At 38.0% G+C, this 115,343-nt stretch carries 98 protein-coding genes and 7 pseudogenes (1 of these 105 running past the window's edge); 30 read left to right on the top strand and 75 right to left on the bottom strand.

Annotated elements, in window-relative coordinates; genetic code table 11:
- Nucleotides 1-102: 102 nt before the first annotated feature.
- The 6 genes from NSQ84_RS15800 to NSQ84_RS15825 form a co-directional block, all read right to left on the bottom strand.
- Nucleotides 103-957, bottom strand: coding sequence for a Cof-type HAD-IIB family hydrolase (locus tag NSQ84_RS15800; protein WP_117017083.1), 855 nt, complete (start codon nucleotides 955-957; stop codon nucleotides 103-105).
- Between the two features lie 39 nt (nucleotides 958-996).
- A complete protein-coding gene (locus tag NSQ84_RS15805) occupies nucleotides 997-2,859 on the bottom strand; it encodes an ABC transporter ATP-binding protein (protein ID WP_339212107.1) in 1,863 nt (620 codons plus the stop codon).
- Nucleotides 2,840-4,573: an ABC transporter ATP-binding protein gene (locus NSQ84_RS15810; protein ID WP_339212109.1), complete on the bottom strand. Its 1,734-nt coding sequence runs from the start codon at nucleotides 4,571-4,573 to the stop codon at nucleotides 2,840-2,842. The genes NSQ84_RS15805 and NSQ84_RS15810 overlap by 20 nt, the downstream gene beginning before the upstream one ends.
- Nucleotides 4,574-4,848: 275 nt before the next feature.
- Entirely contained in the window at nucleotides 4,849-6,312 is a 1,464-nt protein-coding gene (gene katA, locus NSQ84_RS15815; RefSeq protein WP_117017086.1) for a catalase KatA, read from the bottom strand.
- A 451-nt stretch (nucleotides 6,313-6,763) separates the two neighbouring features.
- Nucleotides 6,764-7,534, bottom strand: coding sequence for an MFS transporter (locus NSQ84_RS15820; RefSeq protein WP_339212110.1), 771 nt, complete (start codon nucleotides 7,532-7,534; stop codon nucleotides 6,764-6,766).
- Nucleotides 7,509-7,967, bottom strand: a complete 459-nt coding sequence (locus NSQ84_RS15825) for an MFS transporter (protein WP_339212111.1) — start codon at nucleotides 7,965-7,967, stop codon at nucleotides 7,509-7,511. Before NSQ84_RS15825 ends, NSQ84_RS15820 begins: the two co-directional genes overlap by 26 nt.
- A gap of 160 nt (nucleotides 7,968-8,127) precedes the next feature.
- Between NSQ84_RS15825 and NSQ84_RS15830 the strand changes: the two genes are divergently transcribed.
- Nucleotides 8,128-9,096, top strand: a complete 969-nt coding sequence (locus NSQ84_RS15830) for a hypothetical protein (protein ID WP_339212112.1) — start codon at nucleotides 8,128-8,130, stop codon at nucleotides 9,094-9,096.
- 291 nt (nucleotides 9,097-9,387) lie between these two features.
- Here NSQ84_RS15830 and NSQ84_RS15835 read toward each other — a convergent pair whose 3' ends face one another.
- From NSQ84_RS15835 to NSQ84_RS15915, 17 genes are all read right to left on the bottom strand, one after another.
- On the bottom strand, nucleotides 9,388-10,461 hold the full coding sequence (locus NSQ84_RS15835; RefSeq protein WP_063386808.1) for an ABC transporter substrate-binding protein: 1,074 nt from the start codon (nucleotides 10,459-10,461) through the stop codon (nucleotides 9,388-9,390).
- Nucleotides 10,458-11,261, bottom strand: coding sequence for an ABC transporter permease (locus tag NSQ84_RS15840; protein ID WP_130157449.1), 804 nt, complete (start codon nucleotides 11,259-11,261; stop codon nucleotides 10,458-10,460). Before NSQ84_RS15840 ends, NSQ84_RS15835 begins: the two co-directional genes overlap by 4 nt.
- 10 nt (nucleotides 11,262-11,271) lie before the next feature.
- Nucleotides 11,272-12,063: an ABC transporter permease gene (locus tag NSQ84_RS15845; RefSeq protein ID WP_063386810.1), complete on the bottom strand. Its 792-nt coding sequence runs from the start codon at nucleotides 12,061-12,063 to the stop codon at nucleotides 11,272-11,274.
- The gene (locus NSQ84_RS15850; RefSeq protein ID WP_066250021.1) at nucleotides 12,053-13,132 is read right to left on the bottom strand and encodes an ABC transporter ATP-binding protein; all 1,080 of its coding nucleotides are present in this window, start codon (nucleotides 13,130-13,132) and stop codon (nucleotides 12,053-12,055) included. Before NSQ84_RS15850 ends, NSQ84_RS15845 begins: the two co-directional genes overlap by 11 nt.
- 26 nt (nucleotides 13,133-13,158) lie before the next feature.
- On the bottom strand, nucleotides 13,159-13,701 hold the full coding sequence (locus NSQ84_RS15855; RefSeq protein ID WP_066250024.1) for an XRE family transcriptional regulator: 543 nt from the start codon (nucleotides 13,699-13,701) through the stop codon (nucleotides 13,159-13,161).
- 178 nt (nucleotides 13,702-13,879) lie between these two features.
- Nucleotides 13,880-14,866: an HD domain-containing phosphohydrolase gene (locus NSQ84_RS15860; protein ID WP_063386813.1), complete on the bottom strand. Its 987-nt coding sequence runs from the start codon at nucleotides 14,864-14,866 to the stop codon at nucleotides 13,880-13,882.
- Nucleotides 14,867-14,929: 63 nt separating this feature from the next.
- The gene (locus NSQ84_RS15865) at nucleotides 14,930-15,493 is read right to left on the bottom strand and encodes a shikimate kinase (protein ID WP_063386814.1); all 564 of its coding nucleotides are present in this window, start codon (nucleotides 15,491-15,493) and stop codon (nucleotides 14,930-14,932) included.
- Between the two features lie 38 nt (nucleotides 15,494-15,531).
- Complete coding sequence (locus tag NSQ84_RS15870) at nucleotides 15,532-16,548, bottom strand: LacI family DNA-binding transcriptional regulator (RefSeq protein ID WP_066250028.1); 1,017 nt, start codon at nucleotides 16,546-16,548, stop codon at nucleotides 15,532-15,534.
- Nucleotides 16,549-17,141: 593 nt separating this feature from the next.
- A complete protein-coding gene (locus tag NSQ84_RS15875; RefSeq protein ID WP_063386816.1) occupies nucleotides 17,142-18,425 on the bottom strand; it encodes a TRAP transporter large permease subunit in 1,284 nt (427 codons plus the stop codon).
- Nucleotides 18,426-19,010 (bottom strand): TRAP transporter small permease, encoded by a 585-nt coding sequence (locus NSQ84_RS15880; protein ID WP_066250031.1) that lies wholly within the window; start codon nucleotides 19,008-19,010, stop codon nucleotides 18,426-18,428.
- Between the two features lie 83 nt (nucleotides 19,011-19,093).
- Entirely contained in the window at nucleotides 19,094-20,116 is a 1,023-nt protein-coding gene (locus NSQ84_RS15885; RefSeq protein ID WP_066250033.1) for a DctP family TRAP transporter solute-binding subunit, read from the bottom strand.
- Nucleotides 20,117-20,316: 200 nt separating this feature from the next.
- Nucleotides 20,317-20,721, bottom strand: a complete 405-nt coding sequence (locus tag NSQ84_RS15890) for a cupin domain-containing protein (protein ID WP_242009354.1) — start codon at nucleotides 20,719-20,721, stop codon at nucleotides 20,317-20,319.
- Nucleotides 20,722-20,757: 36 nt separating this feature from the next.
- Nucleotides 20,758-22,518: a thiamine pyrophosphate-binding protein gene (locus tag NSQ84_RS15895; protein ID WP_066250035.1), complete on the bottom strand. Its 1,761-nt coding sequence runs from the start codon at nucleotides 22,516-22,518 to the stop codon at nucleotides 20,758-20,760.
- Nucleotides 22,515-23,516, bottom strand: coding sequence for an alcohol dehydrogenase catalytic domain-containing protein (locus NSQ84_RS15900; RefSeq protein WP_066250038.1), 1,002 nt, complete (start codon nucleotides 23,514-23,516; stop codon nucleotides 22,515-22,517). Before NSQ84_RS15900 ends, NSQ84_RS15895 begins: the two co-directional genes overlap by 4 nt.
- Nucleotides 23,517-23,542: 26 nt before the next feature.
- On the bottom strand, nucleotides 23,543-24,970 hold the full coding sequence (locus NSQ84_RS15905) for an aldehyde dehydrogenase family protein (protein ID WP_066250042.1): 1,428 nt from the start codon (nucleotides 24,968-24,970) through the stop codon (nucleotides 23,543-23,545).
- Nucleotides 24,971-25,150: 180 nt separating this feature from the next.
- Nucleotides 25,151-26,506, bottom strand: a complete 1,356-nt coding sequence (locus tag NSQ84_RS15910; protein ID WP_066250043.1) for a hypothetical protein — start codon at nucleotides 26,504-26,506, stop codon at nucleotides 25,151-25,153.
- A 238-nt stretch (nucleotides 26,507-26,744) separates the two neighbouring features.
- On the bottom strand, nucleotides 26,745-28,520 hold the full coding sequence (locus NSQ84_RS15915) for an EAL domain-containing protein (RefSeq protein ID WP_242009355.1): 1,776 nt from the start codon (nucleotides 28,518-28,520) through the stop codon (nucleotides 26,745-26,747).
- A 289-nt stretch (nucleotides 28,521-28,809) separates the two neighbouring features.
- On the opposite strand from NSQ84_RS15915, the gene NSQ84_RS15920 reads away from it, so the two are divergent.
- The 4 genes from NSQ84_RS15920 to NSQ84_RS15935 are packed head-to-tail and all read left to right on the top strand — an operon-like array spanning nucleotide 28,810 to nucleotide 33,985.
- Nucleotides 28,810-30,249 carry a PTS mannitol transporter subunit IICBA gene (locus NSQ84_RS15920; RefSeq protein ID WP_327859235.1) on the top strand — a complete coding sequence of 480 codons (1,440 nt, stop codon included), beginning with the start codon at nucleotides 28,810-28,812 and terminating at the stop codon, nucleotides 30,247-30,249.
- A gap of 40 nt (nucleotides 30,250-30,289) precedes the next feature.
- Nucleotides 30,290-32,392 (top strand): transcription antiterminator, encoded by a 2,103-nt coding sequence (locus NSQ84_RS15925; RefSeq protein ID WP_327859236.1) that lies wholly within the window; start codon nucleotides 30,290-30,292, stop codon nucleotides 32,390-32,392.
- A gap of 1 nt (nucleotide 32,393) precedes the next feature.
- The gene (locus tag NSQ84_RS15930) at nucleotides 32,394-32,828 is read left to right on the top strand and encodes a PTS sugar transporter subunit IIA (protein ID WP_063386826.1); all 435 of its coding nucleotides are present in this window, start codon (nucleotides 32,394-32,396) and stop codon (nucleotides 32,826-32,828) included.
- A gap of 2 nt (nucleotides 32,829-32,830) precedes the next feature.
- Nucleotides 32,831-33,985, top strand: coding sequence for a mannitol-1-phosphate 5-dehydrogenase (locus NSQ84_RS15935; RefSeq protein ID WP_327859237.1), 1,155 nt, complete (start codon nucleotides 32,831-32,833; stop codon nucleotides 33,983-33,985).
- 256 nt (nucleotides 33,986-34,241) lie between these two features.
- Here NSQ84_RS15935 and NSQ84_RS15940 read toward each other — a convergent pair whose 3' ends face one another.
- From NSQ84_RS15940 to NSQ84_RS15955, 4 genes are all read right to left on the bottom strand, one after another.
- The gene (locus NSQ84_RS15940) at nucleotides 34,242-34,628 is read right to left on the bottom strand and encodes a gamma-glutamylcyclotransferase family protein (RefSeq protein WP_066250059.1); all 387 of its coding nucleotides are present in this window, start codon (nucleotides 34,626-34,628) and stop codon (nucleotides 34,242-34,244) included.
- A 273-nt stretch (nucleotides 34,629-34,901) separates the two neighbouring features.
- Nucleotides 34,902-35,327, bottom strand: coding sequence for a threonine/serine exporter family protein (locus tag NSQ84_RS15945; RefSeq protein ID WP_063386829.1), 426 nt, complete (start codon nucleotides 35,325-35,327; stop codon nucleotides 34,902-34,904).
- A 17-nt stretch (nucleotides 35,328-35,344) separates the two neighbouring features.
- Nucleotides 35,345-36,037, bottom strand: coding sequence for a threonine/serine exporter family protein (locus NSQ84_RS15950; protein WP_339212798.1), 693 nt, complete (start codon nucleotides 36,035-36,037; stop codon nucleotides 35,345-35,347).
- 144 nt (nucleotides 36,038-36,181) lie between these two features.
- Nucleotides 36,182-37,024: a TetR/AcrR family transcriptional regulator gene (locus tag NSQ84_RS15955; protein ID WP_066250066.1), complete on the bottom strand. Its 843-nt coding sequence runs from the start codon at nucleotides 37,022-37,024 to the stop codon at nucleotides 36,182-36,184.
- A 177-nt stretch (nucleotides 37,025-37,201) separates the two neighbouring features.
- Here NSQ84_RS15955 and NSQ84_RS15960 point away from each other — a divergent pair, with 177 nt between their 5' ends.
- Nucleotides 37,202-38,629, top strand: coding sequence for a DHA2 family efflux MFS transporter permease subunit (locus tag NSQ84_RS15960; protein ID WP_066250183.1), 1,428 nt, complete (start codon nucleotides 37,202-37,204; stop codon nucleotides 38,627-38,629).
- Nucleotides 38,630-38,952: 323 nt separating this feature from the next.
- Here the strand turns inward: NSQ84_RS15960 and NSQ84_RS15965 are convergent, their stop codons facing one another.
- The gene (locus NSQ84_RS15965; protein ID WP_063386832.1) at nucleotides 38,953-40,128 is read right to left on the bottom strand and encodes an acetyl-CoA C-acetyltransferase; all 1,176 of its coding nucleotides are present in this window, start codon (nucleotides 40,126-40,128) and stop codon (nucleotides 38,953-38,955) included.
- Between the two features lie 1,082 nt (nucleotides 40,129-41,210).
- Here NSQ84_RS15965 and NSQ84_RS15970 point away from each other — a divergent pair.
- The gene (locus NSQ84_RS15970; RefSeq protein WP_066250069.1) at nucleotides 41,211-42,389 is read left to right on the top strand and encodes a M20 family metallopeptidase; all 1,179 of its coding nucleotides are present in this window, start codon (nucleotides 41,211-41,213) and stop codon (nucleotides 42,387-42,389) included.
- A 343-nt stretch (nucleotides 42,390-42,732) separates the two neighbouring features.
- Here the strand turns inward: NSQ84_RS15970 and NSQ84_RS15975 are convergent, their stop codons facing one another.
- The 3 genes from NSQ84_RS15975 to NSQ84_RS15985 are packed head-to-tail and all read right to left on the bottom strand — an operon-like array spanning nucleotide 42,733 to nucleotide 45,090.
- Nucleotides 42,733-43,959 (bottom strand): cation:proton antiporter, encoded by a 1,227-nt coding sequence (locus tag NSQ84_RS15975; RefSeq protein ID WP_066250075.1) that lies wholly within the window; start codon nucleotides 43,957-43,959, stop codon nucleotides 42,733-42,735.
- Nucleotides 43,960-43,968: 9 nt separating this feature from the next.
- On the bottom strand, nucleotides 43,969-44,469 hold the full coding sequence (locus tag NSQ84_RS15980; protein WP_066250077.1) for a cation:proton antiporter regulatory subunit: 501 nt from the start codon (nucleotides 44,467-44,469) through the stop codon (nucleotides 43,969-43,971).
- A gap of 54 nt (nucleotides 44,470-44,523) precedes the next feature.
- Nucleotides 44,524-45,090, bottom strand: a complete 567-nt coding sequence (locus NSQ84_RS15985; protein ID WP_066250080.1) for a tyrosine-type recombinase/integrase — start codon at nucleotides 45,088-45,090, stop codon at nucleotides 44,524-44,526.
- A 656-nt stretch (nucleotides 45,091-45,746) separates the two neighbouring features.
- Between NSQ84_RS15985 and NSQ84_RS15990 the strand changes: the two genes are divergently transcribed.
- The gene (locus NSQ84_RS15990; RefSeq protein WP_066250083.1) at nucleotides 45,747-46,076 is read left to right on the top strand and encodes a CHY zinc finger protein; all 330 of its coding nucleotides are present in this window, start codon (nucleotides 45,747-45,749) and stop codon (nucleotides 46,074-46,076) included.
- 114 nt (nucleotides 46,077-46,190) lie between these two features.
- Here NSQ84_RS15990 and NSQ84_RS15995 read toward each other — a convergent pair whose 3' ends face one another.
- From NSQ84_RS15995 to cas1b, 3 genes and pseudogenes are all read right to left on the bottom strand, one after another.
- Nucleotides 46,191-47,894: a HAMP domain-containing methyl-accepting chemotaxis protein gene (locus NSQ84_RS15995; RefSeq protein ID WP_066250086.1), complete on the bottom strand. Its 1,704-nt coding sequence runs from the start codon at nucleotides 47,892-47,894 to the stop codon at nucleotides 46,191-46,193.
- A 1,410-nt stretch (nucleotides 47,895-49,304) separates the two neighbouring features.
- Nucleotides 49,305-49,568 carry a CRISPR-associated endonuclease Cas2 gene (cas2, locus tag NSQ84_RS16000; RefSeq protein WP_066250088.1) on the bottom strand — a complete coding sequence of 88 codons (264 nt, stop codon included), beginning with the start codon at nucleotides 49,566-49,568 and terminating at the stop codon, nucleotides 49,305-49,307.
- 2 nt (nucleotides 49,569-49,570) lie between these two features.
- Nucleotides 49,571-50,290 (bottom strand): annotated as a pseudogene (cas1b, locus tag NSQ84_RS16005) (type I-B CRISPR-associated endonuclease Cas1b); the annotation flags it as partial.
- 401 nt (nucleotides 50,291-50,691) lie between these two features.
- On the opposite strand from cas1b, the gene NSQ84_RS16010 reads away from it, so the two are divergent.
- From NSQ84_RS16010 to NSQ84_RS16030, 5 genes are read left to right on the top strand one after another with little or no spacing between them, the layout of a single operon-like run.
- Nucleotides 50,692-51,315 (top strand): TetR/AcrR family transcriptional regulator, encoded by a 624-nt coding sequence (locus NSQ84_RS16010; protein WP_232515597.1) that lies wholly within the window; start codon nucleotides 50,692-50,694, stop codon nucleotides 51,313-51,315.
- 15 nt (nucleotides 51,316-51,330) lie between these two features.
- Nucleotides 51,331-52,161, top strand: coding sequence for a transporter substrate-binding domain-containing protein (locus NSQ84_RS16015; protein ID WP_063387722.1), 831 nt, complete (start codon nucleotides 51,331-51,333; stop codon nucleotides 52,159-52,161).
- 18 nt (nucleotides 52,162-52,179) lie between these two features.
- Nucleotides 52,180-52,821, top strand: coding sequence for an amino acid ABC transporter permease (locus tag NSQ84_RS16020; RefSeq protein WP_066250097.1), 642 nt, complete (start codon nucleotides 52,180-52,182; stop codon nucleotides 52,819-52,821).
- Nucleotides 52,822-52,833: 12 nt separating this feature from the next.
- Entirely contained in the window at nucleotides 52,834-53,580 is a 747-nt protein-coding gene (locus NSQ84_RS16025; protein WP_066250100.1) for an amino acid ABC transporter ATP-binding protein, read from the top strand.
- A 19-nt stretch (nucleotides 53,581-53,599) separates the two neighbouring features.
- Nucleotides 53,600-54,028, top strand: coding sequence for an OsmC family protein (locus NSQ84_RS16030; protein ID WP_063387719.1), 429 nt, complete (start codon nucleotides 53,600-53,602; stop codon nucleotides 54,026-54,028).
- Nucleotides 54,029-54,467: 439 nt separating this feature from the next.
- Here the strand turns inward: NSQ84_RS16030 and NSQ84_RS16035 are convergent, their stop codons facing one another.
- From NSQ84_RS16035 to isdC, 10 genes are all read right to left on the bottom strand, one after another.
- The gene (locus tag NSQ84_RS16035) at nucleotides 54,468-54,800 is read right to left on the bottom strand and encodes an antibiotic biosynthesis monooxygenase (RefSeq protein WP_063387718.1); all 333 of its coding nucleotides are present in this window, start codon (nucleotides 54,798-54,800) and stop codon (nucleotides 54,468-54,470) included.
- On the bottom strand, nucleotides 54,770-55,585 hold the full coding sequence (locus tag NSQ84_RS16040) for an ABC transporter ATP-binding protein (RefSeq protein WP_066250103.1): 816 nt from the start codon (nucleotides 55,583-55,585) through the stop codon (nucleotides 54,770-54,772). Before NSQ84_RS16040 ends, NSQ84_RS16035 begins: the two co-directional genes overlap by 31 nt.
- Nucleotides 55,572-56,567, bottom strand: coding sequence for an iron ABC transporter permease (locus NSQ84_RS16045; protein WP_066250106.1), 996 nt, complete (start codon nucleotides 56,565-56,567; stop codon nucleotides 55,572-55,574). The genes NSQ84_RS16040 and NSQ84_RS16045 overlap by 14 nt, the downstream gene beginning before the upstream one ends.
- Entirely contained in the window at nucleotides 56,564-57,511 is a 948-nt protein-coding gene (locus NSQ84_RS16050) for an ABC transporter substrate-binding protein (RefSeq protein WP_066250108.1), read from the bottom strand. The genes NSQ84_RS16045 and NSQ84_RS16050 overlap by 4 nt, the downstream gene beginning before the upstream one ends.
- 74 nt (nucleotides 57,512-57,585) lie before the next feature.
- Complete coding sequence (srtB, locus tag NSQ84_RS16055) at nucleotides 57,586-58,353, bottom strand: class B sortase (RefSeq protein ID WP_063387714.1); 768 nt, start codon at nucleotides 58,351-58,353, stop codon at nucleotides 57,586-57,588.
- Complete coding sequence (locus tag NSQ84_RS16060; protein ID WP_339212115.1) at nucleotides 58,350-59,147, bottom strand: ABC transporter ATP-binding protein; 798 nt, start codon at nucleotides 59,145-59,147, stop codon at nucleotides 58,350-58,352. The genes srtB and NSQ84_RS16060 overlap by 4 nt, the downstream gene beginning before the upstream one ends.
- Entirely contained in the window at nucleotides 59,137-60,117 is a 981-nt protein-coding gene (locus NSQ84_RS16065) for an iron ABC transporter permease (RefSeq protein ID WP_063387712.1), read from the bottom strand. Before NSQ84_RS16065 ends, NSQ84_RS16060 begins: the two co-directional genes overlap by 11 nt.
- Nucleotides 60,118-60,146: 29 nt before the next feature.
- Nucleotides 60,147-61,028 (bottom strand): heme ABC transporter substrate-binding protein IsdE, encoded by an 882-nt coding sequence (gene isdE / locus NSQ84_RS16070; protein ID WP_063387711.1) that lies wholly within the window; start codon nucleotides 61,026-61,028, stop codon nucleotides 60,147-60,149.
- Between the two features lie 129 nt (nucleotides 61,029-61,157).
- The gene (locus tag NSQ84_RS16075) at nucleotides 61,158-63,932 is read right to left on the bottom strand and encodes an NEAT domain-containing protein (protein WP_082829546.1); all 2,775 of its coding nucleotides are present in this window, start codon (nucleotides 63,930-63,932) and stop codon (nucleotides 61,158-61,160) included.
- A gap of 15 nt (nucleotides 63,933-63,947) precedes the next feature.
- Complete coding sequence (gene isdC, locus NSQ84_RS16080; RefSeq protein WP_066250113.1) at nucleotides 63,948-64,625, bottom strand: heme uptake protein IsdC; 678 nt, start codon at nucleotides 64,623-64,625, stop codon at nucleotides 63,948-63,950.
- 1,462 nt (nucleotides 64,626-66,087) lie between these two features.
- On the opposite strand from isdC, the gene NSQ84_RS16085 reads away from it, so the two are divergent.
- The 3 genes from NSQ84_RS16085 to ald all read left to right on the top strand — a co-directional run bounded on the left by NSQ84_RS16085 (nucleotide 66,088) and on the right by ald (nucleotide 70,820).
- Nucleotides 66,088-66,843 carry an amino acid ABC transporter ATP-binding protein gene (locus NSQ84_RS16085; RefSeq protein WP_063387708.1) on the top strand — a complete coding sequence of 252 codons (756 nt, stop codon included), beginning with the start codon at nucleotides 66,088-66,090 and terminating at the stop codon, nucleotides 66,841-66,843.
- Between the two features lie 1,483 nt (nucleotides 66,844-68,326).
- Complete coding sequence (locus NSQ84_RS16090; RefSeq protein WP_066250119.1) at nucleotides 68,327-69,577, top strand: PucR family transcriptional regulator; 1,251 nt, start codon at nucleotides 68,327-68,329, stop codon at nucleotides 69,575-69,577.
- 112 nt (nucleotides 69,578-69,689) lie between these two features.
- The gene (gene ald / locus NSQ84_RS16095; RefSeq protein WP_066250123.1) at nucleotides 69,690-70,820 is read left to right on the top strand and encodes an alanine dehydrogenase; all 1,131 of its coding nucleotides are present in this window, start codon (nucleotides 69,690-69,692) and stop codon (nucleotides 70,818-70,820) included.
- Nucleotides 70,821-71,288: 468 nt separating this feature from the next.
- Here the strand turns inward: ald and NSQ84_RS16100 are convergent, their stop codons facing one another.
- From NSQ84_RS16100 to NSQ84_RS16110, 3 genes are all read right to left on the bottom strand, one after another.
- Nucleotides 71,289-71,621, bottom strand: a complete 333-nt coding sequence (locus NSQ84_RS16100; protein ID WP_066250125.1) for an antibiotic biosynthesis monooxygenase — start codon at nucleotides 71,619-71,621, stop codon at nucleotides 71,289-71,291.
- Nucleotides 71,622-72,582: 961 nt separating this feature from the next.
- A complete protein-coding gene (locus NSQ84_RS16105; protein WP_066250128.1) occupies nucleotides 72,583-74,112 on the bottom strand; it encodes a malate:quinone oxidoreductase in 1,530 nt (509 codons plus the stop codon).
- A 917-nt stretch (nucleotides 74,113-75,029) separates the two neighbouring features.
- Nucleotides 75,030-75,620, bottom strand: a complete 591-nt coding sequence (locus tag NSQ84_RS16110; protein WP_066250131.1) for a TetR/AcrR family transcriptional regulator — start codon at nucleotides 75,618-75,620, stop codon at nucleotides 75,030-75,032.
- A 189-nt stretch (nucleotides 75,621-75,809) separates the two neighbouring features.
- On the opposite strand from NSQ84_RS16110, the gene NSQ84_RS16115 reads away from it, so the two are divergent.
- Nucleotides 75,810-77,369, top strand: coding sequence for an AMP-binding protein (locus NSQ84_RS16115; RefSeq protein WP_066250133.1), 1,560 nt, complete (start codon nucleotides 75,810-75,812; stop codon nucleotides 77,367-77,369).
- Nucleotides 77,370-77,539: 170 nt separating this feature from the next.
- Nucleotides 77,540-78,847 (top strand): MFS transporter, encoded by a 1,308-nt coding sequence (locus tag NSQ84_RS16120; protein WP_066250135.1) that lies wholly within the window; start codon nucleotides 77,540-77,542, stop codon nucleotides 78,845-78,847.
- Between the two features lie 546 nt (nucleotides 78,848-79,393).
- Here NSQ84_RS16120 and NSQ84_RS16125 read toward each other — a convergent pair.
- Entirely contained in the window at nucleotides 79,394-80,272 is an 879-nt protein-coding gene (locus NSQ84_RS16125; protein WP_066250138.1) for a LysR family transcriptional regulator, read from the bottom strand.
- Between the two features lie 215 nt (nucleotides 80,273-80,487).
- On the opposite strand from NSQ84_RS16125, the gene NSQ84_RS16130 reads away from it, so the two are divergent.
- A complete protein-coding gene (locus tag NSQ84_RS16130) occupies nucleotides 80,488-81,810 on the top strand; it encodes a short-chain fatty acid transporter (protein ID WP_066250140.1) in 1,323 nt (440 codons plus the stop codon).
- Nucleotides 81,811-83,037: 1,227 nt separating this feature from the next.
- Here the strand turns inward: NSQ84_RS16130 and NSQ84_RS16135 are convergent.
- The 13 genes from NSQ84_RS16135 to yhfZ all read right to left on the bottom strand — a co-directional run bounded on the left by NSQ84_RS16135 (nucleotide 83,038) and on the right by yhfZ (nucleotide 95,044).
- Nucleotides 83,038-83,409: a hypothetical protein gene (locus tag NSQ84_RS16135; RefSeq protein ID WP_066250142.1), complete on the bottom strand. Its 372-nt coding sequence runs from the start codon at nucleotides 83,407-83,409 to the stop codon at nucleotides 83,038-83,040.
- A complete protein-coding gene (locus NSQ84_RS16140; protein ID WP_063388778.1) occupies nucleotides 83,396-83,800 on the bottom strand; it encodes a hypothetical protein in 405 nt (134 codons plus the stop codon). The genes NSQ84_RS16135 and NSQ84_RS16140 overlap by 14 nt, the downstream gene beginning before the upstream one ends.
- A gap of 175 nt (nucleotides 83,801-83,975) precedes the next feature.
- Nucleotides 83,976-84,167, bottom strand: coding sequence for a cyclic-phosphate processing receiver domain-containing protein (locus NSQ84_RS16145; protein WP_314736878.1), 192 nt, complete (start codon nucleotides 84,165-84,167; stop codon nucleotides 83,976-83,978).
- 867 nt (nucleotides 84,168-85,034) lie between these two features.
- Complete coding sequence (nagB, locus tag NSQ84_RS16150; protein ID WP_066250145.1) at nucleotides 85,035-85,766, bottom strand: glucosamine-6-phosphate deaminase; 732 nt, start codon at nucleotides 85,764-85,766, stop codon at nucleotides 85,035-85,037.
- 57 nt (nucleotides 85,767-85,823) lie between these two features.
- Nucleotides 85,824-86,567, bottom strand: a complete 744-nt coding sequence (locus NSQ84_RS16155) for an HAD family hydrolase (RefSeq protein ID WP_066250148.1) — start codon at nucleotides 86,565-86,567, stop codon at nucleotides 85,824-85,826.
- A 68-nt stretch (nucleotides 86,568-86,635) separates the two neighbouring features.
- Nucleotides 86,636-87,787, bottom strand: a complete 1,152-nt coding sequence (locus NSQ84_RS16160) for a YhfX family PLP-dependent enzyme (protein WP_066250150.1) — start codon at nucleotides 87,785-87,787, stop codon at nucleotides 86,636-86,638.
- Nucleotides 87,759-89,012, bottom strand: coding sequence for a phosphopentomutase (locus tag NSQ84_RS16165; protein WP_066250152.1), 1,254 nt, complete (start codon nucleotides 89,010-89,012; stop codon nucleotides 87,759-87,761). Before NSQ84_RS16165 ends, NSQ84_RS16160 begins: the two co-directional genes overlap by 29 nt.
- Nucleotides 89,013-89,028: 16 nt before the next feature.
- Nucleotides 89,029-90,150, bottom strand: coding sequence for an aminotransferase class V-fold PLP-dependent enzyme (locus NSQ84_RS16170; protein ID WP_063388783.1), 1,122 nt, complete (start codon nucleotides 90,148-90,150; stop codon nucleotides 89,029-89,031).
- Between the two features lie 5 nt (nucleotides 90,151-90,155).
- On the bottom strand, nucleotides 90,156-91,031 hold the full coding sequence (locus NSQ84_RS16175; RefSeq protein ID WP_066250155.1) for a TatD family hydrolase: 876 nt from the start codon (nucleotides 91,029-91,031) through the stop codon (nucleotides 90,156-90,158).
- A gap of 81 nt (nucleotides 91,032-91,112) precedes the next feature.
- Nucleotides 91,113-92,414 (bottom strand): YhfT family protein, encoded by a 1,302-nt coding sequence (locus tag NSQ84_RS16180; protein WP_066250158.1) that lies wholly within the window; start codon nucleotides 92,412-92,414, stop codon nucleotides 91,113-91,115.
- Nucleotides 92,415-93,231: 817 nt separating this feature from the next.
- A complete protein-coding gene (locus tag NSQ84_RS16185; protein ID WP_063388786.1) occupies nucleotides 93,232-93,591 on the bottom strand; it encodes a DUF2620 domain-containing protein in 360 nt (119 codons plus the stop codon).
- Between the two features lie 13 nt (nucleotides 93,592-93,604).
- Nucleotides 93,605-93,970, bottom strand: coding sequence for a PRD domain-containing protein (locus NSQ84_RS16190; protein WP_063388787.1), 366 nt, complete (start codon nucleotides 93,968-93,970; stop codon nucleotides 93,605-93,607).
- 147 nt (nucleotides 93,971-94,117) lie between these two features.
- Entirely contained in the window at nucleotides 94,118-95,044 is a 927-nt protein-coding gene (gene yhfZ, locus NSQ84_RS16195) for a GntR family transcriptional regulator YhfZ (protein WP_066250160.1), read from the bottom strand.
- A gap of 312 nt (nucleotides 95,045-95,356) precedes the next feature.
- Here yhfZ and NSQ84_RS16200 point away from each other — a divergent pair, with 312 nt between their 5' ends.
- Nucleotides 95,357-95,512, top strand: coding sequence for a hypothetical protein (locus NSQ84_RS16200; protein ID WP_339197662.1), 156 nt, complete (start codon nucleotides 95,357-95,359; stop codon nucleotides 95,510-95,512).
- A gap of 16 nt (nucleotides 95,513-95,528) precedes the next feature.
- Here the strand turns inward: NSQ84_RS16200 and NSQ84_RS16205 are convergent, their stop codons facing one another.
- Both NSQ84_RS16205 and NSQ84_RS16210 read right to left on the bottom strand, forming a co-directional pair.
- The gene (locus NSQ84_RS16205; protein WP_066250162.1) at nucleotides 95,529-96,089 is read right to left on the bottom strand and encodes a hypothetical protein; all 561 of its coding nucleotides are present in this window, start codon (nucleotides 96,087-96,089) and stop codon (nucleotides 95,529-95,531) included.
- 75 nt (nucleotides 96,090-96,164) lie between these two features.
- Nucleotides 96,165-96,638, bottom strand: a complete 474-nt coding sequence (locus tag NSQ84_RS16210; protein ID WP_133309162.1) for a hypothetical protein — start codon at nucleotides 96,636-96,638, stop codon at nucleotides 96,165-96,167.
- Between the two features lie 120 nt (nucleotides 96,639-96,758).
- Here NSQ84_RS16210 and NSQ84_RS16215 point away from each other — a divergent pair.
- A pseudogene (locus NSQ84_RS16215) lies at nucleotides 96,759-97,019 on the top strand (transposase); the annotation flags it as partial.
- A 1,121-nt stretch (nucleotides 97,020-98,140) separates the two neighbouring features.
- Here the strand turns inward: NSQ84_RS16215 and NSQ84_RS16220 are convergent.
- The 3 genes and pseudogenes from NSQ84_RS16220 to NSQ84_RS16230 form a co-directional block, all read right to left on the bottom strand.
- Nucleotides 98,141-98,515: a hypothetical protein gene (locus tag NSQ84_RS16220; RefSeq protein WP_066250170.1), complete on the bottom strand. Its 375-nt coding sequence runs from the start codon at nucleotides 98,513-98,515 to the stop codon at nucleotides 98,141-98,143.
- Nucleotides 98,516-99,005: 490 nt separating this feature from the next.
- On the bottom strand, nucleotides 99,006-99,782 hold the full coding sequence (locus NSQ84_RS16225; protein ID WP_261308777.1) for an IS4 family transposase: 777 nt from the start codon (nucleotides 99,780-99,782) through the stop codon (nucleotides 99,006-99,008).
- A gap of 112 nt (nucleotides 99,783-99,894) precedes the next feature.
- A pseudogene (locus NSQ84_RS16230) lies at nucleotides 99,895-100,029 on the bottom strand (IS4 family transposase); the annotation flags it as partial.
- A 315-nt stretch (nucleotides 100,030-100,344) separates the two neighbouring features.
- Here NSQ84_RS16230 and NSQ84_RS16235 point away from each other — a divergent pair.
- From NSQ84_RS16235 to NSQ84_RS16245, 3 genes are all read left to right on the top strand, one after another.
- Nucleotides 100,345-101,061, top strand: coding sequence for a S8 family serine peptidase (locus NSQ84_RS16235; RefSeq protein WP_261308779.1), 717 nt, complete (start codon nucleotides 100,345-100,347; stop codon nucleotides 101,059-101,061).
- A 30-nt stretch (nucleotides 101,062-101,091) separates the two neighbouring features.
- Nucleotides 101,092-102,621 carry an SAR2788 family putative toxin gene (locus tag NSQ84_RS16240; protein WP_066250176.1) on the top strand — a complete coding sequence of 510 codons (1,530 nt, stop codon included), beginning with the start codon at nucleotides 101,092-101,094 and terminating at the stop codon, nucleotides 102,619-102,621.
- A gap of 114 nt (nucleotides 102,622-102,735) precedes the next feature.
- Entirely contained in the window at nucleotides 102,736-103,149 is a 414-nt protein-coding gene (locus NSQ84_RS16245) for a DUF4304 domain-containing protein (protein ID WP_066250179.1), read from the top strand.
- Nucleotides 103,150-103,194: 45 nt separating this feature from the next.
- On the opposite strand, the pseudogene NSQ84_RS16250 reads toward NSQ84_RS16245, so the two are convergent.
- From NSQ84_RS16250 to NSQ84_RS16270, 5 genes and pseudogenes are all read right to left on the bottom strand, one after another.
- Nucleotides 103,195-103,746, bottom strand: a pseudogene (locus tag NSQ84_RS16250) (DDE-type integrase/transposase/recombinase); the annotation flags it as partial.
- A gap of 40 nt (nucleotides 103,747-103,786) precedes the next feature.
- Nucleotides 103,787-104,952 (bottom strand): IS3 family transposase gene (locus tag NSQ84_RS16255; protein WP_327859238.1). Its coding sequence is split into 2 segments (ribosomal slippage): nucleotides 103,787-104,676 and nucleotides 104,676-104,952, totalling 1,167 coding nucleotides; the frame shifts between segments, so codons are not numbered across the junction.
- Nucleotides 104,953-105,103: 151 nt separating this feature from the next.
- Complete coding sequence (locus tag NSQ84_RS16260; RefSeq protein WP_066250805.1) at nucleotides 105,104-105,487, bottom strand: DUF3147 family protein; 384 nt, start codon at nucleotides 105,485-105,487, stop codon at nucleotides 105,104-105,106.
- Nucleotides 105,488-105,502: 15 nt separating this feature from the next.
- Entirely contained in the window at nucleotides 105,503-105,850 is a 348-nt protein-coding gene (locus NSQ84_RS16265; RefSeq protein WP_066250803.1) for a DUF3147 family protein, read from the bottom strand.
- A gap of 462 nt (nucleotides 105,851-106,312) precedes the next feature.
- Nucleotides 106,313-106,666, bottom strand: a pseudogene (locus NSQ84_RS16270) (phosphomannomutase/phosphoglucomutase); the annotation flags it as partial.
- Here NSQ84_RS16270 and NSQ84_RS16275 point away from each other — a divergent pair.
- The 5 genes and pseudogenes from NSQ84_RS16275 to NSQ84_RS16295 all read left to right on the top strand — a co-directional run.
- Nucleotides 106,667-106,771 (top strand): annotated as a pseudogene (locus NSQ84_RS16275) (IS3 family transposase); the annotation flags it as partial.
- Nucleotides 106,772-107,227: 456 nt separating this feature from the next.
- Entirely contained in the window at nucleotides 107,228-107,572 is a 345-nt protein-coding gene (locus tag NSQ84_RS16280) for an efflux RND transporter permease subunit (RefSeq protein WP_066250796.1), read from the top strand.
- A 236-nt stretch (nucleotides 107,573-107,808) separates the two neighbouring features.
- A pseudogene (locus NSQ84_RS16285) lies at nucleotides 107,809-108,393 on the top strand (efflux RND transporter permease subunit).
- 32 nt (nucleotides 108,394-108,425) lie between these two features.
- Complete coding sequence (locus NSQ84_RS16290) at nucleotides 108,426-108,608, top strand: efflux RND transporter permease subunit (RefSeq protein WP_066250788.1); 183 nt, start codon at nucleotides 108,426-108,428, stop codon at nucleotides 108,606-108,608.
- Nucleotides 108,609-108,849: 241 nt separating this feature from the next.
- The gene (locus tag NSQ84_RS16295; RefSeq protein ID WP_066250786.1) at nucleotides 108,850-109,281 is read left to right on the top strand and encodes a zinc ribbon domain-containing protein; all 432 of its coding nucleotides are present in this window, start codon (nucleotides 108,850-108,852) and stop codon (nucleotides 109,279-109,281) included.
- Between the two features lie 139 nt (nucleotides 109,282-109,420).
- Here NSQ84_RS16295 and rlmD read toward each other — a convergent pair whose 3' ends face one another.
- A complete protein-coding gene (gene rlmD, locus NSQ84_RS16300; protein WP_066250784.1) occupies nucleotides 109,421-110,797 on the bottom strand; it encodes a 23S rRNA (uracil(1939)-C(5))-methyltransferase RlmD in 1,377 nt (458 codons plus the stop codon).
- A 180-nt stretch (nucleotides 110,798-110,977) separates the two neighbouring features.
- Here rlmD and NSQ84_RS16305 point away from each other — a divergent pair, with 180 nt between their 5' ends.
- Nucleotides 110,978-111,133 carry a Fur-regulated basic protein FbpA gene (locus tag NSQ84_RS16305; protein WP_082829588.1) on the top strand — a complete coding sequence of 52 codons (156 nt, stop codon included), beginning with the start codon at nucleotides 110,978-110,980 and terminating at the stop codon, nucleotides 111,131-111,133.
- 196 nt (nucleotides 111,134-111,329) lie between these two features.
- Here NSQ84_RS16305 and NSQ84_RS16310 read toward each other — a convergent pair whose 3' ends face one another.
- From NSQ84_RS16310 to gatA, 3 genes are all read right to left on the bottom strand, one after another.
- A complete protein-coding gene (locus NSQ84_RS16310; protein WP_063388805.1) occupies nucleotides 111,330-112,259 on the bottom strand; it encodes a diacylglycerol kinase in 930 nt (309 codons plus the stop codon).
- 269 nt (nucleotides 112,260-112,528) lie between these two features.
- The gene (gatB, locus tag NSQ84_RS16315; protein WP_063388806.1) at nucleotides 112,529-113,959 is read right to left on the bottom strand and encodes an Asp-tRNA(Asn)/Glu-tRNA(Gln) amidotransferase subunit GatB; all 1,431 of its coding nucleotides are present in this window, start codon (nucleotides 113,957-113,959) and stop codon (nucleotides 112,529-112,531) included.
- Nucleotides 113,960-113,972: 13 nt separating this feature from the next.
- A protein-coding gene (gene gatA, locus NSQ84_RS16320) for an Asp-tRNA(Asn)/Glu-tRNA(Gln) amidotransferase subunit GatA (protein ID WP_066250781.1) crosses the window boundary here: on the bottom strand, nucleotides 113,973-115,343 show its 3' portion. The gene runs 87 nt beyond the window's last position; only the last 1,371 of its 1,458 coding nucleotides appear in the window; its start codon lies beyond the right edge, outside the window; the stop codon is at nucleotides 113,973-113,975.

Raw genomic sequence — 115,343 nt, forward strand, 5'->3', positions numbered from 1 at the left:
AAATTATAAACGTCGATATATCAACGTTTATAAAACATTAAAGGGGGCGTCAATAAGCCGTAAAAACGACTTATTAGACACCCCTTTGCATCCATAAACCATTTACAGCACAAATTGTCGAATAGCATAGGCGACACCGTGTTCATCGTTTGTCCTCGTCACGATATCGCACATTTCTTTCACCTCAGGCTCGGCATTCCCCATTGCAACGGAAAGCCCTGCAGCTTCCAGCATTGGAATGTCATTGAAATTATCACCAATCGCAATCGTTTGTTCCAATGGGATATTGTAGTGCTTGGCAACAGCTTTTAATCCGTATCCTTTATTTCCCTTTTCATCCATTATTTCAACGTTGTAGTCACCTGATGTCGTAACCGCAATCCCAGCAATGTTTTCTAATTGTTCCATAATTTCTTTTCTAGTATGTTGATTAAATTGCAAAATAAAAAACTTTTGGACCGATAAATCACCGCGGTTTATAACATCTTGTATATGACGAAAGTATCGATTATTGTCGGTCCTTTTTGGCTGCTCGATAAACTGTTTGTACTCAGATTCAAGCAAACATTTTGCCAGCTCCGGATTCGACTGCAGAGCAGAGCGAACTTTGGCGCTCCAGTCTTCCGGCATCCAAATACCATCATTTGTATAAAGTTTATACGGCACACCATAACTCTCCAAAATTTCGGCTGCTTCCAACATGTTTTGTTTGTTCATTGAAATGTATTTCGGCTTTTCTCCTTCGATTACGACAACTGTTCCATTGCTTGCTGCAAATGGACATGCAAAATCATATTCGTCCAGCAGTTCACGAATACTCTCAGGCGCCCTGCCGGAGCAAATCATGATGATGTTTCCCTCATTTTGTGCTTCCCGAATAGCTGTAAGATTTTCTTCTGATATGGATAAATTGGAAGATAGCAATGTCCCGTCTAAATCAATAGCTACTAATTTCATACTGTTTCCCCTTTTAACAAAGTAAAGTGATTATATTCATTATATATGATCCTTTATTTCTGACAACATGTCTTTCGTTTTTAATTGCGGTTTTAGCTGGTTTGTGACTAAATCAAAATAAAATCCCTCTTTTTCCAGCAATTCATCATGAGATCCTTTTTCCACAATGCGGCCATCCTGGATAACAAATATTTGATCTGCTTTTTTAATCGTATTCAGCCGATGAGCGATCACAAAGCTTGTTCTCCCCTTCATCAGCCTCTCCAGCGCTTCTTGAATCTTTAATTCTGTTACAGTGTCAATGCTGCTTGTCGCTTCATCCAGCAATAAAATGGACGGATTTTTTAAAATCGCCCTCGCAATTGAAAGAAGTTGTTTTTGACCTTGACTGATGCTCGTTCCACCTTCGTTAATGATTGTATCATATTGATCAGGTAGGTTTTTAATAAATGAATGAGCATTTGCTAGCTTTGCCGCTTCCTCCACTTCCTCATCTGTTGCATCCAATCTTCCATATCGGATATTTTCACGAATTGTCGTGTGAAACAAAAAAGGATCCTGCAATACAAACCCCATTGCTTGACGAAGTTCACTCCGTCTTAATTTGGAAATATCCTTTCCATCTATCAAAATTCTCCCTTCATTTACTTCATAAAAGCGTGCCAGTAAATTGATGATCGTTGTTTTTCCGGCGCCGGTGGCACCGACAAGGGCAACTGTTTCTCCCGGAGAAACATGAAAGCTAATATTTTTTATCGTTTGGCTCTCTTCCCCGTATGAAAAAGATACTCGATCAAACACAATGTCTCCTTTTATATTTGCGGATTGTACATATTCTCCAAAATCAGCTTCCTCTGCCTGCTCATCGAGCAAATCAAATACCCGCTCTGCACCGGCAACCGCAGATAATAATGTATTAAATTGATTGGCAAGATCATTTAAAGGCCGTGTAAACTGCCTGGCGTACTCCGCAAAAACAACAATCGTTCCGATGGTTATCCACCCTTTTAGAGCAAAGATTCCACCGAACCCTGCAATCAATGTAAAACTTAAATTGTTTAATACGTGCATAAGCTTTGGGATAAAACCGGAAATCGTCTGAGCCCAAAATGAAGATCTCCGCAGCCTTTCATTTTTTTCTAAAAACTCATGCATAACCCGGTTCTCTTGTGAAAAGGTTTTGACAATTCGCTGACCAGTGATGGTTTCTTCAATGTATCCATTCAGTTCTCCTAAACTTCGCTGCTGCTCTTTAAACAATTGTCCAGTCCGCCGGGTAATCCATTTCATACCTACAATCAATAAAGGAACAACTATTAAGGTGATGATTGTTAAAAAAGGGCTCATCCATAACATAACAGAAACAACACCAATTAATGTAAGAACACTGGATGAGATTTGAATCACTGAGCTGTTTAATGTCGAGCTGACGTTTTCAACATCATTGGTCATTCTGCTCATCAGCTCTCCCGTTTTTTTCTGATCAAAAAAAGAAATGGGAAGAAGATGAAACTGGCGAAATAGATCGGATCTTATTTTATACACAGTATTTTGCGCCACTTTGATCATCCATATGTTTTGCAGCCAAATGGAAAGGGAATGCAATGCATAGATTAAAACAAGAACGACGAAAAAAAAGAAAAAGTGATTTCCGCTTTTTTCTACAATATAAATGTCGATCCCTTTCCCTACTAAAAAAGGCCCAAGGATTGTTAAAACTGTGCTAATAAAAACCATGAGCAAAACGAATAAAAACAAAACCTTTTGATCTGACATATATCCCCAAATTCTTTTTAATGTTCCTTTCCAGTCTTTAACTTTTGAAGAGCTTTTCTTCACTTTTGACTCATTTGTCAGCTTTAGTTTTTCATATCGGAAAGGTTCAATAAGACTTTTGAGCATGACGGATGCCATCCTTTCCATATTGTGATTCATAGATTTTTTGGTAAAGTGGAACGCTGCGTATTAATTCATCATGCCTTCCTTTCGCAAGCACCTTTCCGTTTTCTAGTAGCAAAATTTTATCAGCCGCCATCGCTGTTAAAATTTTTTGCGTAATGATCAAGGTCGTACATGGATATTTCATCAATGCTTGAAGCAGTTTTCTTTCCGTCTTTAAGTCTAAAGCACTCGTGCTGTCATCAAGCAGCAATATTTTTGGCTTTCGGACAAGCGCTCTGGCAATCGAAATTCGCTGCTTTTGCCCTCCGGAAAGATTCACGCCTTTTTGGCTGATAAGGGTATCATATCCATGAGGGAGCTTTAAAATCGTATCATGTATTTGGGCATCCTTTGCAGCATCAATGATTTCTTCCATAGTAGCATCTTCTTTTCCCCATAAAATATTATCTTTTACCGTTCCAGTGAATAACAGCGATTCTTGCGGAACCATCCCAATTGACCTTCTTAAATGCTCAAGCTTGATCGTACGTATATCGAAACCGTCAATATAAACGGCTCCTTTTTCTAAGTCATATAATCGCGGAATTAAATTGAAAAGAGTCGATTTGCCGGAGCCGGTAGCCCCCATCACCGCCATAGTTTCTCCAGCATTTACCGTAAACGATACATCATCAAGCACCTTAACGGCTGAATCCGGGTATGCAAAGGACACCGATCGAAATTCAATTTTTCCCTCTGTTATTTGATGACTTGATTCGGCAAGCTCATCAGTCAATTTTACTTCTGTTTGAAGCACCTCCGAAATCCTTAAGCTGGAGGCTTTTGCCCTGGAAAAACCAGAGACAATAAAAGACAGCATAGATAAAACAGAAATGATCCTCGTTGAATAATTGACGATCGCAACGACTTCACCTACTTTTGCCTCACTTGGTCCAGCATGAGCCGCCCATAAAATAATTAAAATGCTTACATTCATTACAAAAAGCAAGACAGGCTGCATAATTTCCATAAAGCGGAGCACGAAAATTGTTTGGTCTTTTAAATCTTTGTTCGCCTTCTGAAAGCGATTAACTTCATAGTCATTTCGCAAAAAAGCTTTGATTAAGCGCATATTCGTCAAGTTTTCCTGTATGACTTTATTCACCGTATCCAGCTTTTCTTGCACGATTCGAAACATCGATCCTGCTCTTTTCATCACCCATAAAAGAAAAAAGATCAGGCACGGAAGAATGACGATGAGAATGAAGGATAATGTAAAATTTACTGCTAGAGCCATAACCGCGCCGCCGATCACCAACAATGGAGCACGCAGCATAATCCGAAGTCCCATAAAAATTGTGTTTTGCACTTGGGAGACATCATTTGTCATCCTTGTAATGAAAGATGAATTGGAAAATTGATTATAGTTCGCAAATGAAAAGGATTGAATTTTCCCAAAAAGAACTTTTCTAATATCAAATCCAAAGCTCTGGCTGACATGCGCCGCAAAAAATGAATTAATGATGCCTGCTGCAAAGGCAAGAGCCGATACACCAACCATCACCAGCCCCCAATGGACGACAGCTGATAAATCCCTTTTCAAAATTCCATCATCTACAATTTTTGCCATAAACAAAGGCTGGACAAGCTCCACTGTCAGCTCGGTTAACATGAGAGCAAGAGCAATAACAACCGCCAAGCGGTACGGTTTTAAGAAAGACGCCACTTCTTTCATAAGCATAGCCTCCAAAAAGTATGAACGAAACTATTTATATTTTCCATCATACAACTTTATAAAAAATTTTTTAACTATTTTTACTTTTCCCTGTTAAAGAAGGCAATTATATGTTTTTATGGGACGTGTGGTAATTCCAACTATTGTTTGAAAGCTGACGCATTCACAAGCAAGCAGGTTGTAATTCCAAATATTTTTTCGAAAGTGACAAAAATTAAGACGACCCCGAAAAGTTCGTTTGAACCTTCCGAGATCGTCCAGCTATGAAATATTTATTAACCTTTTTTTACTTCTTCAGGCACTTGCAAACCAAGACCTTCTGCAACGCGGGTTCCATATTCAGGATCTGCTTTGTAGAAGTGGCCGATTTGGCGGAGTTTTATTTCCTCCAGCTTAACTGGCTTCATTGAATTTACAATATTTTCAATAAGGCGTGCTCTTTCATCTTCACTCATGAGACGGTATAAGTCGCCCGCTTGAGTATAATGGTCATCATGGTCATAAGGAACGTTTTCCGCAACACCTGATACTGGGTATGATGCTTGTTTTGCTTCAGGTGTTTCTTTTGGACCGCCAAAGCTGTTTGGTTCATAATATACAGAGCCTCCGCCATTTGAGTCAAAGCGCATAAATCCATCGCGTTGATAGTTGTTCACTTCAACTCGCGGACGGTTGATTGGAAGTGAGTTATAGTTTGCCCCGATGCGGTAGCGATGTGCATCATGATATGCAAAGAGACGACCTTGCAGCATTTTGTCCGGCGATACATCGACTCCTGGAACTAGGTTTCCCGGTGAGAATGCAGCTTGCTCAACTTCTGCAAAATAGTTTTCAGGGTTTTTATTTAATACTAATTTTCCTACTTCAATTAATGGATAATCTTTGTGAGACCATACTTTTGTCACGTCAAATGGATCCCATCTGTATGTGTTGGCATCTTCAAGCGGCATGATTTGCACATAAAGCGTCCAAGAAGGATAGTCTCCGTTTTCAATCGCATTGAATAAATCCTCTGTATGATAATCCGGATTTTCTCCGGCAATTTTTACAGCTGTTTTCGTATCAAGGTTTTTTATACCTTGGTCAGTTTTGAAATGATATTTGATCCAGACGCTTTCCCCGTCTTCGTTTGTCCATTTAAATGTATGGCTTCCATAACCATTCATATGACGGTATGTTGCCGGAATTCCGCGATCTCCCATCAAATAAGTTACTTGGTGCAATGATTCAGGCGATAGAGACCAAAAATCCCATACGGCAGTAGGATTTTTCAAATGTGTTTTTGGATCGCGTTTTTGTGTGTGGATAAAATCAGGGAATTTAATCGCATCGCGAATGAAGAAAATCGGCGTGTTGTTTCCTACGATGTCATAGTTTCCTTCTTCTGTGTAAAACTTAACGGCAAAACCGCGCGGATCGCGGACCGTATCAGCGGAGCCAAGCTCACCTGCAACAGTTGAGAATCTTACAAATACTGGTGTTCGCTTGCCTACTCCGTTGAAGACTTTCGCTTTCGTATATTTTGACATATCATTTGTCACTTCAAAGTATCCGTGAGCACCGGCACCTTTTGCGTGAACAACTCGTTCAGGAACTCTTTCTCTATTAAAATGGGCTAGTTTTTCCAGAAGATGTACGTCTTGAATTAATGTCGGACCTCGATGGCCTGCTGTCATCGAATTTTGATTGTCCCCTACAGGAGCACCCCAGCTCGTCGTAAGCTTTTTATTCTCTCCCATTTACCGATCACCTCATAATTTAAAATAATATTTCTCTAATCATTACAACTATATGATAACATATTTTAATTAAAAATCAATAGTAAATTATAATAATTTTAATAAAGGAGTTTAAAACCGTTGATCTACCAATCAATGAACCTCGTTTATTATCAATTAGCCACTATTTTTTTCATGTTGTTCTGTTTATTTTCTTTGACAAGTTGTTTAAAAAATTGGCAGAAAAAAACGGCTGAGCAAATATAGCTCAGCCGCTACAAATTGAGAGGTTCTTATGGAAGTTATCGAATTGAAACTGAAAAAACAACATACATAGATGAAAAAGACCGTTGATCTCTCCGTGCAAAAACAGCCAGCCATTTTCATTTATAGCAAGATGTCATTTCATATTCCCAAGCAATATAGGATTCAACGCTAATATGAAAAAATGTTCGTATTCCACTTTATCTCTTTACGAAGAGATTCGCTCCGCTTTCCTTTCCATGCGGGAGCTTGGAATGAATAAAGACAGAAAAGCAGCTGCAAAGGCAAGCAGGCCTGTTGCAAGAAACACTTCATAAAAACCGATGTGATCTGCAATAAAGCCCGCTAACATCGGACCAGTGAAAATGCCGATTGCATAAAATGATTGATAAAAGCCCATTGCGGTCGTCCGATATGCTTCTTGACAGCTTTGAATAACCATCGCAAGCAGCAGCGGAAAAATAAAACCAAGCCAAAACCCTATGAAAATATGCATGAAGCAAATCCATAGAATCGAATTTGACAACGGCAACAGAAGATGAAATAATCCGCTTAAAATAAATGAAAGCAAAAGCAGTTGTTTTTGCTTTCTAACAGGAAAATAGGCAAGCAGCAATGATGCAGCTGCATGCGGAATAAAAAAGGAAGTGACGACCCAAAAAAACACGGACTCACTAAATCCGATTTTCGAGACATAAACCGGTGTAAATCCAAAAATCGTCATAAACAAAATTCCGTGTCCGGCAAGCGATAAAGCTGAGATGCCCCAAAGCGGCTTGATGCCGAGAACATATTTTAATTGACTCATATATTTGAAATCAATAAGATTCACCTTATCGCCGATTTCTTTAATGCGAAATGAAAGAATAAGACCAATCAAAGCCATGACGGTCCCAATGAGAAACGGCATTTCCCAGCCGAACCACTCTACAATTTTCCCGCTGATAGCCATGCTAATAAATTGGGAAACGACCGTCATAAACTGGAGAATTTCCCATCGCTTTGGAAGATTGACTTTCCGTAAAATATTGAGCGTATAATGTAGTAGCCATTACCCACATCGACGCGGTAATTCCTGAAAGAAGTCTTGCAATAAAAATCGGGATAAATGATTGAAAGAAAAGAAACAGGATTCCGCTGGCAAACGCCATAAAAAAACCAGCTATAAGCATTCCTTTTCTCATTTGCCCTAAATAGTCTGATAAAACTCCAAGAGGCAAACGAATCAAAATCTGGGTGATGCCGTAACTGCCAAAAATAATGCCAACAAGTGAATAGTCAAACTGCAAATGTTCTAAATAAACCCCAAAGATTGGAACATAAATATAAATGGAAAACCAAAAGCAAAAGATAACTGTAAAAAAAATAATATGATCTTTTTTCCCTGCTATATTTATTTTTTGAACGTTCATCGCCAAAACCTTTCTATATGATTAAATAGGAATTTTTTGCTCTTTCCATTTTACGATATTTTTGAAATTATACAATATTCGAGTTTCACGAAAATCGTTTCTATAAATTTCCTATTCCAATAGTATAATTAAGATATATATAGTGTTGTGGAGGGATATTATGACTGAGCTTTTAGTAGGATTGATCATTGGTATTTTCATTATGTTCATCGTTGTCAATATCAATAAAACGAAGAAAAAAAGATCATTAAAGCTTGTTCAAGAGGCTGTCCCGGCAGAATTAGCCTGCCGCATTCCAGAAGGGCTGCCAATTATCTCTCGTTTGGAAGACTCTCTAAACTCAGAATATATGGAAAAAGTAAAGAAAAGAGTGTTAGCAAATCATCCTAGTTGGACCGAAACGGACTTTAACTGGCGCCTATTTGAATTAAAAAGATATTTTTTGTTGGCAGGAATTTTAAAATCAGTTCCAATGTTCAGCGATGAAGTGGATGAAATATGGCATGAAATGATTATGTTTACGAAAGAATACGAAAATTTTTCAAAAAAATTTTTTGGATCGTTTCTGCATCACAGCCCTAATGTGGAACGGACACCGATTCCCCATGAAAGAGCCCTTTTTGATTGGATGTATTTGCACTTATTTGAAATCTATCCAAACAGCACGAAGCTGTGGGGAGGTTTTTTAAAAAATCCGCTAAGCAAAACACTTTTGGAAGAAGTTCGCTCAGCTAGTGACGAAAAACTGTTTGATAAATATTTTCGTTCGTTTGACCCGATCAAGCCATTACAAACAAAGCTGCTTGAACAGCTGAAAAACGATATTGAAAAAGCAGAAGAAATGAAACGGCAAAACAAATCGCTCCGCAAGGAAATAAAAACAGACGATACGTACTCGATGTTGCTGCCGGCTATGGTATTTTTATCGCTGTACGAGCAGGACAGTTATACAGAAAAAATGTCGCAGCTTTTGAATAAGGATGCAGGGACAAGCGGAGGTTCTGTTTATGCATGCGGGGCTGCACTCAGCGATTCCAATGATCATTCAGGGAGTTCCGGATGCTCTTCTTCAGGATGCTCCAGTTCAAATTGCGGAAGCAGCTGCGGCGGAGGATGCGGCAGCAGCTAAGGAAATGTTCATAACCACACTCTTTTAAAGGTGAGCGCGATGAGCAGAAACCGGCAAAGTGCCGATTCTTGTTTTCGATTTTAAAAGCCCATATGCGCATTTTTTCTATGCTGCAAACAGCTGCCCTTCAAAATACCATTAGATCTACTATGCATCCATTTTTACAGTACATAAGGGTAGCTTATGCCGTATATGTTGCAACAACAGCTCGTTCTTGCTTCAAAGATCAGATTTCGCAAAAATCATTAAAAAACCATCGCCTCCCAAATTGAGGATGGCGATGGTTTCCTTTTATTTCGAGTGCATTTTAAATTCTAAAAATAAATCATTATAATAGGAAAGCATTCGTTTCCCTAGGTTTTCATACACTTCCAATTTATCCGTTAATTCAGGGGACGGGTAAAACCGCTCATCTTCAGAAATCTCTTTCGGCAAGTATTCAAGCGCCTTTTCATTTGGAGTAGAGTAGCCGACATATTCAGCATTTTGCGCTGCCACTTTCGGGTCTAGCATAAAGTTGATAAATTTATGAGCGCCTTCTATGTTTTTGGCCGTTTTCGGAATAACCATATTATCAAACCAAAGATTAGAGCCTTCTTTCGGCACCACGTAATCTAGCTTCTCATTTTCCCACATGATATCTGCAGCATCTCCCGACCAGACGAGAGCGGCACCTGCTTCTTCGTTTGCCATCAGCATTTTGATTTCATCTCCAACGATCGCCTTCACGTTTGGAGTCAGTTTATCCAGTTTCTTTTTCGCTTCTAGCAAATGATCTTTGTTCGTATCATTCAACGAGTAACCAAGACTGTTCAACCCCATTCCGATTACCTCTCGGGCGCCGTCGACAAGAAGTATTTGATTTTTCATATCTTTATCCCATAAATCATTCCAGCTGTCGATCTTTTTTCCCCCAAGAGCTTCCGGATTATACAAAATGCCGACCGTTCCCCAAAAATATGGAATGGAATATTTATTCCCCGGATCAAACGATAAATTTAGAAAACGGGGGTTGATATATTTTAAATTAGGAATTTTCGAATGATCAATCGGAATAAGAAGACCTTCTTCCTTCATTTTGCTAATGGCATACTCAGAAGGGACGGCAATATCAAATGTTGTTCCTCCTTGGGAAATTTTTGTCATCATCGCTTCATTTGAATCAAATGTTTGGTAAATCACTTTTATACCTGTTTCTTTTTCAAAACGGTCGATCAATTCCGGATCAATATATTCTCCCCAGTTGTAAATCGTAAGGGTATTATCACCGGAGTAGCCTTCAGATGCATTCAGTCTCGCAATAAAAAACAGGATGGCAAACGAAGCGATAAATACTATCGCAAACATCTGCACAATTTTTTTCATTTCCGTCCCCCCAATCTTCCCGGACGATTATAGCGCAGCGTGATGAAATAATAGCCGATCACAAGCAAAATCGTTAAAAGGAAAATGAGTGTTGACAAAGCATTAATGGTAAGGGAAATGCCTTGTCGAGCCATTGAATATATTTCAACAGATAAAGTGGAAAAACCATTTCCAGTAACAAAGAATGTAACGGCGAAATCGTCCAAAGAATAGGTTAAAGCCATAAAAAATCCAGCAAAAATCCCAGGGGTAATATAGGGAATTACTACTTTTGTTATGACATTCCACTGGCTCGCCCCTAAATCTCTTGCCGCATCGATTAATGTCGGGCTCATTTCCTGAAGCTTTGGCAATACCATCAATACGACAATCGGCACACTAAAGGCGATATGAGACAGCAAAACAGAAATAAAACCAAGCTGAATGCCGACAATGGTAAACAAAATTAAAAAGGAAGCTCCGATGATGACATCAGGACTGACTAATAGAACATTATTTAACGAAAGCAATGTATTTTTCACCCGTCTTGTTTTGACGGAGTAAATGGCGAGCGCACCGAAAACGCCGATGATCGTTGAAATCGCCGCAGAAAGCAAAGCAATTACAATCGTATTCAGTACAATAATCAACAGACGCACATCCTGCAGGACTTCTTTATACCAGTCCAACGTAAAATTTTCAAAATGATGCATTTTTCCGCCGCTGTTAAACGAGTAATAAATAAGGTAGAAAATCGGAGCGTATAAGATGAAAAATACGATGATTAAATATATATTTGAAACCTTCCATTTTCTGTTCATTTTTCATCCCTCACTTCCGATTTCCTGTTAAAAACATGATGATCACCATTGCAAGAATTAAAAAGACCGCAATGGTTGCTCCCATTCCCCAGTTTTGAGTAACTAGGAAATGCTGCTCTATTGCTGTGCCAAGCGTAATTACCCGGTTTCCTGCAATCAAGCGGGTAATCATAAATAACGATAATGCAGGAATAAACACTGCTTGGCATCCGGATTTAACACCGTCCAGCGTCAGCGGAAAAATGACCCGGCGGAACGTAATCCAAGGGGATGCTCCGAGATCCTTAGCTGCATCTACAAGCGTTGGATTTAATTTTTCTAAAGCATTAAAAATCGGCAAAATCATAAATGGAACGAAAATATAGACAGAAACAAACACAAAGCTGAAATCTGTAAACAATATTTGTTTAGCACCGACACCAATTAATTCCAAAAAATGATTAGCTATTCCATAGGTTCCAAAAATGCCGAGAAAGGCGTATGCTTTTAACAGCAAATTGATCCACATCGGCAAAATGATTAACAAAAGCCAAAGCTGCTTATGTTTTGTTTTCGTTAATAAAAGAGCTGTCGGATAAGCGATCAATAGCGAAAAGGCTGTAATTAAAAACGCATACCAAAATGAGCTTAACGCCATTTTCAAATAGACCGGCGTGAAAAATTTCTCGTAGTTTTCAAAAGAAAATGTTCCTTCAATGTTAAAAAACGAATAATAAATGATAAGCAGAATCGGAACGACAACAAATAGTAAGATCCATAACACATATGGTAAGAAGTATAAAGCGCGAATATTACTTTTCATCGGCAACACCAATACGAGAATTTTCTTCTAAACGCATAACGTGTATTGCTTCCGGTTCAAAATAAAGACCAATTTCCTCGCCGACTTCTGCCTTTTTTGTAGAATGAACAAGCCACTCGTTGCCATCCTTATCATAACAGCAAATTTCATAATGAACTCCTCTAAACAGCTGGGAATCCACATAAACCTTCAGCTTTCCTTTTTCAGGTGTTGTTATTTCCAAGTCCTCCGGTCGAATTACCACTTCTACGTCCTCGTTCGGAGCAAAGCCTTTATCAACACATTCAAACTGCTTTCCGACAAATTCAACAAGATAATCTTGAATCATTTTTCCTGCGACAATATTCGATTCTCCGATAAAGTCTGCCACAAAGCGGTTAACAGGTTCATCATAAATATCTTTCGGCGTTCCACTTTGCTGAATTTTCCCCTTATTTAATACAAAGATTTCATCAGACATTGCAAGAGCTTCCTCTTGGTCGTGTGTGACAAAAATAAATGTAATGCCGAGCCGGCGCTGTAGCTCCCGCAGCTCGTACTGCATTTCCGTGCGCAGCTTTAAATCAAGAGCTGACAACGGTTCGTCTAACAGAAGCACTTCCGGTTCATTGACTATCGCTCTCGCAATGGCGACCCGCTGCCGCTGTCCTCCTGACATCTCCTGAATGTTCCGTTGTTCATAGCCAGATAAGTTTACAAAACGAAGGGCATCTTTTACTTTTTGTTCGATGATATCCTTTTTCATTTTTTTAATTCTAAGGCCAAAGGCAACATTTTCAAACACATTCAGATGCGGAAAAAGGGCATAATCTTGAAACACTGTATTGACTTGACGTTTGTTCGGCGTTACATGGTTAATATTTTTTCCGTTAAAATAAATCGTGCCGCTGGTCGGTTCCGTAAATCCCGCAATTAGACGGAGAATGGTTGTTTTTCCGCATCCTGAAGGTCCAAGCAACGTGTAAAATTTTCCGCGTTCGATTTCAAAACTTACATTATCCAATACTGGCAAATCATCATCATATTTTTTTGTCACTTGTTCAAAACGAATAATTGTTTTATTGTTCATGACGTTTCCTCCAACCGCATCAAGAATTATAAATAAGATTCAGTTGCCACTAAAATTACTTGCGACATGCTTTCTGCCTCATTGACAATTTGATGCTCATCGGATGCATGATAATAAATGGATTCTCCTTCCTTTGCCACATACTTTTTTGTTCCGATCCGAACTTTTATTGTTCCTTTCAGAACATAGGCAAACGTTTCAGATAAGGATGGTTCAAAAACTTTAAACTCTCCTTTTTCAAACAACGTTAAAAGAATCGGCTCCATTTCTTTTTCATTTGATTCAGGAACAATCCATTCAACCTTATATCCTCTCTCTTGGTCAATAAATACTTTTCGTTCTTCTTTGCCGTAAACTACTTTTTGCTCGGCATCCTCATCATCGAAAAAATCTTTTGGATTGCATCCCAGCACATCCAATATATTCAGAAACGTTTCCAATGAGGGAGAGCTTAAATCTCTTTCCAATTGGGAAATGTATCCTTTAGACAAATCGGTTCGTTCGCTTAGCTCTTCTTGCGTCAGACCTTTTTTTATCCGCAAATTTCGAATTTTCCTCCCAATTTTCATCATAACAACCTCATTTGTTTAATACTAGTAAACTTTTTGTCAAAAAAAATTAATATATTTATCGAAAATTGTTTATTTCACGACGATTTATTATACACAATTACACAAAAAACACAATAAAAAATTTTCAAAAAAAGAAGGAAATTTTAGTTGATCTTCAACTAAAATTTCCTTCTTTTTAAAAATCCTTAATTGTCAGAAATGAGGCCACTACATCTGGATCAAAATGCGTATTTTGATGCTCCACTAAAAAATTCAACGCTTTTTCAATCGGCCATGCAACTTTATATGGACGGCTGCTCGTTAAAGCTTCAAACACATCGACAACCGCAACAATTCTAGCTTCTAAAGGAATTTCTGCTCCTTTCAAGTTTTTCGGATATCCCGTTCCATTCCATTTTTCATGGTGAAAGAGAATAATATTTTCAGCCACTTTATAGCTTTGCCTTAAAAAGTTATCTTTCAGTTTGCTTGTTATTTTTTTCAAAATATCAAAGCCTATTAACGGATGCGTCTCCATAATTAAGCGTTCATATTTTGTTAGTGGTCCTGGTTTATATAAAATTCCTTCAGGTATGCCAGCTTTTCCTATATCATGCAAAATGCTGGAATAAGCAACATTTCTCATATATTCTTCTGATAAATTAAGATTATGATAGCTGTTGTGAGCATAAATGAGCTTTTCAGTTAGTTTTCGAACGTTGATCAAATGATCCTCAATGCTTGGATCTTGAATTTCACAAGAAATCGCCAGCACTTCCAATATTGATTTTTTTGTTTCTTCTATTTGCTCCTGCGGAACGTATGCTCCGCTGTCCAGCTGCTCCAATTCCCGAAAAATTCCTACAAAAAACAGTTCATCTTCTATTAGAATAGGAGTTATCGTTATAGATGAGTGCCATAATTCTCCTGATTTCTTACGATTCACAAAAACACCGGACCAAGGCTTTTTTTCCGATAATGCTTTTTTCATCGAAGCATAAGTTTGCTCCGGGGTCAAATGAGATTTAATGACACCTGCTCTTCTGCCGACAATGAAATCCTTTTTATATCCCGTTATTTGTTCATACGCATCGTTAACAGCGACGACAACATGATCTTTATCTGTCACAATGACAGCATCAGCCAGTTGAAGATAAGGAGACAATAAGTTTTCTACATTCATGTTTTTAAATCCCTTTCCCAAATCTCATCTTGCAAACTATTCATTTAAAGGGATAATCTCATATTATTGGTTCGGTTCATAGATGCTCCACGTTAATTTCACCGAATTTACAATTTCATCTGCTACTGTTTCAGGATCAAGATTATTGGTCGATACTTTTGAGTTATGGAGAGAGTATGCATTTTGCCGTTTTATAAACAATTTTTCAATTTCCTCCATTGATTTTTCCTTTAAAAGAGGGCGGTTCTCGACTAAAAGCGGCATTCGATCCTTCCAGCTGTCCCAAGATAAATCCAGCAAAAAGACGATGCAGTTTGATAAACAAGCATTGCGGACCTCTTCTTGTAAATAGGCTCCCCCTCCTAAAGATACAACCTTCAAGCGTGTGTTCGTGCAAATATCAACAATATACTCCTTTTCGATTTTTCGGAAATAATCTTCGCCAAATTTTTGAAATATTAAAGAGATGGGCATATTTTGCTTTTTTTCAATCTCCTGATCCACATCAATGAAATCTCGGTACAGCTTTTTCGCGACCAACTGGCCAATAGTCGTTTTGCCGACTCCCATAAATCCAATTAAAACAATATTTTTTTCCCGAAGAGGGATTTCTACATGTTCCTTCATAACGCATCCACTTCCCTAGATTTCTTCATCATGGTGTGTCAGCTTGACTCCCGCACTACAAGCTCAGGCTGTAAAATCAGTTTTTTTGCCTCTTCTTCATCACCTTTCATTCTCCGATGCAAGAGATCAGCAGCTTTTGCACCGAGCCGATCAGGAAAAGCTGCAATGGTTGTTAAAGAAGGGCTGAATACCGCTGACTCCGGAATATTATCAAAACCAACCACAGCCACATCTTTGCCTGGAACAATGCCTTGTTCTTTTAATCCGAGCATAACACCAGATGCAACAACATCATTATAGCAAAAAACCCCGGTTGGAGGCTGAGGATGCTGCATAACTCGCTTAATCGCCTCTATTCCCCCTTGCCTAGTTGCGGGAGATTGGACAAACAGCGATTCATCCATTTCCAGCCCGGCTTGTTCAATCGCTTCACAAAATCCTTTTTTCCGGTCTGTCCATACTGATGAATTAGAAAAACCGCCCAAAAAAGCGATGCGGCGGTGGCCTTGTTCGATTAAATGTTCAGCCGCTATCCGTCCGCCTGCAACATTATCGATTCCGACATAATCAAACGGCTCTTCTGACAGCATTTTTCTCGCTACTAAAATAACAGGAATCCCCCATTGCTTTAACCGTTCTACCATATCTGGTGAACTGCCTGGGACAGGGCTCATAATTACCCCGCCGACACGATATTCAAGCATTGTCGCAAGCAGCGCATCTTGTTTATCAGGGGAATCAAACGTCGTTCCTAATATTACGGTATATCCTTCTTTATCTAAAGCTTCGTGAACGCCCACCAATAATTCCGAGAAAAAGGGGTTGCCGATCTCTGTTATAATCAAACCAACTGTTGAAGATTGGTGGGATCGTAAATTCGCTGCAACACGATCATATATATATCCCAACTCTTTTATCGATTTTAACACTTTTTCTCTTGTTTCTTTTGAAATATTTGGGCTGCCCCGAACAACAAGGGAAGCTGTAGCCCTCGACACACCCGCGTGTTTTGCAACCTCCTGCAGCGTCACGCGGGACTGTTTTTTTCGTCCCATCTGTCTAATCACCTGCTAACGCAATTAATCAACGAATTCAGTTGAGAAAAGTATACCTTTACATTTAAAACGTTGTCAATTTGTTTATTTCCATGCTTTACGGCTTTGAAAATGTTATAAATAATCACCTCCCTTCAGGCTGCGGGAGCACCACAAATCACCTGAAAAAATGGGCTGAAGTCGGTTTATATATAGACAAGAGCATAGATCAAATATGTACTTCTGTCGGGAGGAAGCCGCCATATAACCGTTTCATAGATGGCTCCAAGTGATTCACCTTTGCCTGTTGTATGGATACCAAATGAAAAAAGCCCCGTTCGAAAAAGAAATCGTGCGATTGGAGGCAGTGGAATATCACCAAGAGAGTGAAACTCGATGTGCGAAAGACAGCTTTTTTGAATAGGGAAAAATTCATTCAAGTACGAGTATCTGAAGAAAATCGCAAAATAAAAGATTTAATCATAAAAAACTGCACATTATTTCAGAAAAGGAGCCAATCATTTGCTCCATCCTTCCTGAAATAATGTGCAAATTAACAATACCTTCAGTCCAATCAAAGTATCTTTAAATCAGATAGTAAACACTTTAAAAATCTACATATCTGTAAACCATTGAAGCGGAACGGTAACAATGGACGGAAACAGAATAAGCAGTAAAAGAACAAGTGTTTCTGCAAGTAAAAAAGGCCATATTCCTTTCATAATGTCCTCCATTCCTATCTTTCCAACCCCACAAGCGACATTTAACACAGTACCAACTGGAGGAGTGAGCAATCCAATGCAGTTGTTCAGTATAAACAGCACCCCGAAGTACACCGGATCGATTCCCGCCTTTTCAATAATAGGCATTAAAACAGGAGTTAAAATCAGAACAGTAGGCGTCAAATCCATTGCCGTACCAACTAAAAGAACTAACGCATTAATTGCTAGCAGAAGCAGCAATTTGTTCTCGATTAACGGTCCAAGCATATCCGCAGCTATTGATGGAATATTGGCTACTGTTATCAACCAAGCTGACAACATTGCTGCTGCTACAAGAAACATTACAACGCTTGTTGTTTTTGCAGCAGCTACTAACACCTTAAACAAATCTTGTATTTTAAGTTCTCGATAAACAAACAACCCGACAAATAACGCATAAAATGCAGCTACAACAGCAGCCTCTGTCGGAGTAAAAATCCCGCCCCGAAGTCCTCCAACGATAATAGCTGGAAGTAAAAGCGCCCAAATAGCCTGACGGGTAGCAGACAATACTTCTTTTGCAGATTTTCGGGGGAAGACTTCTACCTGCTCTTTTCTTACCATTAACCACCAACAGACAACCAAGCATAAACCAATAAGAAGCCCTGGAATGATCCCTCCCATAAATAATTTTGTAATCGACACGCCGCTTGTTACCCCAAAAATAATCATCGGTATGCTCGGAGGGATGATCGGGGCAATAATACCGCCGGCTGCAATGAGCCCAGCAGACCGATTTCGGTCATATCCAGCCTTGACCATCATCGGAATCAGAATAGCGCCAAGAGCCGCCGTATCCGCTACCGCTGAACCGGATAAACCGGCGAAAAGGACGCTTGCCATGATCGCTACATATCCTAATCCTCCACGAATATGACCGACAAGAGACATGGCAAAGTTAATAATTCGATTAGAAATGCCTCCTGCGTTCATCAATTCTCCCGCAAGAATAAAGAAAGGAATAGCCATCATCGGAAAACTGTTCGCCCCATTAATGAGGTTCTGTGCCATAATTTGAGTGTCAAAAATATTCAGAAAAAACATGAGAGCAACACCGCTCACCAAAAGCGCAAACGCAATAGGCATCCCCAACGCCATGACACCAATTAATGAGCTGACAAAAACAACAAAAGCCATCTACCTCTCACCTCCTGCCATCCCTTGTTTTTTCCCATGATGTAATTCCACGATTTCTTCATGAACCGCTTCCATAATTTCATCTTCCGATTCTTTCATTCGGATAAGCTTTTCAAGCGTATTTGGCCGAAAGAGAGCCTGATAAATATTAAATATTACTATTATTCCCATTCCGATACTCACCACAATACCCATTCCATACACATAAGCGAGTGGCAAATTCGTGGCAGGAGCTCTGCTTTCCAAGCTGCTCATAGTGATCTTCCAGCTTCCATCCAGAAGCAACCACAGTACATAAAGAACAATCGCATTACTTAAAATAAATACAATTCGCTTTGCCCCAAGCGGCAGCTTTTTTAAGAGTACATCCACCCCTAAATGGTCGTTATCTTTCAAAGCACCGATGGCTCCTAAAAACACCATCCAAACAAATAGATAACGCGACATTTCTTCCGACCATGTAATGCCGGAATGAAAAGCATAACGCAATACGACATTGCCAAAGACGAGAATTGCCATGGATGCTAAACATAACGCCATTAATATCTGCAACAGCTTATCTAGCATAAATGCAACCTTTTTCAACCGTACTTCCTCCTCACTTTCAAATAATTGGAAAATAACTCTTAAGAGTGAGCACACTCCTAAGAGTTAAATAGTGTCATCATTTATTTGCCTGCCTCCAATAATTTAGCAACTAGATCTTCACCAAATTCTTTTCCGTATTTTTTATAAATTGGCTGTACTTTGTCAATAAACGCTTGCTTTTGTTCATCTGTTAACTCTGTAACAACCATCCCCTCTTTTTCAATCTCTTTAAATAATTTTTCATCTTCTTCTGCATTTAACTGACGCTGATATTCTTTCGCTTCTTCAGCTGCTTTTTTTATGATCTCTTGTTCTTCGCTGGAAAGTGTTTTCCAAAACTTTTCGCTTATTAAAAACGGGCTTGCATTATACACGTGACCGGTTTTTGTAATGTACTTTTGAACCTCATACATTTTATTAGCTGCAACGTTTCCAACAGGATTTTCCTGTCCATCGACAACCCCTTGTTCAAGTGCAGTAAACAGCTCTGTAAAAGCCATTGGAACAGGATTCGCCCCTAATTCTTTCCACAGATCAATATGAAGCTTGTTTTCAAGCGTACGAATTTTTAATCCTTTAATATCATCGACACTTTTAACCTCTTTGACGTTGTTCGTTAAATGGCGAAACCCGTTTTCCCAGTAGTTTATACCAATAACACCTGTGCCTTCCAGATCTTTCATTAATTCTTGCCCAATTTCGCCATCCAAAACTTTGTAAGCGGTTTCTCTGTCTTTAAATAAAAAAGGTAAGTCCAATACGTTAAATCTTGGAGCGAAAGATGCGATCGGCCCAGTCGACATGGTTGATCCTTGAATAGATCCCATTTTTAATCCTTCAAATACTTCTAAATCCCCTCCGAGCTGTCCGTCGGGATATACTTCAACTTTAATAGATCCATTTGTTTCTTTTTCGACGATTTCACCAAATTTATAAAGTCCTTTTGAGAGAGAGCGTTCTTTTGTAGTCGCCACTGCTAATTTCATAATTTTAGTTTCTGAAGATTTTGAGCCTGATTCATTATTTTCTCCCGAACTCGAACCGCTTGAACATCCGACTAACAGCAACAAACAAGACATTAAGATGAAAGAAATTTTTTTCATTTTTTCACACTCCTATCTTACAATCAATTTGATTTTCGAAAGGTTTATAGTTTTGATTTTATTAATAACTAGGCGTTTGGGGGAGCAGAAAAGGGCTGACATGGCATGGATTATCCTCATTTCTACCCTGTCAATAACCCCTTTCTTAGTCCATCTTTTTGAAAATGATCGTTTTTGTTTTCCCGCAAAAAATTGCTTCTTTAATCTTCTGGCAGGCTTCCTTGCGGGCTATAGCACCACAACAACCAAAGCGGTTCATTTCCTGTATTAACATGCTGGTGATATTCGCCCTCGGGTATGAACATATAGTCTCCTTCTTTAAATGGACGGCGGTTTCCATTTCCATCAACCACTTCTCCTGAACCTTTTATAACTACGTCCATTTCTTCAGATTCTGGATGGTTGTGAAGGGAGCTTGCTTCCCCGGGGGAAAAAATCGTAATTCCAGCCATAATATGTTTAGATCCTACAGTTTGCGGAGTAATCAGCTGGAAAACCTTGCGAATCTGGTTCAACTCCGGCTTATCCAGCCCTAACCATAATGTTTTAGCGTCTTGAAAAGGATCAAGAACTTTAATTTTCATGCCTGCGCTCGTTTTCGGCATAATCAATTCCTCCTTCATAATTTAATTGGAAATGTTTTAATCCACTGAAACATGGTGAACTTTCCTATCCGGGGAATAGATGTCCATAATATTCCAATGTCCTGCTGTCGGCGTTGGTACATTGATCATCTCCACATCAATCACAAACGGTTTATTTGCTTCAATGGCCCGCTGCAATGCTGGCTTGAATTCCGCTGCAGCTTGAACTTTTACACCTTCCACACCGTAAGCCTTCGCAATGGCTGCATAATCAGGTGAATACGGCTTTCCATCTTTTCGAAATACCGTTCCGTAGGTTGTGTCGAAGTGGGCTTTTTCCAGTCCGGCTATGGTTCCAAAAGCATGATTGTTCATGATCACCCAGACAACCGGAATATTTTCTTCAACAGCGGTGGCAAGAAGCGCCGGATTTTGTCCGAAGCCTCCATCACCTACTAATGAAACGACCACTTTATCTGGATGCGCTATTTTTACTCCTAATGCTGCGGGCGCACCAAAGCCCATCGTGCAATAGCCCCCAGGCGTGAAAATAGTGCCCGCTTCATATACCGGAAATTGCTGTCCAACCCCATTTTTATTCCAGCCGACATCCGTTGTTATAAAAGCATTTCTTGGCAGCACTTCACGCACTTCTTGTAAAATCCGCTCCGGACGCATCGGATAGCAGTTATTGCGAATATGTTCCTCATTCTGTTTACGAAATTCTTGTTTATATTGAGAAATTTTCTGTTTCAGCTCTTTATTTTCTTTTCCATTAGGAACGAGCTCTTTCGCCACCCGGTTTATTACGGAAAGCGCTTGTTTTAAATCTGCCACAATTCCGATTTCAGTCGGATAATTTCTTCCAATCTCGTTCGGATCAATATCAATATGAATCAATTTCGTTTTCGGAATGTTAAAGGTGTATTCCGGCTCCCAGGAGCTGCAATCCGCCTCTGAAAATCTTGTGCCGAGTGCTAAAATCAAATCTGCATGCAAACACATATCATTCACAAATTTTGTTCCCCAGAAGCCTGTCATGCCCAAGGCTAATGGATGATCGTCGGAAATGGCTCCCTTGCCCATTAATGTGTAGGCAACAGGAATGTCAAAATGTTCAGCTAATTCCTTCAATTCTTTGGAAGCATCGGCTAGCATAATGCCTCCTCCAGCATAAATCAATGGATTTTCCGCCTTGATTAGTTTCTCGACAATTTCTTTTGCAGTCTCGTTATCGATAGAAGGCTTATGCAACTTTTTCGTATGATGATTCAATTTTTCAAATAAAGCAATATCGACCTCCTTCGAGAAAATATCCATTGGCACAGATACTAAAACAGGTCCTGGTCTTCCGCTTTCAGCTAATTGAAATGCTTTTTCTAAAATTTCCGGAAACAGATCCGGCCGGTCAACCCGCCATGCACGTTTAACAAACGGGCGGTATATTTCGTATTGGGATGCATCTGCATGCAGGTTAATTTCTTGATGTGGGTGCTTTCCATAGAAATGACTCGGTACATCCCCTGCAATGACAACCATCGGAATGGAATCTAAAGCGGCATTTGCAACACCTGTTGCAGCGTTCGTCAATCCTGGTCCAAGATGGCTTAAGACAACTGCCGCTTCCTTTTTTGCCCTCGCATACCCGTCTGCCATATGTGCAGCAATTTGCTCATGCCTTACATTTACAAACTTGATGGAGCTTTTTTCTAAAGCGGCTAAAACAGCAATGTTTGTGTGGCCGCAAAGACCAAAAATATGTTCAACCCCGCGGTTTTCCAAATATTGAACGAGTTGATCGGAAACCAGCTTTTTCATAATTTTTCTGCCTCCTTAAAGCTTAAAATAACTTTTCCAGCATTTCCGGAAGCGGCCGTTTCATAAGCTTCCTTGTAGTCGGTAATGGAAAAAATTTTAGAAACAATTTGTTCGACGGAAAACTCAGGATCCCGTAGATATTCAATCGCTTGCAAATAGTCATCTGGAAATTGATAAATTATTGAACCATATATTGTGATTTCACTGCGCACAATATGAACAATCGGAAAATTCGCCTCCTGCGCCAGCCCAATCAAAACGACAGCTCCTCCTGGCTTCGCCAATTTTACAGCGCTTTCAACTGAAACCTTTGTACCGGCTGCTTCAAATACAACGTCAAACGTTTCAAGCGATTCAATCTCATGCGGCAAGAAAACTGAAATATCACCGATTTCTCTAACTAAATCAAGCTTGTGCTGATTGATGTCAATCGCTGTCACTTTTGCACCTAAATAATGGGCGAGCGCCGCTGCCAGCATTCCTTCATTCCCGCAGCCGACGACAGCTACCTTCATATTTTTTTCCACATTGACCTTTTTAAAGGCATGGACGATAACTGCGAGCGGCTCTACGAGAACTGCTTTTTTATTCGGCAAGTCATCAGGCACTGCTAAAACATATTTGGAAGAAATGTTAAACTCTTGGGCAAACCCTCCATCAATATTTACGCCTAACGATTTCTTGTTCCGGCATATATTTGTCAAACCTTTTTGGCATTGATCGCATACTCCACAAAATGTATTCGGTAAAACAACGCACCTTGTTCCAATTTTAAATGAAGCTTGTTCCCCTTTTTCCACAATCACCCCAACAAGTTCGTGGCCGGCGCGAACGGGATATTTTGCATAAGGGAGCTTTCCTTTATAAACACTTAAATCAGAACCGCAAATCCCTCCATATACTAATTGAATTTTTACCTCATCGCCTTTTGGAGCTGGAACTGAGTTGTTATGCCGCAGCTCTAGTTCGTTCGGTTTTTTTACATATAGCTCAATCAATCTGTACACCACCATGTTTGTTTCATTCAATAAGGATCTTGAAAAACAATCATCTTCATTTCTGTCATTTCCTGAATTGCATAACGCGGCCCCTCCCGGCCAATCCCGCTATTTTTCACACCGCCGTAAGGCCAATGGTCAAGCCGGAAATTTGAAGTGCCGTTGATTACAACGCCTCCTACTTCCAGCTCCTTAGCTGCTTGATAAATGACATCCATGCGGTTTGTAAATAATCCCGCTTGAAGTCCAAAGGACGAATTATTTGTTTCCGCTATTGCCTCTTCAATCGTACAATACGGAATAATGCTGACAATCGGGCCGAACACTTCTTCACATACAACTTTGCTTTGCTTCGGCGGATTCAGAAGAACAGTCGGCTCAACTGTCGCCCCATGCTGTTTTCCTCCGGTAATCAACTCGGCTCCGGATTGGACTGCTTCCTTGATCCAATTCATAACGCGTTCCGCCGCTCGTTCATCCACCAAACAGCCAATATCTGTATCCGGCGATAATGGATCTCCAACCTTTAATTGCTCCACTTTCTCTTTGAAAAGTTTTGTAAACGGCTCAACGACAGTCTCGTGTACATAAATTCTTTGAACGGAAATGCAGCTTTGACCGGAATTGCTGTAGCCTGTTAAGGCACATAAAGCTGCCGCTCTCTTTAAATCAGCATCTTCGTGTACAATGGTTGCGGCATTTCCTCCTAGCTCTAACAGCACTTTTTTCATTCCAGCCAAGTCACATATATTACGGCTGGCAGCAACTCCACCTGTAAACGAAATAACATTGACCCGGTCATCCTGAACAATTTGCTGACCGACTTCTGCTCCTCCTAGCACCATATTAATACCGTGTTTTGGAAAGCCTGCTTCAAGCAGAAGCTTCAGCAGTTCCGCTGCAATTAAAGGCGTCTGAGGAGCAGGCTTTAACACAACACTGTTTCCGGCTGCAAATGCAGGTCCGATCTTATGACAAATGAGATTTAACGGCGCATTAAATGGGGTGATAGCTGCAACAACCCCAACCGGAACACGAAACGTCATGGCCAATGCTTTCGTTCCGCGCTGCGAAGCGCTTCCCGGTATCGTTTCTCCGATCAGCCGTTTTGCTTCTTCCGCTGATTGTTCCAATGTTTCAACCGAGCGGGATACTTCATCCAATGTGTTTTTCAATGGCTTGCCGAGTTCCTCGGAAATAAATTTTGCGAATGTCTCTTTTCTGCTGTCTAGCAAGGAAGATGCTTTTTTTAAAATATTGGCTCTCTCGTAAACTGGAATTCCTGCAATCTCTTTTTTTGCTTGAAATGCTGAGGATAAAGCATTTTCAACATCTTCCTTTGTTGACAGCAGCTGCTCACCGATTATTTCGCCAGAATAAGGGCTCCGCACCTGTACTACTGGCCGCCCCGAATTGATCCAACATCCGTTAATAAATGGCTGAGCTTTTCTCATCTAATCACCTGCTTATCACATCGATTTGGCTCTGTTTACTCTTCCATTAGATCGATCCAATATCCGAGCTTTTTAGATCGATCTAAAAATTCTATTAGATCGATCTAAAAAATATTTATTGTTGAGAAATTTGAAAATAATCTCTTTTTAAGAAGATTATAAGTTTTATTGTAAACGGTGTCAATACATAAAAAACATTTCAACAAAACATGCTACCACAATGCCGAACCCAATGTACCCTAATGCAAAAATCATATTCCATGAACCGATCCGATAAGATTGTGCGCTTAATTCATCAGACAAAATTGATACTGATATATTAAAAGGGCTGAACATCACAGTCGACAAGCTGCTGCATATTAACACAATGGATAGCGGAATTGATGGTATGTCGACTAAAAACGGCTGCAAGAGCTCTGACAATAAAGCAAAACCTACTAAAGGGTGAAAACCAATTAACGATGTAATGAAAAAATAAAGTCCTATTGTACTATATAAAATCAACGTCTTTTCAGTTCCTAATTCAAAAACAGGTTTTAAAAATGATAGCAATTGCGAGTCTGCCAGCATTTCTACAAATAAACCTGCTCCCAAAAACATGAAAAAGTAATTGGCTAATCCCCTTGTCCGCTCTTTCCAATGCTGGATTGCAACTGTAAAATATCTTTTTCCTTTTTTAATAAACAAAGACCAAATAGCAGAAAATGGGATAATCAATAATACAACAGAAAACAGAAAGCCTTTTTGTAAAAAATGTTGAACAGTCGACACCATGAAAATAAACAAAAGCAGCATTCCGATTAATTCAAAAGCTTTTTTATAACCCTTTTTCTTATTAAAAAAATGAGGCGTATGAAAGGCGATTTGGATACCTTTATATTTATACGAAGACATGAGCCAATCAAACCCAAGCATTATGATTGCCATCGAAAGCAAAATTGGAAAAATGATAAAATACTGCACTTTTGTAATGTCTATCGTTGAACTCACCATCACCTCCATCGGGCTCCAAGTAAGACATAAAGCATAGGCGCGCAGCAAGTTTTGCGAATAAAATTTCGTTAGCACTTTTTTGGGCAAATCATGCAGTATAACATTTAATGATTTAATAAGAAGGGGGGCTGTAGCAATATTTAAAAATAGACCGAGTATATGACAAACTCCTGAGCTTCGCCGATATAAATGGTTCAGATCAGCAGCTTGATCCTGAAGTAACAAGCTTAAATGTTTATCATACCTTCCGACACGAATGATGGAATTCATAAATGGCAATACGAAAAACAATGAAAGCAAACCAAGCACTTGCTCAAAATGCAAAATAAACGTATGCCATGGCTGCTTACTTTGAATAAATAAAACAAATCCAATCAATAAAAATATGGCACCTGAAATGAGATATAGTCCTCTGGCATAAACCGCTGAAATTGCGAGTGCTACCAAAGCGACAGCTCCAGTGCTATAGCTTATGACTGGGGCATGAAAAAAACGAGATAAAATATAAATAGCTATCAAAACTGTATACACAAAAATGCGCAAAACCTTTCCCTCATCCTTTCTTTCTCAAAATATACTAATACATAATCTACGGGATCTTCCCTTAACATAACACAGTCTATCAAACACATAAACATTTTTACAAAACAAAAAGACCGGACTCGATATGCCGGCATCTTTTATATGAAAAAACGCACTCTGATAACACGCCGATCCAGAAAATATAAATGCCTCCTCTCCCAAAACGGCTTGAGAAATGGAGGCAGAAGTGAATCATTATTTACATTCTTCTTAAATAATCCCCGGCTTTATCCGCTGGCAAAGGTTTACTGAAATAGTATCCTTGCATAATATGACAGCCCTTCCCTAGCAAATATTTGAGCTGAACATTTGTCTCGACCCCTTCTGCAATGACATCCAAATTTAGAGAATGAGCCATTGCAATGATGGCGTTGACGATTGGATTTTCCTTTTGCCCCTGCCCGATTTGTTGTATAAACGAACGGTCGATCTTAATTGCATTGACAGGAAGTCTATTCAAATAATAAAGAGAGGAAAAACCTTTGCCGAAATCGTCCAGATGAATGTGCACACCTAATGATTGGAGTTTTTGAATAATTTTTACCGCATGTTCAAAATCTTTTATGGCCGTTGTTTCCGTTATTTCGATGACAAGCGAAGAATACGGCAGCTTGTATTTTGAAATCGATTCCTGGACTTGATGAACTAAATCACTATGAAAAAATTTACGTGCCGACATATTGACCGCAATCGTTAATTGTTTATTACTAAATTCCTCCTGCCAGCATTTAAGCTGTTTACACGCTTCATCCAATCCTAAGTTTCCTATCAATTCAATCGTATTATCTTCTTCAGCCAACTCAATAAATTCTGATGGGGAGAGAAACCCTTTCTCCGGGTGATTCCATCGAACTAAAGCCTCAAACCCGATGGTTCTCCTTTGAATTATGTCAACTTTCGGCTGATAATATAAGACAAACTCGTTATTGGCAATACCGCGCCGCAGCTCCTGCTTCAGGAGAAAACGTTCGTAATGATGCTCCATAAAAGATTGATAGAAGCGATATGTGCTTTTCCCATCCTTTTTTGCCTCATACATGGCTAAGTCAGCATGATGGATCAGTGTGTCTGCATTGTGACCATGCTCAGGAAAAAAAGAAACTCCTATGCTTACTGTGATAAACACAGCATTTTCTCCTAAAATTAGTGGATATTGAAGCTCATTGACAAGGTTTGCAGCTAAATTATAAACTTGATCCTTTTCTACATCTCTCAGCATGATGACAAATTCATCGCCGCTATTGCGGCAAAGAAGCGCGTTTTCGTTTTTCATTATGTCTTTTAATCGTTTTGCAAATTTGACTAACAGCTCGTCTCCCTTCTTATGTCCGAAAGAATCATTGATCATTTTAAAATTGTCAATGTCAATAAAGAAAAAGCCTCTTTTTATTTCAGGATGTTTTCCTATTTCTTCATCAACCATTTTTCGAAAAGTAGCCCGTTCTAATAAATTAGTCAACGAATCGTAGTGTGCCAGCTTTAATAATCTTTTTTCCTTTTTATTCCTAGCTATTTCCTTCGCGGTCCGATCCCTAAACAAGCGAAAAATCGTTTCGGCTTTCTCCTTTGTCTCCGTCGTCTCTATGTTTATAATAAAAATGAGCCCAATGATCTCCCCTTTGCTGCTTTTAAGAGGTATTTCCAAATAACCTGCGCCTTCTATATCTCCCTTTAATCTAGAGAATAACTGGTGAATTAATTTTTCGTAAAAGCTCGCTTCCTTTAAAGAACTTTCCAAAGCTAGTATTGGCTGAACATCTCCATCAGACAAATTTCCATTTCGATACATTGCTAGTACATTTATTTTTGAAGATGTTTCGTCCACTTCTCCGACAAGGACTATTGGCGCATGTAATGTTTCTGCAATATACTTAACAAGGGAGCGAAAGTATTCTTCTCCAACATGAGTCAGCACTTCAACAGCTCGTATACCCAGCACTCTCTCAATCTCTTCCAGAGCTTCGTGTCTTTTCATCCCCACTACGATACCCTCCACATAATACGATTCCATTTTCAAGCACCTTATACAGAAAATAGAAGTTACATTTATAGTAATAAAATACAGGAAATTTGTCATCTGATAGATGCCAAAAAATAGCTAAAAAGAAGGATAAAAAGCATGCGTTTGGTTAAACTTCAAATAAATTTTGTCAGCAGCAAAAGTGACAAACTTGACTTTTCTTTAAATTGAGACTCGCAATGATAACGCTTTAAAATTTAAAATGTAGAAACATTATTCTAAAAAAATAAAAGGGGTGAACACAATGGCAGAATCAAATATTAAAGTAAAAATACAGAGATTCGGCAGTTATTTAAGCGGAATGATTATGCCAAATATCGGCGCATTTATTGCGTGGGGACTCATCACTGCGTTATTTATACCGACTGGTTGGACACCAAATGAAGCTTTAGCAAAACTAGTGAATCCGATGATACAATATTTGTTGCCGCTTCTAATTGGTTTTACCGGCGGACGCATGGTGTATGATCTGCGCGGAGGAGTTGTGGGTGCAACCGCAACGATGGGAGTAATCGTTGGAGCGGACATTCCAATGTTTTTAGGTGCCATGATAATGGGCCCTCTTGGTGGGTATATTATAAAGCAAGTGGACAGACTGTTCCAAGGAAAAGTTAAATCCGGATTTGAGATGCTTGTCAACAATTTTTCAGCTGGTATTGTCGCTGCTATTTTAACGATTATTGCTTTTTTAGGAATCGGCCCGATTGTCTTAACTTTGAGCAGCGTTTTGGCAGGTGGAGTTAAATTCATTGTCGATGCCAACCTGCTTCCGCTCGCAAGTATATTTATCGAACCCGGAAAAGTGCTGTTTTTAAATAATGCGATTAATCATGGAATTTTAAGCCCGCTCGGAATTGAACAAGCAGCAGAAACAGGCAAATCCGTTTTATTTTTGCTTGAAACGAATCCAGGGCCAGGTCTAGGAATTTTGCTTGCCTATATGCTGTTTGGAAAAGGAAATTCTAAACAAACTGCTCCTGGTGCAGCCATTATTCACTTTTTGGGCGGAATTCACGAAATTTACTTCCCTTATATTTTAATGAGACCATTATTAATTTTAGCTGCTATTGCCGGCGGAGCGAGCGGAGTGTTAACATTCTTACTTTTTGATGCCGGACTTGTGGCAGTGCCTTCACCGGGAAGTATTATTGCATTAATGATTATGACTCCAAAAGGACATTATATAAGTGTGTTGGCTGGTGTTATTGTTGCAACTGCTGTTTCATTCCTCATCTCAAGCATCATCTTAAAAGCAGCGAAAGCAGACAGCGAGGAAGACTTATCAGCAGCAGCAGAGAAAATGCAGCAATTAAAAGGTAAAGAAAGCAAAGCAGCAGAAATGCTCACAAATCAAGCGCAAAAAGACAGTGAAGATGCCGAGCTGCAAGAAAATGAATTAGCCAATGTCCAAAAGATTGTTTTTGCTTGTGACGCAGGCATGGGATCCAGTGCAATGGGCGCTTCCATTTTGCGAAACAAAGTCAAAAAAGCTGGGTTAAATATCGAAGTAACAAACACTGCCATCAACAATTTGCCTGATGACGCAGACATTGTATTTACACATAAAGATTTAACAGATAGAGCAAAAGCAAAGCTTCCTAATGCAACACACATTTCTGTTGAGAATTTCTTAAACAGTCCTAAGTACGATGAACTGCTAGAAAAATTAAAAGAACAGTCATAAGCAGATTGCACAGCTGTGCACTTTAAAAGGGGTGAATTCCATGTACTTGCGGGCGAGAGAACGGGAAATCATCGAATTAATGCTGCAGGAGGACCGACACATTTCCACAAAAGAGATCGCTGAACGATTAAACGTCAGCTCAAGAACAGTTCACCGGGAGCTTAAAAATATAAAAAAAGTGATAAAAAAATATGGTCTTTATATTGACAGCCTGCAAGGAAAAGGAATTCGCTTATTCGGTCCATCGCTGCGGAAACAAAATTTATTAAAAGATATCCGATCTGGAGAGCACACAGACTTTAGCCAGGAAGAAAGAAAAGTGCTTATCCTATGTTCACTTTTAGAGGCCAGCGAGCCTCTAAAACTGTTTACACTAGCTGAAAAATTAAACGTCACTTCTGCAACTGTAAGCAATGATTTAGATCAAATCGAAGAATGGATTGCTCAATTTGATTTGAAGCTCATCCGAAAAAGAGGATACGGAATAGAACTCATTGGACCAGAAAATGGAAAGAGGGCTCTCCTTGGAAACATTATAATGGAGAAATTGGATGAAAAAAGTTTTTTGCAAGCAATTGAAAGGCAGATAAAAGAAGAGAAAAATGAAAAAAGGGAAAAAATTTTTGAAATCATTGATGAAGAAAAAATAAAAACGGTTGAAGGAGTACTTGAAAATTTTCGGCAAACCATTTTATTTTCTATTGCGGACAGTGCCTATATTGCTCTTGCAGTCCATTTAATGCTGGCAGCGGAAAGAATCCAAAAAGGCGAAACGATCGATATCGATCCTCAAGTTTTTCAAGAATTGAAAGGCACAAAAGAATTCGAATCCGCCCGCATGATCGTCAAAGAATTGGAAAAAGCCTTTCAGGTCAAGTTCCCTGAAGCGGAAATCGGCTATGTCGCGACTCATTTATTAGGTGCGCGCAGAAAAGAAGATAAAGATTTTTCCTTCTTTGATGTAGATGTAGACATTTCAAGAAAGGTCCATGCGCTCATTGAATTTGTTTCCAACAAAACCGGCTTTCCCTTGACGGAAGATCAATCTTTATATCAAGGGTTGGTAGCCCATTTTGTCCCTGCTATTACACGTTCAAAAGAGAAGATTCATACGCACAATCCTCTGCTGCAACAGATCAAAACAAAATTTTCCGCCCTTTTCGCGTCTGTCGAAGAAGGGGTAAAAAAAATCTTTTATGATCTTCAGTTATCAGAGGATGAAATTGGCTTTCTCGTACTGCATTTTGGCTCCGCTTTAGAATCAAAGATGGAGAATATTTCGCTGCAAGGATTAGTTGTTTGCCCCAGCGGAATCGGTTCTTCCAAAATGCTGGCAACGAGACTTCGCAAGGAATTTCCTGAAATAGAAAACATTCATATTGCTTCTCTTATTGATTTAAAAAGGCTGGATGTCAGCCAATACGATATTATTATTTCAACTACCGATCTTCCGTATCGTCATGTGCCATATATTACAGTTAACCCGCTGTTAAATGAGCATGATATCGCCAAAATAAAAAGGTACATGAATGAAAAGCTGACAGAATTCAAAAGAAGCGAAAACAATGTTCCGGGCATTCCTTTCCGGAAAAATCCTTCAAACGATATGATTCACATCATCGATCAATTTTTTGAACTGGGCGATATTATCAAAACAGTTTTGCTCCATTTCAATGTGAGCTTGCTTGAAAATACAGGACAGCATAAAAAAAATCTTTTGGAAATCGCCCGCACATTGCATAAAGAAAAATTGATCACAAATGATGAATCCGTTGCGAAGAAGCTTTTGGCGAGAGAACAAAAAGGAGGATTGGGAATTCCCGGGACAAAAATTGCTTTATTTCATTTAAAAGATGAAGAAGTATTGATTCCTTTATTTCGTATTTATGATTTGGACAAAGCGGACAACGTCCTCGGAATGGACGGAAATGCGATGGAAATCAGCCGGATATTGCTGCTTTTAGCTCCTGAACAGCTAACTCAAAATAAGCTGGAAATATTAAGCCAAATCAGTTCATCTATTATTGAGAGCAATAGCAGTTTAACACTATTTGAAAGCGGAGATGAAGCAGCTGTCTATCATAAGCTGAATGAGATTTTCCATCGTTATATGAAAGAAAAATTTTTTAATTGGAGTGACTAAGATGAAGCAAATATTAACAGCAGAGAATATTGTTTTAAATGCAAAAGTGGACAATCAGGAGGAAGCTATTAAATTAGCTGGAAAGGTTCTTGTGGAAAACGGCTATGTGAACGAACATTATATCAGCAAAATGCTTGAAAGAGAACAAATCACTTCCACATACATGGGAAACCATATAGCTATTCCTCATGGAACAGAAGAAGGAAAAAAAGACATTTTATCATCAGGTATTTCCATTATTCAAATTCCTGAAGGCGTAGAATATGGAGAAGGCAACATTGCTAAAGTAGTGTTCGGAATTGCCGGAAAAGACAACGAACATTTGGAGCTCTTGTCGAAAATCGCCATCCTTTGCTCAGAGGAAGAAAATGTTGACCGTATAATCAATGCAGCAACTAAAGAAGAATTAATCAATTTATTCAATGAGGTGGAATAAACATGATCGCTTTGCAGTTCGGCGCTGGAAATATAGGAAGAGGCTTCATCGGCGCTCTTCTAAATCAAGCTAACTATGAAATATATTTTCTTGACGTGAATGAAAATCTAATCTCTGAGCTAAATAAAAGAGGAAGTTATATCATCGAATTAGCCAGCGAAAAAAAAGAAACAATCACCGTCACAGGTGTCAAAGGAATTAACAGTGCAAAACAAACTGACAAAGTTATCGATCTCATTTGCCAAGCTGACTTAATTACAACGGCTGTCGGTCCAAATATTTTAAAAATCATTGCACCGACAATCGCTTCAGGACTTAAGGAACGATTTAAACAGTCAGTCCAGCCTTTAAACATTATTGCATGTGAAAATATGATCGGCGGCAGCCAATTATTAAAAGAAGAAGTGGGCAAATCGCTTACAGATGAAGAAAAACAAAAATTGGATCAATATGTTGGCTTTCCTAATGCAGCTGTCGACCGCATCGTTCCATTACAAACCCACGAGGACCCTTTAAAAGTTTCTGTTGAACCATTTTTTGAATGGGTCGTGGAAAAAAAAGACATAAAAGGAAGCTTGCCAAATATTCAAGGAATCACCTATGTTGACGACTTAAATCCATATATTGAGCGCAAGCTATTTACTGTCAACACTGGACATGCTACTGCAGCTTATTTAGGCTATTTCAAAAATATAGAAACAATCGACAAAGCTGTATTGGACCCGTTTGTCCGCCCAATTTTAGAAGGCGCGCTAGCTGAAACCGGCGACATGCTGGCGAAAACTTATCATTTTGATCGTTCCGAGCATCAAAAATATATCGATAAGATTATCTCTAGATTTGAAAACAAACAAATTTCCGATAATGTCACTAGAGTAGCCAGATCACCTATTCGCAAGCTTGGCGCAAACGACCGATTAATTTTACCAGCAAAAAGATTAATGGAATTCGGTCAAAAACCTGAAAATCTTGCAACAGCCGTAGCAGCTGCGCTATTGTTTGACTATAAAGAAGACCAAGAGGCAGTCGAATTGCAAGAAATCATTAAAACAAAAGGAGCATCTGCAGCTTTGAAGCAGTACAGCCAGCTTGACGAAAACGACCCGTTAACAAAACTAATTCTTGAAAAATATGAACAGCTCATCAAATTGAAATAATGTAAGCAGGATGGTTCATTCTGCCTGTTTAAACACGGGGCTGTCTAATAAGTCGTTTTTTGGCTTATTGACGGCTCCCTTTTATGTTTTAGAAATGTTGATATATCGATGTTTATGATTTTTTGTTTTTCAATAGGGATTTGACCTTCTGGACAGCCCCTCAATCGAATGCAATGAACAAGAAAACATATTAATTAAACAACCAATAAGAAGGCTGACTCAACATCGCTGAAAAGCAATGTGTTGAATCAGCCTTTTACTTTTGATTTCTCCGATGCTCTCGCCATGAATTGGAATATATGATAGGAAGATGCTGCGCTTTTTCCAAGGAATATACGTAAACAAAACCTTCTATATTTTGCCGGCTATCCTTGACCCAAACACGCTCATACTCATTATTCGGCCGGCCTTCTAAAAAATCCTCCAGCAAATCCATTTGCCTTAATCCTTCTTCTGTCACAATGAGCCATTCACCGGCAACTTCGTCTTCTCCTTCATCAAGAACAAGCGCTGGATAATCTCCTACATCATACAGTCGGCCTTTCACATGCCCCTTTTTGCAAGAGATTAAATAGGGCTCTACAACATGATGATTTGCTTCGCCGACTAACAACGTTCCATACACAAAAACTTGATAAAGCATGGCAGCTCACCTCAAAAAGTTTAATCCGGTCAGTGAACATCGACACGTCAGTTGAAAAGAGCGATTTCCCACCTCAAAAATTCATAGCCGGTCAGCGGGACTATGAAAGCTAGTATGTAAAAAAATTTATTCCTAGGCGGCAAATCAATTGAAAAGAGCTACCGCCCCCACCTTAAAAAACATAACCAGCTAAGCAAGACCATGAAAACTGACATGTATAAAAATTTGTTCCCTAAGCGGCAAATGCACCGGTAAACTAATTGAAAAGAGCTACTACCGAATAATTTTCATAATCATCCGATTCAATACTTCGGAAAACACTAGTCCCATGGCGATGGCTCCTGATATGATAAAAGCTTTAGCTGCTAGTTCAATCGCCGTAAAATAGTCTTGCTCGACTACATGGCGCATGGCATCATACGCAATCCCTCCTGGGACAAGCGGAATAATACCTGGAACAGAAAAAATGATGATCGGCGCTTTATACATTTTCGTAAACAAGTGACTAATGAAGGCAACAAGAAGCGCTGAAATAAATGCAGCGATAATTAAATCCATCTTAAAATGAATCAAGAATAAATACGAAAGCCATCCAACTGCTCCCGCAATTCCGCATGCAAATAACGTCTTTTTTGGTACATTAAAAATAATTCCAAATGCAAATGCTGCAATAAAGCTTGCTGCAAGTTGTGACAGCATGACAACAATCCTTTCAATTAATAAATCGATAAAACGATGGCAATTCCTGATCCGATCGCAAAAGCTGTTAAAAACGCTTCAGCTCCCTTTGATAATCCAGCCACTAAATGTCCTGCCATCAAATCGCGGACAGCATTCGTGATATGCAGCCCCGGTACAAGCGGCATGACAGAACCGATAATAATTTTATCTAAATCGGTCCCGATGCCCAGCTTCACCTGCCAAATGGCTGTAAATCCAATGACAAACGATGCTAGGAACTCTGAAAAAAATTTAATTTTAGCAAAACGATGAACATAAACTAAAAATGCAAAACCTAAGCCGCCTGAAATCATGGCAGGAACAAAATCTGCCCACTTTCCTTGAAACATGATTAAAAACCAGCCGCTCAAGATGGAAACGGAGGTCAATTGCAGCCAAACTGGATATTCAGGTTTTGATTCGTCTATTTGCTTCAGTTCCAGCAAAGCTTCATCAACAGATATTTCACCCTGCGCCATCCTTCTAGAAATGTTGTTCACCATCGCAACTTTATTTAAATCTATTGTCCGTTCCAGCACACGTACAAGTTTTGTCTGTTCCATTTCGTCAATGGAAAATATAATTCCAGTGGGCATAGCAAAACAATGAGACTGCTTTATACCAAGGGATGTAGCCATCCTCTGCATCGTATCCTCAACGCGGTACGTTTCTGCTCCATTTTCAAGCATAATTTTACCAGCCAGCAAACAGGCTTCAATAATCTTGTTGGAATTTAATTGCACGCTAATCTCTCCAATAAACTTCATTTCCTATTATTATATCCAAGTCTTTTGGTAAGTGAATGGCAAAACGATTCAGCCTTTTATAGACCTTTAAGTATTAAATCTTAGCACCTCATCGACCAAATGCTCAAGCTTTTTCTTCTGATCAACTTGGGACATCACCGCGTAAATCAGCGCTCGCCGCGGAACAGAAGATTGCAATTCTTCCTTTAGAAAGGATAGCAATTCCTTTTGCTCCTCATCTGCCGATTTTTTTATTTTATCAATTTGATTGAAAAGGGATTCCTTTTTCTTTTTCCGATTCAAAGCCTCTTCCGGCTCCAGCCTTTCTACTATATCCGGATCAAATAGCTGATCCTTCGTTTTCACAACATTTTCCGCTATTTTTTCAATTCTTCTCAACGAATAAGCGATTATGCTGTTAATTTCTATTTCTGCTCCGGCAGTGACAGCGAAATGAATGGTGTTTTGAACCATTCCATACAACAACACGGCCAAATCAACCGAATACGGACGTACTTGTTCCCCGAATACTTCTGCAATCCTCTTCTGTGCCCAGCAAAGTTCATCAAAATGATACTGCTGCACCAATCCTTTAAGCTCTTCATCTTCTGACATCAGCACACCATAAAACAGAGCGAATAGTTTATTTTCTTTACTGATTTCCATCTTGACTTGAATTTGTTCGATAAACGCGTTTTTATCGTTTGCTTGCCTGCCAGCCAACACTTCCATTCTCCGCTGATCTGTTTCCATTTTAATCTTTTCAAAAATACTAATTAAAAGTTCTTTTTTCGATGAGAAATAATTATAAAATGTCCCTTTCGATATCCCGCTTTTATCTAAAATATCTTGAACTGATGTTCTCACAAATCCCTTTTCAACAAAAAGAGTATGCGCCGCTTCCATTACTTGTCTTTTTCGATCGTTCAATTTGACTGCACATCCTTTATGATTGAACTCAAAAATAAAAGTTATTGTTGATTTTTTTATACTATCAGTATATATTATTATTATCTTTTATAACAACAGTATAAAATAATATACTATAAGTACAAGGAGGATTCTCACTTGACTAATCATGAAACATTAAACAAACCGCCTTATGGGATGATTGCCATTTTATTTGTTGGTGCATTTGTGTCTTTTGTTAACGAAACGTTTCTAAATGTTGCACTACCATCCATTATGAAGGATTTTGAAATATCCCCTTCATCTGCGCAATGGCTGTCAACAGGCTACATGTTGATTAATGGGATTTTAATTCCTGCCAGCGCGTTCTTGTTGCAAAAGTTTACGAATCGCCAACTATATATTACAGCAATGGGCTTGTTTACAGCCGGTACGGTGTTAGCTTCACTTTCGCCGACATTCGGCGTGTTATTGGTTGCAAGAATGTTTCAAGCGGCCGGTTCAGCGATCATGGCTCCCTTATTAATGAATGTCATGCTTGTCGCTTTTCCCGTTGAACGACGCGGCACAGCAATGGGATTTTTTGGACTAGTGATGATCACTGCGCCAGCGATAGGACCAACGCTATCCGGATGGATTGTTGAGCATTATTCATGGCGCACACTGTTTGACATCGTTATTCCGATCGCTGCTCTCACACTCATCCTTGCAATCTTTAAATTAAAAAACATTTTGCCGCAAAAACAAATATCTTTGGATATTTTATCGCTCATCTTATCAAGCATCGGGTTTGGCGGCATTTTATACGGGTTTAGCTCCGCCGGGGAAAAAGGCTGGGATTCCGTTCATGTATATGGAACCATTATTGTCGGAACGATCAGCTTAGTCTTGTTTATTGTTCGGCAATTAAAAATGGAAGAGCCTCTTTTGCAATTTCGAATTTATAAATATCCGATGTTCGCCTTATCATCCGCAATTTCGATCGTTCTTTCGATGACGATGTTCTCAGCGATGCTGCTTATGCCAATATATATTCAGACAATTCGCGGGATTTCACCTTTTGATTCCGGACTTTTAATGCTGCCGGGAGCAATCATCATGGGAATTATGTCGCCGATAACAGGAAGGCTTTTTGATAAATTTGGCGCTAGAGCGCTCGCCATTATCGGCTTATCTATTACCATTTTTACAACATACGAATTCAGCCACTTAGCAATGGATACATCCTACAGCTTTTTAATGCTTATGTACTCATTAAGAATGTTTGGAATGTCGATGGTGATGATGCCCGTCATGGCAAACGGAATCAATCAGCTGCCGCAAACTATGAACCCGCACGCTACAGCGATGAACAACACGTTGCAGCAAGTTTCAGGAGCTGCTGGTTCAGCGCTGCTTGTCACGCTCATGCAAAATAAAACGGAGACGGAGGCGGAGCGATTGGCTCAAGCCGCAGCGGGTGATCCAGCTAAAATGGCCGATATTATGAATGAGGCAATGCTGAATGGAATCAACTTTTCTTTCAAAATATCATTGTTAATTGCACTGATCGCCCTCGTTCTCACTTTCTTTATCAAACGGGCAAAACCTGAAGGAGAAACATATTTAAAGCAATCCGCATCATAAAATAGAAAGCCTCTAGACGAAGTTCATCAGTCTAGAGGCTTTTTCATTCAAAATAGATTTTCCAAGCCGGAATTAAAAGGCAGCTTCAACAGCAGCTGAACATTTCATACCTTTTTATTTATCATCAACTCTCTTATAATCAAAAAAGTTGCAGAGACTGCTTCAATAATATGTTCTGCATCAGCAGTTGACATTCCGATACAGCTGCCCCATTTTTCTTTTGAAATCCCGTTGCCGAATGGAAACAAATAAGGCTTGATCCGACAATATATTTAACCCGTTATTTTCTCGTGTAGCCGAAGCATTCAATTTTTTCTGCGGATTTACAGCGCTTCCCAAACAGCGGCGATTCCTTGTCCTCCGCCAATACATGCAGATACAGCGCCATATTTTTTGTTTCGCCTTTTTAATTCATAAATAAGAGTTGTCGTGATTCTTGTTCCGCTTGCAGCAAGAGGATGTCCTAGCGCAACGGCTCCCCCATTTACATTACCTATTTCAAGATCAAAGCCTAATTCTTTTTGGCATGCTAAATATTGAGCAGAGAAAGCTTCATTGATTTCAATTAAGTCCAAATCAGAAATCGTTAAATTTGCTTTCTTTAATGCATTTTGAATAGCAGGAACCGGACCGATCCCCATATACTTCGGTTCTACTCCTACAACATCCCAGGAAACAAGGCGGGCAATCGGTTTTAACCCCTTTTCTTCTGCATAATCACTTGATGCAATGACAACAGCTGCTGCTCCATCAACCATACCGCTTGCATTTCCCGGCGTGACAACACCATTTTCAATAAATCTAGGCTTTAATTTACTAAGCTGCTCCATGCTCGTATGGCGGATATGTTCATCTTGATCAATAATGATGTCTCCTTTTTTCCCTTTCACAGTAACCGGTACAATTTCTTCTTTAAAATACCCTTTTTCTCTCGCTGCAATCGCACGCTCATGGCTAGATAAAGCATGACGGTCAATTTCTTCCCTCGTTAAATTATATTTGACAGCTAAATTTTCAGCTGTTTCAGCCATTGTGCAGCCGCCATACGTATCATATAGTCCATCCCATAACCAGTCTTCTACAACAGGCGAACCTAGAGGACTTCCCCATCTCATACCGCGAATGACATGCGGTACTTGACTCATATTTTCCGTGCCGCCAGCCAGCACAACATTTGCTTCTCCCGTTAAAATGTAGCGGGCGCCTGTTAGGATTGCTTCAATCCCCGTCCCGCATAAACGATTAATCGTTACGGCAGGAACTTCAATCGGGGTGCCGGCTTTTAATCCAACATGTCTTGCTAAAATGTGTGCATCTCTGCTTGATTGCTGAACGTTTCCAAACACAACATGATCAATTTCATCAGGCGAAATATTAGATTTTCGAATAGCTTCTTTAGCCGCAAATGCACCTAAATCAGTCGCAGTAGTGTTTCGAAATGATCCAGATATTTCAGCAAATGCCGTTCTTGCTCCTTCCAGCAAAACGATATCTTTCATTTTATTCACTCCTCTAAACATTTCGGTATTCCAACAGTTCCTTTGCATGTATCAAATATTTCTGATGCGTTAGTGCATAAAAACGTTTTCATTTATCAGAATAATGAAAATTATTTACACGCTCATTATAAAATTACGAAAATTAAATAACAATGTTAAAAATACTTAAAAATCAAAGGAGAATTCAGCAAATTTGCGTATAGATGAACTAAACGTCAGGTAAAAACGGTTTTTCAAAAACAACCGCTGGATTGTTAATAAGGTAAAAAATGGAATGATGTCAAAATAAGTTGGGGTGAATATTTTCGATCATTTGATGAAAGTATGATGGTTTAGTATTGGATCTTGAAGAATTAGAGATACATTATATTCTAGAAAAAAAGAATTAATTATTAAACCACTCTGGAATGTACAATTTAAAAATGGTAGAAACCTGGAAAAGAAGATGGCATCTTATCTTATGGTACTAATCCGGACGTGTTGTTTTTAAAAACCAATCATCGAATATTACATTTCTCGCTTTAGGAAAAGGACAGGTCATTTTTATTTTCTGGTTGTTTGATTATTTTTATGGCGCTTTCTTTATATCCCTTTTCCAGCTTGGTTCTTTCGTTTTGAGAAATAGCGAACTTTTCATGAGTTAACCTCTTTTGTTTCTACTAGAGTTCTATATAGAGGCAGCGAATACATTCTTAAATGGTTCTGTAAAATATAAATAAATGAAAAATTTTACTTGGTGTGACAAAAAAAGGGAGGTAAAATGAATATTAAGTAATTGCAATATATTGTATAGGTTTAATAAAGAATTGGTGATTAAAATATTTAACCATACCTGAAAAAGCAGTTTTCGTACTTCTAAAGAAGGCGAAATATTAAAGAAAATAATACGTGATGAAGCCTTTTTTAGTTGGCTTAGAAGTAAAGACGAGTTTTATCTAACGCTGCTAAAGAGTTACTTTTGATCTTAAAACTCAGCTTACTTCTCTTCCCAGCTAGACTACTAGATACTTCATATTTCTGATGATGATTTAACAGCTTTTAATCGAAAAAAAGGATCATTATTTTTGAAAGAAGGTGCGAAAATGATTAAAGAGCTTCATCGTTCTTTAATGGAAAATTTCGAACAATTGGTTTCATGGAGAAGATATTTGCATCGGCATCCTGAGCTTTCTTTCCAAGAAGAAAATACACCAAAATTTATTGCAGAGAAGCTTTCCTCCTTTGGGATTGAGGTAAAAACCGGAATCGGCGGAAATGGAGTTATCGGAATGATCAAGGGCGGAAAAGAAGGAAAAACCATTGCCTTCCGCGCTGATTTTGATGCGCTTCCGATCCATGAAGAGAACGACTCTCCTTACAGATCGTCCGTAAAAGGAGTTATGCATGCCTGCGGCCACGACGGGCATACAGCAGCTCTCCTCGGGGTTGCAAAAGTATTAAGTGAAATCGATCGCAGCCGTTTAAAAGGCAACATCGTATTCATCTTTCAGCACGCGGAGGAAAAACCGCCCGGTGGCGCCAAGTTTATGATTGAAGATGGATGCCTAGACGATGTTGACCTTGTATTTGGCGCACATGTTTCCACTGATATTCCGTACGGCAAAATAGGCTTACGAGAAGGACCCGTTATGGCTGCTGTCGATGCATTTACGATTCAAATAAAAGGAAAAGGAGGCCATGGGGCCCGTCCGCATGAAACAGTAGATGCTCTTGTCATCGGCAGCCAAATTGTGAACTACTTGCAGCAAATTGTCAGCAGACGCGTGAATCCGATAGATTCAGCAGTTGTGACAGTTGGTGTGTTTCAAGCTGGAACAGCTTTCAATGTCATTGCAGAAAACGCTAGAATAGAAGGGACAGTAAGAACATTTAATCCAAACGTTAGGAAGCAAATTGAGGAGGAAATCAGAGCGATTGTTCAAGGACTATGCCAAGCTTCGCACGCAAGCTACGAAATTGATTATTTAAACGGCTATCCTCCAGTTATCAATCCTAGAAATGAAACCGAACAATTGCGAGCCATTATTAGCGAGACGTATGCATCTGACTGTTTTTATAATTATCAGCCGTCAATGGGAGCAGAAGATTTTGCATACTATTTAAAGCATAAACCAGGTGTTTATTTTCATGTCGGTGCAAGAGGAGACGATCCAAAAACTCATTATCCTCATCACCATCCCCGCTTTGACTTTGACGAGCGTGCGCTTCTCGTCTCAGGGAAAATATTTTTAAGTATTGTCAATCATTATCTTTTACAATAAAAAAATGATGTCAATTAAAAGTGGTGCAACAAATTCGAAATGTACATTGAACCAACAACATGATGATTTTATGTAGCGAAACTGTCAACAAGCAAATACACATTCTGTTCAGCCGCTTCGATCCATACGTTAAAGAAACGCAAACAAAAAATGCGAAATTTTGTACGCAAAGTAATAGTTTACAAGGAAATGCAGGTTTTCTGTTTTAAGGAGAAAACCTGCATTTTCAATAAATTTTTGAAAACAGCTTACGTACATTTTTCGCGTTTTATTTCTATATTTCTTGAGAGATGTTTTTGGTGTATAATAATGTTCATTGAGCTTAAAATTTCCCATTGGCGAGCTACTCGCCTGGGACTTTTATTTTTTTCTTTTCCGGTGCGTTACTCCATTTGAAAATCTTATTTAAAAACTTGTAAATATTTTTGCTTTCTTTCGCAAGTAGCGGTCCTACGATCGCTAAAATAAGAACATAAAGGGCAGTAAAAGGAGTTAAAATGGGATTTAATCCTGCTGTAATCCCTAAATTTGCAACAATGATCGAAAATTCTCCACGAGCCATAATGGTTAAACCAATATTGGTAGAAGCTTTATGGGATAGCCCCGCTTTCCTCCCCGAAATCATACCAGCTACAAAGTTCCCAGCAATTGTGAGTGCGGCAGCGCCTAAAGCTAACCAGATCGCACCAGCTAATGTTGATGGATCAATACTCAATCCAAAGCTGAAAAAGAAGATTGCGCCAAAGAAATCTCTAAACGGAACTACCATATGTTCAATGCGGTCTCGATAGTCAGTTTCTGAAAAAACTAGACCTAACAGCAATGCGCCAATCGCTTCTGCAACATGAAGGGTTTCTGAAAACCCAGCAACAAAAAACAATGTAGCAAATATAACAATAATGAAAATTTCGTCAGATTTAATATTCAACCATTTATTTAATAAAGGCGAACCTTTTCGTGCAATGAAAAAAAACAGCAGCATATAGCCAACCGAAATAAGAACAGAGGTAATGATACCGAGGACAGAAGTAGAGCCGGCAAGCAAGACACCTGACATTGTGGTTAAAAATAAAGCAAGGAAAATGTCGTCAAATAAGATGATCCCAAGGATTAACTCTGTTTCTGGATTTGCTGTTCTTTTTAAATCAACAAGGACTTTGGCGACGATTGCACTGGAAGACACGCTGACAAGCCCAGCAATAATAAGAGTCTCCATCCATGGCATCCCGACGATAAATCCATATAAAAGGCCTAAAACAAAATTGATTGCTACATAAAGACTCCCGCCTACCACAATATTTCGGCCTGATTTCATCAATTTTCCAACAGAAAATTCCAAACCTAAATAAAAAAGCAAAAACAGAACACCAATGCGTCCTAAAAATTGGATAATTTCTTTACTTTCAACAAAGGTTAAGTCGATAATCCCAATCGTTGGGGCATGCGGGCCAACAAGCATACCTAGGACAATCAGGAAAGGGATAATGGAAAATTTAAGCTTATTTGCGATAATAGCTGCAATTGCAACAAGGACAAGTGCTGTACCAACTTCAAAGACTAAATGATCCATCTATAAACCTCACTCCTTTCCTTTGTTCGATAATAAGTTGTTAACTAGTTGTTTTAGTTGGTTTCGTTCTCCTGAAATTACTAATGTATCGCCTGCCTCAATCACCGTATCCGGACCTGGGTTGTGTGTCTTCTTTGTCTTTTTTTTCTTAATAGCAATGACCGTAACTCCATAATTGTTTCTTATATCAATCTCACCGATCGTTTTATTCACAACTGGTGCACCAGGTTCTACTTGATACCATTCAATAATTAAATCATCAAACGCAAAGTCAACGGTTTCTAATGCTTTAGGTTTATATGCCATTCCGCCTAAAATTCCAGCAATTTGTCTTGCTTCTGAGTCATCAAATGTGGCAGTACTTAAAACCTCATCATGATCATCTGAATCAAAATGATAAATTTCTCTCCGTCCATCATCATGGATGACAATAACAAGCTTATCTTGGTTCTTTGTAATAATTTCAAACTTATATCCAATTCCCGGAAGTTCACTTTCTCTAATATTCATGCAAAAATTCCTCCTTATAAATGTTTTAAATGAATGGATTAAGGTTGTTGAATATTAAAGGTTTACATCAATTTCCGTTCTAATTTTTTCATCTTTCGAAATTCCTAGATATTTGAGTGTTTCAGAAGGAGACGAATGGTGAAAATATTTCTGAAGCAAAGAAATGGCGACTCCTCGTTTATAGGCATGAAATCCAAAGGTTTTACGCATAGAGTTCGTTCCAATTTTCCCTTGTATGCCGACCGCTTCTGCGGCACGATGGATAATGCGGTAAGCCTGTTGACGCGTGATGGGCTTTTTCGTTTTCGCGGACTGGAATAAATAATCTTCGCGGTTCAATTGTCTCGATTGGACATAATGGAGAATCGCCCTTTTTACTTTTTGGTTGAGATACACTTCCTTAGTCGTTTTAGATTCTTTATGTGGAAGCAGATAAAAATCCTTTATGTAGCCGTCATCCCCCAAAACATCTCCTACTTTTATTTCCAATATTTCTGTGATCTTTAAACCGGTATTGATGCCAAACACAAAGAGTACATAATCTCGCTCTGAATGCTTCTTTAAATATCTTTTCATGGCATTGATTTGTTTTATATCTCTTAGAGCTTCAACATATTCCATATAGTTATTCCCCTTAATCCACGTTACTTAATACTATTATATACTATTATTATGTAACACGCAAACAAAGCTTTGTATTTTAAGACGAAAATAAGGGATAAGGTAAACAAACTGTTGTTTTTATGTTTAGCGGTCCTGTTATTCCTAATAAAGAGGAATTTTAATATGTAATCCTGCCCGTTTCAAGCCTTCTTTAAACAATTTTGCATACGGTTTTTTCTTCATTCCATTTCATAGGAAACAATTTAGGTACCTGCTTTTTATCTTGCACTTTTATGAATTTCGCTTGAACCTCATCGCTTCCCAAATTTCGAGTTGCACCTTTGTCCTTTTGCGGCATGCCCTAAGCCCATATTGTGCGCCATTAAAAAATCGTTTTTGCTCAATATCACAAAATCATCAAGAAAAGACTGATCTATTTTTAGAAAATCGGCTTATTGACGCCCCCATTAATGTTTTAGAAGCGTTGATATATCGGTGTTTATGATTTTTTTGTTTTCAATGGCGATTTGACTTTCTAAGACAGCCCCCAAAGTCATCACAACCAAGCACAATTGAAAGAAACAGTTATGCTATACTTTTATATAAAAAAATGACGATTTTTCGTTCTGTTTGTGGCACATGATAAAGACGTTTTGAACTGGGGTGAAAAGCCAATGCACATAAATGGAATAGAAGTGAAAGGTAAAGTTGTCGACAGACAATCTCGTTGCAAGCATTACCATAAAGATGTGGATATTATTGCAATCAAATTTTATTGCTGCCAGACTTATTATCCATGTCATAAATGCCATGAGGAAGAGGGATGCGGAAATCCACAAGTTTGGCCCAAAGCCTTGTTTGATGAGAAAGCGATTTTATGCGGCCATTGCGGGAAAGAATTGACTATTAATGAGTATTTGCACAGTGCATATCAATGCCCGAACTGCAATGCGCAGTTTAATCCAGGCTGTGGACTTCACCGTCATTATTATTTTGAAACTTAAAAAATTCATTTCAAAAGCATTACAAAAAGCCATTTCAAACTTACATTTATCGAAGTTTGAAATGGCCCTCATTTTTTAAAATAGACGTGTGTTACATACAATCTCAAAAACTAACTAAATTTTAAACTGCTGTATTAATCGATCAAAATCCATTGCTTCTTTATCCAAATGTTTTGCTGAATTTGCTACTTCCTTCATAGAAGAATTAGACTGTTCAGCAGTAGCTGTCACCTCTTCTATTCCAGCTGCAGATTCTTCTGATACAGACGCAATACTTTCAATGGATTCTCCCATTTTTTTCGTATTGTCAAGAACACTGTTAATCGATTCTGACATACCGCGAATTTTATGCGAGACTTTTTTAATGGTCTCTTTTAGTTCATTAAAGATATCACCTGTTTTTGAAATAGTTTCCGTACCTTCTGCTACGTTTCTATAGCCATCCTCCAAAGAAATAACAACATTTTTAGATTCAGTTTGAATGCCTTGAATGATAGAAGTAATTTCCGAAACAGAGGAAGCTACCTGTTCTGCAAGCTTGCGCACTTCATCAGCGACAACTGCAAAACCCTTTCCATGTTCTCCTGCTCTCGCAGCCTCAATCGCAGCATTCAACGCTAAAAGGTTGGTTTGATCGGCAATTTCTTGGATGACGTTAATTAATTTGGCAATATCGTTTGTTTTTGTATCTAACCCTTTTACCATTGCGAGTGAACCTTGAATTTTCGCATCAATTGATTCCATTTTTTCGATTGATTTTATCATTGCCTGACTGCCATCCTCCGTCAGAGTAAGCATGGAGTCTGAAAATGTCTGCACTTCTTGTTGATTTTTTAATACATTTGTTACGATCGATTCAAATTCATTCATCTGTTCTAATAGCTCTGATGCAGAGTTCGCTTGTTCTTCAGCACCGCTTGATAATTCCTGCATGGTAGAAGCAATCTGTTGGCTGCCTTGCTGAACCTCTTCGGAATATTGTGACAGCGTTCTGCTTTGTTTGCTTAAATTGCCTGAAACATTTGTCATATGTCCAATAATCTGATGCAAGTTTCCTTTCATTTTATTCATAGCATTGATTAATTGGCCGATTTCGTCTTTACCGTCATAAATGACTGCATGACCTTGCAGGTTCCCGTCTGCGATTTGATTCGCCATTTTTACTGCTACAAGTAAATTTTTCCTTATCGTCCGTGTAATAAGGAAAACCACTGTTACCCCAAGAACGATTGATAAAAGGACAGATAAAACCAATATGAGTAGGCTGTGCTGCATAACATTGAATGTTTGATTGACAGCTACAATGCGTTCTTCCTCTACGGCCTTTGTCAATTGATCTAGCTGAGCAACTGTTTCTGTACGCAATTCAGCGATTTGTTCTCTTAACTTGCCGATTTCTTCCTTGTTTCCACCCTTCAAAGCCGGAACTAGCTGGTTTAAAAACAGATCATTAATCATTTCCTTGTTTGTTTCAATCTTTGCTAATAAATCCCGTTGATTTTTAGTCTCCAGTTGAGACTCTATTCCCTTCTTTTTGTCTTCATACTCCTGCATACGATCATTAAACTCTTGCAAGTTTTTTTCATCCATTGTATTTATATAATCGGCCACTCGAATGTCAGCAGCTCTGAAAAGCGAAGCCATTTCTGTTATATGTACAGCCTTTTCTCCTCTACGGTCAATTTGTTCAATGTTGTTTTTTATTTGAAAAAATTGGTTTCCTATAATAATAGACGCTATAATAAATAATCCCACTGTTACGATCAAACCAATTGAATATTTCCAGCCAATATTTAAATTTTTATACATCCGTATCATAATAATCCCCCTCGTACCTTCTTATGTAACTTTTTTTCTTTTTCTAGTTGGAGGTTACACATCGGCAAAGAACGTATGAAATCACTAAAATGAAAGCGGCAAAGCAGGAAGCTATTTGAATATAGCTGTTGCAAAAGAACCGGAAAATACTAAAAAGAAAACAGGTAAACCAGAAAGCACTTAAGCTGCCGCATAACCAAAAATTTTTCTATTTTGAGCACCGACTAAAATATAAAAACAACCATTTCGGGAAAAATGCAATATAAAATCTTTCCGAATGGCATCACGAATAAGAAGCAAGCCGAATGCTAACCAAATAGATAAAATATTTTACCTTTAGAAGCTTATATTCATTATCGTCTCACCGCTTTTTCAAGCCATTGGAAACTCCCCCTAAACCAGCCTCTGATTCATGCAATGCTAATTTCTCTTGCATTATGACAAAAGCACTAGTATATGTTTCATTTTAAACCTTTACAAAAATATTTTCATTAAAAAGAGTCACACATTTGTACAAATGATTTATGAGAAAGAGTAAGCACTGACCCGTCCTTTGAAGACGGAAACCATCATTGAGACAAGCTAGTATAAAACAAAAATTAAGAAAGCAGGCACTGTTCTTCTCCAGCTTTTCCGTTATATTCGTGTTGCCTGCTTATGAAATGATTAACGCTTAAATTAGCCTTAGCGGTTTGATATCCCACTTAGTTTTGATACAACCATTTCCAGCCTGTCCGAATACGTTCAAGTTCCCCTTATTTATATCCAACTTAGTGATAAAACAAATCTACTTTTTATTTCGGTTCTAGTGGAAAAAACTTTATATCCCACTTAGTTCAGATAAAACCCCCATCAAACAAAAATGCCAAAATAACGATAGTATCAAGCTTTTTTATAGACTTGCGAGATCAAGTATTTGTGCAGTTTGCAGTAAAGGTTAAATCGTGTTTTGGGATCTATGAAAAAAAGCTTTGAAACCTAGAATTCATCGAAGGTTTCATCACTTTTTTCATATAATAGGTTTGCTGCAAATATTGATTTTTGCCTTCAACATTGAGATAATGTTGATACTTGTTGACAAAAACAATATTCCTTAGGCTAAGAATATTTGTCTATCCTTGCTACTCTTCCAATCTTGATCCATATCCCTACGAAAACAAGTCTCATTTAAGTCTTTTTCATTAAAATTACAAATACATACTAGCTGTAAGTAGCCCATTTCATGCATCATCATGAATTGAGTTCATTAAAATAATGAATGTATACTAACCTTCCCAAAAAAAGATTAGAAACACTAGTACCCTATGTCAATCAATACAATCTATTATAACAACATTGTTCTCGTAAACACTATCACATATTACTGAATTTTTTAAAAAATCGGCACAATCAATTATACTGCTTTTTTCATTAAAGGAATAAAGTCTCAAAACTTTTTTCCTGCCCATACACTTTCTTTTTTATGTTCCGCGGTTTTTTCACTTCATAAACATAAATCGAATCTTCGTTTTTGTTAATAATCGCCTCAAGCTCTGACATGCATTTGGCAAGGCTGCTTAAAGTGATTTCCCCTTCGAATACAGAATTTTGCGTCCAATAAAGATACTCTTTTAATTTTTTTCGAACTTTATTTACTCTTTTCTCTCCAACATCGTACGTTATTATGACAAACACACTTACCACCACGCTTTCAAAGGCTTGTATTTTTCGTCACCGATTACATGCTTGATCAGCTTATAGCATTCCAATCGGATTAAATATCGATACGTTACTTGACGCTTCAACTTTCGATGTTTTATAGAAGTTTGCATTTTCTTTTCCCAACTTTCAATAAACCGTTTGCGCCCTTCTTCATTTAATAAACAGAAGCCATGTTCATATGAAAATTGCTTTGGTGTAATTCGACGGTTATTAATCAGCGAAAAAATTAGCGGCTCTACGATAAGGGGTTTAAAAATTTCCGCAATGTCCAAGCTTAAAGAAAATCGTTTAACTGAAGGTTCATGCAAATAGCTAATCGTAGGGTTTAACTGTGTTTTATATATTTCCGTCAACACTGTCGTATACATTAAACTATTCCCAAAAGAAAGTAAGGCATTTATCGGACTGGTTGGCGGACGCTTCTCTCTTTTTTCCATAGAGAACTCAGGACGTAAAAATTGTGAAAATGATTGATAATAACAATTTCGAATTCGGCCTTCAATTCCCATTATTTCTTGAACACTATTGGCATTTTCCAATTTTTTTCGTTCTTCAGTTATCATGAGAATTGTATCTGACGTCTTTTCTTTATGAGATTTTAAATTCCGCAATATATGAAATGACGCACTCTCTATAAAAGAACGGGCAATTTCCAGTCTTTTTTCTTCTTTCAAATAATGTTCAGCCTGTTTAACTAGTACGAAACCGGAAACCTTTTTTTCTCTTGGAACATATGAACCAGCATAAAAACCATATTAATTGTATAAATGAAGAAAACGTTGATAGTTGATCTCGTTAACAGCAAAACAGCTGCAGACATCGGAGGATTCATTTTTTCCACATGAAAAGCATTGTTTCTTTGATTTCTTCTCTTGCTATGTTCATGAACGAAAACAGAGGACAGTGTGCTAAAGCGGGACGAATAACGTAATGCAGATTTCCATAAAATAACGGTGATTCGCTCTGTTATTCTTTTCAGCCAAACCATTTCTAAATTTGCAGCATGCTTTTTTAAAAAAATGAAGCAAAAGTGTTGACTAATTTATAGTAATCTTATAGGATTTAATTGACTAATGAGTCAGTCAGGGGGGGTATAGTGCAGGCAGAAGCTCGAAGACAGGAAAGAAAACAGCAATTATTGCAAATTGCATTAGAATTATTTGCGACAGTTGGCTATGAAAAAACGAAAGTCTCAGATATCGTCGCAAAAGGCAATGTGTCCCAAGGGACATTTTATTGGTATTTTAAAAGCAAAGAAGCGATCGCGCTTGAGATGCTAGAAATAGGTCGTGCCCAACTTTTAGATGCAATCAAACTAGGGTACCGCACAAAAAAAGTGGACTTGCAAGATTCCGTTGCTTCCACGACACAAATGTTTGAACGTATTTTTCATTTCGCTGAAAACAATAAGTATTTCATGAACATATTGCTAAAAGGCATTCATTCTCAGCCAAAGATACAAGAAAAAGTAGAAGAGATTAAAGCAGACATGGAAACAGCTTTTGCGGAAAATATTGCACAGGCCAAAGAACTGAAAATGATCTCGCGTGAAGTAGATCCAAAATTACTGGCAGTATTCATCATGAGCCTCCTGGAAGGAGTTTTAGCCAGATGGCTATTTCAATCGCCATCATCAAAAGATGCATTACAGCAAAAAACACTTCAACAGCTCATTGAAGAAACTGTACACTTTGAATTTTTTGGAATCTTTGGTGTCTAATGAAGGAGGATAAACATGAAAAAAATAAGATGGTTCATTTCACTCATTGCAATAGCAGCTCTAATACTTTCAGCATGCGGCAATAACAATGATCAAAAAGAAAAACAAACTCAAGATCAAGAGAAAAACGCATTACAGGAAATCAAAGATAAAGGCGAAATCACTGTCGGCATTATGGGTACTTATGCACCGTATAATTTTATGAATGAAAACAAAGAATACGACGGCTTTGACGTTGACATTGCGAAAGAATTGGCAAAACGTCTAGGAGTTAAAGCAAATTTTGTTGCACAAGAATTTTCTGGTTTAATTCCTGGGCTTCAAAAAGGTAAATTTGATATTTTAGTAAGCCAAGTGACAATCACAGATGAACGGAAAAAACAAATCGATTTTACAGAACCATATATTACAAATAAAGTCAAAGTGATCGTTCGGGAAGACAATAATGACATCAAATCTGTTAATGATTTTAAAGGAAAAACAATCGGAGTTGGACTTGGTACGAATGATGAAGCATATTTGCGAAATGAATTATTGCCAAAAGTGGGCGATTTTAAAATCAACACATATGATGACGTGATTACAACATTAAAAGACTTGGATGCTGGCAGAATTGATGCAACGATCAACAATGTCTATGCATTAAAACCAGTCATTGAAGAAAACGGCTATAAAATTAAAGCCGTCGGCGATCCAATTAAGGAGGACCAAGCTGGCGTTGCTGTGAAAAAAGGCAATAAAGAATTGGTGGATGCTTTAAATAAAGCATTGAAAGAAATGAAAGAAGACGGAACATATAAAGAAATTTATGTAAAATGGTTTGACGAAGAGCCGACCGAAGAATGATGAAAGTAGGTTGCCAAAATGGACTTAGTCATTGAAAACTTGCCTTTTTTGTTAAAAGGGGCATATTATACATTACTCATTACTGTAGTTTCCATGTTCTTCGGTTTAATCATTGGTTTAATCATTGCGATTGCCCGGCTTAAGGGCAATCGCATTCTGCGTGGTATAGCAAGAGCCTATGTGTCCATTATTCGGGGGACACCGGCATTGGTGCAAATCGTCATCGTTTATTATGGCTTAGTTGATTATGGGATTGAATTAGGCCCATTAACTGCTGCGTATATTGCACTAAGTATTAACATCAGCGCTTATGTTTCAGAAGCGTTTCGCGGTGCGATTCAATCCATACCAAAAGGGCAAACAGAAGCAGCGCTCGCAACTGGTATGACGGAACGCCAGGCGATGCGCCGAATTATCATCCCTCAAGCGATTCGCTACGCTATCCCCCCACTTGGCAATACATTTGTCGGAATGTTAAAAGAAACATCGCTCGTATCCGTTATTGCGGTCACAGAATTAATGCGCTCTGCTCAATTATTAGTGGCGCAATATTATGTTTACATGCCGTTTTATGCAGCCATTGCAGCGATGTATTGGATTATGAGTACATTCTTTACATTTTTATTAAATAAAATCGAAAAACGGCTGTCTGTTTATTAAGGTGGTGACAGCATGATAGAGATTAAAAATTTACAGAAAAATTTTGGACAGCATGAAATATTAAAAAATATTTCATTATCCATTCCAGCCCATCAAGTAGTGGCAGTCATTGGTCCAAGCGGTTCAGGAAAAAGTACGTTTTTAAGATGCATCAACGGACTTGAAACAATTACAGGCGGCACCATTACAGTCGACGGTCACGTGATTGATGCAAATGCTTCAAAAAAAGCACAACAAAAAGAAATTTATGCCATTCGTCGAAAAACAGGGATGGTGTTTCAACAATTTAATTTATACCCGCATAAAACGGCCGTCCAAAATGTAATGGAAGCTTTATTAGTAGTGAAAAAAATGCCGAAGGAAAAAGCATACAGCATCGCAGCCAATTTGTTAGAAAAAGTCGGGCTTGCAGCAAAAGAAGATGCTTATCCGTCTCAGCTGTCAGGCGGGCAGCAACAGCGTGTAGCGATCGCAAGAGCTCTTGCGATGGAACCGAAGTTGATGCTATTCGATGAACCGACTTCTGCACTTGATCCGGAGCTTGTAGGAGAAGTATTAAAAGTAATGAAAGAATTAGCAGAAGACGGCATGACGATGATTATTGTAACGCATGAGATGAAATTTGCCCGGAGTGCCGCTGACCGCATTTTATTTATGGCAGACGGCGTTATCGTAGAAGATGCGAAGCCAGCAGCATTTTTTGAACATCCGCAAACAGCGCGGGCACAAAAATTTTTGCAACAAGTTACAGAGTTTTAAAAGAGAGGAATTGAACAATATGCAAATTAAAGCAACATGGCAGGGCGGCCGTGCTTTTGAAGCAGTCGGTCCATCCGGATACAAAATGGCAATGGATGCCACGGAAAACTACGGTGGAGAAGGAAGTGCCGCAACCCCAACAGAAATGCTCCTAGCGGCTCTTGCCGGCTGCATTGGAATTGATGTAACGATGATTTTAAGACATGAATTAGATCATATTGAGGCAATTGATATTACAGTCGACGGCACGCGTCGCGAAGAATTGCCCTCTTCTTTCACCGCTTATACCATCACATTTACAGTAAATGGGGATATAACGCCGAAAAAAGTTTGGCGCGCCATCCAATTAGGCAAACAAAAATATTGTGCGGTTTCTGCATCTTTAAAGGGTGACGTTACGTTCAAACTAATATTGAACGGCAAAGAAATTCCTGCTGAAAAAGAGTGAAAAAACGAAGTAAAGTTTTGATTGCAAAGGATATTGAAAAATCTTTTGCAATCATTTTTTTATACAAATTTTGTTTTAGCAGCTGCCTTTAACTACCTATTTTCTTGTTTCTAACAGCTGTTCCGCTGTCCAAGCCGGAGTGTTTGCGGTTTTAACTAACTATTTTCTTGATTGGGGCTGTCTAATAAGTCGTTTTTTGGCTTATTGACGGCCCCCTTTTATGTTTTAGAAACGTTGAAATATCGATGTTAATGATTTTTGGTTTTCAATAGGGATTTGACTTTCTGGACAGCCCCGTGCCACATTTTTTGTTTTTGCTGAAAAAAATAAACGACCTTTTCCCGCAATTCATTTGGAAAAGGCCGCAATTCGGATATCTATTCTTTTTCCAATCAATTTTTGTAACCTACTTCACAAAAATCGTTCTGCCATTTTTTATTTATAAATTTTCGACAGCTCGCTCATCTTCTTTTACATAGGAATATGCTAGCTCATGGAAGGACACTTGATTTCCAATAACATAATCATGTTGTTTTCGATTTTCATGCGCTTTTTGGAACACATCGCTGTGGAACCAGCCTTCGAAGCTTTCTTTGTTCTCCCATGTTGTGTATACACGAACTTCGTCATAATCTTTTAATCCGTCCGTTACTAAGAGATCTAAACGAATGAACCCAGGAAATTTCTCAATTCCCTTTCTAATTTTAAAACGCTCCACTAACTTTCCGGAATATCCTTTTTTCACGCGAATGGAATTGGTAACGATGTACATTCTTTTTTCCCCTTTCTTTTGAATCGTTTTGGAATAAACATTGGTTTTCCATCCATATCATGGATGGAGACAGAAATACCAAATACCTCTTCAAACATTTTTTCCGAAAATACTTCCTCTGGACTGCCTTGTTGATAAATCGTCCCGTCTTTCATCACGATTAAGCGGTCACTATACTGTGCGGCTTGATTCAGATCGTGAAGAATCATGATGACCGTCCTGTTATACTGTTGATTGATCGTTTGGACAACCTCCAAAATTTCCAATTGATGTACAATATCTAAAAACGTGGTCGGTTCATCCAATAATAAATATTCAGTACTCTGGGCAAGAACCATCGCAATCCACGCTCTTTGCCTCTCGCCTCCTGATAAGGAAGACAAGTGTTGATGTTCATATTGTTTCACATTGGCAAGAGCTAACGCCCAATCAACGATTTCTTTATCTTTTTGACTGAATGGGGCAAATTTGCGTTTATAAGGGTTCCTGCCGAACTCTACTAATTCACGTACGGTAAAATCGAGCGTAACATCATGTGTTTGCGGCAGCATAGTTAATTGTTTTGCGATATCTTTTCGATTCGCAGAAACGATATTTTTTCCATCGAGAATGATCTCGCCATTTTGGGGCTGTAATAAGGCAGCGATGAGCCGCAGCAAGGTGGATTTTCCTGATCCATTAGGCCCGATAATGCTAATCACTTCACCCTTTGGCAATTCCAGATTCATTTCGTTGATGCCGAATCGTTTGGAATGGTGGTAAGTCAGATCTTTAACGGTGAGCATGCTTCACTCCCCCTTTAAAGACCAAATATAGGAAAAACGGACCGCCTAGAAAAGACAGCAGGATCCCTACCGGCAGTTCAATAGGATCAAACCAGCTTCTTGCCGCAGCATCTGCGAACACAACGAGTATGCCGCCGCCTACACAGGATAATGGCAGCAAATAACGATAATCGTTTCCGACGAGCAATCGAATGATATGCGGAACGATAAGACCTACAAATCCTACCAGTCCGGCCACACTGACGGCTATTCCAGCTAAAAGAGCACTGACAAAAATTAAGAAAAATCTGCTTCTTTCCACTTGATGGCCTAATAAAGTGGCCACCTCATCCCCCAGCATCAACATGCGGATATGTTTGATGGAAAAAAACGCTAATGCCAGTGCAAAAATGGCATAATAAACAATCATCTCTACATGCACCCAGCTTACGCCGCTAATCCCGCCATTTAGCCACGGCAGAACCGCTTGAACTTTGTCGCTATGTAAAATCATAATACATGACATGATCGCACCTAAAAAGGCGTTGATTGAAATCCCGACCAACATAATTCGAACAATGGAAGTTCCATCTTGCCAAGCTAGCAAATAAATGAGCATAGCCGTAAGAAAAGCGCCTAGAAAGGCTGCTAAAGGCAAAATGTGCAGTTGATCGGGATACAGCACCATGATCACCGTCGCTGCCAGTCCTGCCCCAGACGTCACGCCAATAATACCGGGATCCGCAAGCGGGTTTTTCATTACACCTTGTAAGATAGCACCCGAAACCGCTAAACACATGCCGACAAGCAGCCCAACGAGAATCCTTGGGAGCCGCAAATCCCAAACAACACGGTACACTAACGATTCCTTATCGCCCATATCCGCAAAAAATTCCTTAAATGAAATAGAGATACTGCCTGCTGTCAGGCTATAGAATACGCTTAGAAACAATAAGATGATCAGAATGATGATAAGCCATATTCGTTTCTTTCGATTCATCATGAATCCTTTCCTATATCTTTCAAGCTTTGACGCATATATTCCACTGCTTCTGTGATCTTTGTCCCCGGATTAGTGCCAAACAAATTCGATGGCAGCACCACAATGTTTCCTTTTTTTACTGCATCTAAGTTTTTCCAAGCTGCATTTTTTTCCATTTCTTGTTTAAAAGCTTTTTCTACCCCGCTAGGATCACCGTGTGTGATTAAGTAAATGATATCTGGATCAGCTTCCACCACACGTTCTACCGCTAATTGAGCGTATTGCGGATATTCTTTTAACTTTGGAAAGTTCGATGCTACATTGATTCCACCCGATTTTTCTAAAATATCTCCTGCCAATGACGTTGGGAGAGCTGCTAAAAATGATCCAGGTGCTCCATAAACAAGCAATGCTTGAGCTTCGGAAGCTTCCGTTTGCTTCTCAACGACTTGCTCGATTTGTTTAATCAACTCTTGAGCTTTCGATTCTTTACCGAGAAGAGTTCCATATGTTTCGATGTTTTTCTTTATATCTTCAATGGAATTCGCTTCCGTCATGATAGTTTGTATTCCTTGATTCTCCAATGCGGGGATGTTTTTATCAAAACCAGCATTGGCAATTAACACATCTGGCTTCAAACTTACGATCTTCTCTATATTCGGCTGGTGTGTATTTCCGATTTCTGCTACTTTTTCTAATTCTTCCGGTATCTCTACCTTCGTACTAGGCCTGCCGACAATTTCCCCTCCTAATTGATGAATGATATCCATATCACCGATCGTTAATGAAGCAAATTTTTTCGGATGAGTGTCAAAAGCAACTTCACGACCTGATGCATCGGTCACTTTCACTTTGCTTTCTGTTACTTTTGTCCCTCCTGTTGATTCAGTTCCTTTTACCCCGCATCCGGTAAATAAGAGCAATAAGAAAAACGTGAGGGTGAATTGGAAAAGTTTTGTTTTCAAAAGTATCCCTCCTTTACCATTTTAATTAAAAATGATTATCATTGTCAATTGTTATTTTCGAAATTTTCAACCATTTACTTGTTCTCCTTTAATTTTGCATGTATGACAAGTCTCCCTTCTCCTCCAGGAAACGTGTAATCACAAGTAGATAAAGTTAAAATTTGATCATTCGGTTCGATATCAATATCGGTCTTATAAATGGAACGATCTTTTAACTGATTGACGAATGATAAAAATTCGTCATCAGAGGAAAATTCAGTATCGATATAATAAAAATCTGTAGTCGTTTTATATACTGAAAATATTTCAGCATCGTAGCTTTCATATAACGTATCAAAATAAATGGTGCGGTGATGCTGGAAAAACGATTCATCCAGATATTTATCTAATTGTCCAAACATCGTGTCATCTTTCATACGATGTCCGTAAAGGATAACATTTTGATTTAGGCCTTTCACATCATTTCGATAATCCATAAAAATGCTTCCAGCCCTTGATTTCTCTTTTTTATAATTTCTTGTTAAATAAAACTCATTGTTTTCCGCTTGAAGAATCGGATACGAAATGTATGTGTCGGGAATTTCAATCCAACCAACAATATCTTGGTTAATGCGCTGCAATTCAATAAAAGACGAACGAATTCTTTCAAAGTCCTTGCCTTCGTGAGAAGTTCTCTCGGTACGATTTTCTTGATAAACCTCTTGAATTTCAGCTAAAACTTGCCGGTTTGTATAGTAATCGTAAAGGATACTTATAATTTGATACGCTGAAAAAAACAAAATCCCAATGCAAACAATGCTAACGAGTTTCCCAATGATCTTTCTCAATCCCCGATCATTCATGTCTCATTGTCATTCCTTCTTGCAACTACCATTGGCACAACATAAAATCCGCTTTGATCATTATGATTGACTATGGCTCTTACCCCATAAATGCTTTCAATCATTCCTTCCGTGATCACTTCTTTTGGAGAACCTTCCGTCACAATTTCGCCGTTTTTCATCACAATAATCCAATCACTATAACGAATAGCTTGATTCATATCATGCAGCACCATCACAATCGTAATGTTATACTCCCTGTTTAACTTCTTGATGAGCTCTAAAATTTCGAATTGATAATAAACATCCAAATATGTTGTCGGTTCATCCAAAAACAAAATAGGGGTTTTTTGCGCCAATGCCATCGCTATCCAAACTCGCTGTCTTTCTCCCCCTGACAGCTGTTCTACTTTTTCTTTTCGTTTTGATTGCAAATTGGTAATGGAAAGCGCCCAATCAATCACTTCTTCATCCTCTTCTGAGTTATGATGATGAAAAAATCTTTTATACGGCATGCGGCCGTAGCTCACCAAGTTTTCGACATTGATATCAAAAGGAATTTCATTTTTTTGATGAACAACCGATAGTTTCTTCGCCAATTCCTTCGGCTTATATTGTTGAATCAATTTTCCATCCAAAATAATCTGGCCTTTTTGCGGTGCATTGTGGCTAGACATAACTTCTAATAATGTGGACTTTCCGCATCCATTCGGACCGATAATCGTCGTAATTTTACCAGGTTCAACAGCAAGGTTAATTGATTTTAACTGATCCTCTTTTTGATTATATGAAAATGAAACATTTTTAACCTCCATAGATGCGATCACTCCTTCTAATCAATATAATCAAAAAGGGACCGCCGATTAATGACATAATAATGGATGCAGGAAGTTCCGTCGGCGCTAAAAACACCCTTCCGATTGTGTCGGCCGTTAAAATAAGCAAAGCTCCTGATAAAATGGAGAATGGTGTTAATATTTTATAATCTGAACCGACTAATAGCCGTCCAATATGGGGAATTAGCAAACCGACAAATGCAATGACCCCAACAGTTGCGGTTGTGACGCTTGCCAAATAAACTGCAATCGCAGATATAATAACCCGAGCTCTTGTCACGTGAAGCCCCAGATTTCGCGCCGTTTTATCTTGTAAAGCCAGCATGTTGCACCAAGAATAAACGAGCAAGGACAATATTAAACCGATGGAACCATATATAACAATTGTTTGAACATCGTCCCACGTTTGTTGAGATAATGTTGATGCAGTAGCTTTCGCAGAACTGGTTGTCGTATAGCCTCTGTAGTTAAAGGATTCATATAATGCAGTAAACACCGCATTGACTGCCACCCCAACTAAAATTAATCGAAGGGGGCTGAGCCCTGATTTCCATGAAAAGGAATAAACAAGAAAACAGGCAAGTATCCCTCCTAGAAAAGCAAACAGCGGCATCCAAAAAAACAACGTAGGAAAGAAGCTGATCATAGTTAATGCAACAAAATTGGCTCCTGAAGAAATCCCGATGATCCCAGCTTCCGCCAAAGGATTTCTCATGACTGCCTGCAATAATAATCCCGATACCGCCAAATTTGCTCCAGCAAAAAGGGACACAATGATCCGAGGAAATCTCATATCTTTTATGACTTCTACATCTTCATTTCCACCAAACAAAAGGCCTCTGATCAACTCAGCAACGCCAATTTCCAAACTTCCGTTCACAATAGAGAAAAAAGTGACAACAACCAGCATTGTGGTCACTACTGCAAAAGTTAGCCACGTTTTCTTCATGGATCAGCACCCTTTTCTTTTTTGTCCGCTTATTCATGAAACTCAGGATACAAATATTTCACCAATTCATCTAAAGCTTCATCCGCTCGAATGGTTGCGGTAGTCGGGAACAATTCTTCTTCCAGATCATACACCCTGCCATTTTTGACAGCATCAAAATGCTTCCATATATCGTTCTTCTTAAATTCTTCATCGAACATTTTGACTACTTCCTCCGGCATGCCGTGAGCAAGCCTTAATATGACATCGGGATTGGATTCATATAAATATTCTGTGTTAGATTCTAAATACTCCACTTTCTCTCCTTGAATCACGTTGTTTCCACCCGCCAATTTCACTAGATCGCCAATATAGGAATGCTCTGTTGCCACTAAGTAACTTCCGGGAACTCCGAGTAAGATTAAAACATTTGGTTTTTCCAAGTTACGAGTTTTTTTCTGGATTTCTTTTACTTTTTTTTCGAATCTATCAACGATCTTCTTCGCTTGTTTTTGTCGTTCATATTTTTCTCCGAGTGCAAGAATTTCCTTTTCCATTGATTGAAGACTGGTTAAATCCAAAAAATCTACTTGAACGTTATGTTTTTCAAACACTGGCTCTAAATCATATTGAATAGTTGAAACAGAGTATACATCAGTAGGTTTTAAAGACATCAAAACTTCCATATCAGGATTTTTAGCATACCCCACTCTTTTCGCATTCTTATACCGCTCCGGCAGTTTTTTGCTGCTTGTGGGGACGCCAACTAAATCAATATCTAATGCATCAAAAATTTCCGTAACGGCAACAGATAATGAGACAACTCGATGATCCTGTTTTTTCGGCTTTTTTTGTTCCGTTGATTCAGCAGCAGATGAAGAACAACCGGCGACGACAACCAGCAGCATTATCAAAAGGATCAGCCATCCCATTCTTCTTTGTTTACACACTTAAACAAAGCCTCCCCGCTTTTTCGACCGACCTAAAAAGTCGTTGTCATATTTTTTTAAATAAGAAAATGTTGTCTTGATGGGCATGTCCGCATCAAGACAACAGTCAGGTTATTTTTTCAAATGAATAAGGAGCCTTGAGCGATTCTTCCAAACTATGATGGCAAGAGATCCTAGCAGCAATGCCAAATACAAACCAATTTGGGAAAGATCAGCCGTTTTGGCATTCACGGTTGAATTATTTGAGTTATTGGAAGCGTCATCGTCTGTCGACTGTTGATCTGCATCTCGGTTAAAGGTTAGTGAATCGTCATCGCTATTGCTATTTTGTTGATTTTGATCCTGATTTTGGTTTTGATCTTGATCGCTGGAATTCGTATCCTTCGTTGGAACGCCTGTTCCATCATATGGTTTTACACTATCTGGATCGAAAGCAATTTGGATATCATACGTATTGTGATATTGAAGATCTGGAATATCCACCTTGATCTTAGCATTCACTTTTTTAGATAAATCTTCGATTGGGAAACCTACTACTCTTGTATCCTCTTTTTCATTTTTGCTTCGCACTTCCACATCTTGATATTGGCCGTTTCTTTCCACTTGTAATTTCGTGATCCATGAGCTTTTTAGCAATGTGAACGCAACATCTAATTGTCCATTTTTTACAGTTAATAGTGCCGGGCTGACAACATAATCATTGACCATTGACGGTTCTTCTGTACCATTTTTTAATACAGTAAATTCCACGGTATATAGACCGTCAGCCAACTCATTTCTTGTTTGGCCGCCATTTTTATTTCCAGAATTTTGATTGTTATTGTTCGATGGATTGTCTCCAGGCTTATTTGTACCCGGATCTTTCCCAGGATCTTCTGGTTTTTGTCCATCCTCATCCGGCTGTTCCTTCTTCACTGGCTTGATGCTGTCTACATCAAACTGGATTTGAACCGTATAAGATCCATCATAACCATATTGCGGTATAACAACTCTTGTTTGAACATTCAGTTTTTTCGTTAAATCGTCCACTTCAAACTTGACGACTCTTGTGTCTTCTACGTCATTCGTCGATACAACCTCCGCATCGACATATTGACCGTTTCGTTCTACTTGAAAGGTTTTAATCCATCCGCTGTTTTTTAACGTCACGGAGACGTATTTTTTGCCATCCTTCACCGATAAGTGAGCCGGTTTCACAGTATAGCCATCCATCATCGAGATATCTTCTGTCTTGTCTTTCAAGACCTTAAAGTCAATCGTATATTCGCCGTCTTGAAGCTGTTCTCCAGGCTGTTCATCCTGATCGCCATCTTCTCCCGGCTGCGGATTTGGCTCATTATCTCCAGGTGCTGGATCATTTTGTTCCTCGCCATCTTCTTGTCCTGGATTTTCAGGCTCTTGGCCGCCTTCATCCGGCTGTCCATCCTGCACTGGTGTAATACTGTCTACGTCAAACTGGAATTGGACGGTATGCGTCATTTCATACATGTTCGGAACCGAAACAGTCAATTGAGCATTCAATTTTTTTGTTAAATCGTCTACTTCAAACTTGACGACTCTTGTATTTTTTTCTACATTCGTCGATACAACCTCTGCATCGACATATTCGCCATTTCGCTCTACTTTAAAGCTTTTAATTAATGAACTGCTTTTTAACGTCAATAAGACGTATTTTTTGCCGTCCTGCACTGTTAAACGGGCCGGCTTCTCTGTATAGTTGTCCATTGATGAGATATCATCTGTCCCGTTTTTGAACACTGTCAAGTCAATCGTATATTCTCCGTCTTGAAGCTCTTCAGCAGGCTGTTCATCTTGATCACCATCTTCTCCAGGAGCTGGATCATTCGGTTCCTCTCCATCTTCTTGACCCGGATTTTCAGGCTCTTGGCCGCCTTCATCCGGCTGTCCATCCTGCACTGGTGTAATGCTGTCTACATCAAACAAGAATTGAACAGTATGAACCGTATCATATACACCTGGTACGGCAACTCTTGTTTGAACATTCAGTTTTTTCGTTAAATCATCTACTTCAAATTTGACGACTCTCGTGTTTTCTGTCTCATTCGTCGATACAACCTCCGCATCGACATATTCACCGTTTCGTTCTACTTGAAAGGTTTTAATCCATTCGCTGCTTTTTAACGTCACTGAGACGTATTTTTTGCCGTCCTGTACTGTTAAACCAGCTGGCTTCACAGTATAGCCGTCCATTGTTGAGGTATCTTCTGTCCCGTTTTTCAAGACCCTAAAGCCAATCGTATATTCTCCGTCTTGAAGCTGTTCCGCAGGCTGCTCATCTTGATTGCCATCTTCTCCCGGCTGCGGATTTGGCTTAGTATCTCCAGGAGTTGGATCATTCGGCTCTTCCCCATCTTCTTGACCCGGATTTTCAGGCTCTTGCCCGCCCTCTTCCGGCTGCTCCGCCTGCACTGGTGTAATGCTGTTTACATCAAATTGGAATTGAACCGTATGAACTGTATCATATACGCCTGGTACGGCGACTCTTGTTTGAACATTCAATTTTTTCGTTAAATCATCCACTTCAAACTTGACGACTCTCGTGTTTTCTGCTTCATTCGTCGATACAACCTCCGCATCGACGTATTCACCATTTCGTTCTACTTGAAAGGTTTTAATCCATTCGCTGCTTTTTAATGTCACTGATACATATGTTTTGCCGTTCTGCACTGTTAAGCCGGCCGGCTTCACGGTATAGCCGTCCATTGTCGAGGTATCTTCTGTTCCGTTTTTCAAGACCCTAAAGCCAATCGTGTATTCTCCGTCTGCTAAAGCCGATTCAGCAAAAACAGGCTGTATTTTGACGGTCGGCAATAATAGCAGGAAAACCATAAAAATGGCAAAAAACTTTCTAATCCTTTTCTTCACAAGAAACCTCCCCTTCTACGAAACTTTAAATCTAGATTTGAATTTAAAAATTAGAAATGCTGCAGATAATAAAAATAAACCGACGAAAACATAAAGTGACGTGCTGTCACTAGTTTCCGGATTATTTTCTGTCTGCTTGTCTGTTTCATTTTGATTGTTTGTTTTATTTTGACTACTTTTTTCATTGCTTGTTTTTGTAGAAGCAGAGGTAGATGATTCGTTTGAACTATTAGAATCTGAGCTAACAGCTTTAATGCTATTTTGATCAAACTTTAGTCTTATTGTGTAATGGCTGTCATAAACACCCTCTCCAGGAAATTCGTCTTCTGGAATATAAACATGTATTTGAGAGGTTACAATGTCGGGAACTTGATCTACTTCAAATTGCGCAACTCTTTTATTTGCAGAAGTATCTGTGCTTATCACTTTTGTATCCACATTAGAAACTTTAAATTCTTTAATCCACGAACTATGATTTAATCTTACTTGAACGAAGTATTTGCCATTTTTCACAATTAGTTTTGCAGGCTTTTCCCAATAATCATTGGCCATGGATACCGAATCATTATCTGCTTTTAAAACTTTATAGTTGATGGTATATGTTCCATCAGCCAAGGAATTATTCGCCGATGCCGGCAATGAAGCATAAAAAACTACAAATAGTAAAAAGACGACTGAAAAAATTTTTTTCATTTTTTGATCCGTACCCTCCTTTAAAATTTGATTAATAGATTGTTATATTCCAGAATTAAATAGCTTTCCCCCTTTCGGTCACTTATTAATAATGATTCTCAATCTCAAGAGTCATTTTATTAATAACGATTCTCATTGTCAATAAATTTTTATGAATCTTCCAGTTTTCCATAATTATAGAAATTTTTCATTTAGTAGTTTTTTATTTAGTTGGATACTCCGTATTAGAAGACTTTAGTCGAATTTTTTACAGGAAAATAGAAAAATCTTGTTTAATTGAATTTCATCCATAAAAAAATAATTTGTATTTATCGGAATGATTGATTCGCCTTATGTCTGAAAAATTATTCGGACAGTGTATTATTCATGTGAATATAGGCTATCGATTAACAAAATGAATAGAAAAAAAATGGAGATGAAACAAATTAGATCAGTTCCCTTTTTTCGGACATGAGGTAGTGTGATGTTAAGGCCAAGGGGGAAAATGAAATGGAAGACTTGGAGTATTTTTAAAAAATGCTTTTTCATTGATTAAACTTTATTAAGAAAATTTAATGTTTGTACCAGCACTTTCTTCTTTATGTATCGATAACGCAATATGAACTCCAAAAAATAAGTTTAGTAAGTAATATAGAGCAGATGCAAAAATGGTAAAAATTGGACATGAACTTTTTTAAAAAGTGTGAATACGAAATGGAGTGTAAAACGGAATTAATTATTTTTGAATAATTTTTTTAAATAATATTCGCCAGCTATTCTATATGAGTTTACAACTAGGAATAAAGTATTGAAAATACATATGAGCATTTCTTCAAACAATAATATTTTCGCTGCACCTACAATGAAACTTCAAAACAAGCTCAGAATACTAGTAACTCTCATGTCTTTTTATCAATTTGTCCGATCTGTACAATCAACTGTTGACTTTCAAATTATTAAGATCTATTATTATAGAAAATTAAACCTAGCTAAATAGTATGATTTAAATTTAGAACGACTCAATTAGATGGTACAGATTTTTGAATGGATAAAAGGTGCAGACGACGAAGCGGTAGGTACAGATTTAGCATTACTCATCTACTAACAGGGTGTGGATCAATACATCCTCTCGTTCATCATTTGACACTGCAAAGATAGTGATTCAAAAGCTTGCATATGACAGAGCCTATCCTTATGCAAATGCAATCATATATAACTTATGACTGCACAGTCAGTTGGATTAATAAATGTTCATGCAATTTATAATGCTCATTCCTCAAACGCCGGCTGCAGCACTTTCAAATTTTTGTACAGCCACTGTCAATTTTATTAAAGCACATCATTAAGTCATAGGGTGCCATTGCATGAAATAATATTAAGAGCCTAAGCAGGTCGCAATTTTTTGAATTTTATATTGATATGTAGTTTTGGAGAATATTTATAAAACTACCATACTTAAGCTTGAAGGCAAGAGGTGGATAACATGCTGGAAATTAAAAATGTACATAAATCATTTGGGAAAAACAAAGTTTTAAACGGAGTTGATTTAAAAATAGATAAAGGGGATGTTGTCGTCATTCTTGGACCGAGCGGATCAGGAAAGACAACACTGCTAAGATGCATAAATTTTCTTGAAAAAGCAGATCAAGGTCAGGCAATTTTTGGGGATATTCAGGTTGATCTTCATAAAGCAACTAGAAAACAAATTCATGCAATAAGACAAAAGACTGCATTTGTATTTCAAAATTACAATCTGTTTAATAATAAAACAGCATTAGAAAATGTAACAGAGGGGCTTATTATTGGCAGGAAGATTCCAAAAGAAAAAGCGAATGAAATTGGAAAAAAAGCATTGGATAAAGTAGGACTGTCCCACAAATACAATGCTTACCCTAGTGAATTATCGGGCGGGCAGCAGCAAAGGGTTGGCATTGCAAGAGCGATTGCTTTAAATCCAGACATCATTTTATTTGATGAACCAACTTCAGCACTGGATCCGGAATTAGTTGGTGAAGTTTTAACAGTTATGAAGCAAATTGCCAAAGAAGGAACAACAATGTTGGTTGTAACTCATGAAATGTCTTTTGCGAAAGATGTTGCCAATCGGGTGATTTTTATGGATGGCGGAGTCATTGTAGAAGAAGGATCACCTAAAGAAATTTTCACACACCCAAAAGAAGAAAGAACAAAACAGTTCTTAAAGCGGGTAATACCCGAGGATTTTACTTACTATATTTAAAAAGTGAACAGCCTCTGTCCTTTCACATCACTGTAAATACAGGCCCAAACACAGAAACCTCCTAAAATTCCTAGCCCTAAACGATTCCATACAATTGTTTAGGGCTTTTGCCGAATATTGATTGATTTCCTCCATATCCTTTACGAGCACCACTATTCAAGCTGTTTCCACTGGGCATCCTACGGAATGAACATATCAGGACGTGGAAGCTCCCGTAAAATAAAGAACCTTCGAAATGAGCCAGCGTTTCCCATTAAAGTATTAAATATCCACAACAGCCAAATATTTTAACGACACGACAAGCAAAAGCAAGTTTCTCAAGAACGTGGTAAAATAATAGCATCAGCATAGCACTGTTCAGCAGCGCTGTATTCTTTCGAAATGCATGAGTACAAGCACTTTATTGATCCAACAGTAATGCAAATTCTCACCCGTTATACGAAGAAGTTTTTCGCGGAAGATTTCGATCAAGTGGCAATTATACAAAGCTGAATATCTATCCATATGTTTCCGGCAAAAATGTCCTATTCTTTTGGAACCCGGCAAATGTAAGCATCGTCGTCTATGCAATGAACAAGCAGTTCATCGGTTTTACCCAGATTTTATCCCATACGTTCGCCAACGTTTTCTAAAATAGGCAATTTTGAAAACGTTTACTTTTTATAATTTGTCAGATTTCCTGACGATAATATTGAGAATGCTGCATTTTAAAAAAATAATCTATTTAAAGACCGTTTAAATGGGCTGCTGCTTTTAATAAAGACGGAATATTTTCATTATAGATTATTAAAACCATTTTAAGGAGGTGGAATCATTCAATTAATGATTGCAGATGATGTGCTTGAGCCTAATACCATGAAATTGGTAAGATCGCTGCCGAATGTAATGAATTGATGACGACACCTTTGATTTGTGAAACTGCTGAACAATCGGCAAGATTAATTCAAAATAACTATGAACTAACAGAGATTTTTATATATGCTGACCCCGTGTTTTTCTACTTAGCAAAAAGTGCGTTTCCTATTAGTAATTTTTCGTATTACATCCCTTTTGCAGGATAAATGATCGGCAAAGAATCGATCAATCAAAAAGGAAAGCCAGGCCGGATTTAGGAAAAATCAATATCACGAAATTATCAAAACACGTAAATGAAAAAGGAAAAGCAAATATTTAGTTTTCTTCATAACTGTAAATCCTTGGATAATTGGCTGCATTTATAGAAGCAAACAAAATGTAATCTGTAATTCTCGGTGTTTGGCTGACCATGTAGAGATTCTTTTTTCGCCATATGACTCTTTATGTTACCTTAGGCGGTATGAGCTTCTTGGCAAGGATATTTGGTACGAATCTTGTTTAGGCTCTTCTAATAATTGTTCAGAAATTTTTTTAATAATGATCGACAAAACGGGTGATTCTTGTTCATTCAATTGACCCTTCATTATTGGATTTAGGACTGTAAAAATGCAAAAGGGGGCAAGAATTAATGAGGAATTCATTAGGCTATCCACAATTACTTTCGCAGTTGCGTCAAGACGATTCCCTAGACCTTTTGGCAGACCGTATTGGTGAAATGCTTGAATGTCCAATAACGATAGAGGATTCCAATCATCAGATCATTTCCTACAGCAGACATAAAGAAAATGTTGATGAAGCAAGAATGGCCACGATTATGAGTAGAAAAGTGCCAGATAAAATCATTAACAGTCTTTGGAAAAATGGGATTATGGCAAAACTGTTCGAAAGCGATGAACCTGTTATTGTCCCTGCAATCGAAGAAGTTGGACTTGGCAACCGTGTCGCTGTTTCGATTCGAAAACATAATGAGGTTTTAGGGTTTATATGGGCACAAATCAATGATAAAACAATGGGCGATGATCAATTGCATTTGCTAAAGGAAGCTGCAAAGCTTGTGAAAAACCATCTCCTCCTTCAGCGAATAAGAAAACGAAAAGAAGAAGAGAGTCATCAAGAATTTCTATGGAAGCTATTAACAGGTCATCTGAACGATGTGTCTAAGATTAAACACCAGGCTAAACGAGTTGGGGTTAATCTGGATGGAAATCTTGCTGTTGCTATCATTAACTTTGAAAATGATATAACACAAGCTATTGAAAAACATGCCTATTATTTGGCTGAAACATTGCACCAAGTTCAAGTAGTCAGCAAATTATTTGATCAAAATCAACTAATATTGCTTACCCGGCTCAGAACAGAAAAAGAGGCGATGAACGCTCTTTCCGGTTTTATTAAAGATTTTATCAACAAAATAAGTATGCGTTTACAAATCCGAAATATATCTGGTGCTTTCGGCTCCGTTTATCATACTCCGGAGCATGTTCATTGCAGCTATAAACAAGCATTGAAAGTATTAAGGCTTAAGGAAAAATTCCCCGATGAATTACAGCAAAAGTATAGTTTTCAGGAGATCGGCATCTATCAGTTTTTAGATGAACTTTATCAAATCCGAGTTCGTGACCACTATCAAAGTGAGGCAATCAAAAAATTAAGAGAGTATGACCTCAAGCATCACACCGATTTATTGCATACGCTTAAAAGTTATTTAGAATGCGACTGCAATGTTTATCAAGCAGCGCAATTATTACATGTTCATCCGAATACGTTAAATTACCGTTTAAAAAGAGTAGTAGAAATAACAGGAATAAACCTGAAAGACCCTAACCAGAAAATAACATTATTTCTGGATTTAAAACTTGAAAGCATGAATGTCGAGTAATTTGTATATTTACACAAATTACTTTTGCGGTTTTCTGATTTTTTCATAAAGTAAGGTTCAACTAAAAGAGATATGATAGTGGTGCAGATGTTATTTTAAGGAGATGGTGAGGATGATCATCGGGGTACCGAAAGAAATTAAAAATAATGAAAATCGTGTAGCTATCACACCTGCAGGGGTTGTGCAATTAATAAATGCAGGACATAAAGTTGTTATTGAAGCAAACGCTGGAATCGGAAGCGGTTTTACCGATGAAGAGTATAAACAGGCTGGTGCCGAGATTGTTGAAAGAGCTTCAGAGGTTTGGGAAAAAGCAGAAATGATTCTGAAAGTAAAAGAGCCCCTCCCAGATGAATATGTATATTTCCGAAAAGGGTTAATTTTATTTACCTATCTCCATTTGGCAAATGAACCGGAATTGGCCAAAGCTTTAGTGGAAAATGAAGTGACCGCTATTGCTTATGAAACAATTACCGTAAATAATACATTGCCATTATTGACACCAATGAGCGAAGTTGCCGGCCGCATGGCAGCTCAACTCGGGGCGCAATATTTGGAAAAATCTAAAGGAGGAAAGGGAATACTGCTAAGCGGTGTTCCTGGTGTCAAACGCGGAAAAGTCACGATTATTGGCGGCGGTGTAGTCGGAACGAATGCAGCAAAAATTGCACACGGCCTTGGTGCAGATGTAACGATTATTGACTTAAATCCTGCACGCCTGCGTCAATTAGAAGACATTTTTGGTTCAACTGTGCAGACGTTAATGTCAAATCCTTATAATATTGCAGAATCTGTCAAAGACTCCGATTTAGTTATCGGTTCGGTGCTGATTCCCGGTGCAAAAGCACCTAAGCTTGTAACGGAAGAAATGGTAAAATCTATGCAGCCCGGGTCAGTCATAATCGACGTTGCTATTGATCAAGGCGGAAACTTTGAAACGATTAATTATGCAACAACTCATGACAATCCTATTATCGAAAAATATGGAGTGCTGCATTATGCAGTCGCCAACATTCCAGGTGCGGTTCCACGTACAGCAACAATTGCCCTAACAAATGTCACGATTCCATATGCTGTGCAAATTGCTTCCAAAGGTGTAATTCAAGTAATTAAAGAAAGTGAAGCGATTAAAACAGGCGTGAACGTCATGAATGGAAATATAACCTTTAAAGCAGTAGCACATGACCTTGGCTATGACTATGTTCCAGTCGATGAGGTTATCTCCGAACGATTGTATTCTTAAAACGCTGATGAAACACCCTTCATGCTTTGCTGTGAAGGGTGTTTTTAGGATTCTTTAAATGGTCGAACGTTCATTTGCATTTATTCCACTTTTTTTCGGACATCATGCCAATTATTGAATAATAATTCTCAACAACACTCAGCAACTGAAAATTAGATGTGTGTATTATGCCACCGTGTACGGATTTTTCATATCATAAAATCCAGAAGGGGAGATCGCATCCAACATGATAATCAAAACGATCTCCCCTTCTTATGTATCTACTATTCTTCTAATAGCAATGATTTAAGTTCTTCTAATCCTTTTTGACGCTCAATTGGATCCAGAAACCCCACGCATGAATAGATTCTTAAGCAATAAAAAACACCCATTCACAATAGACCATCATCTATAAATGAATGGGCATTTAAAAATTTTTAGAGCATATGTTCAGGAAAAACCTACTTTTGGACTGGAGGCTGCTTTATTTTATCGAGTAGAGGACTCTACATAGCCCTTCTGACCCAGCACATAGAAGACATCTTGACGACTCTCCAAAATGTAGGAGGGAGCAGGCTTGCCTCGGTTCGCCCGGTGACCAGCAAGGTGAGCCTCGCTCTTCTCCCAGGCTTTCCAAGCCTCTTCTGATTCCCAGCGAATCATAACGAGTACTTCTTCATTCCCTTTTCTCTGCCTTTTCTTAAGCACGCTTAAATCGATAAAACCCGGCTGCTGTTCGATTATTCCCTGTGAAGTGAAGCGGTCAACAATTCGATCGGCATGTCCTTCTGTCACTAAAATAGTTTTTATTTGAACAAACACTCACATTACTCCTTTCATAGTGATTATACATTATTATATTTGATAACAATTATCATTTTCAATAATACCCGCAAGAAATATTCATCTTTTTTCAAAACTCTTCTCTATCAATTCATTTAAAAAGATGATGGCCAATAGCAAAGCGCCTGATCCGCAGCACAACATATGACGATATGGCTCCGCTGTCCCTATCAGATGAAAAATTGAATTGCCGGCACACTATCACTATTTAATTGTTCTCTACTTGTCCGGCTTTCGTATCAGATACTCCATTAGCCAAGATAATATTCATTCATTATTTTAAAAAACTATTTTAATATAAAAGTTCACAACAAAAAAGCACACGTTTATGAAGTCAAACGAAATCAACTCCTAACATGTTTTTTACGTGGCAATATTGTTGCCAATCTTGATAAATAAGTTTAAATTTTATCCAAGACAGGTGTCTTTTTACGAACACAAGTTTTACAATGCTTTTAAGGCTGTGGGAGAGCAAGCTCTTTATTGTCAAAATGGCTTTCCATTCAAATTCCGCATGTGTATAACACCGTAAGGATAAACTCTTTTGGTTATCATAATAAAACTCCCCATGAAGATAAACAGATTTTTATTTTTTAATCTGTCTACCTAATGGGGAGGCATATCAAAAATCAAAACGTCATTAAAACAAAAAACACATAAACATCAATATATAAACGTTACTAAAACATTAAAGGGGAGGTCTATAAATCGAAAAAACGACTTATTAGACATCCCTCTTTTTTTCGTCGTGACAAAAAATTTTTAAAAACGGATTATTTTCAATTATATTCTATTATTCTGCAATTTTTTTATATTAGCTCTGCTTTAAAATCATTGACTTATCAGTCTCTTTTCTTTATTATAGAAACAATTATCCACTGATGAAAAGTGGCTGTTTTAAACTTTATTCATTCCACACCTTTGTTTCTCATCCAAGAAATTAGCTATAAACCGGTTCTTTTTCGTTTACACCAGAGATCGGTTCTTGTCCGTTTAGACCGAGCGTCTCTGCTGTTGAAGTATGAAGTTCATGGAAAAGATCCGGGTTTTCCACTAGTGACACACCATAAGAAGGAATCATTTCTTTAATTTTCGGTTCCCATTTATTCAAATGTTGAGGAAAGCATTTTTTAATTACTTCAAGCATTACGTGTACGGCAGTAGAAGCTCCAGGAGAAGCACCGAGCAATGCAGCGATCGAGCCATCTGCAGCCGTAACAACTTCTGTACCAAATTGAATCGTTCCTTTACCGCCAGCTTCAGTATCTTTGATAATTTGCACACGTTGGCCTGCGACGACTATATCCCAATCCTCTGATTTAGCCGTCGGGATAAACTCGCGCAACTCATTCATGCGCTTTTCTTTCGTTAACAGAAGCTGCTCGATCAAGTATTTTTCCAAAGAAAAGTTTTTAAAGGCTGATGCCAACAAAGTTACGAAATTGTGCGGTTTTACGGAAGCAAACAAATCCAAATTTGAACCAGTTTTTAAGAACTTAGGCGAGAAGCCTGCAAACGGTCCAAAGAGCAATGTTTTTTTGTTGTCGATATACCGTGTATCAAGGTGCGGAACTGACATAGGAGGTGCACCAATTTTAGCCTTACTGTAAACTTTTGCATGATGCTGCTCTACAACTTCTGGATTATTACATACCATAAATAATCCGCTTACAGGAAAACCACCAATATGTTTACCTTCTGGAATACCAGATTTTTGAAGCAAGTGCAGACTTCCCCCGCCGGCTCCAATAAATACGAATTTAGCCTTATGGATTTCAACTGAACCGCTATTGAGATCCTTCACTTTCAATTCCCACAAACCGTCTCTTGTGCGTTTAATATCCTTAACACTATGCTTGTAGTATATTTCGACCTCTTTCTCTTTTAAGTAGTCAAATAACATGCGTGTTAAAGCTCCAAAGTTAACATCCGTACCTGAGTCGATTTTGGTTGCTGCGATCGGTTCATTCGATGTACGTCCTTCCATTATAAGCGGAATCCATTCTTTCAGTTTTTCCGGGTCATCAGAAAATTCCATTCCTTGGAATAATGGATTGTTTGATAGCGCTTCAAAACGTTTCTTTAAATATCTCACATTATTTTCCCCTTGGACTAAACTCATGTGGGGCAGCGGTCTGATGAATTCCTGCGGATTTTGTATTAGATTGTTTTTTACAAGGTAAGACCAAAACTGTCTGGAAACTTGGAACTGTTCATTAATTTTTATAGCTTTGCTAATATCAATAGATCCATCCGGTTTCTCGGGTGTGTAGTTAAGCTCACATAGTGCAGCATGCCCCGTTCCTGCATTATTCCATTCATTAGAGCTTTCTTCTCCTGGTTTGTCGAGCTTTTCAAACACTTTAATTTCCCATTCCGGCGCTAATTCTTTCAACAGTGTCCCTAAAGTCGCACTCATAATTCCGGCACCAATTAAAATAACGTCAGTGTTAGTTTGTCTGCTACTCATTTTTCCCCATCCTTATCCCCCAATATTTGTAGAAAGGATGCAGGCGACCTGCCTAATTCAAAGCTCTACATGGCTTTCGCCACACGCCTTTTCTACAACAGTTATATCTTAATTATAGTATATCATTATTTAAGTATAGTTCATTATTAGTATTTCTAATTAAAGTCCATCACGATTATTTATAGATTTACAGATTCTATATCAACTTTATACAACCAGACCGCTAAAATTAATTTTTTCTTGAAAATGAATCATTTTACTCCATCAACATATCCTATTATTTACCAATCGCCAGATGTCACCTGAACGAATGAGATGTGCTGTTTAAATAAGAGTTTCTACCGATAAAGAAGATCAAAAAAGAATCCATAAGCAGCCAAAGCGAGCTCTTTATGAGATATATCTTGGTTAAAGGGGGATATCGATGATTTTTACGTTGATGCAAACGCGAACAGTTGCACAAAATAAAACAGATAAATCATCTCTTCAAACAACAGATGATGAACATGTCACTCAATTATAAAATCAGTCACTTATTCTGCCTCCCAAAATAGATAATTTGAACAAACAGTTCCAATTGTTTTTTTAGGATTTATTCCTTTGTTTGCTTATCTTGCCAGCAGTGATGATGTTCTGTCATTTTTTGGCGTGGTTTTTCACTCTATGCAAAAAAACACAAATTTTTACATATAGGATGTATGTTTGAATTTGATTATTTAATATTAAGTCACTTTACAGAGGAGCGACCACATAAAAAATGAGCCACGTGATTTCCCATTTTCAAAACCTCTCTTATGCTTGTAAGTATCAGAACATTCAAACATAAAGAGAGGAAGAAAAGGATGATCAGTATGGCTCAATTTCATACCATGGATAAGTAGTTTCCTACGATTCTAAAGCTCTAGTAATTTTTTAAATCAACATTTTTCAATTCCTTGAAAAACCGCTTGAAGCATCTTTTCAATCTCGATGACCGGATCTAGTTCCTTTTCGAAAATAAACCAATCATATAAAGTTCCCCGCATGCACCTGGAAATGATCATGGCCAGCTCTTGTATTGAAAAATCTTCGGTGAACTCTCCTTTTTCCTGTCCCTCTTGTAAGTAATTTTCAAGAATGTGATATAATCTTCGATTCGTATCCGCCAGAAACTTTGCGCTTTGGGGATTCATATAAATCGTTTGCATTAACTCTTTCCCTAAATCGTTTTTCAAATACTTCATTTGTGTGATGGAAAGACGTATAATTTTTTCCTTAACAGATAAATCATTCGGCAATGTTTTGCAAAATTCATCATAAAAGTTATCAATTTCCTTAAACTTTTCCAAAAAAATTTCTGACTTCGAAGCAAAATGCCCGTAAAAGGCTCCCTTCGACGTTTTGCTTTTCTCGACGATTTCATCCACAGTGACTTGGTTATATCCTTTTTGACTAAACAGCTCCAAAGCTGTTTCCAAAATTCTTTTTTTGGTTTTAAGTGCTTTTTTTTGCTTTGCATTTAATGTCATAAAAAAATCCCCTTTTTTCCTAACTCAACTTGTCTTTTATTATATCTAATGGTCTTGGAAAACCTATTATACAAAATATTCTAAATTAACAAAATATTATTGACAAATCTAATATATTGAAATAAACTATGGTCTATAAAGACTACAGTCTATTTTAGGTGTAAGCGTTTACTATAGGGGGTGAAATCGATGGATATTATTGGAGAAAGAACGATAATCGATTTGCTTCATGAAAAATGCAGGTTACACGGAGATAAACCATTTCTTGTCTTTGAAGATAATAACAAAAAAACCACCATGTATACTTATCAGACGTTTTTGCAAAAAATGAATAAATTCAGCCGAGTACTTTTGGATTTAGGGATTCAAAAAGGCGACCGGGTTACTCTCCATCTTCCAAATGGTTCTGACTTCATTGTCTGCTGGTTTTCATTAGCTAGAGTCGGTGCGGTTATGGTACCAACAAACATCCTCTCGACTGCAAATGAAATGGAATATTACATCGCCCACTCGGAATCGGTTCTCCTAATTACAGAAGAGGAGTATTTAGAAAAATTTCAATCAATTCAAAGCAAATTGCCAAATCTTAAAAAAATATTGTTAAGCCGCTGCAAAAATGATCTATACAAAGAAATAAGCATGGATCATTTAATTGAAAAAGCAGAGGGAGACATTCCTCCTATATCCCTCAAAAGCGATGATATTGTCTCCATCATGTATACTTCGGGAACAACTTCTAAGCCGAAGGGATGCATGATTACTCATGCCAATTATCTTTATACTGGCGAGGCTGTTTCGAAGACCCTGAACTTTACCCCAGAAGACAGGGCTTTGATCGTACTTCCTCTTTTTCATGGCAATGGCCAATACTATCTGTTTATGCCTGCCTTAACCGTTGGAGCAAGTGTTGCCATCACGGAACGGTTCAGTGCTTCCCAATATTTTAAGCAGGCAAAGAGATTGCATGCAACAGTCGGTTCATTGTTTGCAGCTCCCATCCGCATGATTTTAGCACAGCGTTTTGATGAGGCAGACAAAGAAAATCCTCTCCGCTTAATCATCTTTGCCCAATCGGTCACGCCTGAACAACTGCAGGAATTTGAACAAAAATACAATGTACCGCTGTTGCAGCTATACGGAATGACAGAAACTGTAGCACCGCCATTAATGAATCCATTATATGGGCAAAAGGATAATACCGGAATCGGAAAGCCCATCCTCAGCGCCGAAGTCAAACTTGTGGATGAAGCGGGAAAAGAAGTACCGGTCAACAAACCCGGTCAGATCATTGTAAAAGGCATTCCGGGGCGCACTATTATGAAAGGGTATTTCAAAAATGAAAAGGCAACCAACGAAACTATTCAAGACGGCTGGCTGTATACAGGGGACAACGCCATTATGACAGAAAACGGTTATTTTTACTTCGTTGATCGAAAAAAGGATATGATCAAACGTGCTGGAGAAAACGTAGCGGCAATGGAAGTAGAAAATGTAATCATGGAACATCCGGACGTGTATGAAGCTGCTGTCATCGGTGTGCCTGATGAGATGCGGGATGAGGCCATTAAAGCGTTTGTAATTTTAAAAGAAGGAAGACAAACGACGGAACAGGAGCTGATTGAACATTGCCGGAACCGTCTTTCAAAATTTAAAATACCGAATACCATCGAGTTTGTGAAGGACTTTCCTAGAACGTCTGTCGGAAAAATTCAAAAACATTTGTTGAGGAAATCCGAAAATTTACTATAAAATCATTCAAGTTACTTTTATGTACCTGCTTTTCCAATATTTTAAACCTCGGAATGTCATTAATGGAATTCCGCCGTTCCAGTGCAAGCGATAATGAAATAACCGTGAATTCCCTCAAAAAGAGAATTTGAATTTGATTATTAGATATGTGAGATGAGGGGTGTATTTTTATGAACAAAATCCGTATCTTGTTTGCCAGCTTATCAGGGTCTGTCATTGAATGGTATGATTTTTACCTATATGGTACTGCTACGGGACTTGTGTTTTCATTTCTATTCTTTCCAAGTCATGATCCGGCTGTAGGACTATTACTTTCTTTTGCAACCTTTGGAATTGGCTATGCAGCCAGACCTATCGGCAGCATTATCTTCGGTCATTTTGGTGATAAGATGGGAAGAAAGGCCGCTTTAATATTTACACTTATTGGAATGGGCGGAAGTTCATTTTTGATTGGTCTTCTTCCTACTTATGAGCAAATTGGTATTTGGGCGCCGATTATACTCGTCCTTTTAAGGCTCATCCAAGGTATTTCCCTTGGGGGTGAATGGGGTGGAGCTGTTCTGTTGGCCACCGAATATGCCCCGAAAGGCCTTCGCGGACTGTATGGCTCCATTCCCCAGTTAGGTGTACCCATCGGTTTAGTTCTCGGTTCATTAAGCTTAACGGTTATTAGTTATTTTACTTCTAATACACAATTTTTGGCATGGGGATGGAGGATTCCGTTCTTATTTAGTGTCGTTCTGATTGGACTCGCACTCTGGATCCGAAGCGGAATTGAAGAGACTCCTGCCTTCAAACAACAAAAGGAAGCTGGAGCAATTGCGAAAATACCATTTTTGGAAACGTTCAAAACGAATTGGAAAAGTGTTTTGCATGCTATCGGTTTAAAAATTGGGGACGGATTTTTCAATGTATTCTTAATGTCATTTATTCTTTCTTATTCTACGGTGTACTTGGGGTATTCCAACCAAGTGGCACTAACAGCCCTTACCATTGGCTGCGCAACTATGATTATCACCATTCCGGTTGTAGGATACTTGTCTGATTATATTGGTCGAAAACTTATTTATATTGTCGGATTAATTTTATTGTTTATCTTATCTATCCCTTATTTTTCATTGGTTGACGAGGGCGCTTCCTGGTTATACATCATGCAAGGCGTGATGCTGGGAATCATCTGGGCATCGATTTTCGCAACACAGGGCACCTTATTCTCCGAATTATTTCCGGCAAAGGTTCGCTACACAGGTTTATCCTTCGGGTATCAAGTGGCAGCCGCCATTGTTGGTTTCGGTCCGATGATTTGGACAACAATGGCCGAATCCTTCGGTCCTTCCCCATGGGTCTTTGGCGGATTTATGATGGGAGGCATTATATTATCCCTTATTTTAAGTCTGTTAGTTCCGGATACGAGAAAACGTTCGTTATACGATCATCATATTGAAACAGCTGAAAATAATTTCAGCATAAAACTGTAAGGTAAAATAAGATTTCTATCCTTCCACGGGGTACCATAAATTATTGAATGAGGTTACCCTGTTTTCATTTTTAAATAAACTCGTTTGGTATATCTATGTGTGGGGCCTAATTATGGTGTGAATGCCTCTTACGCAGTTGCTAGAAACGAAAAACTCAAGGGTGGATCGACACTCCCTGAAGGAAAGGGGATGCCTTGACATTATTTGAATCTCTCATGCTCGCTATTTCCTCTGGGGGTGGATGGACCAATACTGTCTTTTTTAAAAAAAGTAATCCGCTCTTGAGTTGGCGGCTCAGAGTGGATACAGTTAGTGCCGCTGAATCGGCTGGTCCCCCTGACAGAGAATCGTTTAAAGACGGTTATCAATGTTCGTCGTATGGATAACTTTTTCATTCACCACCAATTTATATGTTTATTATATCTTTTGTACAAAAAATGAAAGACTGCAGCCAAGGAATTTCCGTCCTAAGGTACTTTCCATCATTAGGAAACGGTTTATTTATTCATTGAAATACAACGTTACTCGAAATGGAATGTATAGATTTCACTTTTCTTGTTCCGTAAGCATCTCCAGCAATTTTTTCAAAGCAAAGGAGCGGTACCGACCCTTTTTCGTGATAATACCAAGATGCCAAAGAACCTTTTCTTTCAAGGGAATAATAACAATATCCGGATTATTTTGTTTTCCGCCTATCACTTTCGGCAGCAATGTGATCCCCATTTTTGATGAAACAAGCTCCAAAATTAAATCCCATTGGGAACTTTCATAGGCGATATTCGGGGTAAAACCAGAATTTTTGCAGGTGTTAATAATAAATTCATGCAACGTAAAGTTTTTTGCAAATAATATAAAGCTTTCCTTCTCCAATTCTTTGACGGACACCCTTTGTTTGCAGGCCAGAGAATGATCCTTGTGGATAAAAAGGACAAATTCATCCGTAAAAAAAGAAGAAATGTGAAAAATGGATTCATCCACCGGCAGAACCACAATGCCGACATCAATTTCCCCCTCTTCTACCAGCTGCTCTACCACCCTTGCGCCAACCTCCACCAACTCCAATTTGACATTCGGGTATTGTTGATGGAAGTTTCCGGCAATGGAAGGGAAAAACAACGTTCCAATAAGGGGAGGAATGCCGATTTTAATTTCTCCAATGGCGACGTTTGCCAGTTCATCCAGCAGCATTTTCGTTTCTTCCAAAATATTCATTAACTTTTTTCCCTGTTCATAAACAACTTTTCCTGCATCCGTCAATTGAATATGCCTCGTGGATCGTTCCAATAGTTCCATATGAAATTCCTCTTCCAGCTTTTTCACGGCTTTACTTAATGACGGCTGGGATAAATAGGAGTGCTCCGCAGCTTTTGTAAAACTCTGATGATTGGCCACCTCAATAAAGGATTGAATGTCCCGAAGTTCCATCGAATCCCCCTTTTTATTCCCAAATGTAATAAATAAGATTCATTTTATTTATTTTACTTTACCTTTTGTCCCTGTGTAAACTTTTATGTAAGCGGATGCAAAAAGGAGTTTTGAAAGCGATTCCATTATGTACTCATTTACTTGCTCTTATTTTTTAACGGAACCGGTGGAAAAAACAAACAGAATTTATTATTTGCTAAAGGGAGGAGAAACCATTGAAGACACTTACATCCTTTTTCAACCGGGTGGTGCAGCGTTATTTGCCTGATGCCTTGCTGTTCGCCATTATTTTAACGTTTTTAGTATATTTATTAGGTGTTTTCTTTACAGACAACAGTCCAGTGGACATGGTCACCCATTGGGGTTTAGGTTTTTGGGATTTACTGGAATTTACCATGCAGATGACCCTTGTGGTTGTAACCGGCTATATATTAGCAAACACTCCCGTCATTAAAAGGTTTTTGGCGAAAGTAAGCACCTTTGCACGCACCCCTGCCCATGCCGTCATGCTTGTAACCATTGTTTCATTAATCGCCTGCCTGATTAATTACGGTTTCGGGCTGGTGATCGGCGCTTTGTTTGCCATACATGTTGCCAAGCATGTTCCATCCGTCGACTACCGTATTTTAATTGCCAGTGCATACAGCGGATTCCTCATTTGGCACGGGGGATTTTCCGGTTCGATCCCACTTACCATTGCAACCCCGGGCCACTTTTTGGAGGAATCCATGGGTGTGATCCCAGTGACGAAAACCCTTTTTAGCCCGACAAATTTATTTATTGTTATTGCCCTTTTGATCACCTTGCCGCTGTTTAACCGTTATTTGTTAAAAAATGCAGAGAGCCTGCTCGAAGATCGAACGAAATGGGTGATTCCAAATGAAGAAGCAGCAGCAGTAGAACATGTGACACCTATGACACCAGCAGAAAAATTGGAAAACAGTCGGACAATATCCCTGATCATCGGCATTATGGGAATTGCATTTATTGTTTATCATTTTGCTGTAAACGGATTTAACCTAAACATTAATATCGTCAATTTTATTTTCCTTTTCCTTGGAATTTTGCTTCATCAAACACCGAAAAGGTTTCTGGATACGGTAGCGAACGGCGTTAAAAACGCCGGTGGGATTATCATCCAGTTTCCCTTTTATGCTGGAATTATGGGAATGATGATTCATTCAGGATTGTCTGAGCAAATCGCATTATGGTTCGTCAGTGTTTCGACCGAACAAACCTTGCCTTACCTCTCCTTTCTTAGTGCTGGCTTAATCAATATCTTTGTTCCATCCGGGGGCGGGCAATGGGCGGTTCAAGGACCGATTATGATTCAGGCAGCAATGGAATTGGGAGCAGATCCGGCCAAAACAGCAATGGGGGTAGCCTGGGGAGATGCTTGGACAAATATGATCCAGCCGTTTTGGGCGCTTCCCATTTTAGCGATCGCAGGCCTCCACATCCGAGATATTATGGGATTTTGCGTCATGATTCTAATTTTCAGTTTTATCCCGATCTCCATTGGATTTCTGCTGTTTTAAAGCTTCAGTTGTCCCATAACAAAAATTTTCCCAATATTCTATGTTTTACAAACAAATCCCAAGAATGCTGTTATGACGCCAGCATTCTTGGGATGGTTTTTTTTAAAGTTTATCAAAAACTATCATTTGCTTTTAATCCTTTTTTGTTCCTTCTCCGTTTGACAGGATTGACGGTTTCCCGGGTGTTTTGAAAATGGTTCCCTTTTTATTGTTCCAATTAGGAACATGATCGTTCCAGCATTCTTGTCTAATGATGGGACTGGATGCATATTTTCTTGTAAAAAATACTCCCACTTTGCTGTTTCTCCTAAAAAAATGTTGCCGTGCTTGCTGTGCTGTGCAGAAGGTTACTATCTCTCCCGTTAGATACTGAGGATGAATCGAATCCCGGCCGATGAGCTTTTTCAAATAATTTTTGACATAATCCAATTAAAGAAGACCGTTTTGTGTCCTGAATTTGTGCATTACAAAACCAAATCTTTCACAGCCAACTCAATCATTTTCATTTTTTCCTCATTCATCATTTTCTTCTCCTTCTAAACTATTGGATAATTCCAATTTCAATTTCCTATTGAAAACGTTAATAATAGATAAAAAGATCGGTTCTATCACTCAAAAACCGTAAACCAGAAAAAATCACCATCTCTTTTTTCATAGAGGAGAAGAAAAATTAAGAGAGAATCGCAAAAGGGAAAGCCTATTGCATTTTATAGAAACCTATTCGCAAAAGACATATCAGTTAAACGATGTGTCTTTTTTTCAATAATCTGCCTCCCAAAACACAAAATAGATAATTTTAACAAACAGTTCTAATTGTTTTTTGAATTTGTTCCTTTGTTTGGTTTTCTCGCCAGCAGTGGTGTGATGTCTGTCAATTCTGGACGTGGTTTTTCACTCTATGTCGAAACAAACTACTAACTTCTATATATAGGGTCTATGTTTCGGTAAATCCGTTTTTTGTCACAAAAAGGGAGAAAATACAACAAAGAAACTCCTGACTCATAGGAGCAGGAATTGTTTTTGTCATTGTTTGACAGAGTATTTTTCTAAAAAAGATTGTACAGCCAGTAGAGAATTCTCGAAGCATATTTTACGCAATCAATGCAGGAGTGGATCGAAGCCTGTAGAGATAGGCTGCGATGTGATGAAGCAGGAAATTCTCATAGAAACGTGGAGAAGCACGCCACTTTAGTGAGTGGTGTGAGGTTCCACCGCGGTAGTAAACTGCTAATCCATTTCCATAAAGAATTTTTGTAAACGTTCAGCAGCCATTCGATATGCCTTTTTCCTATCACGAGGACCAATTGCAATAACTTCCATTCTTATCGGCCGTCCTTCAACTTGCCGATAAATCACCCTAATATTTAATAACTTTGATTTAATCCTTGCAAAACCATGTAAGTCCCCATGTAGTGATTCAGCAGCTCCGTCAGGCTTAAATAGGGGGCCTTGCTTAGCTCTTTTTAATATTTCTAATAAAACGGTTTGCCTATGTCCTTTGTTAATCGCTTTAATATCTTGTTTAACATCTTCAACAAATCTCAGATCGACATTATATTTTTCTAAAACCAATGCCTGCAAATCTTCAAGTGTCTTCACATCCATCTTCCTCTAATAATTTCATTAATTCATTTACATTCATATCGTCTTCATCAAAAATATCTGATAAGGTTTGATTTGCAGGTTTATCTTTACGTGCATAGGCTTCTTCCATAACGACTTGATCAAGCGCTTCTTCTAAAACTTCTTTCATTTGAAGCAATGTTTCAAAATAATCTATATTGACGACTACAGCTTGTGCATTTTTCTTTTTTGCATTTTGAATAACAAATACTTCATCTGTGAAACCATTAGAAAAAAGATCCAGTATTTCTGATAATTTTTTTGTTCTCGAAATGTCCGTTACGCTTAAAACATTTGTTTTCAAAAAATGCAATGTATTCGTGTTAGCAATAGGATGTTGTTCTTTTTTCAATGTATGAACACCCACCTTCCATCCCCCTTTCCTTTAATAAATGCATTATTAATCTATTTGATACACGTAATTCTACACAAAAAACAACACATTTATATGCTTAAAATATACAAAGCAACATAAATATGTTTCATTCTCTTCGCGAGTCCTGTTCCTAACAAACTGATAATGATAAATTTCAATATCCTTGTCAATGAACCCTCTTCTTTGTGCGGCCAGTAAGGTTTGATACATGTTTTCCTTTTCCACGACATTTAATGTAAATTCTGTTTTCAGGTCTTATACCTTTTTCACAAATATATTTAACCAAATTATAACCGATTCTTCGCAAATTTCCTTTTTCATCTGTTCCCAAATCATGATCCAACGAAAGAATATGCACATGTTGTTTGTTGATTTATGAAATGGCTTATTCATTGTTCCCACACCTATTAAGCCAATCGGAATGTCCGATAAATCATCCAAATATAGATTGATCCAACCATACTCTCGGAGAGGTTCAATGTACCAATCTGTATATGACCATCCCATCCGTTATATGCTTGATCCATACATATTTCATTTATTTTTGCACCGTTATTCAACAAAACCCTCGATATATCCACATATCCGAAATAGCATGCCGTGGATAGAGGGGTTTTTCCGATTTTATCTTTTCGGTTAATCCATCCACTTTTGGAATAACAGCTTGCAAGCAAAAATTTAGTTTATTCATGAATACCTCCCAATACAACAAGACTTTGGCCTTGTATTTACTCGTTTACTTCATAGTCTTGCAAATATGTCTTCAATCTGCTTTCCTCATTTGAATATATAGCTTCAAGATAATCCATCCCCTTTTTCTTTTTTTACTTTTATACGAATCCGCGAAGAAAAAAATCTTATTGTAGCTAGAGTATTCGATCAGTAAAAAGGCAATCCATTATGATCAACAGCTTGGTAAGAATCAAGAAATTGGAAATATCATGTATTTGCAAATATTGTCATGGATAGCTCAAAAGGGAAAAAAGCACCCATCGCTATTGGACGATGAATGCTTTCCATTGTTTATCGATTGCTTATTCAATAAAGAGCCTTACAAAGAATTACATGTAAATACACGAACAAAATGTTTATACGTGAAGCCGTATTTTCGGCAGTTTTTTTCAATTACATCTTTTCTCTTACGCCTTGATTCGAAACCCAAAAGTCACAGTCTACCCCTGAATTTATTTTCGCAAAAAAGGAGCTTAAAAATAGACAATAAATATTATTCATTTATTTTTTTCAAGGCCTCTTCATCTGCGATCACTGTCACATCATTATGCTGTCTTAAAATTGAAGCAGGAAACTCTTCAGAAATATCACTGTTACCCAATAGCCTTGCAAGGGCGTCCGCTTTCTTTTTACCAGAAACAAGCAGCAAGATTTTCTTACTTTCCATGATCGTTTCAATTCCCATCGTAATTGCTTTCGTTGGTACTTCGTCGATCGACTGAAAGAATCTAGCATTTGCTTTTCGCGTTGATTGATCCAGTTTAACAATATGCGTTCTGCTTTTAAAGCTGGTCCCTGGCTCATTAAAACCAATATGGCCGTTTAATCCCAGTCCTAATATTTGTATATCAATTTTATTTTTAGAAATTAATCTGTCATAAGTCATACACTCTTGTTCCAAATCTTCAGCCATTCCATTAGGAATATGAACATTTTCCGGTTGAATATCAATATGTTGGAATAAATTTTCATGCATATAATAGTGGTAACTATTCTTATTTTCTTTAGGCAGCCCAACGTATTCATCTAAATTAAAAGTAGTTGCATTTTTAAATGAAACTTCCTTTTGTTGATATTTTTTGACCAAACAATTATATAAACCAATTGGAGTTGAACCTGTTGCAAAACCAATGACTGGTCTTTTCAAACTTTTCATATGCTCTATGACTATATTAGCTGCTTTCTCACTCATTTCTTCATAATCTTTTACTTTAATAATTTCCACGTCATTTCCCCTTTCTACAAAATCATTATGGGAATCTTTACTCTTGAACAAAATATTTTATATTTTAAAAATCGTTCTTAGTGCTCTTGCTACTCCATAATGATCATTATCTTCAACAATCATGTTTGCTTTACTTTTTACATAATCAGTTGCATTTCCCATCGCGATTCCTAATCCAGATGATTCCAACATTTCGACATCATTTATCCCATTACCGATTGCAATCACTTCTTCAGGCAATATATTCAATTGTTGAATGGCAGATTGAATACCGGTCCATTTAGAACCTTTTGGATATACCTCGAGTCGATCTCCTTCTTCAAAAACATAATCCTCCAGCACTTTCTCTTTAAGAACTTTACGTTGTTCAGAATTTATATATAAAGTTAATCGGTGCGCTTCGCAATCCGTATCCTCTAAATTTGTCTTTTTTGCAAATGGCAGTAAATGTTCTTCATATAAAGGCTGATTAGATCGTGAGGTACTGTACGAAAAGTGAATATACTTGCCTCCATATTGATAAGTTTGGCTGCAAAGATCATAGGCAACTTTTGCTGATATTTTTACATCATGAATGATCTTATTATTTAAAAATACAAGGCTGCCGTTATAAGCAGCATAAAGCGAGCACTGTAATTTATCACCATAAATTTTTGAGGCTTCTAAAGACCTGCCTGAAGCCAAACCAACGATAATCCCCTTCTTTTGCACTTTATGAATAGATTCTATGGTTTCATCTTCAAGCTGATTTTTAGAATTCAAAATTGTCCCGTCTATATCCAGAAAGACAGCTCGATACATTTAAAATCTCCTCCAAAATTTCCATTAACAACCATGCTCTTGCAGTAAAAATGATCATTTTTATTGGATCAATTGATTAAATTCCCCATAGAATCATAAATTCCTACAAGTTCAGGGTTGGCGGAAATATTCTTTAAGACGGCAACATGGGCATTGGTAACAAATACTTGTGTGCGAAAGGCATATATGACCGTATCTCCCACTCGTACTCCGTCTGTCGCCAATGAGCCGTAATAATCAATATTAGTCGGAGCATTATCAATTGTAGGAACCCGCTTTAGATTTTGTCTATTTGTTCCAACTAATGCTTCCTTCATATGTGAACGCGGATAAAATCCGCCGCCAAAAACATATGCATGATTATTATATAAATGGGATACCTCCGATACATATACCATCGCAGGTTTTTCTTCCAAGTTTTGTGAAGCATGCAATGGAGTCGTTCCAATTAATGCATGACCGGGTTCTCCTTGTGTTGCACCATTTTCCTTTAATAATTTCATTGTTGCGGTAGAAGTGGCACTTGGCATATTCATCTCAAGCTTTTCATATCCTCTATTCATTAAAAACAATTTTGCAGTCTGCATGGATTTGACATTCGGAGTAATGGTTGGAACATCATCTTGAATCAATATACAAGGAAAACTTGTTAAACCGGCTATTTCAATGCCTTCCAATTTTTCCATAGATTCAATATCTTTCACTAACTGTTCAAATGTGAATCCACCTTCTTGACCGTTATATATATAATCGTCTTTGTTTGCAATGCGCAAAAAGACTTTTTGTTTTTTTCCCATCTGTTGAGCAATTCTGCTTATATTTCGAGCATTTTCATAACTAAAAACTGTAACATAATCAGGATTAAGATTTAATATTGTTGATATCATATGGACAGGTATTTGAACGAGGTGTCCAACATGGCCAATCTGAATGCCATTTTTACTAAGAGTCATGGCCTCCCATGGATCTACGGCGACTGCCTTCTCAATCCCTGATTCAACAATAGCTTGCGCCACCAACGGATTGCGGCCAAATTGTTTTGTCATAAAAAATAGTTCAATATCCTGTTTTTTGGCTTTTTCAGATAAAGCTTTAGCATTCCTCTTTACTGTATCAAGATCTATTACATAAGTATTGGGTGGGATAATTCCTTGCTGATGAAAGTCCAATGCAGCTTCTATTAATTTTTTGTTATGCATTATTGTCGATTGTAAAAACATCCGTCAGTCTCCTCTTTCCTTTTTGCAATATTTGAAGGAATGAAGTTCCGTTTTCAGTTTTATTAAGTCCAAGATACTCTGCAGAAGTTGCAGCGATATCTGATAGTGTCTTTCTTTCTCCAATTTTAACGGGGGATATTTGTTTATGATAAACTAACAGATACGTTTTCTCTCTTGTATGTTGATTATGGCCAATCGTAGGATCATTCCCATGATCCGCACTCATAATCAACAGGTCCTGTTCTGTCATTTTTTCCAGTATTTCCGGCAAATATCTATCGACCACTTCAATACGATCCGCATAGCGGGCTGGATTCTGTGCATGTCCGGCCAAATCTGTTTCTTGTACTGTTGCAGCAATTACTCCATGTTTTACATTGTCCATTTCATGTAAAATATCCTTCATTACTTGTTCCGTATCGACACCCGGAAATCTATTGGCGCCTTCACAATAAATGACATCCTGCATTTTTCCAATAAGAGAAACTTCCATTCCGCTTTTTTTCGCCAATGTTGGCAGCTGAAATTCAGGAGAGATGCCAAAACCTAAATGACGTACTTGATACCCTTGTTTATATACATTTGATTTAGGTGAATTCACCCCTACTAATCCATCTTCCCGTCTTTCTACTGATCGTTGCAAGTGTTCGGGTGTTACATTTTCGCCACCAAGGACAATCACACGATTGACTTTAACATTTTTGCGCACACATTGCCCTATTTTTAATACTTCTTCAAACGGAATATAATCTAGCGGAGCACTCACATTATAAATTTGGCCGTAATCAGTTTCGATATTATCAGCGACGATGACTAAATCATTGACTAATAGATACGGCAATTCAGGATTTGGGATCGTTACTTTATATCCTTCTTTTTCTAGAGCACGTTTTACTTGATCCATATTTTCAACAAAAGGAGCTAAATACGCTTTTTTTGGTTTTGTTCCCATAATTTCATTATGCCCTTCAAAACTGTCTGCTCCTTGATGCATAAGGTTCAAAACACCGTAACTGGCAATATTATCAACATTTTTTAATTTCGGATGATGTAAAATTTTGTTGATGCCTAATCTTTCAAAGTTTGGAATTTTCAATGATGGCACTACATCAATAATATGATAAAAAGTATTGGCGCCGACATCTAAAGGGTGATAGTCTTTGGCATCTTCCATATAACCGACACCTAAGCTGTCCAATATAATAATAATGACTCTTTTGTTCATTTTTGATCCCCCTTTACTATATTTCCTTATGATTTTCGGTTGCCCGATGAATGGATTCCTCTAGTATTCTTAAAATTGTTTCCGCTCCGCTTCTTAATGGATTAATACGTATCATTTTTTTGGCTAATGTTGGATCTGACGATAAGAAAGTGCCGGAAACTCTATAAAACATTGGCACAACTTCGTATTTTGATTCGGCGCCGACCGGATTGGGTGCCGCCCCTAATTCATTGGCATGATAAAGTACTTCTTCTGCGATTGGTTCAGTAAATTCCACAAGTAAAACTTTTGATTGTGCATTGGCTAAATAAGCCCTTTTCACACCCTTTACTGCTCCATTATTAAGGGCATGGACTAATTGATCATTCACGCTTGCTTGTATAGCCAACATAACGGGAGCATATACAAGACCTCTTAATGCTTCCAAAGCTTCATAGCCTTGAACTTGGCTTCCTCCGGAATAATTCATTTTTTCTATTTCCTTGATTAAATCCTTTTTCCCTAATATGATTCCAACACCTTCTGGACCTAATAGCTTGAACATTGAGAAGGTGGACAAATCCGCTCCGACTTGCACCCCAATATTTTCTACTTTCATTGCAGCATAATTGTCATCTGTTATTATAATTAGAGCCGGATCAGCCGAACGTATTATTTTTATTGTTTCAGCCAAATCATAATGATCATCAATTTTTTGCCTAGTATGCTGAATCAATGCGCCTTTTAGTTTTGGATTTTGCCTGATTGTATTTTTGATTTCTTCATGATTGTGAAAATCCGCATATATCGGCATTATCCCCATTGATTCTAAAGTTGTTTTGCTTGTTGGATATATAGGTGCATCATGTACAAGGAGCTGATCACCCGGCTGCAAAAAACTCATAAAACCAAACCTCAATGCACCTGTTCCAGCGCCGCGCACCAATAATGCTTTCTCTACGCCAAAGAAGTCAGCTAATGTTTCTTCTACTTTTTTTGTAAATTTTGGTTTATTAATGCCTCTTACAACACCTAGATCACCAAGCGAAATCATTTCATCTCCGCGAAAATGCCTTGTAATGACATCAACGAGCTTAAACTGTCTGCGCTTAGCTTCTTCAATAGAAATACTCTTTAGCGGATAAGTTTCCATAATCATTCACCTTACCCTTCCATAAAAGCACGTGGGTTATGAATCAACATTTTATCGATCGATTCACTTGTAATCCCATAAGATTGCAAAAGGGGGACAAATGTGTCCAGTAAATAGGAATACCCTAATCCACCTTTATATTCGAGATGTGATTTTCTAGTAATATCCATAGATAATAGTACTTTGTCGATATACCCTTTATCCTGTATTTTTTTCAACATTTCTGCTCGAACGCGATCCGGCATGTAACTTTCTTTTCCTATTGTGTCAAATTCTACATATACTCCTTCTCTTAGCATTTTTAATACATAATCGGCGTCTCCTGTTAAATCAACATGTCCTATGACCACTCGATTTAAATCTACTTCATGCTTTTTAAAGAATTCCACTTGCTCATGTCCTAACGTTCCGATAGATGTATGTGTAGAAATTGGTTTTTTCGTTTCTTTATGGGCGATGACAACTGCTTCAAACACTTTTTTCTCAGCTTCTGTCCATTTATTATAACTTGTTCCAATTTCACCAATAATTTCAGCTTTTGCATCTGTTCCTTTTATTCCTTCGACAATTTCCTTTATCATTCTTTCTGCCAGCTTTTCTTTTGTTTCCCGAAATACTTGAATCGGGTAAAAAGAATCTTGATAGAAACCAGTAGCGAAAATAATATTAATCCCGCTTTCTTCTGAAACCTTTTGGACGTATGTAATACTTCTCCCCATTCCGATATTGGTTACATCAATAATATTACGTACACCCTTTTCATATAATTTTTTAAATTCTTTTACAGTTTCAGGAAATACATCCAACCGGCAATCCTCATTATTTTTTACTTCAGAAAGGTCAATGGTTGTATGCTCATGCATATAGGTAATCCCGTTTTTCAACATTAGATACTTTCCCCTTTTTTTAATAATTTCAACTGAACATCTCTCCAATCCCAAAATGAGATTGGAGAGATGCCATTGTATTTAACCAACCTGCCATAAACCAACTACGTAAAGAAGATTAACGATGATCCCCAATAATATGACCGCTATTGGCCCAACAGCCAATTCAACAAGTGGTTTTGATGCCATCCGGTTGATTAAATAAAATCCAATGACCCAAAAGAACCCGATTCCTGGAGCAATTTTTTCCGCTGCCATTGCACTGCCGATTAATATCGCAATTCCGAGAACATCTGCCAGCGAAGTTCGAATATGCTCTCCCATCTCGCGTATGCCAGGCAATTTATCCATACTTTTTGATACTGCTGATAATGATATGACCTCCAAGTACATGACTAAAGCACCCAACACAAATGCCAAAATCGGTATATCTCTGAAAATAAGACCGACTGCAAATACTAATGTCGTACCAGCTAAACCATAAACCCCCGTTACAATGGCAGTTGAAAAAACTAAAGGAATAAATCCGATCGCACGTGCAAATGTAGCAATGGCTGCCTCTGTATAAAGACCTTTATTAATCAATGCTTGAGGCATTGCATCAACTGCTAAAATCAACATGGAAGATGTTAAAGAAACAAGTCCACCCATTAAAGCTAATAACCAGCGATTCTTCTTAATTCGATTTACACGTTCATTAAAAATATTTACTAAATCGGCATTTGTAGTATCCTCTCCGCCTTTAACTCTAGAGGCATAATAAACCATCATTAACATTCCTATTAATAACGCCATTCCTTCAGGGCTAAGGGAAATATCGTATCCTGCGACTTTAAATGTTCCAAACTTTTCGAATAACAAAAAGGAGGCTAAAGTGACAATCGCCGTGACAGCAGCTTTTTTTAAACCGTGCTGATACCCAACGGCAATAGCAGGAAATACTGTAAATGCAATAATAATCGGATTACCGATAAGACTTAAAGAATCTATGAAATTTACTGGAAGCATGTTAAATAAATCTACGACAAATTGCAAACCTAACACTATTCCTATACTATAAACAGCACCGAGAACTCCGGCTGTAACCATTCCTATTTTATTATCTGGAGTCCAAATACCAATTATGTCGCACGCTAATAAAATACTATGGCCAATAATAATCGTAGCTCCTATAGAAAGAGGGATGCCGAAGCCGACTATTAATCCAAAACTCAATGCAAAACTGGTTGCAGCCAGTTCTCCTCTTGTCATTCGATTTTCAAGGTATTCAGGCATAATGGGACGCAACCCGTCATTAAACACCGCTACCCCGCGGTTTACGAGAATAGAACCTAACGCACCGACAGCAACTATGACAATACATTGAATGAGATTCAAATCCATTCTACTCACCTCTGTTTATTCATTTTTTATACTCAACTTTCGCACATTGTTAGACATTGCCCGATATAATTAGGTGGAAAATGCCACCCTTTTCTTCATTTGATTTTTCAAAATGCCCCAATCCAAAAAACTTCTTGTTGGCAAGTGCTTGACAAGGATCGTTCGGTGTATGTAAAACGGTGATGTCATCCTTGTCTCGCACATCTTCGCAAAACTATCAAAAGGTTTGCCAACGGATCTTCTTCCGATATCATCCATCAAAATCATGTAAAAACAGTGATTGTATCAATCATCAACCTGTCATAAAAGCGGCCTTGAAACTGCTTGCCTAGGTTTTAAGGGATACGGATTTAAAAAATACTTCATATTGGATGATTTGGGCAAGGCTGTATCAGCACTTAAAAGTGCAAGCCATTCACTGCGTTCACAGAACTGCAGACAAAAAGAATGTTAGTGAACGTAAAAAACGATAAATAGTATCTTTTTTACGCAGATTCACTGATTTTTATTTTGAAACACTGGAAAAAATCGATTTACAAACAGGAATAGCCTATATATTTCTTGATATTAGCCTCTCTTAGATGATATATTTGACTATGAAATTTCTTTTGGTAATTGCGTAAAGCAGGTTTCTTTCATTACCATTTAAATGACACCTTTTTTCTTTTGTTAAAAGTTTCGTCACCCATATTTTCCCCAAAAGAAAAAGGTGTCTTTCTTTTTATTAATCACATGTTCCAAAAAACAATTTGCATTTTTACAAGGATTGAAGTGAGTTCCATCAAATGTTTAGAAAATATAAAACTGCGAAAGCTGATTATTTTAATAAAGCAGGAATTAGTATATTCAATATATTTTTTGAAGATGATGCCGTAAATCCAAATGCAATTTTGCCATCATTCACTTCCTTTTCGATTTCTTCCTTGGTTTTTATGGTACTTGGAGATGCCAAAGTAACACATTTATCTTTGCCTAATAATGCAATTGCCATTGCAAGCGCTCCACCTGATCCGGTTTCACAGGCACCAATATAATAGTCAGCTTTTTTGTTTTTGACAGCCATAACTGCTTCCAAATCACTTTTAACGGATACTTCTACATTATTTCCTCCGATTTCTTTCACTTGCTTTTCAATTGCTTGTTTATTCAACTGTCCACCTATTACAATTCTCACCATAGAAAAACCCCTCCTATTTATTTGATTCAATAACTCGATGAAGATGCAGATAAAAATAGACACGCTCTCCTTCAGGGAGTTCTTGGCCAACCAGTGAATTTATATGGTTTATAATTTCTTCTATATCCTCTTTATAAGGCGTCTCATTCACTTCATTCATGATTGTATTGGAAGGACCATCTTCGCATTCACCCCTTTCCATTCTAGTTAAAGCCATTGACATATGTGTCCAAAACATTTCCGAGTTGTCAATTACCTCCTTTTTGAATTTTTTTGATAAGTAATCAAATGTATTTAAAGTTACATGAAAAGCTTTTTGTGTAATAACACTGCTTGTTAATAAAATAGTTAACTTTTCTTTCACTTGAATGCTATTCACTATTATTTTAACCTCCAATATACTGTATTTAGTATTTTGTTTTAAAAAATTTTGTGTCTTGTATAAAACGCAAATTTTAATAGTGTCTTATACTGTTTGATTTTCGGATAATATCTTTAATAATCCCGTAAATGATAAATTAATGTTTTAATAGCGTGGTATTTTTTCCCCCTTTTCAACACTTTTTTGTATGTCCAGTATTTTTTGAATATCAACTGAATCCCACTTTTCTGCTATTTCTTGTTCTCTATCACCATCAATCACAATAACAGCTTCTGTTGTGTCTCGGGAAATTTTCTTCGCTTTCGCTGATTGAAAATCGATTGCTTGAAATGTTTGATTCATTCTTTTGTCATCGACATTCCAAACAGCTACATCAATTTGTTTTGAATTAAGCATATCGAATAACTGCATATAATTGACATTGACATATTCGACATTCCTGTTTTCAAATTCAGCAAATGTCAGCTGCATCTGATCTGGAGACTCCATATCCACGCCCACTCTTAATTTATCATTAGTTACATGATTATCTGAATCAGCTAAGAAAATCTTATGAGCGGATACATAACTGTTGGCTCCAAATTTCTTGAAAATTTTTAAATTTGGATATTCTGAAATGATATTATCTGCTGTCATCTTAGAAACAATTGCAAAATCACTTCTCTTTGTCCGAACCGCCTCAATTCGATTTAACCCGCCGCGCATATAAATTAAGTTTATTGTTTTTCCGGTTGATTCAAATGCTTCCACTATTCCTGTCGCTAATCCTTCATATTTCCTTGAATATGGAAGCGGCATAGAGCCGATTAATGGGGCGATACCGGCAATCTCAAGCAATAAATTGTTATCCTTGCTAATTAGATACGTGCCTAAATGGCCTCTGGCCTCTAATTTAATCGCTTTCATTTCCACCAATAAATTTAATGCACTTTGTACAGTTCCCCTGCCAATGGATAGTTGGGCGCAGTAGTCAGAGATACGAGGAATTTTATCTCCAACTTTTAATTTTATCAATTCTTTGGCAATGTTTTTTGCTGCTAAACCATTTTTAGAATAAAATTTTTCCCACATACTCTATCTTCCTTAAAAAACAATATACTATATTCTGTACAGTAAATTATAAGCAATTCCTATTAGATTTGCAATAGGTATTTTATACATAACAAGACATTAAAAATGATTTTATAGATTAAGACACATACTTATAGTATTTCTTTGACATTATCACGCAAATTTTCTTCTTAAATAATTTTCAAAAAAAATGTTTCATTTTTTTGAACTCCTTCACTTATCAGTTGTCTTTGTTATTATATACCTAATGAATGAACACCAGAAATGCTGCATCAATTCATTAATCGAATTGATGTAAAAGAGGCCAGGATAGTGGCATTAGCCCACAACTTCCTGAAAGTAGCCGGCATCCGCCAGCTACTTTCAGATAAAAATCGAAAAAATATAAAAGCAAGTGGAGAGAAACGCATTGTTTTTCTCCACTTGCTTCATTTTAGGGACTTATCGGACACCCAGCTCGAAAATTGAATAGAAACTGGTGAGATTAAACAGATACGCTGAATGTACTTCCCGATGAGATGGCAGCACCATCGATAGTATTGCCTTTCCCATAATATGCCTCGCGCCATGCTTCAACGTATATTGCGCTAAACTCACTAGTTCGTGCCATTTCTGCTTTTGTCATCACCATTGTCCAACCATTATTTTGTGAATAATGGGCAATGACATTATTACCTGCATCTTTGAACTCCACAAAGGATATTCGGCCTTTGCCGGCAAAACTTTGGGATGCTTTTGCGATAATACCTTTTCTATCTGGAGACGCAACGGAAATATAGCTTTTCATAAGATTTCTGTAGCCCGCAGATTCACCGCCACAGATACCTTTGGCAGCATCTTTTTTTGCCTGTTCAATAATAGCCTCTCTGAATTCTTCTTCACTCATGGCAGGGGCTGTTTTCGTGCAGAAATCGAACCTGGTAAAGTCAGGGGACGGAAAGCCATTCATCCGCAGCTTATTGTCAATTTTTGTTCCAAGCAATATATTGATTAAGTTGACATCTAATGGTTTTATACGACTTATTTTCCATTCACTCCTTTTCATAGGATTTCGCCTGATACTTTGCTGGAAAATACCTGGCGATAACCACTACTTACCTATCCGGGTTTAAGATGTTGTTTAGTAGTTGTAGTACACCGTCAGCTTTATATTTTTATATGTTTTATAACCGGGAGACAAACTGCTGACGTTGGTTCCCGTATAGTAAAGTTGATATGTGCCATTCGCAAGTGTGCCAATCAATTCTGCAGAAATTTCTGTTTTGTTACCAGATCCCCATGGTGCCGATGTCCATCCGGAAATGTTACTAGTTGTTATATACAATCTGTTTGACAGGATTGCGCCAGAATACGACATCGTGTTACAATCAGCAACGACCTTTGTAATGACCGCATCTGCCGGTAATCCGGAGACATTAATTGTAGCAATAGACGAGGAACCACTCTCACCCGGGTCAAGATACAGACTCATTGAACCGATTGTTCCAGAGGATGAGGTGAATGTTTTCGATGACGAAGCGGCGAATGCGGTTGTTGTCATGAAAAATACTACGACCATCACAAGCAATAAACTGATTAACCTCTTTGCTTTCATATAAGCACCCCCTTTCAAATGTTATTTTTGAGGATTCACCAGCCCATAGAATAATTGACCCTCATTATATATATCGTCCAGATATTACCATTATTTTACACAAAATTTCATATTTGCCACTTACACGTACCACGGCATCGTAATGGCAAATTTAGTACCGATCTCTTTGAATGCTATCAGCGTAGCGAACAAGCATTATTGCTTGCTATGTTGGAAATAGTGGTAAACGGTGTTTCAACTCGGAAAGTACAAAAAATTACAGAACAATTATGTGACAAGAAATTCTCGAAATCCACCGTTTCAGCCCTTTGCAAAAAACTAGACCCTATAGTCCATGAATTTAAAATGAAGCCCCTACAAACTCATTACCCTTTTTTAATTGAGATGCCTTGTATCTTAAAGTGCGGGAGAATAATCCAATTCATGTCCTATGAATCCTTAATTCTTTCTCTTTTTCATCAAGCTGATTTAAGTAAAGAAGAATTGTTCGATTTGATTGAAAAGCAATCGTGATCAATCAAGAAATATTCTATATAGTTTGAACGGAACCTCTTTTCACACACCCATTCCCAACCAAAAATTGGTTGAATGGATTAGCCAACAAATAATCAAAATACAATTTTAAAAGTTCCTGTCCTTTCATGAGGCAATTCCTGAATTTTCTTCATTGACTAAATCGAAATAAAAGCAGAGGGAGCTCCGAAAATCTTTACGGATTTCCGGCTCCCTCTGCTTAATTTTCCTTCAACACAATCTCTTCCAAGCACTCCCACATGACGGCCCTTTTGTTTTTATCTTTGATTATATTTTCTTTTAGAAACAAGGAGTAAGCCGATCATCCATGCTGATCAACAAATGATTGAATATTGAAGTAGCCGTATTTGGCAATACAATAACATAATTCATAAAAAGAAGACCTATTATAATTCTTTTTTTAAAACCATCTTCGCCACACACTCCACATGTCTTGAGTGGTAATCGCAGATAAATCGATTTAGCAGTGTTTACCTTAAAATGGTCAACTTTTAATCTTACCGGTTTACTTCTAAATACCGGAGTTATATATTTATTAATGTTTTCAATAATAAGGTCTAATGCTCTTTTTAGTAACAAAATTAATATAAATAGACAAAATTTCACTAAACAGGTTCGTAAATTTATTACTCAGTATTTCTTTTATCAATTTTTTAGTTTTCTTTACAGATTCCTCCTTTTTCTGTTTCCTCTTCTCTTTCTTTTTCCTTATATGTGTAATGACCCCTTCTTTCATTCTAGCTAAAATAAAGTTTTACTACGAAACTCATATTTTTTACTTTTTTCCTATTTTCAATTGTACTTTTGACTATAAGATGCTGTGAATTGTAAACGTAAAATAATTTCCACCTATTATGGAGGGGATCACTTAGCGCTTAGTTTAATCTACATTAAAAGGTTATTATTTTTTGGAGTAAAATATTTTATTTCAAGCTGTGAATAGTTTTGTACAGCAAGTTATTGACTTATTAAAATTCCCTTTGTCCCTCTACCTTCAACATTTCCTTATCTATAATATCTACTAATTCTTGACTACTATATATATACATAACTACCTCTTTATCCTCGTCTTCAATTTGTATTTCAACTTGAATTCGTATTTTTGTCTGTTTTCCTTTATAAGTCACATCAAAGGTTCCAAACTCTATGAGCTTATTATCTTCATTTGTTCTTTCTATTTCCTCTTGAATCAATTTAATATCTTTTTGAGTCAATCCAATATCTAAAATAGATTTTGATAAATAGTTTAAAAAAGGTTCTATCTCTTCAACGTCAAAGTTCATTCCTGCAGCATATTGAGCTTCTTTAAATTCATTAGTTAATTTATTTTTAAATTTAACCATAAAATTCCCTCCACAAATTTTTTTATCTTTTCATTTCCTAAGAAAATATAAATAATAAACAATTCACCTCCCTCTATATCTAGAATAAATTTGTTCAAAATTTTTTGCTATAAACCAGAAAACTACTTTAACTAAGTTTCTCTATTTATCAATAAGGTGATTTTTGAAAAAATAGTATTTTCGAACTATTCATTATTAATTTTTTATATCGTATTATCTAAATCAGTAGCGTTGCATAAAAATAAAAACATTTTATGCAGAATTTTCTGAATAAAATGTTTTATGATAAACGAAAAACAAGGCAGTAACCAACTAAAGGTGATCACTTTCCATTTGGTAATAAATGTATTTATTTTATTGTTACATGGCTACCACGCTTCGCCGACTTTTTTCACTCATTCCCGTTGAATTCGTTCCACCCACACGGTACTTGGTTTCCAAAGAAAAACGCGAAGCCAACGATAAATCTGGGTGAGAGAATGTTTCGATTTCATTTCAAGTTAAATTGAATGAGTAAACAGTAAGAAATCAGAGCTAAGTAAACCTGATTTTCTACAGCTTCTGGACTCGTTCCATAAAGATGTTTGAGTGTTAAACGTTGCTTAATCCACTTAAAAAATAGTTCAATGGCCCATCGAGAACGATAGATATCACCAAGTTCTTCTGGATCTAGGTCGAATCGGTTCGTAATGATTCGAATTCGATTCCCGTCCGAATCGAATGTTTCGATTAATCGAAAGACATTTTCCGTTCGTTTTTGTGGTGTCCCAATGACCACCATCGAATCAGATAAGATAGAGGAATTGGATGGGACAGAGAACGATTCAAGAAATCGAACATAGGCATTCTTTTTCAGACGGAAGGCGAAAAAGAGGCCTTTATCACAGTAATAATCGAACTTTTCGTAGTCTACATAACCACGATCAAACACGTACATGGCATCTGTTTCGTCGATCAGTTGTTCCATTTGTGTTCGATCATTGTTCCCTGCTGGGGTCATGACCATTTTTTCCGGATAAACCGTCTCTTCATTGACAAACACCAGTCGTAAATGAACCTTAATTCCCGACTTCGTTTTACGAAAAGTAGCCCATTGATATTTTTTCAGATTCAGTGAAATGGTCGTAGAATCCACGATTTTTAAGCCACTCACCTGACTGGAGGAATTCGTGGACATCTGACGGATTTGATTCACTAAATCCAGAAAGATTTCTGCGAGTAATTCGGGTTTTACTTGGCGATGTTTTCGAGAAAGTTGTGAAAGCACTAATAGATGTCAATCCTAATTCTCGCTGAAAATCATCCAGTAACGCATCATCGGCGATGGCGCTCAGTCCTTCTCGTTGTTGAAGTTGAGCATGTAAAAACAAAAGTAAATACGCTTTTGTGGTTAATTTTTTCGTATATTTATCTTGTTTCATCTCTTCAATTCTTTGTGTAAATTTGACAGAATTGAGAGGAGTGACCCATTTACCAAATGAAGAAAATAGTGTATCCTTGTCCATAGGCTTCATCCTTTATATTGGATTTGGACAGGGACCACCTGTACCATCCATTATAAAGGATTTTTTTATGGACTTTTTTCAATTCAGAATTTTCTAATTAAATTAATGCAATGCTAGTGTATCTAAATGTAATATATTTTAATAGTTTAGAGAGGGAGGAATGTACTATGTTTTAAAAGGAAGTATCTCTATTTATTTATAATTATTCTTACCACCTTTGTATTTTTTCCGATATTTAGTTCTGAAAAAAGTAAAAATTATTACCAAGTTGATGAAATCATTAAAAGTACTAATAAAGAAATAAATCGCATAATAAAGATTGCTATTATCGACTCTGGTATAAATTTAAATGATGAACTAAAAGATAAAGTAGTTAAAAGTTACAATACAATTAATGAATCTAGTATTACTAATGATGAATTTAATCACGGAACACCTGTTGCAGGTATTATTGCTGGAAATAAAATTGGCGTAAATCCAAATGTCCATTTATATGACATCCAATTTATAGGAGTGGATGGGACCGGACAGTTGGAGCATCTAGTTAAAGGGATTGAGTGGGCAATCGAGGAAGATGTAGACATTATAAATTTAAGTTTTGGTTTTCAGAAATCAAGTGCTGCTTTAGAAGACGTTATAAAAAAGGCGAATAGAAACAACATCATTGTTATAGCTGCTGCAGGTAATACATATGGATTTGGTGTTGATTATCCTGCAAAATATTCAAATGTTTTATCTATTGGATCATTAAATGAAGATTTATCAAAAGCATATTTTTCTGGAGAGGGAAAAATAGACTTCGTCACTTTAGGTACTGATTTAAAATCAATAAATAATAAAGGAGCCTATGATTATTTTGACGGAACATCATTTTCTGCAGCCTATTTTACCGGTATGATTTCTCTAATTATTTCTAAATTATCCGATAAGGAAGCCGCTTATCAATTTATAAATGATGAATTAAAAAAATATGCATATGATTTAGGGGCCGATGGAAGAGACAATAAATATGGGTATGGCTTAATCCTAATAAAAAATTAAGTACGATAAAAAATACGAGGGGATTTGAAAATGAAAAAGTTTTTAAGTCTACTAATTATAATTGTTTTACTAATATCTAACTTCTCTGGTGTAGCTAATATCGTTTACGCTGAATCAGCAAACAACTATAATGAGTCTCAAGGTACTGAACTACAAAATCAACTACTAGATTTTTTTACATCTGAAGAGTTTAAAGATTCAATTGCTAATACTACTGATTTATCCAAGGAAATTTTGGATAATAGCGATGTTCTAAATGTAATAAGTGAAGATTCTAATCTAGTTGAAGAAGTCTTATCAAATGAAACTATTATTGATACAATTGTAGAGGAACCTAGCTTAATAAATAAGATCCTTGAAAACGAAAACGTTGTAAATACAATTGTGAACGATTCTAATTTAGTAAACGAAGTATTACAAAATGATGAAAGCATCAATAATATCCTCACTGAAGACGAGTCAAGCTTAAGCGTTATTACCGAGGACATTGCAATTGGCAAAGAAGTTTTAAAAGCTGAAGAAGTTTCTAGTACAATTGCCGAAGATCCTATTTTAGTAAACGAAATATTTGATAATGAGAGTATAGTAAATACTATTGCAGAAGAACCATATCTAGTTACCGAAGTTTTAACAAACGATAGTGTTGTACAAAATATCTTAGAAGACGATAAGTTAATAGATACAATTTCTTCTAATGAAAATACTGTAAATACATTGCTTGATAACAAAGAATTAGTAGATAGTCTTTTAAATGAGAGAGAAATCGTAGAAGAAATAAAATCAGACTTGATTAATGGTTACACTAGTGTATTAGAAGACACATTAGGAAGTAATGCTAGTAATATAAATCCTACGATCCAAGATCTAAATAGTGATGGAATTGAACTTCAATTAAATATTGATACCGATGAATATGATGCAGAATTAATACTTGATTCATCTTTAAACGGTAATAATATTACAGTTAGTTCTAAATTGGATTATGGAAACGGAATAGAAGAAACATATTATGATGTAAGAATACTTAAAAATACAGAGGAAGAATTTAAAGTTCTTTTAGTAGATAAACAGACTGGTGAAGAAATAACTATTTCTGAAGATGATGCCCAGGCTTCAGTAGTAGCTGTAATTGTAAGAATAATTGGTGGGGTAATTAAATTTTTCTCTAAACAAACAGGGAAACAAGTAACTAAATCCGCTGCAAAAAGTGCTAAGAAATCATTTAGTAGTGGCGAGGCTGGAGAAAAGTATTTAGAAACCTTGGTAAAAGTAAAAGATATTCAAGTTTATAAAAGAACATCTTTAGGGGGTAGATACATAGACGTACTCGATACTTCCGGTATTGCACATGAATCCAAGGTAGGTTATGTTACATTAACTAAAACAATAAAAAAACAGATTGATAAAGACTACTTATTAATAAAAGATAAATCTGTAAAGGATGTTAAAGGGGCTAAATGGCATTTCTTTAGAAGTGATAAGACAGGTAAAGTCGGTGCAAGTAAGTCTGTAAAAGATTATTTGAAATCTAAAGGAATTTCCTATAAAATTTATGATTAAAAATAAAGGGATTCCTAACAACAATTTTTCTCAAATGCTAAGGAATCCCTTTATTTTTAAAAGACATTTTCATAATGAATGACTATATGTTAAAAATGGAGGGACATCATTAACATGTCTACAAAAGCCCGTCAAACTATGACAAATTCATTAAAAAATATTGTTGTTCCATATTTACGAGAACATGGTTTTAAAGGGTCATTTCCCCACTTTAGAAGACAAAATGAAGATAATATTGACCTCATTACTTTTCAATTTAATCGTCATGGTGGATCTTTTGTAGTAGAATTAGCTGTTTGTCCAGCAGATGGAGTTACAATGAGTTGGGGAGAAAAAATCCCCCCAAATAAAGTAACGGCACATGATGTAAATGACCGATATAGGCTTAGTGAAAATCCAAATGACCCAGATGCTCGATGGTTTAACTATGAGGCTGCAAAGAATCAAGAAGATTACGATTTAGTAGCAACAAAAGTTAAAAACTTACTACATGTCTCAGATCCTAATTGGATAAAAAGTCTATTTTAGATTCCCCTATTACTGTAAATTAGCACACTATTTTAGAACCACTTTCAGCTCTTGAAGCGACGTAGCCGGTTTCATCTCCAACAACGGGGAAAACCGAGTTTGCACCGTCTAAAAAATCACTCGATTTTCCCCTTTGCTCTGTGGATCATATGGCTTCGTATGAATGAGCGTGATCCCTAATTCTGCGCAAGCATATTGTAGTGTCTCCGATCGATAAATTTTGCCGTTGTCCGAATAAATTCGTTTCGGCTTCCCGTACCGAAGCAGCGCTTCTTTGGTCACGATCCGCAACCCGTCAAATTTTTCGGAAGAGAAAAACTGGGCGTACGGTACGACCCACGAGCAGTCATCGATGTAGGCAATCAAAAATGTTTTTTGCGCTTTTCCGTTCTCTCGTATCATTGGACCATGGGACAAATCCCCTTGCCATAACTCATTGACTCGATCGTACGCAAACCGTTTTCGTTCAGGAATCGGTAAAATTTCTTTCCCCACGAGGTTGTATTTTTTGCACAATCGATATATAGTAAACTAAGATACAAGTTGTTTTTCGATTTCCCCCTGCTCAATAAGGTGTTGGTAAAACACCGTCACGGGGCATGGACTGACCCACCTATTTGAGACACAGAAAAAACACTTATGCTGCCTGTTTCCTGAACTCAATAGGAGACAGGTAGTTTAATTTGGCCTGAATTCGAATTTGATTATAATAATAGATGTCATTCTGAACCATTTGTTTTACAATAGAGTTAGTGAGATTTTGTTTTTCTTGTGAATAGAATGTTTCAGCCTTTAATGAAGAATGAAACGATTCTATTACGGCATGATCATGGCAGTTTCCTTTACGGGACATGCTCGTGGTAATGCCTTTTTCTTTGGCTAAATGTTGAAAAGCATAAGACGTATAGACCGCCCCTTGATCGCTATGGAATAACACTTGTTTTGGTTGTCGCTCGTTTACGGCCATTTCTAGTGTCTTTAACACTAGCTGAACATTCTGTCGGTCGCTGATTTGATAGGCAATAATCTCATGATTGTATAAATCCATAATGGTTGACAAGTAAAGCATCGAAGTACCAAACGGCAAATAAGTGATATCCGTTACCCACTTTTCATTTGGTTGAGAAGCCGTAAAATCACGGTTTAAACGATTCGGTACGATGATTTTACTTTCTCCATTGATCCAATTTTGACGTTTTTTCTTCACACGGCATTGAAGATTCCGTTTTTGCATGATTTTTTGTACGGTTTTGCGATTCAACTTGATTCCATATTTAAGCCGTAGGACTTCTCTTACCTTGCGATGACCATAACGATAATGATTCTTTACACAAATTTCTTGAATCAACCGTTCTAACTCTGATTCCATCATGAACTCTTCCCATTTCTTTTCCCATCGATAATATGTCGATCTTGGAATTCCTAAACAAGAACAGATAAGGGTAACAGGATATCTGTCTTTTAACTCTCTTACAACTTGGACCACTACTTCTGGCACCATCTTCTCTCGAGTTCCTTGTACTTTTTTAGGATTTCCAATTGTGCTTCTAGCTGACGGTTTTGCATTTTGAGCTGCTCCATTTCATTTAATTCCTGTGCCCCTTTCCCCCATACATATTGCTTCCCTACAGGCTGAGAAAACCGATGAGTTTCACCATGTTTATACCATCTCATCCATGTCTTGATCTGCGTCTTATTTTTAATCCCTAACGTCTCCATAATTTCTCGGTTGGTATACCTTGCTCGTTTCATCTCGATAGCTTTCCACTTGATCTCCTCTGGATAATGAACTCTTGTCCCCATAAGACAAACACCTCCACAAATCGAAGTAAGTTACATTCGATTCAGGAGGTATTTTTTCCTTGTCCCATTTTACTGGGTCACTTCAGTATCGTGCCAGGTTTCTATATTCGCTACTCATGGTTCCATTGGCTTTTTGCTCTGCGCCTCTTTATCAATGTTGCGACTTGATGCTTGATACTCTGCTTTCCTTTTTATGATCTCGCATGTATACAAGGAATAACGAACTTGCAAACCATGTAATTAAACCAAAAATAAAACTTCCCCACCAATTGTGTGTAAATTGCAGGGAAAATAGCACAGCTAATACACAAATAAAACAACCGACCATTCCATAAACTGATCCTTGCGCTGTTTTTGCTGCTTCTTTAGATCCGTTCTTCGTGCCAACCATCATCACGGCAACGACCATAACGGCTGGGAATGCCGCGAAAATCCCCCCGATAACTTTCCATGGCAACAGTTTTGCCGCTTCATAACTTAGTACAACTGCAGAGCCACCAAATAAAAAACGGAAAAATAAATCACGTCCGTCCATAAAAATCACCTTAACTTAGAAATATCTTGAAATAAAAGCATAAGCAATGGAAACAAGAAACCATCCAGCTAGCGATTGTGCAAGCCCGCGTTTCCAACCTTGCTTAGTGCAAAGATAAACGACCGCTATTGCACACATAATATTCATGAACATCCCGACAACTGCCCCTTGGGATAGAACAATCGACTTTTCCACTAGCTCACCGCCTTTTACATCTAAGCGAAGTGTCAATAATGCCGCGAAAAATACAGCAGGAAAGGCCGCAAAAATTCCTCCGACTTTTGATCCTAATTTTCTTGAGATAATGGTAGAAGCGACGACCGCGCCTCCGCCTAATAAAAATCGAATAACAATTCCACTCATCGATAATATCTCCAAGATAGATTCATCCTTTCTTTGGCGACCAATCTAGCGGAATAAATATTATTTTTGTATATTTATTTGTGAATATTTTCACGTATATATTGTAAACGATGATAGTACAAACATTTGTGAACTTTTATTTAATTTTTTGATTGTAACGCTTACACTTCCAAAGTTGTGGCAAATATTTGAATAAAACTTAATGGTTTCAAAGTCTTTCTTACTTTCAACCACGACACTTGTTGTTTTCATCCTTGTAGTAATATAATTTACAGTAAATCCATTTAGCCATCTTATGAACAACGTAATGCAAGCATTCAAAAGTATGGCAACTGATGATGACAACATTTTTGTTTTCTCTTCTAAATTATAACTGTCAAGAAAGAAAAACGGCGCTGATCCGAATAGCATGAGTTGTTCGGATCAGCGCCGATACGAATCGTAATCCAATTGTGCCCCGCCTCACCATGGGATAGTCAAGTTAAGCGGTGGCTCGCCGAGTGCGTCAGCCAACTTCTGTTTGATGTCGGCTAATGCCTCCGGTGACACGGCTTCAGCGCGCAGAACAAGGATTAGCTGCGTGTTCCACGGACGTACCAGCCCCCAGCCGTCTTTGAACTGAATGCGGGCACCGTCCACGTCCACGACCTCGTGACTGCTCGCAAACCGCTGTTTGACCACGGCGATGGCCTCCGCCTTCTGCTCCTCCGGGCAAGGCATGCGTTTCTCCGGAGTGGCGTGATACCGCGGGACATCTGCAAATAGCTGCGACAGCTTGCGGTCATCGTTGGAGAGTATGCGCAATAGCCGTCCCGCCTCAAAACAGAATTTGTTAAGGGTAGATATTTCGAAAATTTAGACCAATTGAAACTGGAATTAGATGATTATGTTCATTGGTTTAATCATGTTAGAATACATGGAACACCAGAAGGTTCCCTTTACCCGGAAGATATGGATTTCTCCATAACGGACTCTGCTGACCTTGAAAGACTTAATAAAGAAAACTGGAAGATCATTAAAGGGTACTATCCAAAGGTGAAGAATGAGAATAAAAATAATTTAATGTAATGTATCTTCAGCAGCTCTCTTAAGACAAGGTGCGAACTCTTATTTCATTTAAAAAAAGAGGGACTATCCCTTCAAGCAGATTTCTACTTGTGGGTCAGTCCCCTTTTTTATTTGCAAGCTGAACTTCGCAATTTCATTAGAATATTCATCCAAAACCAGAAATGATTATTAAACGGGTAAGTGATATTAGGTTAATTTAAGAAAAACAAGTTGAACTTCCTCCATACCACTTTGGTCTTTTATTTGAAAAGCAATCATAGAAACTTATTTTACCCATTCCAAATATTTTAAAAGGCAGGTTCAATTTTGATGACACGATTAATTGAAGGAGCAATGAAACGGTCGATTTTGATTCTGACATGCGTTGTCCTGATTATGGCATGGGGGGCGTTGTCAGCTTTTCAGATGCAGCGTGATTACCTCCCGCCAATAAACAATACTGCACTTATGGTAACGATACAGGCGGACAACTATCAAGCTGATCAGGTCAAACAGATGATTACCGAAAAAGTCGAGGAAGCTGTCCGATCTGTTGATAAGCTTGACTATATGGAAACAAACTCGTTTGATGGCGGTTTAATGGCGAGCCTCTATTTTCCAGGCCATACCAATATGGAAAAGGCGGAAAATGAAGTAAAGACGGCCGTTGAATAAATCAAATTGCCGGACGGTGTGAAAACACCTTTGGTTACACGGGTCAGTACTAACTCTTTTCCCGTGATGCGATTAAGTTTGACGAGCCAATCAGAAAAAATCGATGAAAATCTGCTGCGAACATCCATTCAGGAAAAAGTTGCTAAAGATATTAACCACGGGTGCCGGGCATGCCGGGTATTTGTTGACTGCAGGGAACAATTTAACAAAATAGAGGTTCAAATGGACAATTATGAATGCCGATCCGTGTTACGAATTGGACCGTAAATAGCGAAGACCTTAAACATGTAAAGATTCCTATTCAAGGCAGAAAGACTGTACCATTACAAGAGGTCGCAAACATTGAGAGAAGTATTATCGATTTACAAACCATCTCTCGAACGGGAGGACAGCCAAGTGTCCTGCTGGATGTATTTAAAACCCCTTCTTCCAACATTACGGATGTAATAGAACGGATAAACAAACGGATCAAAACAATCCCAGAAATCAAATCAGAACAAACGCATCTTTCCATTTTATTGGACTAGGGAAAAGAAATTAATTCTACATTTAAGGGTTTGGTCAAAGAAGGGTTATTGGGCATCGTTTTCTCTGTTATCTGCGTATTATTGTTTTTTAGAAATTTCCGCTCAACGTTGATAATCGCACTATCCTTACCGATTTGTCTTCTGGCCGCCACAGCCATTTTGTAAGCAATGGATGTTAGTTTAAATATTTTAACCATTTCGGGTTTAATTGTGGCGATGGTCAGAGTGGTAGATGATTCGATCGTTGTGATCGATAACATCTACCAAAAAATAGAAAAAATAACTACAAAGTAACTGTAAGGCTTTTGGCGAATGGAGTAGTGAAAATGATTCCAGCGATTGTATCTTCCACTGCGACAACCGTAGCTGTATTTCTGCCTATTTCAATTATTGGCGGGATGATTAGTTCTACATTTATCAGTTTACTAGTTATACCAATTATGTATGAATGGCTGAGCAGGAAAACAATAAAAACAAAGTTTCAGCATCAACAACATCATTCAGCGTAAGGTTCTGGTACAAAAAGAATCAGATAAGCAAATCATTTTGAATATTACCAACTGAATAAATAAACGTCCCAATAGGGTAAATCCTATTGGGACGTTTGTCATATTGTGGAATGAATACCTTTAGAAATTTGAACAAGCCCAAAAGATACTTGATAACAAAGCGCGAAGAGGTAAAGGCAGAACAAAAGCAACCAAACACCATTTTACAAATATTCTTTACTGTGCTGATTGTGGGGCAAGCATGTGGTACAGACATAACCGCAAAGGATATATTTGCGGTAAGTATGCCAAACACGGAAATATAGCTTGTAGCCATCATGCCATTAAGGAACAGCAACTAATTGAAACTATCCTAACAGACCTAAAAAGTATTTACAAAAGTTTCGAACACCTTGATATGGAAAATCAAATAAAAAATAAAGTCCATGAGTTACAGAAAAAGAACGCAGTCCGACTACAAACCATTGAAAAGCAAATACAAAAACAAATGGACTTGAAAAGAAATGCCCTGAAAAAGTTCATCGGTGGAGATATTTCACAGGAAGATTACCACGACTTTGTTTCTATGGTACAAGATAAGTTACAACATCTAGAGATGGAAAAGTCAACGATAAAACAAGTAATGGTTGACAGTCAGTCACCACTGACTTATCAACCATCAGAAAGCAAGTAGATGAATTTCTATCCTTCAAAACCCTTACTACTGAAATGGTGGTTTTACGGTTTATTGAACGGATAGAAGTAGATAAAACCAAAATGTTAAAATTTACTACAAGTTTGCGCCGATTGAGTGTGTAAAAGTTTAAACACGCTCAATCATTTTTTAACACTAGCCGTGAAACGCACTCCACATGCGCCGTATGCGGAAACATGTCGACTGGCTGGACTTCTTTTGTTTCGTAGCCGCCTTGTTCTAGGATGGCAATGTCGCGCGCTAATGTCGCCGGGTTGCAGGAGACGTAGACGACTTTTTTTGGTTTCATTGCTATAATTGTTTGAAGCAGTGAATGATCGCAGCCTTTTCGAGGAGGATCCACGACGATGACGTCTGCGCGAATTCCTTGTTCATGCCATTTGGGCATGATCTCCTCTGCTTCACCGACGGCAAATTCAACGTTCTCGATGCCGTTTAGTTTTGCATTTCGTTTGGCATCTTCAATGGCATCGGGCACAATTTCCACGCCGTACACTTTTTTAGCTTTTTGCGCAAGGAAGAGTGAAATCGTTCCGATCCCGCAATAGGCGTCGATGACCGTTTCTTCTCCTGTAAGTTCGGCGTATTCTAACGCTTTTTCGTAAAGCACCTTCGTCTGTTCAGGGTTCACTTGGTAAAAAGAGCGTGCGGAAATGGCAAACTTAATTGATCCGATATAATCATATATATATTCCAAACCCGAAAGCAGCTTTGTTTCTTCGCCAAATATGACGTTTGTCCGTTTCGGGTTTATGTTTTGGACAATCGATCGAATGTTTGGAAATTTAGCGGTAATTTCAGCTAAAATTTTCTTTTTATGTGGAAAATCAGCTGTTCGGGTAACGAAAACAAGCATCGCTTGCTTTGTTTGATACCCGTAGCGGACAACGATATGGCGCAGCCATCCTTGATGGGTTTGTTCGTTGTAAGCCCGGATGTGATAGCGGTTCAATATCGCTTTAACTTCTCGGACAATTCGATCGTTTTCCGTCTGCTGAATGAGACATCTCTCCATATCGATAATTTCGTGCGTTCTTTGCTGATAAAAGCCTGCAATCAGGGCGCCTTCCCGCTCCCCGATTGGAACCTGTGCTTTATTTCGATAATTCCAAGGATCGCTCATTCCGATCGTTGGATGAACCGTGACTTTTTCTACATCCACTTTTCCGATGCGGGCAAGCGTTTCTTTTACTATTTTTTGCTTATGGCGCAGTTGGCCGTCATAGCTTACATGCTGAAGCTGGCAGCCTCCGCATTGTTTGTATATAGGACAAGGCGCATCTGCCCGATCCGGGCTTGTTTCCGATAATTTCATGAGACGTCCGTATCCATAGCCTTTTTTTACTTTGACAACTTTGACTGTTCCCTTTTCTCCAGGCAAAGCATTCGGGACAAATAAAGGAAAGCCGTTGATTTTGGCTACTCCTGCCCCGTCATGTGTTAAATCTTCAAACAATACATCGTAATAATCATTTTTCTTCACTGGTGCTTCCATGTTGTTTTCTTCCTTTTTGATCAGAATGAACTGAAAAAATTGTATCACAACCGTAAAAATGACCCAAGTGATTTTATTATTGTCATAATAGGAAATACTATTGTAATGAAAATATAAAAGGGCGGCACGTAACATTGGTTCATGAAAAATCGTCTATATTAGCTGAAGGAGTGAATTTACATGGATCAAAGTTTTAAAGAGTCACTCATCGAACAGCTTATTGCCAACGGTGTTTACAAAGGGGAAGATGGACAACAATTATATGAATTGAACGTCATTGAGTTGTTAAAACTTGTCAATAAAATTGAAAGCGATCATTACCATTATGGAAAATAAAAATTTCGTTTTTCCAGCTTGAAAGCAAGGCTGTAAAAACAGCTGCACCTTTCTTTCATTACATTTTGTTTAACAAGCTGCCTGCAAAGCTTTTGCAGTGGTTTTTTTAAGCAAAATGTTGCAGACAAGTCATATAAATCGTTGAAATTAGCGCGGGGAGCCGCATTTCATCTATTCAAAAACGGTAAAGAGCAGCCTATTCGCTGCTCTTTTCAATTGGCGCGTTTTTTTCTGCTTTTTCTTTCGACATGATGATCTCAATATATTGATACAGGTTTTCAAATTCAGCAGGCAGGAGTCCTCCGTATTCGCCGTCCAAGTTTAACTGCATTTTGTCTTCTGTCTTTACTTTTATCCGATTGGCTTTTGTATAAATTACATTTTCACTGTGAATATGCTCGCCTTTTAATGCCAAGCTGGCAAGGCGAATAAACTCCGCGAGGCTGACTTTTTTCAAAATCAGTAAATCAAACATGCCATCATTTAAAATTGAGTCTGGAGCCAACTTTTCAAACCCTCCGACCGAATTTGTCAAGCTGATTAAAAACAGCATGATCTCTCCTTGAAACAGCTTGCCATCATATTCAATTTCCACCTCTGTCGGATGGATGGAAGGGAGCATTTCAATGCCCTTTAAATAATAAGCAAGCTGTCCTAAAACGGTCTTTAATTTGCTTGGAACGTCATAAGTAAGCTCTGTTAATTTTCCGCCGCCGGCAATATTAATAAAATATTGGTTATTCACTTTTCCAATGTCTATTTTCCTTTTTACGCCGTTCAGCAGCGTATCGACTGCGTGCAAAATATTGTCGCGGGGAATGCCGATTGCACGGGCAAAATCGTTTGTAGTTCCGACGGGGATGATTCCGAGCGTCGGACGATTTTCCATGACTGCGAGCCCGTTCACAACTTCGTTCACCGTACCGTCTCCACCCGCAGCGATAATGAGGTCAAACCCGCGTTCAGCAGCCTGTTTCGCTGCGTTTGTCGCATCTCCTTCACCGGTAGTAGCATGGCACGATGTTTCATAGCCGGCCTCTTCAAATTTAGCAAGAACTTCAGGGAGCTGTTTTTTGAAAGCCTCTCGACCAGATGTGGGGTTATAAATGATTCTTGCGCGTTTCATTCACATCATCCTATACTATCCATTTCTATTGTAAAAATAGAATCATTAATAGATTATTCCTTTTTGCCAAAACAAACAAGTTTTTTCTATCATTTGTGTTCATTTATACTACTTTTGTCAATAAACGTTTATTCTATTTTTATTTTGATAAAACTGTTCGCCATTTAAACACTTTTTTCAAATTCCAGCTTCAAAAATTCACGGATGGGTTTTATTTCCATTTTACTATAAATAAAACACCCAGCTGCTAAGCTGAGCGTCTATTAAAATTATCGTTTCTTTATTTCTTGTAATAACAATTTGTTTACTAATTGCGGGTTGGCTTGCCCCTTCGTTTTTTTCATAATTTGACCGACTAGAAAGCCAATCGCTTTATCTTTTCCGTTTTTAAAGTCGGTAACCGATTGCTCATTTTCATCCAATGTTTCGATTACAAGCTTTAAGATGGCACCTTCATCAGAAATTTGAACAAGCCCTTTTTCTTTCACGATTTTTTCAGGGTCTCCACCTTTTTCAATCAGCTCTTTGAACACTTTTTTCGCGATTTTGGAGGAGATGGTTCCATTTTCGATCAGCTTGATCATTCCTGCAAGACTTTCCGGGGTGAGCGCCACTTCAGACAACTCTTTTTGCTCTGCATTTAAATATGCTGATACTTCTCCCATCAGCCAGTTAGAAGCTTGTTTCGCATCAGCTCCGGCTTTAACTGTTGCTTCAAAGAAATCAGACATTTCTTTCGTCATTGTCAGCACTTTAGCATCATACGCTGGGAGTCCAAGCTCTTCAACATATCGTTTTTGGCGCGCATCCGGCAGCTCCGGAATCGATGACCGGACTCTTTCTTTCCACTCATCATCAATGTAAAGAGTGACTAAATCAGGTTCAGGAAAATAACGATAATCGTCTGATCCTTCTTTAACGCGCATTAAAATCGTTTTCCCTGTAGCCTCATCAAAACGGCGTGTTTCTTGTTGAATGACTCCGCCGGATAAAAGCACTTCCGCCTGACGTTTTTCTTCATATTCGAGCCCTTTGCGCACAAAGTTAAATGAGTTTAAGTTTTTCAATTCTGTTTTTGTGCCAAATTCTTTTTGTCCGATCGGGCGGAGCGAAATGTTTGCGTCACAGCGAAGAGATCCTTCTTCCATTTTACAGTCGGATACGCCAGTATATTGAATAATCGATTTTAATTTTTCCAAATATGCATAGGCTTCTTCAGGTGAGCGGATGTCCGGCTCTGATACAATTTCAATCAGCGGTGTTCCTTGACGGTTAAAGTCTACAAGAGAATAGCCGTCGCCAGTATGCGTCAATTTGCCAGCATCCTCTTCTAAATGAAGGCGCGTAATGCCGATTTTCTTTTTCTTTCCGTTCACTTCAATTTCAATCCAGCCGTTTTGACCGATCGGCTGATCATATTGGGAAATTTGATATGCTTTCGGGTTGTCCGGATAAAAATAGTTTTTCCGGTCAAACTTTGTATAAGTAGCCACTTCGCAGTTCAATGCCATCGCAGCTTTCATTGCGAATTCAACGGCTTCTTTATTTAAAACGGGCAAAACTCCCGGGTATCCGAGGTCAATGACCGTTGTGTTTGTATTTGGTTCAGCACCGAAAGCGTTTGGTGCACTGGAAAAGATTTTCGATTTCGTTTTCAATTCCACATGTACTTCAAGTCCGATGACCGTTTCAAAGTTCATTAGTTCTCACCCCTTACAGTTCCGGTTTTTGTTTATGGAAGTCTGTTGCTTGTTCGTATGCATGGGCAACGCGATAAACGGTGCTCTCGTCAAAATGCTTGCCGATGATTTGCAATCCCAGCGGCAGGCCGTTGGCAAATCCGCAAGGTACGGAAATAGCAGGAACTCCAGCAAGGTTCACATTGATTGTTAAAATATCGTTCGCATACATCGTGAGTGGATCGTCAATTTTTTCGCCGATTTTAAATGCTGGAGTCGGGGTTGTCGGTCCGATGATGACGTCATATTTTTCAAAAACGTCTTCAAAATCTTTTTTAATAAGCGTGCGCACTTGCTGCGCTTTTTTGTAATATGCATCATAATATCCAGAGCTTAATGCAAATGTACCGAGCATAATGCGGCGTTTTACTTCATTTCCAAAGCCTTCCGCGCGTGTTTGTTTATACATATCGATCAAGGTTTCAGCGTTGTCGGAGCGATAGCCGTAGCGGACTCCGTCAAAACGGGCGAGATTCGCAGATGCTTCGGATGAGGCAAGCAAATAATATGTAGCAATACCGTATTTGGAATGCGGCAAAGATACTTCTTCCCATTCTGCGCCCAATCCTTCGAGTACTTTTAAAGCAGCCAGTACGGACTCGCGCGACTCACGGCTTACCCCTTCACCTAAATACTCTTTCGGAACCGCAATTTTCAGCCCTTTAATATCTCCAGTTAAAGCGGATATATAATCAGGAACTTCCACATTTGCACTTGTGGAATCCATTGGATCAAGACCTGAAATGACTTGAAGAAGGTAAGCGTTGTCTTCAACAGTTCTTGTTATCGGTCCGATTTGATCTAATGAAGACGCGAATGCGACTAATCCGAAACGGGAGACTCGACCATATGTAGGCTTCAAGCCAACAACCCCGCAGAATGCTGCCGGCTGGCGAATCGAGCCGCCTGTATCAGAGCCTAGTGCAAACGGAACTTCTCCTGCGCTGACAGCCGCTGCGCTGCCGCCGCTGGAACCGCCTGGAACCGCTTCTAAATTCCATGGGTTTTTCGTCTTTTTAAATGCGGACGTTTCAGTGGATGATCCCATCGCAAACTCATCCATGTTTAATTTGCCGATCGTAATCGCTTCAGCTTCTTCCAGCTTGCGCATAACCGTTGCATCATAAATTGGGTCAAAGTTTTCAAGAATTTTGCTTGCACAGGTTGTGCGTAAATCCTTTGTCACAATGTTATCTTTAATCCCTATCGGCATGCCAAACAATAAACCGTATGTATCTTTTTTTCCTATTTCATTATCCAGTTGTTTTGCTTTTTCCCGGGCTCGTTCTTCATCGAGGGTTAAGAAAGCTTCTACCTTTCCGTCGACTTCTTGAATGCGCTTGTA

The organism is Aeribacillus sp. FSL K6-3256 (assembly GCF_037965805.1).
Classification (GTDB): domain Bacteria; phylum Bacillota; class Bacilli; order Bacillales; family Aeribacillaceae; genus Aeribacillus; species Aeribacillus composti.

Coding starts and splice junctions, on each gene's coding strand:
- NSQ84_RS16245 (WP_066250179.1), top strand. CDS start 102,736: ATGTCTACAAAAGCCCGTCAAACTATGACAAATTCATTAAAAAATATT.
- NSQ84_RS15835 (WP_063386808.1), bottom strand. CDS start 10,461: ATGAAAAAAATTGTGCAGATGTTTGCGATAGTATTTATCGCTTCGTTT.
- NSQ84_RS15805 (WP_339212107.1), bottom strand. CDS start 2,859: ATGCTCAAAAGTCTTATTGAACCTTTCCGATATGAAAAACTAAAGCTG.
- NSQ84_RS15855 (WP_066250024.1), bottom strand. CDS start 13,701: ATGAAAATTGGGAGGAAAATTCGAAATTTGCGGATAAAAAAAGGTCTG.
- NSQ84_RS16115 (WP_066250133.1), top strand. CDS start 75,810: ATGGATATTATTGGAGAAAGAACGATAATCGATTTGCTTCATGAAAAA.
- NSQ84_RS15870 (WP_066250028.1), bottom strand. CDS start 16,548: ATGGGACGAAAAAAACAGTCCCGCGTGACGCTGCAGGAGGTTGCAAAA.
- NSQ84_RS16030 (WP_063387719.1), top strand. CDS start 53,600: ATGCAAATTAAAGCAACATGGCAGGGCGGCCGTGCTTTTGAAGCAGTC.
- NSQ84_RS15930 (WP_063386826.1), top strand. CDS start 32,394: ATGAAGCAAATATTAACAGCAGAGAATATTGTTTTAAATGCAAAAGTG.
- isdC (WP_066250113.1), bottom strand. CDS start 64,625: ATGAAAAAAATTTTTTCAGTCGTCTTTTTACTATTTGTAGTTTTTTAT.
- NSQ84_RS16020 (WP_066250097.1), top strand. CDS start 52,180: ATGGACTTAGTCATTGAAAACTTGCCTTTTTTGTTAAAAGGGGCATAT.
- NSQ84_RS15965 (WP_063386832.1), bottom strand. CDS start 40,128: ATGAAAGATATCGTTTTGCTGGAAGGAGCAAGAACGGCATTTGCTGAA.
- NSQ84_RS16305 (WP_082829588.1), top strand. CDS start 110,978: ATGGATCAAAGTTTTAAAGAGTCACTCATCGAACAGCTTATTGCCAAC.
- NSQ84_RS16025 (WP_066250100.1), top strand. CDS start 52,834: ATGATAGAGATTAAAAATTTACAGAAAAATTTTGGACAGCATGAAATA.
- NSQ84_RS15845 (WP_063386810.1), bottom strand. CDS start 12,063: ATGAAAAGTAATATTCGCGCTTTATACTTCTTACCATATGTGTTATGG.
- NSQ84_RS16180 (WP_066250158.1), bottom strand. CDS start 92,414: ATGGATTTGAATCTCATTCAATGTATTGTCATAGTTGCTGTCGGTGCG.
- NSQ84_RS15800 (WP_117017083.1), bottom strand. CDS start 957: ATGAAATTAGTAGCTATTGATTTAGACGGGACATTGCTATCTTCCAAT.
- NSQ84_RS15860 (WP_063386813.1), bottom strand. CDS start 14,866: ATGAATGTAGAAAACTTATTGTCTCCTTATCTTCAACTGGCTGATGCT.
- NSQ84_RS15890 (WP_242009354.1), bottom strand. CDS start 20,721: ATGCCGAAAACGAGCGCAGGCATGAAAATTAAAGTTCTTGATCCTTTT.
- NSQ84_RS15915 (WP_242009355.1), bottom strand. CDS start 28,520: ATGAAAAGACACGAAGCTCTGGAAGAGATTGAGAGAGTGCTGGGTATA.
- NSQ84_RS15985 (WP_066250080.1), bottom strand. CDS start 45,090: ATGGAATATGTTGAAGCTCTAAGAGATATAAAACAAATCAATGCCATG.
- NSQ84_RS16120 (WP_066250135.1), top strand. CDS start 77,540: ATGAACAAAATCCGTATCTTGTTTGCCAGCTTATCAGGGTCTGTCATT.
- NSQ84_RS15825 (WP_339212111.1), bottom strand. CDS start 7,967: ATGAACGTTCAAAAAATAAATATAGCAGGGAAAAAAGATCATATTATT.
- NSQ84_RS15885 (WP_066250033.1), bottom strand. CDS start 20,116: ATGAAAAAAATTTCTTTCATCTTAATGTCTTGTTTGTTGCTGTTAGTC.
- srtB (WP_063387714.1), bottom strand. CDS start 58,353: ATGAATGATCGGGGATTGAGAAAGATCATTGGGAAACTCGTTAGCATT.
- NSQ84_RS16185 (WP_063388786.1), bottom strand. CDS start 93,591: ATGGTGAGAATTGTAATAGGTGGACAGTTGAATAAACAAGCAATTGAA.
- NSQ84_RS16265 (WP_066250803.1), bottom strand. CDS start 105,850: ATGAGTGGAATTGTTATTCGATTTTTATTAGGCGGAGGCGCGGTCGTC.
- NSQ84_RS16065 (WP_063387712.1), bottom strand. CDS start 60,117: ATGAAGAAAACGTGGCTAACTTTTGCAGTAGTGACCACAATGCTGGTT.
- NSQ84_RS15905 (WP_066250042.1), bottom strand. CDS start 24,970: ATGAGAAAAGCTCAGCCATTTATTAACGGATGTTGGATCAATTCGGGG.
- NSQ84_RS16295 (WP_066250786.1), top strand. CDS start 108,850: ATGTGGTACAGACATAACCGCAAAGGATATATTTGCGGTAAGTATGCC.
- NSQ84_RS15840 (WP_130157449.1), bottom strand. CDS start 11,261: ATGAACAGAAAATGGAAGGTTTCAAATATATATTTAATCATCGTATTT.
- NSQ84_RS16060 (WP_339212115.1), bottom strand. CDS start 59,147: ATGGAGGTTAAAAATGTTTCATTTTCATATAATCAAAAAGAGGATCAG.
- NSQ84_RS15875 (WP_063386816.1), bottom strand. CDS start 18,425: ATGGCTTTTGTTGTTTTTGTCAGCTCATTAATTGGTGTCATGGCGTTG.
- NSQ84_RS15940 (WP_066250059.1), bottom strand. CDS start 34,628: ATGCTTTATCAAGTTTTTGTGTATGGAACGTTGTTAGTCGGCGAAGCA.
- NSQ84_RS15830 (WP_339212112.1), top strand. CDS start 8,128: ATGACTGAGCTTTTAGTAGGATTGATCATTGGTATTTTCATTATGTTC.
- ald (WP_066250123.1), top strand. CDS start 69,690: ATGATCATCGGGGTACCGAAAGAAATTAAAAATAATGAAAATCGTGTA.
- NSQ84_RS16280 (WP_066250796.1), top strand. CDS start 107,228: ATGACACGATTAATTGAAGGAGCAATGAAACGGTCGATTTTGATTCTG.
- NSQ84_RS15810 (WP_339212109.1), bottom strand. CDS start 4,573: ATGAAAGAAGTGGCGTCTTTCTTAAAACCGTACCGCTTGGCGGTTGTT.
- NSQ84_RS16045 (WP_066250106.1), bottom strand. CDS start 56,567: ATGATGAATCGAAAGAAACGAATATGGCTTATCATCATTCTGATCATC.
- NSQ84_RS16205 (WP_066250162.1), bottom strand. CDS start 96,089: ATGAAAAGGAGTGAATGGAAAATAAGTCGTATAAAACCATTAGATGTC.
- NSQ84_RS15820 (WP_339212110.1), bottom strand. CDS start 7,534: ATGACGGTCGTTTCCCAATTTATTAGCATGGCTATCAGCGGGAAAATT.
- NSQ84_RS16210 (WP_133309162.1), bottom strand. CDS start 96,638: ATGAAAGCAAAGAGGTTAATCAGTTTATTGCTTGTGATGGTCGTAGTA.
- NSQ84_RS16165 (WP_066250152.1), bottom strand. CDS start 89,012: ATGAACAAAAGAGTCATTATTATTATATTGGACAGCTTAGGTGTCGGT.
- katA (WP_117017086.1), bottom strand. CDS start 6,312: ATGGGAGAGAATAAAAAGCTTACGACGAGCTGGGGTGCTCCTGTAGGG.
- NSQ84_RS16170 (WP_063388783.1), bottom strand. CDS start 90,150: ATGATTATGGAAACTTATCCGCTAAAGAGTATTTCTATTGAAGAAGCT.
- NSQ84_RS16155 (WP_066250148.1), bottom strand. CDS start 86,567: ATGTATCGAGCTGTCTTTCTGGATATAGACGGGACAATTTTGAATTCT.
- NSQ84_RS16290 (WP_066250788.1), top strand. CDS start 108,426: ATGATTCCAGCGATTGTATCTTCCACTGCGACAACCGTAGCTGTATTT.
- NSQ84_RS16015 (WP_063387722.1), top strand. CDS start 51,331: ATGAAAAAAATAAGATGGTTCATTTCACTCATTGCAATAGCAGCTCTA.
- NSQ84_RS15990 (WP_066250083.1), top strand. CDS start 45,747: ATGCACATAAATGGAATAGAAGTGAAAGGTAAAGTTGTCGACAGACAA.
- NSQ84_RS16035 (WP_063387718.1), bottom strand. CDS start 54,800: ATGTACATCGTTACCAATTCCATTCGCGTGAAAAAAGGATATTCCGGA.
- NSQ84_RS15925 (WP_327859236.1), top strand. CDS start 30,290: ATGTACTTGCGGGCGAGAGAACGGGAAATCATCGAATTAATGCTGCAG.
- isdE (WP_063387711.1), bottom strand. CDS start 61,028: ATGGGATGGCTGATCCTTTTGATAATGCTGCTGGTTGTCGTCGCCGGT.
- NSQ84_RS16310 (WP_063388805.1), bottom strand. CDS start 112,259: ATGAAACGCGCAAGAATCATTTATAACCCCACATCTGGTCGAGAGGCT.
- NSQ84_RS15975 (WP_066250075.1), bottom strand. CDS start 43,959: ATGGATCATTTAGTCTTTGAAGTTGGTACAGCACTTGTCCTTGTTGCA.
- NSQ84_RS15920 (WP_327859235.1), top strand. CDS start 28,810: ATGGCAGAATCAAATATTAAAGTAAAAATACAGAGATTCGGCAGTTAT.
- NSQ84_RS16105 (WP_066250128.1), bottom strand. CDS start 74,112: ATGAGTAGCAGACAAACTAACACTGACGTTATTTTAATTGGTGCCGGA.
- NSQ84_RS15895 (WP_066250035.1), bottom strand. CDS start 22,518: ATGAAAAAGCTGGTTTCCGATCAACTCGTTCAATATTTGGAAAACCGC.
- NSQ84_RS15935 (WP_327859237.1), top strand. CDS start 32,831: ATGATCGCTTTGCAGTTCGGCGCTGGAAATATAGGAAGAGGCTTCATC.
- NSQ84_RS15950 (WP_339212798.1), bottom strand. CDS start 36,037: ATGCTTGAAAATGGAGCAGAAACGTACCGCGTTGAGGATACGATGCAG.
- gatB (WP_063388806.1), bottom strand. CDS start 113,959: ATGAACTTTGAAACGGTCATCGGACTTGAAGTACATGTGGAATTGAAA.
- NSQ84_RS15945 (WP_063386829.1), bottom strand. CDS start 35,327: ATGCTGTCACAACTTGCAGCAAGCTTTATTGCAGCATTTGCATTTGGA.
- NSQ84_RS16040 (WP_066250103.1), bottom strand. CDS start 55,585: ATGCTCACCGTTAAAGATCTGACTTACCACCATTCCAAACGATTCGGC.
- NSQ84_RS16175 (WP_066250155.1), bottom strand. CDS start 91,031: ATGTTGAAAAACGGGATTACCTATATGCATGAGCATACAACCATTGAC.
- NSQ84_RS16220 (WP_066250170.1), bottom strand. CDS start 98,515: ATGGTTAAATTTAAAAATAAATTAACTAATGAATTTAAAGAAGCTCAA.
- NSQ84_RS15980 (WP_066250077.1), bottom strand. CDS start 44,469: ATGAATATTAGAGAAAGTGAACTTCCGGGAATTGGATATAAGTTTGAA.
- NSQ84_RS16240 (WP_066250176.1), top strand. CDS start 101,092: ATGAAAAAGTTTTTAAGTCTACTAATTATAATTGTTTTACTAATATCT.
- NSQ84_RS16260 (WP_066250805.1), bottom strand. CDS start 105,487: ATGGACGGACGTGATTTATTTTTCCGTTTTTTATTTGGTGGCTCTGCA.
- rlmD (WP_066250784.1), bottom strand. CDS start 110,797: ATGGAAGCACCAGTGAAGAAAAATGATTATTACGATGTATTGTTTGAA.
- NSQ84_RS15865 (WP_063386814.1), bottom strand. CDS start 15,493: ATGAAGGAACATGTAGAAATCCCTCTTCGGGAAAAAAATATTGTTTTA.
- NSQ84_RS16090 (WP_066250119.1), top strand. CDS start 68,327: ATGAGGAATTCATTAGGCTATCCACAATTACTTTCGCAGTTGCGTCAA.
- NSQ84_RS15960 (WP_066250183.1), top strand. CDS start 37,202: ATGATTGCCATTTTATTTGTTGGTGCATTTGTGTCTTTTGTTAACGAA.
- yhfZ (WP_066250160.1), bottom strand. CDS start 95,044: ATGTGGGAAAAATTTTATTCTAAAAATGGTTTAGCAGCAAAAAACATT.
- NSQ84_RS15970 (WP_066250069.1), top strand. CDS start 41,211: ATGATTAAAGAGCTTCATCGTTCTTTAATGGAAAATTTCGAACAATTG.
- NSQ84_RS16125 (WP_066250138.1), bottom strand. CDS start 80,272: ATGGAACTTCGGGACATTCAATCCTTTATTGAGGTGGCCAATCATCAG.
- NSQ84_RS16160 (WP_066250150.1), bottom strand. CDS start 87,787: ATGTTTTTACAATCGACAATAATGCATAACAAAAAATTAATAGAAGCT.
- NSQ84_RS15995 (WP_066250086.1), bottom strand. CDS start 47,894: ATGATACGGATGTATAAAAATTTAAATATTGGCTGGAAATATTCAATT.
- NSQ84_RS16085 (WP_063387708.1), top strand. CDS start 66,088: ATGCTGGAAATTAAAAATGTACATAAATCATTTGGGAAAAACAAAGTT.
- NSQ84_RS16110 (WP_066250131.1), bottom strand. CDS start 75,620: ATGACATTAAATGCAAAGCAAAAAAAAGCACTTAAAACCAAAAAAAGA.
- NSQ84_RS15850 (WP_066250021.1), bottom strand. CDS start 13,132: ATGAACAATAAAACAATTATTCGTTTTGAACAAGTGACAAAAAAATAT.